This is a genomic window from Clostridium mediterraneense (assembly GCF_900091705.1).
GTDB classification, from domain to species: Bacteria; Bacillota; Clostridia; order Clostridiales; family Clostridiaceae; genus Sarcina; species Sarcina mediterraneense.
The window spans coordinates 1730028-1845370 of the sequence record NZ_LT594785.1 but is presented as its reverse complement, the minus strand read 5'-3'; the positions used below and the strand labels follow the sequence as shown (position 1 = coordinate 1845370).

General features: G+C 26.2%; 94 protein-coding genes (2 of these 94 cut by a window edge). 78 read left to right on the top strand and 16 right to left on the bottom strand.

Annotated features, from left to right (window positions below; translation table 11 throughout):
* The 21 genes from BN8917_RS10695 to BN8917_RS10595 form a co-directional block, all read left to right on the top strand.
* A protein-coding gene (locus BN8917_RS10695; RefSeq protein ID WP_066874257.1) for an oligosaccharide flippase family protein crosses the window boundary here: on the top strand, positions 1 to 203 show its 3' end. 1081 nt of this gene lie to the left of the window's left edge; only the last 203 of its 1284 coding nucleotides appear in the window; its start codon lies beyond the left edge, outside the window; its stop codon occupies positions 201 to 203.
* Positions 172 to 1140 carry a glycosyltransferase family 2 protein gene (locus BN8917_RS10690; protein WP_066874255.1) on the top strand — a complete coding sequence of 323 codons (969 nt, stop codon included), beginning with the start codon at positions 172 to 174 and terminating at the stop codon, positions 1138 to 1140. The genes BN8917_RS10695 and BN8917_RS10690 overlap by 32 nt, the downstream gene beginning before the upstream one ends.
* A 1-nt stretch (position 1141) precedes the next feature.
* Positions 1142 to 2389 (top strand): DUF6337 family protein, encoded by a 1248-nt coding sequence (locus BN8917_RS10685; protein ID WP_066874253.1) that lies wholly within the window; start codon positions 1142 to 1144, stop codon positions 2387 to 2389.
* Positions 2390 to 2661: 272 nt separating this feature from the next.
* The gene (locus BN8917_RS10680; RefSeq protein WP_066874251.1) at positions 2662 to 3369 is read left to right on the top strand and encodes a YveK family protein; all 708 of its coding nucleotides are present in this window, start codon (positions 2662 to 2664) and stop codon (positions 3367 to 3369) included.
* 11 nt (positions 3370 to 3380) lie between these two features.
* Positions 3381 to 4040: a CpsD/CapB family tyrosine-protein kinase gene (locus tag BN8917_RS10675; protein ID WP_084748603.1), complete on the top strand. Its 660-nt coding sequence runs from the start codon at positions 3381 to 3383 to the stop codon at positions 4038 to 4040.
* 28 nt (positions 4041 to 4068) lie between these two features.
* The gene (locus BN8917_RS10670) at positions 4069 to 5970 is read left to right on the top strand and encodes a polysaccharide biosynthesis protein (RefSeq protein WP_066874246.1); all 1902 of its coding nucleotides are present in this window, start codon (positions 4069 to 4071) and stop codon (positions 5968 to 5970) included.
* 31 nt (positions 5971 to 6001) lie between these two features.
* Positions 6002 to 7144, top strand: coding sequence for a DegT/DnrJ/EryC1/StrS family aminotransferase (locus tag BN8917_RS10665; RefSeq protein WP_066874244.1), 1143 nt, complete (start codon positions 6002 to 6004; stop codon positions 7142 to 7144).
* An 18-nt stretch (positions 7145 to 7162) separates the two neighbouring features.
* Positions 7163 to 7780, top strand: coding sequence for a sugar transferase (locus BN8917_RS10660; RefSeq protein WP_066874242.1), 618 nt, complete (start codon positions 7163 to 7165; stop codon positions 7778 to 7780).
* A 2-nt stretch (positions 7781 to 7782) separates the two neighbouring features.
* Positions 7783 to 8418 carry an acetyltransferase gene (locus tag BN8917_RS10655; protein WP_066874240.1) on the top strand — a complete coding sequence of 212 codons (636 nt, stop codon included), beginning with the start codon at positions 7783 to 7785 and terminating at the stop codon, positions 8416 to 8418.
* 18 nt (positions 8419 to 8436) lie between these two features.
* Positions 8437 to 9633, top strand: a complete 1197-nt coding sequence (locus BN8917_RS10650) for a glycosyltransferase family 4 protein (RefSeq protein ID WP_066874237.1) — start codon at positions 8437 to 8439, stop codon at positions 9631 to 9633.
* 14 nt (positions 9634 to 9647) lie between these two features.
* The gene (locus BN8917_RS10645; protein ID WP_066874235.1) at positions 9648 to 10697 is read left to right on the top strand and encodes a polysaccharide biosynthesis protein; all 1050 of its coding nucleotides are present in this window, start codon (positions 9648 to 9650) and stop codon (positions 10695 to 10697) included.
* Between the two features lie 11 nt (positions 10698 to 10708).
* Entirely contained in the window at positions 10709 to 11818 is a 1110-nt protein-coding gene (locus BN8917_RS10640) for a polysaccharide biosynthesis C-terminal domain-containing protein (RefSeq protein ID WP_066874234.1), read from the top strand.
* Positions 11819 to 12943, top strand: coding sequence for a non-hydrolyzing UDP-N-acetylglucosamine 2-epimerase (gene wecB / locus BN8917_RS10635; protein WP_066874232.1), 1125 nt, complete (start codon positions 11819 to 11821; stop codon positions 12941 to 12943).
* Position 12944: 1 nt separating this feature from the next.
* Positions 12945 to 14150 (top strand): glycosyltransferase, encoded by a 1206-nt coding sequence (locus BN8917_RS10630; RefSeq protein WP_066874230.1) that lies wholly within the window; start codon positions 12945 to 12947, stop codon positions 14148 to 14150.
* 14 nt (positions 14151 to 14164) lie between these two features.
* Entirely contained in the window at positions 14165 to 14998 is an 834-nt protein-coding gene (locus BN8917_RS10625) for a glycosyltransferase (RefSeq protein ID WP_066874228.1), read from the top strand.
* A gap of 10 nt (positions 14999 to 15008) precedes the next feature.
* A complete protein-coding gene (locus BN8917_RS10620; RefSeq protein ID WP_066874226.1) occupies positions 15009 to 16283 on the top strand; it encodes an O-antigen polymerase in 1275 nt (424 codons plus the stop codon).
* Complete coding sequence (locus BN8917_RS10615) at positions 16267 to 16977, top strand: glycosyltransferase family 32 protein (RefSeq protein ID WP_066874224.1); 711 nt, start codon at positions 16267 to 16269, stop codon at positions 16975 to 16977. Before BN8917_RS10620 ends, BN8917_RS10615 begins: the two co-directional genes overlap by 17 nt.
* Positions 16974 to 18047, top strand: coding sequence for a polysaccharide pyruvyl transferase family protein (locus BN8917_RS10610; protein WP_159426740.1), 1074 nt, complete (start codon positions 16974 to 16976; stop codon positions 18045 to 18047). Before BN8917_RS10615 ends, BN8917_RS10610 begins: the two co-directional genes overlap by 4 nt.
* A gap of 1 nt (position 18048) precedes the next feature.
* Positions 18049 to 19515, top strand: coding sequence for a lipid II flippase MurJ (locus BN8917_RS10605; protein ID WP_066874220.1), 1467 nt, complete (start codon positions 18049 to 18051; stop codon positions 19513 to 19515).
* Positions 19516 to 19528: 13 nt separating this feature from the next.
* Positions 19529 to 20041: an acyltransferase gene (locus BN8917_RS10600; protein ID WP_066874218.1), complete on the top strand. Its 513-nt coding sequence runs from the start codon at positions 19529 to 19531 to the stop codon at positions 20039 to 20041.
* A 41-nt stretch (positions 20042 to 20082) separates the two neighbouring features.
* Positions 20083 to 21186 carry a phosphotransferase enzyme family protein gene (locus tag BN8917_RS10595; protein WP_066874217.1) on the top strand — a complete coding sequence of 368 codons (1104 nt, stop codon included), beginning with the start codon at positions 20083 to 20085 and terminating at the stop codon, positions 21184 to 21186.
* A gap of 147 nt (positions 21187 to 21333) precedes the next feature.
* On the opposite strand, the gene BN8917_RS10590 is transcribed toward BN8917_RS10595, so the two are convergent.
* The 3 genes from BN8917_RS10590 to BN8917_RS10580 form a co-directional block, all read right to left on the bottom strand.
* A complete protein-coding gene (locus tag BN8917_RS10590; RefSeq protein ID WP_066874215.1) occupies positions 21334 to 22872 on the bottom strand; it encodes an SH3 domain-containing protein in 1539 nt (512 codons plus the stop codon).
* A 36-nt stretch (positions 22873 to 22908) separates the two neighbouring features.
* Positions 22909 to 24360 carry an SH3 domain-containing protein gene (locus BN8917_RS10585; RefSeq protein ID WP_066874213.1) on the bottom strand — a complete coding sequence of 484 codons (1452 nt, stop codon included), beginning with the start codon at positions 24358 to 24360 and terminating at the stop codon, positions 22909 to 22911.
* A gap of 551 nt (positions 24361 to 24911) precedes the next feature.
* A complete protein-coding gene (locus tag BN8917_RS10580; protein WP_066874211.1) occupies positions 24912 to 25808 on the bottom strand; it encodes a hypothetical protein in 897 nt (298 codons plus the stop codon).
* A 310-nt stretch (positions 25809 to 26118) separates the two neighbouring features.
* Here BN8917_RS10580 and hydE point away from each other — a divergent pair, with 310 nt between their 5' ends.
* The 7 genes from hydE (at position 26119) to BN8917_RS10545 (ending at position 38997) form a co-directional block, all read left to right on the top strand.
* The gene (gene hydE / locus BN8917_RS10575; protein ID WP_066874209.1) at positions 26119 to 27243 is read left to right on the top strand and encodes a [FeFe] hydrogenase H-cluster radical SAM maturase HydE; all 1125 of its coding nucleotides are present in this window, start codon (positions 26119 to 26121) and stop codon (positions 27241 to 27243) included.
* 11 nt (positions 27244 to 27254) lie between these two features.
* Positions 27255 to 28634 carry a [FeFe] hydrogenase H-cluster radical SAM maturase HydG gene (gene hydG, locus BN8917_RS10570; protein WP_066874207.1) on the top strand — a complete coding sequence of 460 codons (1380 nt, stop codon included), beginning with the start codon at positions 27255 to 27257 and terminating at the stop codon, positions 28632 to 28634.
* Between the two features lie 15 nt (positions 28635 to 28649).
* Complete coding sequence (gene hydF, locus BN8917_RS10565) at positions 28650 to 29840, top strand: [FeFe] hydrogenase H-cluster maturation GTPase HydF (protein WP_066874205.1); 1191 nt, start codon at positions 28650 to 28652, stop codon at positions 29838 to 29840.
* A 203-nt stretch (positions 29841 to 30043) separates the two neighbouring features.
* Complete coding sequence (locus tag BN8917_RS10560; protein WP_066874203.1) at positions 30044 to 30622, top strand: GNAT family N-acetyltransferase; 579 nt, start codon at positions 30044 to 30046, stop codon at positions 30620 to 30622.
* A 242-nt stretch (positions 30623 to 30864) separates the two neighbouring features.
* Positions 30865 to 32184: a hypothetical protein gene (locus tag BN8917_RS10555; protein ID WP_066874201.1), complete on the top strand. Its 1320-nt coding sequence runs from the start codon at positions 30865 to 30867 to the stop codon at positions 32182 to 32184.
* Positions 32185 to 32631: 447 nt separating this feature from the next.
* Positions 32632 to 37971 (top strand): hypothetical protein, encoded by a 5340-nt coding sequence (locus tag BN8917_RS10550; RefSeq protein ID WP_066874199.1) that lies wholly within the window; start codon positions 32632 to 32634, stop codon positions 37969 to 37971.
* Between the two features lie 168 nt (positions 37972 to 38139).
* Positions 38140 to 38997, top strand: coding sequence for a hypothetical protein (locus tag BN8917_RS10545; protein WP_066874197.1), 858 nt, complete (start codon positions 38140 to 38142; stop codon positions 38995 to 38997).
* A 51-nt stretch (positions 38998 to 39048) separates the two neighbouring features.
* Here BN8917_RS10545 and BN8917_RS10540 read toward each other — a convergent pair whose 3' ends face one another.
* A complete protein-coding gene (locus BN8917_RS10540) occupies positions 39049 to 41532 on the bottom strand; it encodes a glycosyl hydrolase family 18 protein (protein WP_066874195.1) in 2484 nt (827 codons plus the stop codon).
* Positions 41533 to 41802: 270 nt separating this feature from the next.
* Between BN8917_RS10540 and BN8917_RS10535 the strand changes: the two genes are divergently transcribed.
* From BN8917_RS10535 to BN8917_RS14760, 17 genes are all read left to right on the top strand, one after another.
* Entirely contained in the window at positions 41803 to 42870 is a 1068-nt protein-coding gene (locus tag BN8917_RS10535; RefSeq protein ID WP_066874193.1) for an N-acetylglucosaminidase, read from the top strand.
* A gap of 296 nt (positions 42871 to 43166) precedes the next feature.
* Positions 43167 to 44549 carry an APC family permease gene (locus BN8917_RS10530; RefSeq protein ID WP_066874191.1) on the top strand — a complete coding sequence of 461 codons (1383 nt, stop codon included), beginning with the start codon at positions 43167 to 43169 and terminating at the stop codon, positions 44547 to 44549.
* Positions 44550 to 44682: 133 nt separating this feature from the next.
* A complete protein-coding gene (locus BN8917_RS10525; protein WP_066874189.1) occupies positions 44683 to 45357 on the top strand; it encodes a response regulator transcription factor in 675 nt (224 codons plus the stop codon).
* Positions 45354 to 46364 carry a sensor histidine kinase gene (locus BN8917_RS10520; protein WP_066874187.1) on the top strand — a complete coding sequence of 337 codons (1011 nt, stop codon included), beginning with the start codon at positions 45354 to 45356 and terminating at the stop codon, positions 46362 to 46364. Before BN8917_RS10525 ends, BN8917_RS10520 begins: the two co-directional genes overlap by 4 nt.
* Positions 46365 to 46488: 124 nt before the next feature.
* Positions 46489 to 47259, top strand: a complete 771-nt coding sequence (locus BN8917_RS10515) for an ABC transporter ATP-binding protein (protein ID WP_066874185.1) — start codon at positions 46489 to 46491, stop codon at positions 47257 to 47259.
* Positions 47240 to 49228, top strand: coding sequence for an FtsX-like permease family protein (locus tag BN8917_RS10510; protein ID WP_084748601.1), 1989 nt, complete (start codon positions 47240 to 47242; stop codon positions 49226 to 49228). Before BN8917_RS10515 ends, BN8917_RS10510 begins: the two co-directional genes overlap by 20 nt.
* A 129-nt stretch (positions 49229 to 49357) precedes the next feature.
* The gene (locus tag BN8917_RS10505; RefSeq protein WP_066874181.1) at positions 49358 to 50449 is read left to right on the top strand and encodes an HpcH/HpaI aldolase/citrate lyase family protein; all 1092 of its coding nucleotides are present in this window, start codon (positions 49358 to 49360) and stop codon (positions 50447 to 50449) included.
* A gap of 1 nt (position 50450) precedes the next feature.
* Positions 50451 to 51662 carry a phosphoribosyltransferase domain-containing protein gene (locus BN8917_RS10500; RefSeq protein ID WP_066874179.1) on the top strand — a complete coding sequence of 404 codons (1212 nt, stop codon included), beginning with the start codon at positions 50451 to 50453 and terminating at the stop codon, positions 51660 to 51662.
* Positions 51663 to 51679: 17 nt separating this feature from the next.
* On the top strand, positions 51680 to 52747 hold the full coding sequence (locus tag BN8917_RS10495) for a cysteine protease StiP domain-containing protein (RefSeq protein ID WP_066874177.1): 1068 nt from the start codon (positions 51680 to 51682) through the stop codon (positions 52745 to 52747).
* Positions 52748 to 53509, top strand: coding sequence for an HAD family hydrolase (locus BN8917_RS10490; protein WP_066874175.1), 762 nt, complete (start codon positions 52748 to 52750; stop codon positions 53507 to 53509).
* Positions 53510 to 53594: 85 nt separating this feature from the next.
* Positions 53595 to 55133 carry a YceG family protein gene (locus tag BN8917_RS10485; RefSeq protein WP_066874173.1) on the top strand — a complete coding sequence of 513 codons (1539 nt, stop codon included), beginning with the start codon at positions 53595 to 53597 and terminating at the stop codon, positions 55131 to 55133.
* 14 nt (positions 55134 to 55147) lie between these two features.
* Complete coding sequence (locus tag BN8917_RS10480; RefSeq protein ID WP_200754468.1) at positions 55148 to 56764, top strand: toxic anion resistance protein; 1617 nt, start codon at positions 55148 to 55150, stop codon at positions 56762 to 56764.
* An 89-nt stretch (positions 56765 to 56853) separates the two neighbouring features.
* Positions 56854 to 57471 carry a TerD family protein gene (locus BN8917_RS10475; protein ID WP_084748599.1) on the top strand — a complete coding sequence of 206 codons (618 nt, stop codon included), beginning with the start codon at positions 56854 to 56856 and terminating at the stop codon, positions 57469 to 57471.
* 46 nt (positions 57472 to 57517) lie between these two features.
* Entirely contained in the window at positions 57518 to 58090 is a 573-nt protein-coding gene (locus BN8917_RS10470) for a TerD family protein (RefSeq protein ID WP_235829998.1), read from the top strand.
* Between the two features lie 15 nt (positions 58091 to 58105).
* A complete protein-coding gene (locus BN8917_RS10465; RefSeq protein ID WP_084748597.1) occupies positions 58106 to 58738 on the top strand; it encodes a TerD family protein in 633 nt (210 codons plus the stop codon).
* A gap of 131 nt (positions 58739 to 58869) precedes the next feature.
* Positions 58870 to 61482 (top strand): cation-translocating P-type ATPase, encoded by a 2613-nt coding sequence (locus BN8917_RS10460; protein ID WP_066874170.1) that lies wholly within the window; start codon positions 58870 to 58872, stop codon positions 61480 to 61482.
* Positions 61483 to 61689: 207 nt separating this feature from the next.
* Positions 61690 to 63231, top strand: a complete 1542-nt coding sequence (locus BN8917_RS14760; RefSeq protein ID WP_066874168.1) for an HAD-IC family P-type ATPase — start codon at positions 61690 to 61692, stop codon at positions 63229 to 63231.
* 52 nt (positions 63232 to 63283) lie between these two features.
* On the opposite strand, the gene BN8917_RS10450 is transcribed toward BN8917_RS14760, so the two are convergent.
* Both BN8917_RS10450 and BN8917_RS10445 read right to left on the bottom strand, forming a co-directional pair.
* Positions 63284 to 64036, bottom strand: coding sequence for a carbonic anhydrase (locus BN8917_RS10450; protein ID WP_066874165.1), 753 nt, complete (start codon positions 64034 to 64036; stop codon positions 63284 to 63286).
* Between the two features lie 495 nt (positions 64037 to 64531).
* Complete coding sequence (locus BN8917_RS10445) at positions 64532 to 65236, bottom strand: carbonic anhydrase (RefSeq protein WP_066874163.1); 705 nt, start codon at positions 65234 to 65236, stop codon at positions 64532 to 64534.
* Between the two features lie 240 nt (positions 65237 to 65476).
* Here BN8917_RS10445 and BN8917_RS10440 point away from each other — a divergent pair, with 240 nt between their 5' ends.
* From BN8917_RS10440 to BN8917_RS10425, 4 genes are all read left to right on the top strand, one after another.
* Positions 65477 to 66685, top strand: a complete 1209-nt coding sequence (locus BN8917_RS10440) for a BaiN/RdsA family NAD(P)/FAD-dependent oxidoreductase (protein ID WP_066874161.1) — start codon at positions 65477 to 65479, stop codon at positions 66683 to 66685.
* A 348-nt stretch (positions 66686 to 67033) separates the two neighbouring features.
* Positions 67034 to 67573: an ECF transporter S component gene (locus BN8917_RS10435; RefSeq protein ID WP_066874159.1), complete on the top strand. Its 540-nt coding sequence runs from the start codon at positions 67034 to 67036 to the stop codon at positions 67571 to 67573.
* A gap of 114 nt (positions 67574 to 67687) precedes the next feature.
* The gene (locus BN8917_RS10430; protein ID WP_066874157.1) at positions 67688 to 68143 is read left to right on the top strand and encodes a hypothetical protein; all 456 of its coding nucleotides are present in this window, start codon (positions 67688 to 67690) and stop codon (positions 68141 to 68143) included.
* Positions 68144 to 68336: 193 nt separating this feature from the next.
* Entirely contained in the window at positions 68337 to 68753 is a 417-nt protein-coding gene (locus BN8917_RS10425; protein WP_235829997.1) for a hypothetical protein, read from the top strand.
* A gap of 70 nt (positions 68754 to 68823) precedes the next feature.
* On the opposite strand, the gene BN8917_RS10420 is transcribed toward BN8917_RS10425, so the two are convergent.
* Positions 68824 to 69129 (bottom strand): hypothetical protein, encoded by a 306-nt coding sequence (locus BN8917_RS10420; RefSeq protein WP_066874155.1) that lies wholly within the window; start codon positions 69127 to 69129, stop codon positions 68824 to 68826.
* 272 nt (positions 69130 to 69401) lie between these two features.
* Between BN8917_RS10420 and BN8917_RS10415 the strand changes: the two genes are divergently transcribed.
* Together BN8917_RS10415 and BN8917_RS10410 are read left to right on the top strand one after the other, a co-directional pair.
* A complete protein-coding gene (locus tag BN8917_RS10415) occupies positions 69402 to 69743 on the top strand; it encodes a hypothetical protein (RefSeq protein WP_066874153.1) in 342 nt (113 codons plus the stop codon).
* 188 nt (positions 69744 to 69931) lie between these two features.
* Positions 69932 to 71089, top strand: coding sequence for a hypothetical protein (locus BN8917_RS10410; RefSeq protein WP_066874151.1), 1158 nt, complete (start codon positions 69932 to 69934; stop codon positions 71087 to 71089).
* Positions 71090 to 71139: 50 nt separating this feature from the next.
* On the opposite strand, the gene BN8917_RS10405 is transcribed toward BN8917_RS10410, so the two are convergent.
* Positions 71140 to 72399 carry a 3D domain-containing protein gene (locus BN8917_RS10405; protein WP_066874149.1) on the bottom strand — a complete coding sequence of 420 codons (1260 nt, stop codon included), beginning with the start codon at positions 72397 to 72399 and terminating at the stop codon, positions 71140 to 71142.
* A gap of 810 nt (positions 72400 to 73209) precedes the next feature.
* Between BN8917_RS10405 and BN8917_RS10400 the strand changes: the two genes are divergently transcribed.
* From BN8917_RS10400 to BN8917_RS10370, 7 genes are all read left to right on the top strand, one after another.
* The gene (locus BN8917_RS10400; RefSeq protein WP_066874147.1) at positions 73210 to 74214 is read left to right on the top strand and encodes a zinc dependent phospholipase C family protein; all 1005 of its coding nucleotides are present in this window, start codon (positions 73210 to 73212) and stop codon (positions 74212 to 74214) included.
* Between the two features lie 80 nt (positions 74215 to 74294).
* Positions 74295 to 75125, top strand: coding sequence for a Cof-type HAD-IIB family hydrolase (locus BN8917_RS10395; RefSeq protein WP_066874145.1), 831 nt, complete (start codon positions 74295 to 74297; stop codon positions 75123 to 75125).
* 479 nt (positions 75126 to 75604) lie between these two features.
* Entirely contained in the window at positions 75605 to 75757 is a 153-nt protein-coding gene (locus BN8917_RS10390; protein ID WP_066874142.1) for a zinc-ribbon domain-containing protein, read from the top strand.
* 246 nt (positions 75758 to 76003) lie between these two features.
* Positions 76004 to 76537: a hypothetical protein gene (locus tag BN8917_RS10385; RefSeq protein ID WP_066874140.1), complete on the top strand. Its 534-nt coding sequence runs from the start codon at positions 76004 to 76006 to the stop codon at positions 76535 to 76537.
* A gap of 120 nt (positions 76538 to 76657) precedes the next feature.
* Entirely contained in the window at positions 76658 to 77191 is a 534-nt protein-coding gene (locus tag BN8917_RS10380) for a biotin transporter BioY (protein WP_066874138.1), read from the top strand.
* 181 nt (positions 77192 to 77372) lie between these two features.
* Positions 77373 to 77855, top strand: a complete 483-nt coding sequence (locus BN8917_RS10375; RefSeq protein WP_066874136.1) for an Lrp/AsnC family transcriptional regulator — start codon at positions 77373 to 77375, stop codon at positions 77853 to 77855.
* Positions 77852 to 79027 (top strand): aminotransferase class I/II-fold pyridoxal phosphate-dependent enzyme, encoded by a 1176-nt coding sequence (locus BN8917_RS10370; RefSeq protein ID WP_066874134.1) that lies wholly within the window; start codon positions 77852 to 77854, stop codon positions 79025 to 79027. The genes BN8917_RS10375 and BN8917_RS10370 overlap by 4 nt, the downstream gene beginning before the upstream one ends.
* Before the next feature lie 55 nt (positions 79028 to 79082).
* Here the strand turns inward: BN8917_RS10370 and BN8917_RS10365 are convergent, their stop codons facing one another.
* Entirely contained in the window at positions 79083 to 80324 is a 1242-nt protein-coding gene (locus BN8917_RS10365; protein WP_084748594.1) for a D-alanyl-D-alanine carboxypeptidase family protein, read from the bottom strand.
* Positions 80325 to 80601: 277 nt separating this feature from the next.
* On the opposite strand from BN8917_RS10365, the gene BN8917_RS10360 reads away from it, so the two are divergent.
* From BN8917_RS10360 to BN8917_RS10320, 9 genes are all read left to right on the top strand, one after another.
* Complete coding sequence (locus BN8917_RS10360; RefSeq protein WP_066874132.1) at positions 80602 to 82107, top strand: DUF1846 domain-containing protein; 1506 nt, start codon at positions 80602 to 80604, stop codon at positions 82105 to 82107.
* A gap of 21 nt (positions 82108 to 82128) precedes the next feature.
* Positions 82129 to 82335, top strand: a complete 207-nt coding sequence (locus tag BN8917_RS10355; protein WP_066874131.1) for a hypothetical protein — start codon at positions 82129 to 82131, stop codon at positions 82333 to 82335.
* Positions 82336 to 82497: 162 nt separating this feature from the next.
* Entirely contained in the window at positions 82498 to 83052 is a 555-nt protein-coding gene (locus BN8917_RS10350; RefSeq protein WP_066874129.1) for a hypothetical protein, read from the top strand.
* A gap of 203 nt (positions 83053 to 83255) precedes the next feature.
* Positions 83256 to 84209 carry an ABC transporter permease gene (locus tag BN8917_RS10345; RefSeq protein WP_066874127.1) on the top strand — a complete coding sequence of 318 codons (954 nt, stop codon included), beginning with the start codon at positions 83256 to 83258 and terminating at the stop codon, positions 84207 to 84209.
* Positions 84199 to 85146: an iron chelate uptake ABC transporter family permease subunit gene (locus tag BN8917_RS10340; protein ID WP_066874125.1), complete on the top strand. Its 948-nt coding sequence runs from the start codon at positions 84199 to 84201 to the stop codon at positions 85144 to 85146. Before BN8917_RS10345 ends, BN8917_RS10340 begins: the two co-directional genes overlap by 11 nt.
* On the top strand, positions 85143 to 85898 hold the full coding sequence (locus BN8917_RS10335) for an iron ABC transporter ATP-binding protein (protein WP_066874123.1): 756 nt from the start codon (positions 85143 to 85145) through the stop codon (positions 85896 to 85898). The genes BN8917_RS10340 and BN8917_RS10335 overlap by 4 nt, the downstream gene beginning before the upstream one ends.
* Positions 85899 to 85983: 85 nt before the next feature.
* On the top strand, positions 85984 to 86943 hold the full coding sequence (locus tag BN8917_RS10330) for a siderophore ABC transporter substrate-binding protein (protein WP_066874121.1): 960 nt from the start codon (positions 85984 to 85986) through the stop codon (positions 86941 to 86943).
* A 262-nt stretch (positions 86944 to 87205) separates the two neighbouring features.
* On the top strand, positions 87206 to 89692 hold the full coding sequence (locus BN8917_RS10325) for a DEAD/DEAH box helicase family protein (protein WP_066874119.1): 2487 nt from the start codon (positions 87206 to 87208) through the stop codon (positions 89690 to 89692).
* Positions 89693 to 89717: 25 nt separating this feature from the next.
* Complete coding sequence (locus BN8917_RS10320; protein WP_066874117.1) at positions 89718 to 90026, top strand: nucleoside triphosphate pyrophosphohydrolase; 309 nt, start codon at positions 89718 to 89720, stop codon at positions 90024 to 90026.
* Positions 90027 to 90557: 531 nt separating this feature from the next.
* On the opposite strand, the gene BN8917_RS10315 is transcribed toward BN8917_RS10320, so the two are convergent.
* Entirely contained in the window at positions 90558 to 92399 is a 1842-nt protein-coding gene (locus tag BN8917_RS10315; protein WP_066874115.1) for a glycosyl hydrolase family 18 protein, read from the bottom strand.
* Between the two features lie 176 nt (positions 92400 to 92575).
* Complete coding sequence (locus tag BN8917_RS10310; protein WP_066874113.1) at positions 92576 to 94825, bottom strand: glycosyl hydrolase family 18 protein; 2250 nt, start codon at positions 94823 to 94825, stop codon at positions 92576 to 92578.
* A 374-nt stretch (positions 94826 to 95199) separates the two neighbouring features.
* Between BN8917_RS10310 and BN8917_RS10305 the strand changes: the two genes are divergently transcribed.
* Entirely contained in the window at positions 95200 to 96597 is a 1398-nt protein-coding gene (locus tag BN8917_RS10305) for an MATE family efflux transporter (protein ID WP_066874111.1), read from the top strand.
* A 139-nt stretch (positions 96598 to 96736) separates the two neighbouring features.
* On the opposite strand, the gene BN8917_RS10300 is transcribed toward BN8917_RS10305, so the two are convergent.
* Positions 96737 to 97006: a DUF1294 domain-containing protein gene (locus BN8917_RS10300; protein WP_066874109.1), complete on the bottom strand. Its 270-nt coding sequence runs from the start codon at positions 97004 to 97006 to the stop codon at positions 96737 to 96739.
* Between the two features lie 263 nt (positions 97007 to 97269).
* On the opposite strand from BN8917_RS10300, the gene BN8917_RS10295 reads away from it, so the two are divergent.
* The 3 genes from BN8917_RS10295 to BN8917_RS10290 all read left to right on the top strand — a co-directional run bounded on the left by BN8917_RS10295 (position 97270) and on the right by BN8917_RS10290 (position 104481).
* Positions 97270 to 101055: a hypothetical protein gene (locus BN8917_RS10295; RefSeq protein WP_066874107.1), complete on the top strand. Its 3786-nt coding sequence runs from the start codon at positions 97270 to 97272 to the stop codon at positions 101053 to 101055.
* A 153-nt stretch (positions 101056 to 101208) separates the two neighbouring features.
* Positions 101209 to 101355, top strand: a complete 147-nt coding sequence (locus BN8917_RS14565) for a hypothetical protein (protein WP_207644768.1) — start codon at positions 101209 to 101211, stop codon at positions 101353 to 101355.
* A 246-nt stretch (positions 101356 to 101601) separates the two neighbouring features.
* Positions 101602 to 104481, top strand: a complete 2880-nt coding sequence (locus tag BN8917_RS10290; RefSeq protein ID WP_066874105.1) for a DEAD/DEAH box helicase — start codon at positions 101602 to 101604, stop codon at positions 104479 to 104481.
* A gap of 43 nt (positions 104482 to 104524) precedes the next feature.
* Here the strand turns inward: BN8917_RS10290 and BN8917_RS10285 are convergent, their stop codons facing one another.
* Positions 104525 to 104917 (bottom strand): (deoxy)nucleoside triphosphate pyrophosphohydrolase, encoded by a 393-nt coding sequence (locus BN8917_RS10285; RefSeq protein WP_066874102.1) that lies wholly within the window; start codon positions 104915 to 104917, stop codon positions 104525 to 104527.
* 273 nt (positions 104918 to 105190) lie between these two features.
* Here BN8917_RS10285 and BN8917_RS10280 point away from each other — a divergent pair, with 273 nt between their 5' ends.
* Genes BN8917_RS10280 through BN8917_RS14710 form a run of 3 tightly spaced genes read left to right on the top strand, consistent with a single transcriptional unit; the run spans position 105191 to position 110288 of the window.
* Positions 105191 to 106006, top strand: coding sequence for a putative ABC transporter permease (locus BN8917_RS10280; RefSeq protein WP_066874099.1), 816 nt, complete (start codon positions 105191 to 105193; stop codon positions 106004 to 106006).
* A 45-nt stretch (positions 106007 to 106051) separates the two neighbouring features.
* On the top strand, positions 106052 to 108997 hold the full coding sequence (locus BN8917_RS10275) for an acyl-CoA dehydratase activase-related protein (protein WP_084748592.1): 2946 nt from the start codon (positions 106052 to 106054) through the stop codon (positions 108995 to 108997).
* Between the two features lie 22 nt (positions 108998 to 109019).
* The gene (locus tag BN8917_RS14710) at positions 109020 to 110288 is read left to right on the top strand and encodes a 2-hydroxyacyl-CoA dehydratase (protein WP_265327637.1); all 1269 of its coding nucleotides are present in this window, start codon (positions 109020 to 109022) and stop codon (positions 110286 to 110288) included.
* A 36-nt stretch (positions 110289 to 110324) separates the two neighbouring features.
* On the opposite strand, the gene BN8917_RS10265 is transcribed toward BN8917_RS14710, so the two are convergent.
* On the bottom strand, positions 110325 to 110873 hold the full coding sequence (locus BN8917_RS10265) for a manganese efflux pump MntP (RefSeq protein ID WP_066874096.1): 549 nt from the start codon (positions 110871 to 110873) through the stop codon (positions 110325 to 110327).
* Between the two features lie 156 nt (positions 110874 to 111029).
* On the opposite strand from BN8917_RS10265, the gene BN8917_RS10260 reads away from it, so the two are divergent.
* From BN8917_RS10260 to BN8917_RS10245, 4 genes are all read left to right on the top strand, one after another.
* Complete coding sequence (locus BN8917_RS10260; RefSeq protein WP_066874094.1) at positions 111030 to 111479, top strand: MarR family winged helix-turn-helix transcriptional regulator; 450 nt, start codon at positions 111030 to 111032, stop codon at positions 111477 to 111479.
* A gap of 178 nt (positions 111480 to 111657) precedes the next feature.
* Positions 111658 to 112725: a calcium/proton exchanger gene (gene cax / locus BN8917_RS10255; protein WP_066874093.1), complete on the top strand. Its 1068-nt coding sequence runs from the start codon at positions 111658 to 111660 to the stop codon at positions 112723 to 112725.
* A 114-nt stretch (positions 112726 to 112839) separates the two neighbouring features.
* Positions 112840 to 113637: a dimethylarginine dimethylaminohydrolase family protein gene (locus BN8917_RS10250; RefSeq protein ID WP_066874090.1), complete on the top strand. Its 798-nt coding sequence runs from the start codon at positions 112840 to 112842 to the stop codon at positions 113635 to 113637.
* A 111-nt stretch (positions 113638 to 113748) separates the two neighbouring features.
* The gene (locus BN8917_RS10245) at positions 113749 to 114150 is read left to right on the top strand and encodes a hypothetical protein (protein WP_066874089.1); all 402 of its coding nucleotides are present in this window, start codon (positions 113749 to 113751) and stop codon (positions 114148 to 114150) included.
* A 102-nt stretch (positions 114151 to 114252) separates the two neighbouring features.
* Here the strand turns inward: BN8917_RS10245 and BN8917_RS10240 are convergent, their stop codons facing one another.
* Both BN8917_RS10240 and BN8917_RS10235 read right to left on the bottom strand, forming a co-directional pair.
* On the bottom strand, positions 114253 to 114942 hold the full coding sequence (locus tag BN8917_RS10240; RefSeq protein ID WP_066874087.1) for an amino acid ABC transporter ATP-binding protein: 690 nt from the start codon (positions 114940 to 114942) through the stop codon (positions 114253 to 114255).
* A 12-nt stretch (positions 114943 to 114954) separates the two neighbouring features.
* A protein-coding gene (locus BN8917_RS10235) for an amino acid ABC transporter permease (RefSeq protein WP_066874085.1) crosses the window boundary here: on the bottom strand, positions 114955 to 115343 show its 3' portion. 253 nt of this gene lie beyond the right edge of the window; 389 of the gene's 642 nt are visible here — the last part of the coding sequence; the start codon falls outside the window, past its right edge — the gene reads right to left on this strand; its stop codon occupies positions 114955 to 114957.

Here is a 115343-nt window from a genome sequence, read left to right as displayed (position 1 = left end):
AGAAATTTAGAAATATAATTATTTCTACTGGAGTGATTTGTATCAGCCTTTCATTTATCTTAGTTCCTAATTTTAGTGGAATAGGGATGGCTATTGCCTCATTAATGTCAGAACTATATATAGTATTAATGATGTTCTATATTTTAAGAAAAAATTTAGGAGGGGATTTTATTGAAAATATCAGTAGCGATATGTACATATAATGGTGAATTATATGTAGAAGAACAGCTTATGAGTATATGTAATCAAAGTAGAAGACCTGATGAAATAGTTATATTTGATGATGCTTCTACTGATAATACAGTAAAGATTATAAAAAGAATACTAAGTTCCAAGAATATAGAATATACAATAGTTGAAAATGAAAAAAATATGGGAGTAACTAAGAATTTTGAAAATGCTATAAAAAAATGTACAGGAGACATAATTTTTACTTCAGATCAAGATGATGTTTGGGATATTGATAAAGTTAAAATTATAGAGAGGATTTTTAAAGAAAATAAAAAGTGTAATTTAGTGTTTACTAATGCTAGTTTAGTAGATTCTGAGTTAAAAGAATTTAAAATTGATTTATGGAAGAGTGTAGGGTTTAAGCCATCAATAGAGAATAAATATATTATAGATATTCTTTTAAATAGATGTGTAGTAACTGGAGCAACTATGGCAATTAGAAACTGCAAACTTGAAAAGTTATTTCCTATACCTAATGGATGGTTACATGATGGTTGGTTAGCTATTATATATGCAATGAATAATAGAATTTTATATTTAGATAAAAAATTAATATTATATAGGCAACATTCTAATAATGTTGTTGGTGCTAAAAATATTAATTTAATTGGTAAGATTAAAAGTTATTTCAATAATATAAAGAAAATTAAAAAAGTTAGATTTGATAGATTGAAACGCTATAAATCAGTTTATAATTATTCTCAATTTTATAGAAATGAAAGTACTGATATAAATAATAAATTAAATAGGTGTATTTATTTTTGGGAAGATATGAATAAATTAAATTCAAAAAACAGATTAAAGAGTATTCATTTAATTATAAAAAATATAATTAATAAAAATTATAATATTTTTTATACAGGAGTTAAGGGAGCAATAAGAGATGTTATCTCTTTATATGTAAGCTGATATGTTAAATATTATAACATTATTATTGATGATTATATGGGGAGTAATTATTTTAGTAATTTATTTATATGATAAAAATATTTTAGGAAGTAATCTAACACCATTTAATATATTAATATTACCTATTTATTTGATAACTTTTATAACTTATATAATGTCATTATGTAGTGAAGTAAAATATTTGCATACAAATACGATTTTAATATTCATTATCTTTACTATCTTATTTAGACTTTTGGGGGGGATAGGAGAATATCTAGCAAATAATTTATATAAGAAGAATAAAAAAACAACTTTTAATACTTTAAAAGTTGATAAATTAATGTATGTTTTAGGATTTTTTTCAGTTAGTATTTTACTTTTAGATTTTATAAATAAGATTAGGAAGTTTCCGAAAGTATCATTTATTGTTAATGAAGGATTTCAAGCTCAATATATAGGAGGAATAAATTTTTATTTAAGATTAATATGCTTTTTTTGTGTTATATATTTTTTAGGAACTTATAAAAAGGGGAAGAAAAAGAATATATTTGTAGCAATTCTGTTTTTATTACCAATATTTTTAACTTTTGTTAAGGGTATGATAATAATGCCTTGCGTAGGTGGAGCTATTATGTATTGTATAATTAATAATAAAAATTTAAAGCTTAAAAATATATTGTTAGTTAGTATATTAGGGATATTTGCTTTTCTAATGGTCTATTTTATTGAAATAACAATTTGGGATAAAAGTAATATATACGATATTAATACTTATAAGACTATGATTGATAAATTTATATCTTATTTAACATCAGGTATCCAGAGCTTTAACTATAATATTTCTAATAATTTATTTTTTGATGTTGATATTATTAATAATCCAATTTTCTCTCCATTTATTAAATTTTTATCTAAATTTAATATTGTAGAGAATACTGGATATATACCTACTAATCAGGCTGCTATATATTCTATTTTTTCAAATGAATATAAATATAGTAATGTAAATTCTTTTTTTGGAACTTTACTTTTATATAGTGGATGGATCAAGTCTATTCTTATGGTTGGATTTATATCAATATATTCATATTTTTTATTAATTAGAGCTAAGTATAATAAAGATTTAGTTTCTAAGTTAATATACGCTACGTTTGCTAGTGGACTAGTTATGGGATGGTTTGAATATTATTATTTACAAACTTTTTGGGTTTATATGATTTGTATTATTGAGATTATAAAAATATATATATGTAAATTTTATAGATAAATTTTTAGTTAGTTTCTTTTTATTTATACTTAATTTTAAATAAAATATAAGTTTAAAGTCATGTATATTAAATTTAATAACAAAAATAGGTACTAAAGTAGTACCTATTTTTTATTGTATTTTTGATTAAGTATATAGATATATAAGTTATATACAATAATAAACATAATTATACAAAAGTTACAAAATTATAACAATTATGATATTTTAAATATATTACTGTAATGGTATAATCTCCTAGGTAAGTAAAAATATTTATTTAGGGGGATGAAATGAACGAAGAAGTTATAAGGCTAGAAGATATTTTTTATAGTCTAAAGCAAAGATGGAAGATGATAGTTTTAATCACTATTTTATCTACATTAGTAGCAGGAATACTTAGTTTTTTTGTTATTAAGCCTACCTATGAGGGGAAGGTCAAAGTTTTTATAGGTAAAGAAGGTTCTACAAGTGAATCAAAAGACTACAATAGTAGTGATGTTACTATGTATCAAAATCTTATGAAAACATATGCTGAGATTATTAAAACAAAAGATTCTACTAAAAAAGCATTAAGAGTTATCGGAGAAGATACAAGTGTATCCAATGTATCTAGAGTACTTTCAAATCTTACAGTTACACCAGGGGCTAACACTCAAATCTTAGATATTACATATAAAACAAAGAATAAATCAGAAGTAACTAAAATATTAAAAGCAGTTACAAATACATTTATATCAAAGTCAAGTGATTTAATTCCGAATGGTAATATACAAGTAATTCAAGAAGTAGAGGAACCAATAGCTCCAGTTGCTCCAAATAAGATTATGAATACAGCAATTGGATTTTTATTAGGACTGATGATAAGTGTTGGAATAGCATTCCTTTTAGAGTATTTAGATAATACTTTTAAAGGAACTGAGGAATTAGAGGCTGCTTTAGAGCTTCCAGTTATAGGAGTTATTCCAAAGTTTGATGAGAAAAGTAGAAAAGGAAAATAGGGGGGGATAAAGTGTTTATAGTTCAAAGTGATCCAAAATCAGTAGGGGCGGAAGCTTACAAGACTTTAAGGACTAATATACAATATTCGTCCTTTGATAAAAATGCACAAGTTATTATAGTAACTAGTTCTCAACCAGGAGAAGGTAAGTCAACAACATCAGGTAATTTAGCTCTTTCAATAGCTCAGGATGGTAAGAAAACTATACTTATAGATTGTGATTTAAGAAAACCAACAGTACATAAAAAATTTGGTATAACTAATAGTTCAGGTCTTTCAGAAGTTATGGTAGGAAAAGCTGAATTAAAGGATACTATGAAAGAGTTTAATAAATATTTAACAATAATAACTTCAGGGAAGATTCCACCAAATCCTTCAGAAATGCTTGGTAGTAAAAATATGCAAAAACTTTTAGAGGAGTTAAGAAGGCATTATGATTGTATAATTCTTGATACACCACCAGTACTTGCTGTAACAGATGCTCAAATTCTTTCAAGAAGTGCTGATGGGATGGTTTTAGTTATTAGGGCTGGACATACAAAGAAAGATATAGTTATAAAAGCTAAAAAGCAGATAGAAAATGTAGGTGGAAAAATAATAGGAACAGTATTAAATGCTGTAGATAGTAAAAATGGTAGAAATAATTACTACTATTATTATGGTGAAAAATAAAATTTAATAATAAAAAGGGGATAGGAATTTGAGTTATTTTAAAAGGTTCTTTGATAATGGTAAAAAGATAAGAAGTACTCTTTTATTCTTTGCTGATATAATTGCTATTAATTTAGCTTTAATGTTTAGTTTTTATATTAGATATGAAAGTTTTATTCCAGAAATTCATAAGAGCGAATTTAAAAGTGTTAGTGGGATACTTCTTTTAAGTTATCTTATTCCCCTTATATCTTTTAAAATGTATAGAAGTCTATGGAGAAATGCAGGTTTTGATGAATTTGTTAGAGCTTCTATGGCAGTAGCTATAGGTATTTTAGCTAGTAATTTATTAATATTAATTAAAGGAACAGCAATTCCACTTGTAATAATTTGGGCTACAGGGATATTAATTTATTTAGCTGTTATAGGATCAAGACTTTCTTACAGAATAATAAGAAGATTAACTCTTTTTGGAAGTATATTCTTAGAAAAAGATTATAAAAAAGTTCTTATTATAGGAGCAGGTGCTTATGCACATCTTATTATAGATGAAATGCAAAAAGATAGAGAAAATAATTTAAGACCAGTAGCAATTATAGATGATAATCCAGAGAAGTTAAATACTTATTTAAAAGGATTAAGGGTATTAGGAAATAGAAATCAAATTGAAGAAATAGTTAATAGAGAAGAAATAGATATGATAGTAATTGCTATTTCATCAATAGATGGAAAAAGTAAAAAAGAAATTATAGAAATTTGTAAAAGAACTAAAGTGAAAACAAAGATAGTTCCAGCAATAGGTGAGATGATAGAAGGAAAAGCTTCTATTAAAACTATGAGGGATATCGATTTAAGAGATTTACTAGGAAGAGATGAAATAAAACTTGATAAAGCTGGAATAGATAGTTATATAAAAGGAAAAAGAGTTTTAGTTACAGGTGGTGGAGGTTCAATTGGTTCAGAACTTTGTCGTCAGATATCTAAATTTAATCCAAGTCTGCTACTTATTCTAGATAATTATGAAAATAATGCTTATGAAATTGAAAATGAATTAAATAGGAATAAACCAAATTTAAATAAAAGAACAATTATAGCTACAGTGAGGGAAAAGGACAGAATAAGAGAAATCTTTGAAGAATATAAACCAGAGGTTGTTTTCCATGCTGCGGCTCATAAACACGTCCCTTTAATGGAGTTTTCTCCTAGTGAGGCAATAAAAAACAATGCTAAGGGTACATTAAATGTTGCAGAGCTTGCTCTTAAATATGAAGTGGAAAAATTTGTTCTTATTTCTACAGATAAAGCTGTTAATCCAACAAATATTATGGGAGCAACAAAAAGGCTTTGTGAAATGGTTATTCAGGGAATGCAAGCTGAAAGTAAAAAGCTTGGAAAGAAAACAGAATTTGCAGCAGTTAGATTTGGAAATGTTCTTGGAAGTAATGGTTCAGTTATTCCACTTTTCAAAAAGCAAATAGCTGCTGGAGGGCCAGTTACATTAACTCATGAAAATATAACAAGATATTTTATGCTTATTCCAGAAGCAGTTCAATTAGTTCTTCAAGCTGGGGCCTTTGCAACAGGTGGAGAAATATTTGTATTAGATATGGGAGAGCCAGTAAAAATTTATGATCTTGCTAGAGATTTAATAAGATTAAGTGGTTTTGAACCTGATAAAGATATAGAAATAAAAGTTACAGGGCTTAGACCAGGAGAAAAACTTTATGAAGAACTTCTTATGGATGAAGAAGGTTTAGAAAAAACAAAGCATGAAAAAATATTTATTGGTAAACCAGGTGATTTTGATATTAAAGAAATTGAACTTAAGATAGATGAATTAATAAAAATTGGTGAAGAAGTAAGTAAAGAAGAATTAAAAGATAAGATGGCAGATATTGTTCCAACATATATAAGGGAAACAGAAAATATGGTGGCAATAACTGAGGAGTAAAATTAAATTAGTATTTTAATAAGGGGAAAAAATGAGTAAAAGAATATATTTATCCTCACCACATATGGGGGGAACAGAACAAAAATATGTTAATGAAGCTTTTGAAACAAATTGGATAGCACCACTTGGTCCAAATGTAAATGAATTTGAAAAAGTAGTTGCTAATTATGTTGGAGTTAAAGATGCTGCAGCGCTAACTTCTGGAACAGCAGCAATACATTTAGCTTTAAAGGCCATAGGAGTAAAACAAGATGATTTAGTTTTTTGTTCAAGTTTAACTTTTGCAGCTAGTTGTAATCCGATTATTTATGAAGGCGCTATTCCGGTATTTATAGATTCAGAACCAGATAGTTATAATATGAGTCCAAAAGCTCTTGAGAAAGCTTTTAAATATTGTGAAGAAATAAATAAGATGCCTAAAGCTGTTATTATAGTTAATCTTTATGGTCAAAGTGCTGATATGTATCCATTAATAGAACTTTGTAAAAAATATAATGTTCAAATTATAGAGGATGCGGCAGAAAGTCTAGGAGCTACTTATAATGGAAAGAAAAGTGGAACTTTTGGTGATTACGGGATATTTTCGTTTAACGGAAATAAGATAATAACTACATCAGGTGGTGGAATGTTAGTTTCTAATGATGAAGAAGCTATAAAGAAAGTAAGATTTTGGTCAACACAAGCCAGAGAAAATAAACCTTATTATGAACATAAAGAATTAGGTTTTAATTATAGAATGAGTAATGTAGTTGCAGGAATTGGTAGGGGACAGATGGAGGTTCTTGAACAAAGAATTAAAAAGAAAAAAGAGATATTTACTCTATATAAAGAAGCTTTTAAAGAAATATTACAGCTAAAAATGGCTAAAGAAATGGATTATGGTCAGTCAAATTATTGGTTATCTATAATGACAGTTGATGAAAAGTCAGAAGTTAAACCAAAAGATATAATAGAAGTTTTAGAAAATAATAATATAGAAGCAAGACATATATGGAAGCCAATGCATATGCAACCATATTATAAGGAATATAAATTCTTTAATCATAATGATGAAAATGAAGAATCAATAAGTCAAAAAGTATTTAGAAATGGAATTTGTCTTCCTAGTGATACTAAGATGACTATTGAAGAACAAAAAAAAGTAATAAATTTAATAAAAGATTTATTTAACTAATTTTTAGGGGAGTTAGTTTTGAAAAATAAGAAAGTCAGTAGAACTATAAAAAGATTATTTGATATAGTTGCAGCTTTAGGGGGATTAATAGTTTTATCTCCAATAATTTTAATAGTAGCTATATTAGTAAAAACTAATTTAGGAAGTCCTATAATTTTTACTCAAGAAAGAATAGGAAAAGACAATAAAAAATTTAAGATGATGAAATTTAGATCTATGAAAAATGCAACAGATAAAAATGGAGAGTTACTTTCAGATGAACAAAGACTAACTAAGTTTGGGAAAGTATTAAGAAGTTTAAGTTTAGATGAACTTCCTGAACTTATAAATATTTTAAAAGGTGAAATGAGTTTAATTGGACCAAGACCATTACTTGTAGAATATCTTCCATTATATAGTGAAAGACAATTAAAGAGACATGATGTTACTCCAGGATTAACAGGATGGGCACAGATAAATGGAAGAAATTCATTAAGTTGGAAGGCTAAGTTTGAACTTGATATTTATTATGTAGAAAATTGGTCTTTATATTTGGATATAAAAATTTTCTTTATGACTTTTGGAAAGTTATTTAAAAGAGAAGGAATAAGTCAAGAAGGAAATGTAACAATGGAGAAGTTTACAGGAGAAAATTAAATATGAAAGACTTAATAATTATTGGTGCAGGAGGAGTTGGAAGAGAAACTGCATGGATAATAGAACAAATAAACGAAGAAAAAGAGACCTATAATATTTTAGGATTTATAGATGCTGATAAAGAGATATGGGGAAAAGATATAAATGGATATAGGTGTTTAGGTGACTTAGAGTATATTTTAAATAGTAAATATAGGGGAGAAGTTGTAGTTTCTATTGCTAATTATAAAGTAAAGAAATTTATAGTTAATCAATTAAAAAAAAATAATATAAAATATGCAACTATAATTCATCCAAAAGTTAAAATACCTAAAACAACAAGAATAGGTATAGGAACCATAGTATATGAAGGTGCAATAATAAGTCCTAATGTAATCATAGGAAATCATGTAATAATAAGTCCTAAAGTAGGAATAGGACATGATTCAATAATAAAAGATTATGCAAGTCTCCTTTGGAATGTAAATATATCTGGAAATGATTTGATAGAAGAAGGGGTAATGTTTGGATCAGGATCTACAATAATACAAAATAGGAAAGTTGGATGTCATTCTATTATAGGAGCAGGAGCAGTAGTAATAAAAGATATAGATAGAGATTGTACTGTAATAGGAATTCCAGCACAAAAAATATATTAGAATTATAGGAGATATGTTTTGAAAATATTATTTTTAACTTTAGTTTATTCAAAGAGTGGAAATACAATATATAGGGATCTTATGAATGAATTAGTTAAACAGGGAAATGAGGTTTCTGTAGTAACTGCATTGGAAAGAAAAGAAAAAAAAGATACTTATATAGAAATTGAGGATAATGGAATTAAGGTATTAAGAGTAAAAACACTTAATATTCAAAAGACTAATATATTTGAAAAGGGGATAAGTACATTATTAATAGAAAATATTTTTATTAAACAAATTAAAAAATATTACAACAAAGAGAAATTTGATTTAATAATATATTCTACACCACCAATAACATTTGAAAAGGTAATTAAATTTATTAAAAATAGAGATAGTGCCAAATCTTATTTATTATTAAAAGATATTTTTCCGCAGAATGCTGTTGATATGAATATATTTAGTAAAAATAGTATCTTTTATAAATTTTTTAGAAGAAAAGAAAGAAAACTGTACAGTATATCAGATTATATAGGATGCATGTCTCAAAAAAATGCAGATTATTTATTAAAGAATAATATTAATTTAAATAAGAAACAAGTAGAGATATGTCCTAATAGTATAAATCCGTCATATAGAGAATATGATAAAAAAACTAATTTAAGAGAAGCATATGGAATAACTAATAGGCAATTGTTGGTTATATATGGAGGGAATTTAGGAAGACCGCAAGGTATTGACTTTTTATTAGATATTTTAAAATCAAATAATGAGAATAAAAATATTAAGTTTATTATTATAGGAAGTGGAACAGAGGCAGAAAAACTTAAATTATTTATAAAAAATAATAAAATTAAAAATGTAATATTGAAATCTAAGTTACCTAAAGAACAATATGATGAATTAGTTAAAACAGCTGATATAGGGTTAATATTATTAGATAAAAGATTTACAATACCGAATTTTCCATCTAGATTATTAGGATATATGGATGCAGGTATTCCTATTTTAGCAGCAACAGATGTTAATACTGATGTTGGTGAAGTAATAGTAAAAAATAATTTTGGATATTGGTGTGAAAGTGGAGACTTAAATAAATTTAATGAAATATTAAATGAATGTATTAGTAATAAAGAAAAGCTTAAAGAACAAGGTAAAAATGGAAGAGTGTATTTAGAAAATAATTATACAGCAAAACATTCAGCAGATATAATAATGAAACATTTTAATTAATAGGGGGATTAATTATGTTTAAAGATAAGGTGCTTTTAATAACAGGAGGAACAGGTTCTTTTGGTCATACTGTTTTAAAAAGATTTATAGATACTGATATAAAAGAAATAAGAGTTTTTTCAAGAGATGAAAAAAAACAAGATGATATGAGAAAAAAATTAAATAATTCTAAGGTTAAGTATTATATAGGTGATGTTAGAGATTTAGATAGTATTAATTATGCTATGAAGGGTGTAGATTATGTATTCCATGCAGCGGCTTTAAAGCAAGTCCCAAGCTGTGAGTTTTATCCAATGGAAGCGGTTAAAACTAATGTTGAAGGATCAGATAATGTTTTTAAAGCAGCTTTAATGAATAATGTTGAAAAGGTAATTTTACTTAGTACAGATAAAGCAGTTTATCCTGTAAATGCAATGGGAATTTCTAAAGCAATGGCTGAAAAAGCTATGATAGCTAGAGCAAGAGGTGCTATAGATGGAGATACAGTATTCTGTGGAACTAGATATGGCAATGTTATGGCATCAAGAGGATCTGTTATCCCATTATTTGTTGAACAAATAAAGAATGGAAAGGATTTAACAATAACTGATCCAAATATGACTAGATATATGATGACTTTAGAAGAATCAGTAGATCTAGTTTTATATGCTTTTGCTAATGGTAAACAAGGAGATATGTTTGTACAAAAAGCACCAGCTTGTACAATATTTGAATTAGCTACAGCTTTAAAAGAACTATTTGATTCAAATGTAGGAATAAAAATAATAGGACCAAGACATGGAGAAAAATCTTATGAAACTTTGGTTACTAAAGAAGAGTTTGTTAAAGCTGAAGATTGTGGAAATTATTATAGAATTCCTTGTGATAATAGAGATCTTAATTATAATAAATACTTTACTGAGGGAAATGATATGATAAGAAATCAAGTTGAGTATAATTCAGATAATACAAACAGAATTGATATAGAAGGTGTTAAAGAATTACTTCTTAAATTACCATTTATTCAACAAGAATTAGACAAGTTTAATAATACTACAGAAGTAAGAGTTAAAGAACTTGTTTAGGAGGATATAATATGAAGGTTTTAGTTACTGGAGCTAATGGTTTTATAGGGAAAAATTTAATTTGTAAATTAGAAGAATTAAATAAATATGAGATTATAAAAATTGATATAAATAATTCAGAAGAAGAATTAGATAATGCTGTTAAGAAGAGTGATTTTATATTTCATCTAGCTGGAGTTAATAGACCTAAAAATGAAGATGAATTCAAAAAAGGAAATGCAGGATTAACAGATAAAATTATAAATACTTTAATAAGAGAGAATAAAAAGACTCCAATAGTAATAACTTCATCCATTCAAGCAGATTTAGATAATCCTTATGGGGTTAGTAAAAAATTAGCTGAAGAAGCTTTACTTAATTATAGAGCTAAAATAGGAGCAGAAGTTTATATTTATAGGTTACCCAATGTTTTTGGAAAATGGTGTAGACCTAATTATAATTCAGCAATAGCAACTTTTTGTAATAATATAGCTAATGGAAAAGAAGTTTGGATATCAGATAGAGAAAAGGAAATGACATTAGTTTATATAGATGATGTAATAGATAGTTTTATAGATACTATGGATTCTACTGATAAAATGAGTGGATATTTATCAGTAGAAATTGAACACAAAGCTACTTTAGGAAGAATAGTTGATTTAATAAATGAATTTAAAGATAGTAGAAAGACTTTAAATATATCTGATATGAATGATGGGCTTACAAAAAAATTATATAGCACATATTTAAGTTATTTACCTGAGGATAATTTCTCATATGAATTAAAAATGAATGTTGATAATAGAGGTTCATTTACTGAATTTATAAAAAATGAAAATATGGGACAAGTATCAGTTAATATTTCTAAACCAGGAATAACAAAGGGAAATCATTGGCATCACACTAAAAATGAGAAATTTTTAGTTGTAAGTGGTGAAGGAGTAATTAAGTTTAGAAAAGTTGGAGAGGAAAAAGTAATTGAATATAAAGTTAGTGGTGAAAAGTTAGAGGTAGTAGATATACCAGTAGGTTATACACATAGCATAATAAATACTGGTGATAGAGATATGGTAACTATAATGTGGGTTAATGAAAGATTTAATCCAGAAAAGCCAGATACTATTTATTTGGAGGTAGAATAAATGAAAAAGCTTAGAGTAATGACTATGGTTGGAACAAGACCAGAAATAATAAGACTTGCAGAAACTATAAAGAAATGTGATGAATATTTTGAACATATATTAGTTCATACAGGACAAAATTGGGATTATACATTAAATGATGTTTTCTTTAAAGAGCTTGAATTAAGAGAACCAGATCATTTCTTAGGTGTTGTAGGAAATAATCTTGGTGAAACAATGGGGAATATAATAGCAAAAAGTTACGATATATTAGTTAAAGAACAGCCAGAAGCACTTTTAATTTTAGGAGATACAAATAGTTGTCTAGCGGCTATAGCTGCTAAAAGATTAAAAATACCGGTATTTCATATGGAAGCAGGAAATAGATGTTTTGATCAAAATGTTCCAGAAGAGATAAATAGAAGAATAGTTGATGTAACAAGTGATGTTAATTTAGCTTATACAGAACATGCTAGAAGATATCTTTTAAATGAAGGCATGAGAAAAGAATATACTTTTGTAACTGGTTCACCACTTCCAGAAGTATTCCATAGATATATGGATAAGATTGATGAAAGTAAAGTCTTAGACGAACTTGGTCTTGAAAAAGGAAAGTATATTTTAGTAAGTGCTCATAGAGAAGAAAATATAGATAATGATGAAAACTTTAAGAGTTTAACAGATGCTTTAAATGCAATAGCAGAAAAGTATGATATGCCAGTAATATATTCAACTCATCCAAGAAGCTGGAAGAGAATAGAATCAATGAATATTAAGTTCCATAAAAATATACAACAATTAAAACCATTTGGATTCTATGATTATAATAAACTACAAAAAGAAAGTTTCTGTGTATTATCAGATTCAGGATCACTTGCAGAAGAATCAAATATAATGGGATTTGCAGCAGTATCAATAAGAACAAGTACAGAGAGACCTGAAGCAATAGATAAAGGATCTGTAATACTTGGAGGAATAGATTTTAATAGTATAACTCAAAGTATAGAAGTTATAACAAAACAAAAAGAAATGAGAGAAATGCTAGTTAAAGTTCATGATTATACTGATATAAATGTATCAACTAAAGTAGTTAATATAATTCAGGGGTATACAGGTATAATTAATAAGTTTATATGGGGAAAGTAATATGAATGGTGAGAAAAAACTTAAGATATTACAAATAAATTCAGTATGTGGTTTTGGAAGTACAGGGAGAATAGCAACTGATTTATATAAAGTAATAGAAGAGCAGGGACATGAATGTGTTATAGCTTATGGAAGAGGGACTGCTCCAGAAGGATATAAAACTATAAAAATAGGAAATAATTTTGATAATTATATGCATGTAGCTAAAACAAGAATTTTAGATAAGCATGGCTTTGGATCCAAAAAAGCTACTATAAAGTTTATTGAAGAAGTAAAAAAATATGATCCAGATGTAATTCATCTACATAATATTCATGGATATTATATAAATATTGAAATATTATTTAACTATTTAAAGAAATCAGGGAAGAAAATAATTTGGACATTACATGATTGTTGGACTTTTACTGGACATTGTGCATACTTTGATTATGTTGGATGTAGTAGGTGGAAAACAGGGTGTTATGAATGTCCACAAAAGAAAGAATATCCAACATCTAATTTAAAAGATAACTCTAAATGGAGCTATCAGAAGAAAAAAGAAATATTTACTTTAATAGATAAAGATAAATTAACTATAGTTACACCATCAAATTGGTTGGCAGGTTTAGTTAAGAAATCTCATTTAGGAAAATATAAAGTTGAAGTAATAAATAATGGTATAGATTTAGATATTTTTAAACCAGTAAAAAGTAATTTTAGAGAAAAATATAATATAGGAAATAAAAAAATAATACTTGGAGTTGCTAGTTATTGGGATAGAAGGAAGGGATTAAATTATTTTGTTGATCTATCGGAAAAATTAGATAAAAGTTATCAAGTAGTTATTGTTGGAGTAAGTGAAAAACAGAAAAGTAAATTACCTAATAATATAATAGTAATAAGTAGAACGAATAATGTAAATGAGCTTGTAGAAATTTATTCAGCAGCTAATATTTTTATAAATCCAACATTAGAAGATAATTTTCCTACAACAAATTTAGAGGCACTTGCTTGCGGTATACCAGTGATTACATTTTATACTGGTGGAAGTATAGAAAGTATTGATAAAAGTTGTGGATTAATTATAGATAAAAATAAATATTTTAATTTATATAGTTATATTTATAGTATAAATGTAGAAGAATTTTCAAGGGTTAATTGTACGAATAGGGCTTTATTATACAATAAAAATAATAAATATAATGAGTATACCAATTTATACTAAGGAGAGATTATAAAATGGATAGAAAAGTTTCAGTTATATTGAGCTTTTATAATGAAGACATAATGTTATTAAAGCAATCTATAGAATCTATATTAAAGCAAACTTTTAATGATTTAGAACTGATAATAATATCAGATAATCCTAAAAATTATAAGTGTATTAAATATGTAGAAGAAGTAAAAAAAATAGATTCTAGAATTATATTTATACAAAATCATACCAATAAAGGTCTAGTATATTGTTTGAATAAAGGTATAGAAATTAGCAGTGGTAAATATATAGTAAGAATGGATGCAGATGATATAAGTTATAAAAATAGAATAGAAGAACAAGTTAATTATATGGAGGATAATAATTATATTGATTTATTAGGAAGTGAAGTTGATTTAATTGATGAAGATGGTAATTTTATAAAAAGTAATATTATTAATAGAAGTAAAAAAGAAGTAAATATAATGAAAATATTATCATATGGGAATTTATTTATTCATCCTAGTATAATTTTTAGAAGAAAACTAATAGATGAAATTGGTGGGTATAGAGATGTAAAATATGCAGAAGACTATGATTTAATATTAAGATGTATAAGTAATAATAAAAGAATACGTATATTAAATAAAAGATTATTAAAATACAGGGTAAGAAAAAGTGGGGTATCTAGAAGTAACACTGATAAACAAATGATTAGTACATGCTACATAAATGAATTATATAAAAATAAAAAAATGGAAGAATTTACGAATGAGGAAAATGAACAAAGAATAAATAAAAATTTAAGTATAGTAGATAAGATAAAAATAAATAAAAATAAGATTATATTTATTATTCTATCAAAAGTTTTAAATTAAGGAGAAAAAAATGGGGTTAATTGTAGTATTAGAATGTGGATTAGGTATAGTAATTTCAAAAAAAATATATAAATGTATATTTAATCCAACGGCTATATTTAATATTTGGTGGATGATAATAAGTTTTTTATCTATTTTCGGCATATCAGGCTTAAGGGTTCCAAGAAATAGTACATATCTATATATTTTTTTATCAATATTATTTTTTAATATTGGATCCTATCTTATATATTTTATATCATCAAAAAAAATAATGAAAAATAATTTAAATAAAAAGTTAAAATTATCAATAAAAAATATTAAGGTAAAGCAATTAATTTCTTTGAATATTATATATATAATTATAATTTTTCCATATACATTTAAATCAATTAATATAATTAGGGAAAATGGATTTGAATATTTAAGGTTATTAGCATTTAATGAATCAAGTGAATTTATTAATTCAACTATGATACATGCTTTATTTCAATATATTGTTAGTCCATTTTTTTTAATAGTTTCAATATTAGGTATAATATTAAGTTTTAAAGAAAATAGATTAAATATATTATTAAAAATATCTTTTTTAAATTCAATCTTAGAAGCTATTACATTTGGAGGAAGGACTCCTATATCTAGAATAATAGAATTTTATATAATTATTTATATGTTAATTAGATTAAATAATAAAGTGAAAATAAAAATAAAAAAAAGATTTATATTAATTTTATTAATTCCAATAATTTATTTAACAATAAAACGAGGAGGAAGCAATTTTAATTTTCTAAATAACTTTGCTGTTTATTATGTAGGGAGTTTTTCTTTACTAGATATATATTTGAGTAATAGTGAATTTCTTTTCATAAATAATTATTTAACAGGAAGAGTATTTTTAGGAGGGTTAATAAATCCAATAATAGCTATATCATCAAAATTATTTAATTTTGATTATAAATTATACGGTGGAGATTATATTATAACATCTATGACAGCTATTACTCAAAATATAGGTGATGGGATATACATGAATGCAGCTCCTACATGGGTATATCATTTATTAAGAGATTTAGGAATATGGGGATTAATAATTTATCCAATAATATTTGGATTTATTGTTAATTTTATGTATTTAGTAATGCTTAGAAAAAGAAATCTTTTTAGTATAGCGATGATGGCATATTTAATATATACGATGATAAAAACTACAAGTGGATGGATGTTTCTTTTTATATCTACATGGATAGGGATGATATATCTATTTTATTTTATTAAGGGGGAAAACTTAAATGAATCAAATACCTAAAATTATTCATTATTGCTGGTTTGGAGGTAATAAAATACCAAAAGAAGCATTAAGGTGTATTAATAGTTGGAAAGAGATTATGCCTGATTATGAGTTAAAAATATGGAATGAAGAAAATTTTGATATAACATGTAATGAATTTGTTTATCAAGCTTACAATAATAAAAAATATGCATTTGTAACTGATTTTGTTAGATTATATGCTCTATATAATTATGGAGGAATTTATATGGATACTGATGTAGAAGTAATCAAGCCATTAAATAGATTTTTAAAACATAGAGCATTTACTAGTTTTGAAAATGAGTATTCTATTCCAACTGGAATGATGGCAGCATGTAAAAATAATGAATGGATAAAAATATTATTAGATTTTTATAATGATAAGGAATTTAAATTAGATGATGGTAGTATTTATAATATTCCTAATACTAGAACAATAACAGATATAACATTAAAAAATTATAATTTAAAATTAAATAATAAATATCAGGTGTTAGATAATAATATTCATATATATCCTTTTGATTACTTTTGTGCAAAGGATTGGCGAACTGGGAAGATTAATATAACTGAAAATACATATACAATTCATCATTTTATGGGCTCTTGGGTACCTAAGAAAGAAAAAGTTATAGGAAGAGTTACTTATGGAGTGAAAAGATTAATAAGGGGATGTATAAAATCAATATGAAAAATATATTAGTAATAAATGAATGTTTATCTGATAATTTAGGGGATGTAGCTATTGGTGAAAGTATTTCAACTTACTTACGCTTAAAAGGGAATAATGTAAAGTGTATAGACTATACAAAGAAGAGTAAAATTCATATTAGTAGTTATTATAAATATGAAGATAAAGATAATTTAAAAGTGAATAAGGCAAATTTAATAAAAACTAAACTAAAAGAAATATTTCCAATTATAAAGACTATCATTTGGTTTAAAAATAATAAATCAATATATAGTAAGGTTAAAAAAGAAAGTTATGATAAGGTAATAATTGGAGGAGGACAATTATTACTTTCAAATGGTTATTTTGTTCAATCATTATTACTATGGTTTATTATATCTAAAGTATACTTGAAATCAGAAGTATATTTATATGGAGTGGGAATAGGGGATAAAATTTCATTTATAGATAAAATGATATTTAAGTTAATATTACCTAAATTTAATAAAATTTATGTTAGAGATAAAAATAGTAAAGAAAAGTTAGAAAAATTAAACTTGAAAAAAGAAATAAAATTATCTCCAGATATAGTATATTATTTTAATAAAATAAATAAAAAAGAAGGATTAATCAAAAAAAAATTAATTTTAATATCAATAATGGATTATTCAATAATAAATAATATTTGTAATAGATATGATGGTGAAGAAGAATTTATGGAAGAATGGTTACGACTAGTAAGAGAAAATAATGATAAAAATTATGAGGTAAAAATATGTTATACTACTAATTCTGATAAAGATCAGGCATATAGATTTATAAAATATTGTAATGAAGTACATGGATTAAGATTCGATGTAGTAAATACAAATGACTTAGATTCATTTATAGAAATAGTATCGGTAGCAAGTAAAGTTATATCTGCTAGAATGCACGCTCTAATTTTAGCTCAAAATTATAATTGTGAAGTTATACCATTTGTATTTTCAGATAAGTTGAAATCTTTTTCTGAAGAAAATATAAATAATTTTTCTTTAGAAGAATTTCAAGAAAAGATAGATTATAGTTTTAAAGAAATATTAGGTATTTAAAATGAATAAAAATTATATTAGATTAGTAATTATGATTTTGTTATCAGTTTTAGCACAAATAGTTACTTTAGTAAAAACATCAATTGTTGCATCAAGTTTTGGGACAAGTATAGAGATGGATGGATATAATTTCATTAATAGTATAATTGGGTTGATTTTTGGATTTATTTCATTTGGAGTTACTACTATATTAATTCCTAATTATATGAATAAAAAAAATAGAAAGTATATAAATATATTTATTTTATTCATATATTTTATTACATTTATTATTTTCTTATTTACATTAATTTTCAAAAGAGATATACTTAGTATTTTTTATAATGGTGATAATCATTATTTTATAAAGGTTATATTAGATATATCCAGTATAATAATAATAACTCATTTTATACAAACATTTTTAGGTGTAACCAATGCTATTACACAATGTGAGGAGAAATTTAATATATCTAAGTTTCTAAATTTAATTCCATTATTTATTAGTGTTATATTATTATTTTCTAAAGATAAGATAACAATAAAGTATTATGCAAATATTGTTTTAATAGTTACTAGTGTAAATTTGGTATTACAATTTATTTTAATAAGAAGATATTTATATAAGCTTATAAAAGAGATAAAATATGAATTTGATATTTTGAAAAAAATGTTAAAATCATTTTTACCAATAGCAATTGGATCAAGCGTATATCAATTATCATTAAGTATAGATACAGTAATAGCATCCAAATTAGGGGATGGAGTAATATCACAATTAAATTACTCTAATAGTTTAAATGGAATGATAGTGACTTTAATATTAGGAAATTTAATGATATTTATATATCCTAAATTATCGAATGAAATAATAAATAAAAAAAATTACAGTAAAATATTTGATTATATGATATTTTTAAATATGGTAATAAGTTTAGTATCAATAGGAATAATACTAGTTGGAAAATATGGGGTTAAAATACTTTATCAAAGAGGAGAATTTACAAATACTACAACAAATATAGTGTACATTTGTTTAATTATATATTCATTATTGATGCCTATAAGTGCTATAAAAGATTTAATATATAAATATTTTTATATAAATGATGATACCTATACACCATTTAAAAATAGTATTTATACAAGTATGTTAAATATTGTAATAAGTATAATTTTATCTAAGTATATGGGGATATATGGAGTAGTGATAGGAACTTTAATAGCTACTATAATATCATTTAGTATGATATTAATTAAATTTAAAAATATATATAAATTTAATATATATAAAAAATATATTATAATTGAAAATATTAAAATATTATTAGTTTCAATATTTACAATTTTTACATTTATCTTTATCAAAAATATTATTGTTATTAATAATGATGTTATTGCATTAATAATTTATTCTATATTAATAGTTTTAATATATGTGATTGGAATTTTACTAGTTAAAAGTAGGGGGATTAAATTTAGATTTTAGGAGTTGGTTTTAGATGTTAGGTATAATTAATAAGATTAAAAATAACTCATATAATAAAAAAATAAAAAAAAGAGGCAATAATATAATTATAAATGGAATAATAAGTGTTGATAATATATCTAATTTATATTTAGGTAATTATGTATTTTTAAATAATGGAATGAAAATAAATGCAATGTCAGAAGTAAGAATAGGAAATAATGTTATCTTTGGGCCAGAAGTGATGATATGGTCAGCTGATCATAATTATGAAAATGCTGATACAATACCATATGATAGTAAAGTTAAAGATTTAGGGGTGATAATAGAGGATAATGTTTGGATTGGTGGACGAGTTACGATATTACCTGGAGTCAGAATTTCAGAGGGAGCTATAATTGGTATGGGGTCTGTTGTTACAAGGGATGTACCATATTGTGCTATTGTTGGAGGGAATCCAGCTAGAATTTTAAAATATAGAGATAAGGAGCATTATGAAGAAAAAAAATATTTAAAACACTTCTATTTAAATAAGAAATATAATTAATCAGAGGTTAGATTCATAATTTATATATAAAGGATCATAGAATGAATAAAAATTTATTAATAAAAGAAATAATAGATTCTTTTAATTTTAATGGAGAATTTATTTGCGAAAATTCTCATCATGTTGGTAATATAAATGATACATTCATTGTTAGTTTTAAAGATAAGGATAATATTAAAAAGTATATTATTCAAAGGATAAATCATAAAGTTTTTACTAAACCGGACAAGCTTATGGATAATATGAGCAAGATAACTTTACATATTTCAGATAAAGTAAAGTTATCAGGTGGAGATATTTTAAGGGAATCTTTAAATTTAGTAAAGACAAAAGAGGGTAAACATTATTATAAAACTGATTCTGGAGAGTATTGGAGAGCATTTTTATTTATAGAAGATGCTAGTACTTATATGAAGGTAGAAAAGCCAGATCATATTTATGAGGTAGGAAAAGCTTTAGGAAAGTTCCAAAATCAGCTTTCAGATTTTAATGTAGAGAATCTTTATGAAGTTATAAAAGATTTTCATAATACACCAAAGAGATATATGGATTTTCAAGAAGCAATAGAGAAAGATATTGCTGGTAGGGTAAGTACAGCCTTAGTAGAAATAAAATATATAATGGATAGGGCTGATGAGTTAAGTAGATTAGTTAACTTACAATATGATGGAAAACTTCCATTAAGGGTTACTCATAATGATACGAAAATTAATAATATTATGATAGATGATAATACAGGTAAAGCAATTTGTGTTATAGATCTTGATACTGTTATGCCAGGTTTATCATTATATGATTTTGGTGATGCAATAAGATCAGGTTGTAGTACAGCAGCTGAAGATGAAACTAATTTAGATAAGGTAAGTTTAGATATGAAGTTATATGAAAACTTTGTAAGAGGCTTATTAGAAGAGAGTAAGGAAACATTAAATAAATATGAAATAGAAAATATAGCATTTTCGGCTAAATTAATAACTATTGAGCTTGCTATGAGATTTTTAACAGATTATTTAAATGGAGATACATATTTTAAGGTAACAAGTGAGAATCATAATTTAGATAGAACAAGAAATCAATTAAAATTAGTTTCAGATATAGAGAATAATTTTGATATGATGAATGAGATAGTTAGTAAATATATTTAGCTTTATTTATTGTTATAATATCTTAGTAAAATTAAATTATAATAAAAAAGAATCTAATTGGACAAGCTTCCGATTAGATTCTTTTTCTTATTATAAAATCTTAATCCTAATAAAATTTTATTAGAATTTAAATATTAAGATATATTTTTAGAATTTAGATGAATAATAATTAGTTTCTCCACTTGCACATGGTTGATAAGTACCAGTTATAGCTATATTATCTTTAGTTACAGTTTGTCCTTCAGGTGTAGTATAAGTTAAGTTATATTCCATTCCATTATGGCACATTCCAACTAAAGGATTTAGGTTTGATACTGTTACTTTATCTCCAGTTCCATCAAATTCTACATTTAGTGCATGTTCAAATACTTTAGAGCACCACATTTCTTTATATTTATCATTTTCTACTGTTAATGAATATCCAACAGGCTTTGTGTATCTAGGAGCAACATCAACTACCAGGTAATTATATTTATCAGCTAGTCCATCAGGCTGTATACACTTATTAGGAATCCAGCCAAGTGTATTACCATATGCAACAAGACTCCAGTTGTTTCCTTGAAGTAGAATAACCATTTTACTTCCTGTGGGTACAGTAGCTTGTATATTAGATAATATTGTTGGATAATTTCTTAATTTTAAATTTTCATATTTACTATTTCCAATACATTTAGCATCAAGTGCTTGGAATGATGTTGAATTATATAATCCTTCTGATAATGAAGCTAATGATTTTCTTATATTAGTAGGTTCATTAGAATCTCCACTAACAACAGGATTATTTTTTAGGTTAACAAAACCAATTTGATCTGTGATGTTATTATAAACTTCAGCAAAGTTTTTATTTATGCAAGTAATTCTTAGATGAGAATTATTTATATTAGTTCCATTTTCATTAAGTTTTGCATCCTCTTCTGAAGTATAAAACATAGTAGGAGTATTAAAATTCTTAAATACCATATTAGCATAATAAGCTTTACTTCCATCAGGTAAAGTTATATATGATGTTTGAGCTGGAATAGTTGAGTCATCTATTGTTATAGGCTCTGATGTATAATCCCATGTTTCAGGAAGTGCAGGATTTGATTGTGTAATAGCAAGACCAGAAACTGGTATAGCTATAGCTTTTACAGCAGTACTTTCAAGAACATGTTTATTTGTTATATAACTAGCTGTATACATAACAGTTAATGTAGATTTTCCATTTTGATAACTAACATAAATTCTATGAATATTAATTTGTACACTATAATCATTACTATATAATTTTTTAAATGTAGGTGTAATCATAGAACTATATCTTTCTAAATCAGCTTGATTATTAGTAAAGTTTATTTTAAAAGGTAGTTTATAAGCAAATTGTTCACTATATTTATCCTTTGAAGAATTATTAGTATTAGAAGTATCTTGCTTAGAAATAAGAACACTATTATTAGTAGGGTTTTTATCTTGAGTAGTGTTACTATTTTTATTAATACTATCATTAGTTTCATTATTAGTACTATTAATTTTCTGCGTAGTTTCATTTATTTTAGGTTTAGTTATTTCAGGTTGTAAAATAGCAGATGTTGCTTGAGCATTTTCAGATGTATAGACATTTACAGCTTCTTTTGCTAAATTTGAAGCTATAGCATATCCAGCTCCAACTGCTAACACTAAAATTCCAATTAAAATTAATTTTTTCATAAGTTTTTCCCCCAACTTTAAAAAGTAATTAGAATATTATGATTGTGAATAATAATTAGTTTCTCCACCTGTTACTGAATTAGTTCCTCCAGCTATTTCAATATTATTTTTAGTTACAGTTTTTCCTTCAGGTGTAGTATAAGTTAAGTTATAAGCCATTCCAATATGACCCATTCCAATTAAAGGATCTAAGTTTGATACTGTTACTTTATCTCCAGTTCTATCAAATTCTACATTTAATGCATGTATAAGTATTGAATAAGGAACCTCATCTTGATTATATTTAGTGTTAGTATCTATATTTAATGAATATCCTACTGGATTAGTATATCTAGGTGCAATATCCATAGTATTTATTTCATCAGCAGCACCTTCATCTAAAATATATTTATTAGGAATCCAGCCTAAAGTATTTCCATCTGCTACAAGACTCCAAGTATTACCTTGTTCTATAACAATCATATTAGTACCACCTTGTATAGTAGCTTGAACTCCAGATCTTATAGTAGGATACTTTCTTAAATCTACTATTTGATATTTATTTTTTACCTTACATTTATAATCAACTACTAAAAATGAAGTTGAATTATATATGCCTTGAAGAGGAGTTGAGTTTAAAGGCTTTCTAATTTTATTATTAGGTGTCTGAGTATCAAGACTAATAAGTGGATTATCCTTTAAGTTTATAAATCCAATTTCACCTGTAGATTTATCATATACTTCTGCATAGGTTTTATTTATATTTGTTACTATAAGATAAGCATTATTTACTTTAATTCCATCATTATTAAGTCTTGCATCTTCCTCTGAATTATAGAACATAACAGGAGTATTAAAGTTTTTAAATACCATATTAGCATAATAAGCTTTACTTCCATCATCTAAAGTTATATATGATGTATTAGTAGGAATAGCTGTACCATCTATTGTTATAGGCTGTGATGTATAATCCCATGTTTCAGGTAGTGCAGGATTTGATTGTGTAACAGCAAGATCAGGCACAGATATAGGTATAGCTTTTATAGCGGTTCTTTCAATCTTATGAGTATCAGTTATATAACTAGCTGTATATAGAACAGTTAAAGTAGGATTTTTGTTTTCACAGCTAACATAAATTCTATAAATATTAATTTCTACACTATAATCGTTACTATATAATTTTTTAAAAGTAGGAGTAATCATATTTCTATAATGTTCTAAATTAGCTTGGCTACCAACAAAATTTAATTCGAAAGGTAGTTTATAAGAAAACTCCGTACCATATTTATTTTCAGAAGATTTATCTAAATTATTATCTTTATCAGATGTATTATTAACTTGTTTTGATGTTTCTTTATTATTTTCTTGTTTAGCTAGTAAAGTAGTAGAAGTAGTTTTTGTATTTTCAGCTGCATTCGCCTTTATTGTACCTTTTTCAGCATTTGTAGCAAAAATATATCCACCAGCAACAGCTACTACTAAAACTCCTAATATAAATAATTTTTTCATATATTTTCTCCTAATTTACAAATTTTAAAAATGTACACTTTGATAATGCGATTATATATCTAAAGAGATTATGTAGCAATTTATGTCAAAATATATTCTTTACCTTAATAAAGCTTTTGATATAAATATTAGTATTATAAATAAAAGTTTATTAAGAGTATTAATAATAAAAGGAGTGGATTGAAGATAATATAATAATAAATTAAATATAAAATTATTATTGTATTAATAAAAGTTGAAAGATATTTATAATCTAAAATGTAAAAAAGTTTAAATTTGTTGTATTAAATTTGTAAAAGAGTTTTATTAAATTTAATTATTTATTACTAAATTTATAGAAAATAGAATTAGTAATTAAATAAGATAAAAAGCTAATGTTTTAAACCCTTAAAAGAATATTAAAAATAAAAAGGACTATCTAAAGTTGATAATCCTTTTTATTATTTAGTATTATATAAATTTAAAAGTTTTAATGAGTAACTATTAAATATGTTAATTACTTATATTATTGAGATAAAAATAATTTATTAATAATTTTTATAGTTATTTTATTAATCTAAATTAGAATAAGTAGCTACAATAGCTCCTGTATTTGGATTAACTATACCACATATAGCTTCATCTTTTATTGTTACAGTTTTACCACTAGGTGTAGTATAAGTTAAATTATAAATTGCACCATAATGCTCCATACCTTCTATTCCACTTGTCTCAGTAGCTATTACTTTATCTCCTGTACCATCAAATTGTATATTTAAAGCAGTTTTTAAAGCTTCATGATTGCTTCCTTCACCAGAAATACCTTTTAAAGTTAAAGAATATCCAACAGGTTCATTATATCTAGGTGCATAGTTATAATCACTATTAATAGCAGTAGTGCTAGTAGTTGGATATGGTTGTGTACCTGAATTTTGAGTAGGAATAGTTATATCTTCTATAGCTGTATGTACAAGTTTATGGTCACTTGTTATATAAGTAGCTGTATATGTGACTGCTATTGCTTCAGGTGTAGAAAATGGACCTGGAATAGTATGTCCTTTAAGTATATTTACTTGAACACTATGATATTGTCCATACAATCCTTTAAAAGAAGGTTCTAAGATAGAATTATATTTTTCTAAACCGCTTTGATCATTACTATAATTCATTTTAAATGGATAATAATATGAAAATTGTTGTCCATAATTTTGACATGAGGAATTGGAGCTAGAGTTATTACTTCCTGTATTAATATTTTGATTTGAGTTTGAATTATTACTTTCTCCACTAGTATTTTGAGTAGATGTATTATTAGTAGAACCATCTCCAGTAGAATTATTTCCTATAGTATTACTAGATATATTTTCACTTGCATTAGCTTTAACAGAGCCATGTCCAGAATTTGTTGCAAACAAGTATCCAATACCAGCAGCTGCTAATAGTGCTATTATTATAAATAATTTTTTCATTTGTTTTCTCCTTATATATTTTTTTAAAAAGTTAATAATATGTATTTTTACCAAGGGAAATTATACATTTAATGAGAATATAAATCAATTTGATAAAGTATGTGCTATTTTCAGTTATATAAGTAATATAGATGAATATTAGTAACTAAATGAAATTAATGTTAACAAAATTAATAAAAAACAATAAAAAAAATAATAAATAAATACTTGATAGACAATATTTTCTAGTAGATTTATAATTAAAAATATTGGGGATTTTAAATGAACTATTTGTAATTTATAACAATATTTAAAGTTTAAGGGGATAAATATGAATATCATAAAAATAATAGATAAGCTTTATAAAGAAAGTAATGCAACAAGAGAAGAGCTTTTATATATTCTTGATAATATTAATGATGAAGAAAAAGAGTATTTAAGAATAAAAGCTGATGAGGTAAGGAAAAGAGTTTATGGGAATAAGGTCTATATGAGGGGACTTATTGAGTTTACTAATTTTTGTAGAAGAGATTGTATGTATTGTGGAATTAGAAGAAGCAATAAAAATGCAGATAGGTATAGGCTAACTTTTGAGCAGATTATGGAATGTGCTAATATTGGAGACAAGCTAGGTTATAAAACTTATGTACTTCAAGGTGGAGAAGATGCTTATTTTACAGATGATAGAATGGTGGAAATTATAAAAGAAATTAAAAGAAGATTTCCAAGGAATGCTATAACTTTATCTTTAGGTGAAAGAAGTTATGAATCATATAAAAAGATGTATGAGGCTGGAGCAGATAGATATCTTTTAAGACATGAGACTGCCTCAAATCATTTGTATGAAAAATTACATCCAGGTTGTACTATGAATGAAAGACGAGAGTGTCTTTATAATTTAAAGACAATAGGATATCAAGTTGGAGCTGGCTTTATGGTTGGACTACCAGAGCAGACTAATGATGATTTAGTAAATGATTTAATATTTGTTAAAGAATTTAAACCTCACATGTGTGGAATAGGTCCATTTATTCCTCAAAAAGATACTCCACTTGGAAAAGAATCAGGAGGAACTCTTGAAAAAACAGTTTTAATGTTATCTTTAGTGAGATTATTAATTCCAGATGTATTGCTTCCAGCAACTACTGCGCTTGGAAGTATTGATCCACTTGGAAGAGAAAAGGGGATAAAGGCAGGAGGGAATGTTGTTATGCCAAATTTATCTCCTACAAATGTTAGAGATAAATATGCTCTTTATGATGGTAAGATTTGTACAGGGGATGAAGCAGCTGAATGTAGAATGTGTATTGAAGGTAGAATGAGAAAGGCTGGATATGAGATAGAAGTTACTAGAGGAGATAATGCTACTTGGCTTGAGACTATACAGGGACAAAAAATAGTAGAGAAAAATATAAAGAAAGCTGTAAATGGAAATATACAATTAATTTTTGATTAGGGGGAAAAGATATGTTTATAAATCATGATTTAATAAGTAGAGTTTTAGAAGATACAAAGAATCCAAGTAAAGAAGAAGCAAGGGCAGTAATAGATAAAGCTAAAAGTGGTAAGAGATTAGATTATAGAGAAATAGCTGTATTATTATCAACTTCTGATGAAGATGTAGTTAAAGAAATATATAATTTAGCAGGAAAAATAAAAGAAAATATATATGGAAAAAGAATTGTAATGTTTGCTCCTTTATATGTTAGCGATTATTGTGTTAATAATTGTGTTTATTGTGGTTACAAAAGATGTAATACATTTAAAAGAAGAAAGCTTACTCAAGAAGAAGTGGCTAATGAAGTTAAGATATTAGAAAAAATGGGACATAAAAGACTTGCTTTAGAACTAGGAGAAGATCCATTAAATGCTCCTATTGATTATGTTTTAGAATGTCTTGATACTATATATAATACTCAAAATGAAAATGGGGCAATAAGAAGAGTTAATGTAAATATTGCTGCAACTACAAAAGCAAATTATAGAAAGCTAAAGGAAAAGGGAATAGGAACCTATATTTTATTCCAAGAAACTTATCACAAACCAACTTATGAACTTATGCATCCAAATTCATTAAAAGGTGATTATGATTATCATCTTACTGCTTTTGATAGAGCAATGGAAGCTGGAATTGATGATGTAGGAGCTGGAGCTTTATTTGGACTAGCAGATCCAAAGTTTGAAGTTTTAGGTCTTATGATGCACAATAATTATCTTGAAGAAAAGTATGGTGTAGGTTTCCATACAATTTCAGTTCCTAGACTTAAAAAAGCAGGGGGAGTTAGTTTAGAAAATTATCCACATCTTTTAAGTGATGAAATGTTTAAAAGAGTAGTTGCTGTTCTTAGAATAGCTGTGCCTTATGTTGGTATTATACTTTCAACAAGAGAAACAGCTAAGATGAGAAGAGAAGTCTTAAGATATGGAGTATCTCAAGTTTCGGCAGGTTCTAGCACTGGAGTTGGTGGATATAAGGAAAGGGAAGAAAATGGAAGTGATGATAAGCAATTTCAAACTGAAGATGATAGAACTCCTTTAGAAGTAATTAAAGAACTTCTTGATGATGGATATATACCAAGTTATTGTACTGCTTGTTACAGAACAGGAAGAACTGGAGATAGATTTATGGAACTTGCTAAATCAGGAGAAATACAAAATGTATGTGAGCCTAATGCTATAACAACACTTGTTGAATATGCTCTTGATTATGGTGATGAAGAATTTAAAGAAAAAGCAATGAAAACAGCTTTAAAAGTAGTATCAGAAATAAAAAATGAAAGAATTAAAAATATAGTAGAAAAAAATATTGAAAAACTAAAACAAGGTAAAAGAGATTTATTCTTATAATTAGGGGGAGCTAAGATGCTTAGAACACCAAATTCAAATAGAAAGCACATAGGTATATTTGGAAATACAAACTCTGGAAAGTCTTCTTTAATGAATAGAATAGTAAATCAAGATATTTCACTTGTATCTGAAAATAAAGGAACAACAACTGATACAGTAAAAAAAGCTATGGAGATTATAGGAGTAGGACCAGTTTTATTTTTAGATACAGCAGGATTAAATGATGATACTATTCTTGGAGAAAAAAGAATAGAGAAGACTATGGAAACTTTAAAAAAAGTAGATTTAGCTATCTTTGTTATTGATGGTAAAAATATCGATTTAAATTCATATAAAAAATGGGAAGAAGAGATAAAGAAATATAATCTTAGTTCGATAATTGTTGTAAATAAAAAAGAATTACTAAGTGAAATACAGATTAGAGAGATACAAGATAAATTAGAGGATGTTTTATTTATTTCAGCTAAAGAAGATATAGGCATAGATAAGCTTATAGATAAGATAAGTTTATCTTTAGATAAATTAGAAGCAGAAAAAAGTTTAATTGCTGATATTTTGCCTTATGGATCAACAGTTGTTATGGTTGTTCCAATAGATTCAGAAGCTCCAAAAGGTAGACTTATACTTCCACAGGTTCAGCTTATTAGAGATTGTTTGGATAATGGGATTAAAAGCTATGTTTTGAGAGATACAGAACTTGAAGAGGGACTTTCTGATATGAAAAAAGTTGATTTAGTAGTTACTGATTCACAAGCATTTAAAAAAGTTAATAAAATTCTTCCAAAGGATATTCCTTTAACTAGCTTTTCAATATTATTTGCAAGACAAAAAGGTGATTTAGATACTTTTGTTAAGGGGGCCTATAAAATTAAAGAATTAAAAGAAGGAAGTAAGATTTTAATAGCTGAGAGTTGTAGTCATAATGTTTCACATGAGGATATTGGTAAAGTTAAGATACCAAAACTTTTAGAAAAATATGTTGGAGCTAAATTAGATTTTACTTTTAGAATGGGACATGATTTTCCAAATGATATAGAAAAATACGATTTAATAATTCATTGTGGAGCGTGCATGATAAATAGAAAGACTGTTATTAATAGAATAAATGAATGTGAGAAAAAAGAGATTCCAATTACTAATTATGGGATAGTTTTAGCTTTTCTAAATGGGATTTTAGATAGGTCTATTAGTATTTTTAGTAGATAAAAATATATGATTTATCAATACTTTATTTTACAATTAACATTTTGTTAAAAAAATATTAATTAAATTGATAAAAAATCTTTAAATACCTCTTAAATTTATAAATTAATATATTTAAAATAACTTAAAATTATATTATAATAATATTCGCAATATATCAGTAATTTATTCATTAAGCAATAAAAATAGTAATAGGAGGTTAGGTAATGGAAAAGTATGAAATAGTGCAATTAGAAGAAAAATATTGGGGCGAAATGGTCGCCATATATAAAGAATCAATAGATACAGGCATCATTACTTTTCAAAGGACAGTGCCTAGCTACGAAGAATGGATGGATTCCCATCTTAAGGGGTTTAATATAATTTTACTAGAAGATGGAGTTGTTTTAGGATTTGCAGCACTTACAGCTATGAATGCTAAATACCAATACAGAGGAGTTGCTGAGCTTAGCATATATGTTAAGTCAGGTCAAAGAGGAAAAGGTATTGGGACAAAACTTTTAAATGAACTTATAAGATTATCAGAAGAAGCAGGAATATGGACACTTCAAGCAACAATATTAGACGGTAATATTGGAAGCAAGAAGTTACATGAAAAATGTGGATTTAGAGAAGTTGGATATAGAGAAAAGATAGCTCAAACTATATTTGGAGTATGGAAAGATACTTTCTTAATGGAAAGAAGAAGTAATATAGGACTTTCAGAAGTTATAGACTTCAATGTTATTAAGGAAGCAGAAATGAATAATTTAGTTTCAGAAACAGAAGTTGTGTTAGAAGCTTAGTATTAAATATTTTATAAAAGTATGATTTATAGAAAATAATTAAGTAGAGATTTAATTATATTTTATATCTTATACTTTTATTTTTTTATATATAATTTTTATGAGAATTAATATTATGTAAATGTATTTATATTAATTTAAATAGCAATTACAATTATTCTCATAAAGCCATAATTATTACTGATTTGTAACTGTTATTGTTTATAATATTTATATACATATTTCAAGGAGAAAAATAAAGAATGAATTCAAAAAATATATTATCAATTATGGCATTAGCTGGTGTTTCACTTGTTAATACGCAGCCTATACCGCCAGATGATATTACTGGGAATAATACTACTTATAATAATAGTGAATTCAATGATAAAAGTACTAAAGCTAAAAAAGATACAACTATAAATACAAGGGTTAAAAGAGATAATAATGCTACTACATATGAGATTGAAAATAATATTATAACTATGAGTAATATCTGGGAGGAACCAATTGGAGTTTTAAGATTTAATCCTTTAACAAATAAGATATTATTTAGAAAGGGCTGGGCAGGATTTAATGATTTAGTAGATTCAAAAGATACTTTTTCTATTAGTTTATATAGATATAATAAAACTTTAATAAAATCTGTCTTTATCAATATAGGGGAAGAGCCACAAAGTAAATTAAGCTTAGCTTTTAATAATTTAAGTTTTTTTTATGGAGATATTTTAAAGATAGATTATAGTGAATCTATTAATGTAAATATATCTAATTTTAATGGTGGAAGGGATTATCAAATAAGTAATCCTATTTTTGTGGAAATAACTAGAGATGGATTAGAAGAACTTCCTTATGAATTAACAGAGAAAGAAATAATAAATGCAAATAAGGTAATAGAAGTTAGTAATACTATTAGTATAGAAACTAATAATAAAAAAGTGGAAGAAAATTTTGATGATGCTATAAAAGTATATACTCCAGAAGGAAATAGGGTAAGTGGACAAGAGTACATAGAGAAAAACTTATTAGATATTTTAATTAATACAAATGTTGATTCCGATAAAGATATAGTTTCAAATAAAGAGGAAGTTACTTGTGTTAATAATGTTGAAGTTGTAGATAGTGAAACAATGGAGGTTATTTTGAAATTATCTGCAACTGGGAAAAAGGGAGAAGAAACAGGGTTTAAAGAACCTGAAATTCCAAGTGGCTATCATTTAATGGATATAACTAATTTAAGAGGAGAAATTGTATCTGGAGTTCCAGAAAAGTTTTCTGTTGAAAATGAAATAATAACTTATTATGTTGTAAAAGATATAATACATAAAGTACATATGGAGATTAAAAATGATCAGGGAGAAATTATATTAGCAAAACATGAAGTAACAAGTGGCTCACCTGGTTCTTATATAAATATAGATATTCCAAAGGTATTAGATAATTATCATGTTTCAAAGATCCTTATTAATGGAATAGAAGCAAATAAGGATATAAATGGAGAGTATATTCTTCCAACTAGATTATCAGATAACAATTTTACTGAGATTAATGAAAATATAGAGGTTATTATTAGTGAAATATAGATATTTAAATGATTAAGCTAAACAAATTATTTATAAAAGAGATAAAAATTAAACTATATATAAATACATATATTTTGTATTTATGTATAGTTTTTTTATTAAAAATAACTTTTAAATGGAAAATATTAGTTGGAAAAATTATAGTTATAAAAATATATTTGAAATTTTATTTATTTTATTTTTTTTAGGATTTTATATTTATAAATATTATAAAAATAAAATATCGTAACTAATAATTTGCTATTAAGCATTATATTTGTTAATTGTATATCGATAATTATTAATATATAATCAGTATTGTTAATTATTAATTAATATTTGTTAATAATTATAAACTTAATCTTTAACTTAGAAATTAATTTGTATACAAATTGTAATAAAGATAACATTTAAAAGATGAAATCATGTAAATATATAGTTATATATAGGTATGAGGAGATTAAAAGTATGAATACCAAAAAAATATTATCAATTATAAGTTTAGCTGGAGTAATGGCTATGAATGTACAGCCAATAGCATCAAGTATGAGTAATAATAAAGTTTTATTAGCTAGTACTACTAAAATAGAAAAAAGTAATGAAACAAACAAAACTATTATAAAAAATAATAGTTTAGATAATCAGAAAATTCAATTATTCTGTGATTACTATGGACCATATATATCAGGAGCAATAAAGTTTAATACTATTAATAATAAGATAGAAATAAGTCCAATAAATAATAGAAAATTTTCTAATACTAGAACTAATAAAGCGTTTAGTATTACTTTATATAGTAAAGATGGAACAATAATAAAGAGTAAAAGTTATAGTGATTCAGAAAATATTAATGATATAGCAAAAGATTTTAATGGATTAACATTTAATTATGGAGATAGAATATCAATCCAAAGTACAGGATTATATGTATGGACTAGTGGAATAGATTCAAGAAGTAATTATCCAGAAGATCTTGGAACTAATGCTAAGCCAAATGAAAATATTAATTATGAAATTACACAAGATGGATTAAAGAAAATTGAAGATAATTTAATTGTAAATCCTATATATTTTACTTTAAATAGTAATAAGATAAATGTTTCAGGTAAAGCAAAACCAAATATGATAGTAAATATATGGGTAGATAATAAAGATTATAAAACAACTTCAGATTCTAAGGGGATTTATAATTTAGATATAACAGCAGATAAAAATATAACAGTATCAACTAAAATTAAAGTTTTAGCAGAAGGAGAAAAAGAAAAAATAGTAAACCCTATATTAAATCCTAATATATACAAAATTAGTGAAAATAATATAAGTATTGATAATATTTGGAACCAACATATTGGCACTTTAAAATTTAATCCTCTAACATCTAAAATAGAATTTATAAAAGATTGGGCGCAAATAAATCCATATGTATCAAAAGATGATGAAGTTTTTTCTATAAGTATGTATAAAAGTAATGGTAAGTTGGTTAAAACAGTAAAAGTTAAAGGTACTGAACATCCACAGACTGAATTAAGTAATACTTTTAATAATTTAAATTTTTCTTATGGTGATATTATAAAAATAGATTACAAGAAATCAAGTAAATTAAAAATATCTAATTTTAATAATGAAAAACAATATTTAATAAATAAACCTATTGAAATGAAAATAACACAAGATGGATTAAAGTTATGTGATATGACTGAAATCAAAGTTAATCCTTTTGGTGTTTTAGGAAATGGAAAAATAACAACAGGTATTATTTCAGGGAATATTAATAAAGCTAATCAAGTAGTAAATGTAATTGTTGAAGGAAAAGAATTTACAACTAAATCTAACTCAGAAGGAAAATTTGAAGTTAATATTTCTGATGTTAATGGATTTACAAATGAAACTAATATATTAGTAGAAACTGATGGGCAACTTACTACAACTATAAATCCATCAGTTAATAAAAATTTAGGTATATTAAAATCTAAGATATATATATCAGATAAAAATAAGGATGCAACTTATGGACAAACTATAAGTTTTAATCCAGCAACAATGACAGTAAATAATGAAAGAGGGAAAGCTTTTGCAGCACAACTTATAGATGGTAAATCAGGAAAGCTTATAGCAAGTTGTGCTACAAGCAATTTTAATGTATTTGATTCAAAAGAGGATTTAAATGGTGCTCATTTTAAATATGGAGATATAATTGCTGTGTATGAAAGTAAGGAAACACAGTTATCTTGCGGAAATTTATTACTTGATGATGGAAAAACTAAGATTGATGCTGTAGATAAATTTAAATGTTTTAAAATAACACCGAGTGGATTAGTACCATTAGAAAATAAAGATTTAATTACTTCACAAGCTTTATATAAAGGTAATCAAAATATAGTTTTAACAGGTAAAACGTTGCCTAATGCAGATGTAAATGCTTATTTCAATAATGGATCAAAAATTGTTAAAGCAGATAATAATGGTAATTTTTCAATAGAAATACCTATTAATGATGCACCTATAGATAGTGAAATTAGAGTTTTTGTTAATAATGATAATAATAAAATCTTAACAGTAAAATATGATTCTAATTTAATAAATATAAATACAAATAGAATAGAAGTTTTAAATAATACTAATGTTCCAATATTTAATGTAAGTTTTAACCCTGTTAATAATACATTGCAAGCAGCAGCAAATCCTTTAAGTAAGACATATACAGGAGCATTTTATGGAGATTCTTTAAATATAAAGCTTATAGATTCTAAAACAGGAAAGTATATATATTCTTTCAAAGGTAATAAATTAGATGACATTAATGGCTTTATATCAGAAGTAAATAATAAAAATTATAAACTTGGAGATATAATAGAAGTCTCATATAATCCACAGTTTGTTAAAGCTAATGTTTATGATGGAAAGAATAGTATAGGAAATACTACTGGAGCAAAAGAATATTTTGAGATAACAAATAAGGGGCTTGTAAATTTAAATAATAAATTTATTAATGTAAAACCACTAGATATCTTAAGTAATGAAAAAGTAATATCAGCTAATATAGAAGGTACTGCAAAACCTAATACTTTTGTAGATGTTTCAGTTGATGGAAACATATTTAAGGGAATGACAAATGGAAATGGTAATTTTAATATTGCTATAAATGATAAAGATGGATTTACAAATAATACAAATATTATTGTATCATCAGAAGGATATATACCAACACAAATTACTCCATCAATAAAGTCTAATATACAATTAATGAATAGTTATATAAACTTTTATGATAATCAAGGATGGCAAGGAAAATTATCATCAAGTATAACATTTAATCCACAAACTATGAAGTTTATAGTAAATAATTATGCTGATAGTTTTGGAGATGGAAAATCCCATTACTTTAATTTTAATTTATATAACACTAATGGAGATAAAATTTTAAGTTCTTCAGTTAATAATGGAGCAACAAGTCAATTAACAAATCTTTTAAATGAAAAATCATTTAATTATGGTGACATAATAGGATTAAGTTATAATAAGGATATTTCTAGACCAGTTGTTTTAAATGGAAATAAGATATTAAGTAATATAAGTGGTGATGAAGAGTACTTTAAAATAACAAAAGAGGGCCTTGTGAAAGTTAATTTTGGACAAAATGCTTATACAAGTAATGTTTCTTGGGATAATAATAATTTAGTTGTAGATAGTAATATAGCTAATGGACAAAGTGAAAATATATTAAAAGCTAATAAAAAGCTTGTTATATTAGATTCAAATAATAAAATTGTAGATTCAGTAAATACAAGCATATTAAATAATAATGAGCTAAGTGTACAAGCTATAATACCAGAATCAATTTTAAATAAATTAGTAGTAGGACAACATTATACATTTGCTTTAGAGGTAAATAATAAATTATTCCCAATAAAAGTTTCATCAAATACTCCAAGTAATTCAAAGTATATATTAGAAGGAAATTCAGATAATTTACTTTTAATAGCTGTTACTGAGAAATCAGTTATTAATATAGATAAATCAAGTGATATATCAAGTTATGCTAAAGAATTTGAGATTAATATTAATTCAATGATGAATACTAATAATAATGCTGATATATTAGGTTCTGATAAGTTAAATTATGATATTACTACAAGAGAGTTTATAACAAGAGTTGGGGAAACAAACTTAGAAAACTTCTTTAATAAAAGTGAAGCTAATAAAGAGTTTATAAACTGGGTGCTAAATAATAAAATTGCTATGCAAGAATATTTACAAGCAACAAATCCAAAAGAAATGAATATTAATGGGCTACAAATTTGGTCTGATATATGGAACAAATATACAAACTCAAGAACAGGATTTAATTTAAAATTAGCAATAGCTGTTGCAGTAAGTAATGCTACGCCAATAAAGGCTTGGCCGGGTAAAGGTACTGTAGGAGATCCAGTTGAAAGATACAATATATTTGAAACTTTAAATGAGGAAGGTGAAATGCTTCCTATATTTAAAACTTTAGATATTAGACATATAATGTACGTTGTTAATACACATATACCTAATTCTCAAATATTAGGGATGAGAGCTGTAATAATGCAAAATCATAATGCTTTTATAAATGCAAATGGACATAGTGGTTTAAATAATATAGCTTATACAATAAATTATAATGAAATAAATCCTCATACAGGAGTAAGCGTATTTGGACCAGATTTCTATGGAGCAAATCCAAGTCCATTAGATGTTTGGTATGATGGAGGAGTGTGTGGTTCTACATCTTATATAGGAGCATCTGCTTGTCAAATATTTGGTATGCCAGCACAACCAGTTGGACAACCAGGACATTGTGCATTTATATTTTATAATAATCAAAAGGAATGGGTTCTAGGAAATAATATTAGTGGATGGTCAGGCAGCTCAGGAGCTGATATTAGTGGATGGTCAAAAGGCATAGCAACTAATGGGAATGTAACAAATTATAATTTATTATATGAAAATATAGATAAGCAAAAGTTAAGTAATTCAAATGAATATTTATGGTTAGCAAGTTCTAGAACTTCTTACAAAGATAAGATGAATGCAATAGATAAGGCTATAAGTATAGAACCTTTAAATCTAGAAGCATGGCTTGATAAGATTAATTTAATGAAGACAAATAATAATCTTACAGTAAAAGATTATATGAATCTTAGTGAGGAAATTATAAAAGCACTTAAAGATTATCCAATGCCTATGTTTGATATATTATTACAAATTAAAAATCAAATATTAAATAATGGAACAACTTTAGATTATAATTATTATGTTGATTCTATTCAAAAGGCTTTAAATTTAGTTGAAAATCCTAATCAAAAACCAATTGCTAAGGATATGTTAAATCTAATGCCAAAAGAAGGCTTAGAAAAGGGAGTTACTCCTTTAACTAATTCTAGTATTACTATTAATAATATATGGAATCAATCATTAGCTAAATTAGGTTTCAATACTTTAAGTATGAAAATGAATGTTAATAAAGGATGGTCAGTAATAAATCCATATTTAAAAGAAAGAGCATTCACTATAGGATTATATAATAAAAATAATGAATTAATAAAAAGTGTAACACTAAAAGGTGGGGATTATCCAGAGGATCCACTATATAATGCATTTAATAATTTAGATTTTAAATATGGAGATAAAATATTTATAGACTATAATAGAAGTTCTAAAATAAGTATTTCACATTTATATAAGGATAATATTTTAAATAATTCATATGATGTAAATAAGTCTAGTGTATTTGAAATAACTAAAAATGGTTTAGTTTATATAGGAGATAGTATAAATTAAAACTTAACAAAAATAATATAGTTAAGGAAATCTGCAAATAAATTTATTTGCAGATTTTTTTATTTCATGAAGCTTGGAAATATAATTTAATAATATGAGATATAAATGGAATAGATTTTATTTAGTGGTGAATAATTATTTATATAATATAAATTAGAAGGAGATTTTATGAAAAAATTAATAGCTACTTTTATTAGTATAATTATAATTTCAAGTATTCTTATGTCATGTACTGTTAAAGAGGAGAAAGTAGTATATAATAATGAAAATAATATTATAAATAACGATTCACAAGATAAAAATAATGAAGATAAGCAAGACAGTGATAAGAATAAAGATAAAGATGAAGTAACTAGTAATAATGATAAGATTCAAAATCAAGATGGGAATAATAAAATAGAATCTGATAAAGTTACTATTGATAGAGATAAAGAAAAATTAAAAACTTATTTTGAAAAACAACAAAAATATTTTATTTCAAATAAAGATAAGTCTATATATAATGGATATGCTGAAACTGGCTTTACTTTAGGAAAGAGTAATGTGGATAGTAAAAATTTATCTATTAAATATAGTGGACAAATGACAGATGGATATGGTGAAGATGAAAGAGGGAAAAGATTATTTAGTTTAGAATATAATTTTAAATATGATGAAGCTGGAGAACCAATGATTTATCAAAGAATTAGAAATAAAGATTATCTAAGGGAGGATAAGGATACTTTAGTCTCTATTATTAAAAATTATATTGTTATGTGGGGAGAGCCTTTTGATGGAGATTCATGGAGTCAGAAAGTTATTTTTAAAGGAAAAGAATACACTGCAAAAACTGTTATGAGTAATGTAAAGGATAATTCATATACTCTAACTACTATAATAAATGATATAGAAGGTTTTAAAGATAAAACATATAAAGAAACTAGGAATTATGAAAAAGGAGTAGGATTAGTTTCATATGAAGGAACACCATATTATATAGATGAAACAGATAATGATTTATTAATAGGATATAGATTAAGTAGATAATTTTAGTTAATTAAAAAGGAGCTATTTCTAAAGAAATAACTCCTTTTTTTATTATGCTAATTTCCAAGCATCACTTTTATCAGGATAAGCACCTTGAGTCCACCATTTAGCTACATATTTTTTACCATTATATATACAAGTATCACCTGCTGAATAAGCTTTATTTATATCAAATGTATCTTCTACACTAGAATTTTCTTTGACTGTAATTGTTCTAGTTATAGTAGCTTCTAATCCGCCACTATCTTTAACAGAATATATTAATGTATATTTTCCAGCCTTTGAAGTATCAAGTTGTCCAGAATAACTTAGTTCACTTGTTAAATCACCATCTTCTTTATCAGAAGCTGTAACTCCAGCTAAAGGATCAAATTTATCTCCCACATTTAGTTCAACATTATCAGCACCTTTTATTTCAGGTTTTGTATTAGTAGGAGTTACATCTTTATCTTGAACTGTAATAGTTACTATTTTAGTAGTTGTAAGTCCTTTACTATCTTTAACAGAGTATTCTAATGTATATTTTCCAACTTTTGAAGTATCAACTTTTCCAGATACAGTTACTTTGCTTGTTAAATCACCATCTTCTTTATCAGTAGCTTTAAGTCCAGCTAAAGGATCAAAGCTATCACCAACTTTTATAGTTTTATCAGAAACACCAGAGATCACAGGAGCTTCATTTTTAACTATTTCTTTATCTCCAACAGGTTTCATTCCGTTAAATGTTACATTTCTAACTCCAGAGAAGCAAAGTCCAATCATACCTTGTAATGATAAAGTTTGTCCAGGATCAATTCCTTGCCAGCCAGCTGAAGTTATTTTAACAGTTGTAAAGTCACCATTAGGAGTTGTAGTAACAGTTCCTCCCCAAGATGATTTAAATACTGCTGAATTTGGAAGATCAAATGTAGCAGTCCAACCACCTTCTATTTTTTCAGTAGTATGATTTGTTATATCTAAAGTGTATGTGTAATTAGGGTGATCATATTTTCCATTAAGTTTTACATCAACATTTATTTCTCCATTACTTGTATCGTTTTCAATAGTAGGAGTAGCAGGTCCCATTTTCTTTAAACCATCGCTTAATTTCTTTGTAAGAGTATTTCCATAAGTGTATTTACCTTCATTAACATTATCAGAACCAGGAACATAATTAGGATTTAAGCCATAATCACCATTCATAACCCAAATTAAAGCACCACCAAGATTTTTTTCTTGTATATATTTTAATCTTTCAGCTATTGATTGTTCATTTTCAAAAGATAAGAAAACTTTTTCTTTATCTTGCCAAACATGAGGTACTTTACCTACTTCATCAAAATAAACTTTAAGATCTGGGTCTTTTTCCATAAGATTTAGTATATGCCATAAAGGATTAGCACCAGCAGGTTCTAATTCACCATTTCCATCTAAGTCATCTCCCCAAATATTATATTTACCAGAAGCAGGAGTTTTACTTGTTCCATGAAGTCCATTTTCTCCACCATTAACATTTTCCCAGCCTCTAGAATAATAAGGGATACCCATTAATATTTTTTCAGGAGGTAGAACACCTCTATAATATCTATAAGCCCAATCCATAGCAAGTACAGGCATTAACATACTTGCAGTTTCTTTATCAGCAGGATCTGGGTAAATATTAGCTAAGTTTTCAACAAATTCATTCCAACCACCATGGAAGTCATAAGACATTACACTTAAGAAATCAAGATATTTAGCATATTCATTTGAAGATACCCCACCAAGTACCCAAGATGAAGCAGTAACAGCAGCTGTTAATAAATATTGTTTTCCATCTTCTTTAGATGCAGCATCTAATTTTTCTCTTAATGTTTTCATTAAAACATTATATCTTTCATTTATAGTAGCTCTTCTAGGTTCGCTAACATCAAAATCAGCAGGATTTCCTGATTGACTAGTTGAAGATGGATATTCAAAATCTATATCAACACCATCAAAACCATAGGTTCTTATAAAATCAACACAGGAATCAGCAAAAGTATTTATACCAGCATCTGTATCCATCATAGTATAAAAACCTCTTGAACCAGCCCAACCACCTACAGAAATTAATAAATCAACATCAGGATAAGATTTTTTCATTGTTTGAAGAAGGTTAAAGTGACCTTTATAAGGTAAAGTTTTATCAAGCTCTATTTGTTTGCCATTATACATAAGTTGTTCAGGTTTTAAATCTGAGAAGTCTTCTTCTATTGCAGCTTTTTTATCTCCAAAGTCTATTTTATTTGTTTTTTCATTTACAGAAGCAAAAGAATATTGAATATGGGTTAGTTCTTCCCATTGTAAGTCAGTAACATTAAAGTAGCCTTGAGCTTCACTTTTATAAGCCCATTCTGGAAAATAACCAACTATTTTTCTTTCTATAGAAGTATCAGTAGTTTTTCTGATTTCAGTATTATTGCTAACGTTTTCTTTAGCCATAGCAACAGTTAAATTACTAGTAGGTAAAAGTAAACAAGAAAGAGATGAGACAATTAAAGTAGAAACTACTTTTTTAATTTTTTTACTTATCAAAAAAATTCCCCCTTAAACGTTTGTTATACTTTAATGTTAACATTTACTCAAAAAAAAGTTAATAAAAATAATTAGTTAAATTATTACAAAAAATGAAGCTATAAAGAAAATTATAGGATAAAAAAATTTTATAGATATGCATAAATCCTTATTGGAAAATGAAGGTTGAAAGAAGTTAAATTGTGTCTTATAATTGTTAAAGTATAAATTAGTTTTAAAAAAATTAATATTTTATTAAAATTAATAAGGAAAAATTAGGAGAAAAAATAGATGAACAATAGAAATATTTTTACAACTATTGCAATAGCAGGTGCAGTTGTAGGAGCTCATCAAGTTGAGGCTCAAGCAAGTCCTGCAAATGCACAAAAAGCAGTAGTTTGTAATTTAGGAAATTATCCATATCTTCATGTCAGAAGTAATGCTAGTAATAACGGTAGAATAGTGGCTAATTTAGAAAGTGGAGCTAAAGTAACTATTTTAAATGATGAGGGAAATGGATGGTATAAAGTAGAATATAGAGATATAGTAGGATATACTTGTGGATATTATCTAAATACTTCACCAGAAGCTGTTAATTCAAATACAATTCATACTAATTATAATGTATCATTAAGAAATTATGCTAGAATGCAAAAAAATGAATGGGGAAATGCATCTTTAGGACAATATATAGAGGCTGTAAATCCTGATAATTCTAGTAGTAAATATGAATTCTTAAGAGTTAATAGATATAGAGATATAGATGTTGCTGGATTAAATAAAGTTCTACAAAATATGGGAGTTTTAGCTGGACAAGCACAAATTATAAACGATGTTTCAAGAGATTATAATATTGATCCATTATATTTTGTAGCACAATCAATTTTAGAAACAGGAAGAGGTACAAGTGCTTTAGCGCAAGGAGTAACAATAGATGAAATAGCTAATGAAAATGCTCCTATATATAGAAATGGTCATCTTGTTGGATATCAAATGATAAAACTTCCACATCCTGTTACTGTTTTTAATTTATTTGGAATAGGAGCTAAAAATAATTTACCTGGCTTTCCAAATAGAGCAGGTATTTTAGGAACTACTTATGCATATAAACATGGATGGACAACAGTTCCTAAAGCTATAGAAGGAGCAGCAAAGTTTTTATCAAATCATTATATTCATGGAGTTTATAATCAGAATACTCCTTATAAAATTAGATATTCACCTAATGCTAATAATGTATGGCATGAATATGCAAGCATATTACACTATGGTAATGATATTGGAGAAATAATAAATCAATATAGTTATCTTTATGATAGTGATGATACATTTACATTTGATATACCTGTTTTTAATTAGCTATAAAAAATAAGTTAAAAATACTATATTAGTATTTAATGAAAAAACGCATAAATACTTGCAAAAAAATATGTATTTTGTATAAATGAAAATATATTTACATATGAGAATATTACAAGAGAATTAATAAAAGTTTTTTTAAATTGTTAATCTTAAAAACAAAAAAGTAGTTATTATTATTATAGTTAATTTGATTAATTATTATATTGTCAAAATTATTCACTTGTAAATTTAAATAGGTATTATATAATTTACTTAATTATTGCAGGAAAAGCATTATGCATTAGGAGAAAATTATGAAAAAATTACAAATGAAAAACGGAATTTCAGAGGGAGAGGCCAGTTCCACTGGTGGTAAATTAAATGTTTTATGGGGATTACCTATATTAGCAAGTGATGCTATATCATCAGTTGCATATGCAGGAGGTGCTATATTATTAGTACTTATGCCTATGGTAGGTATGGCATCTTATAAATATATGCTTTATATAAGTCTAAGTATATTATTTTTAATGTTTTTATTAATAATGTCTTATAGACAAGTAATTGACTGCTACCCAAATGGTGGTGGAGCATATATAGTTGCCAAAGATAATCTGGGGAAAAAAGTTAGTTTAGTAGCAGTTTCAGCACTTATAGTTGACTATACTTTAACAGTTGCTGTTAGTACTACTTCTGGAACTGAAGCTATAGTAGCTGCATTTCCAAGCCTTTATCCATATAGAGTAATAATCACTATTATTCTAATATTAATTTTAATGTATGGTAATTTAAGAGGTATTAAAGAATCATCTAAAATGTTTGGTATTCCAACATATTTCTTTATTATTTCAATACTATTTATGATAGCTGTTGGAATAATAAAAGTAGTATTCTTTGGAGATAATCCAGATCCATTATATACATTACCTACATTTTCAAAGAATATAACATTCTTATTATTTTTAAAGGGCTTTGCTTCAGGATGTACAGCCTTAACAGGAATAGAAGCTGTAAGTAATGCAATTCCAAGCTTTAAATCACCAGCACAAAAGAATGCTAAGAAAGTTTTAACAGCTTTAGGGATTTTAGTATTTCTTATATTTGGAGGACTATCATATTTAACAACTATGTATCATGCAGTTCCAGGAGTTGAGCAAACAGTTATATCACAAGTTGCAACTGAAATTTTTGGTCATAATGTTATATATTATATAATTCAATTAGCTACTATGATAGTATTAATAATGGCAGCAAATACTGCATTTACAGGATTACCATTATTACTTGCATTAGTTGCAGGGGATAAATGTCTACCTGAATTATTAAGAAAGAAAAATAAGAAGGATAGTCACTCAAATGGAATAATGATTCTTGCAGCAGTAGCTATTTTATTAGTAATTATATTTAACGGAAATACAGATGCCTTATTACCTTTATATGCAATAGGAGTATTTATATCATTTACTCTTGCTCAAACAGGTATGATGGTAAGATGGTTTAGACTTAAGCCACAAGGTTGGCAAAAGAAAGTTTGTATAAATGGTACAGGATTACTATTTACTATAATAGCAACTACAATAATAATTATATCTAAGTTTATGGAAGGTGCTTGGAGTGTATGTATTATAATACCTATATTAGTTATGATTATGATGTATATTGAAAGATGTAGATGTAAACCTAGTAGTATGAAGTAATAAAAAAGTGGATTCTTAAGAATCTACTTTTTTTATTATCTAAATTTGGCATATAATTGTTAAAAGTTATTACTTAATAATAAAATCTATAGTATGCTTTTAATAAAAGAATAATTAGATAGAGGTGATTAATATGGCTAGAGAAAAGATTTTTATAGTAGAAGATGAAGAGAAGATAATAAAAGAGCTTACAAATATTTTAAATAAATATGCTTATGAAGTTACTTATAGCTTAGATTTTGAAAATATAGTAGAAAGAATATTAGAGGAAGATCCAAAGCTTGTATTACTAGATATTAATTTACCTTATTATGATGGATATTATATTTGTAGGGAACTTAGAAAAGTTAGTAATGTACCTATAATAGTAGTTACTAGCAGAGATAGTGATATTGATGAACTTATGAGCATTAATCTTGGAGCAGATGATTTTGTAACTAAACCTTATAATATTCAAATTTTATTAGCAAGAGTAGCTTCTCTTATGAAAAGGGCATATTTAAAGGAATCTATGGAGGTATTTGATATTAGAGGCTTAAAATATAATTTATCTAAGAGTGAAGCTGAATTTAATAAAAAGAAAATAGAGCTTACTAAAAATGAAAGTAGGATATTACATATTTTATTTAAGAATAAAGAGAAGATAGTTTCAAGAAATAAAATTATTAAGGAACTTTGGAAGGAAGAAGAATTTGTTGATGATAATACTTTAACTGTTAATATGAATAGATTAAGAAAAAAACTAGAAGGGATAGGAGCAGTAGATTATTTACAAACTAAAAGAGGGCAGGGGTATATGATTATATGAAACCATTAGAGTATTTTAAATCTCATTTAATTTTCATTGGGATTCATATATTAGTTTTAATATTTACCTCAGTCCTTTTAAAGTCATTACGAGTTGAGAATTATACAATTATATTTATAGTAATTGTTAATTTTATAGGAAGTACTATATTTTATATTTATGATTATTTTAATAAGAATAAATATTATAGCGAACTTTTATATAATCTAAAGGCCTTAGATAAAAAATATTTAATCTCAGATATAATAGAAGAAGCTAATTTTTTAGATGGAAAGATTTTATATAAAGTTATCAAAGAAACTAATAAGTCAATGGCTGATGAGGTAGCTAACTTAAATATAAAAAGTGAAGAATATAAAGAGTATATTGAGATGTGGGTGCATGAGGTTAAGACACCAATAGCAGTTTGTAAATTAATAAGTGAAAATAATGAATCTGAAGTTGTGGATAGTATTAGTGAAGAGGTAGAGAAAATAGAAAATTATATAGAACAAGCGTTATTTTATGCTAGAAGCAATGAGGTAGAGAAAGATTATATTATTAAAAAGATGAATATAAAAAGTTCTGTTAATAAAGTGATTAAAAGAAATATGAATTCTCTGCTTAATAATAATATTAAAATAAAATTGGACAATATTGATCAGGAAGTTTATTCAGATAGTAAATGGTTAGAATTTATCTTAAATCAGATAATTATAAATTCTATTAAATATATGAAAAAGGGGAATAAAGAGCTGAAGATATATTGTGATAAAAATGAAGAAAATATAACTTTAAGTATTTGTGATAATGGAATTGGAATGAGTGAAAAGGATATAGCTAAAGCTTTTGAAAAAGGATATACAGGTGATAATGGACGAAAATTTATAAAATCAACTGGTATAGGACTTTATTTATGTAATAAACTTTGTATAAAACTTGGACTCAGAATAAAACTTGATTCAAAAGAAGGAATCGGAACTAAAGTTTCTATTATATTTCCTATTAATAAAATGATTACTTTCTAAAAGTAATTTATAGTATTTCTAATATAACAAAAATGTAAGTTTAGTGTTATATACTTCTATGGTTTAAGAATTAGTAGATTGATAGAATTAAGCTATAAGAAGTTTAAGGAGGATATAATAAATAATGAGGAAGCAAGTTTTAAAAGTAAGTAATATAGAAAAATATTATGGTAGAAGAGGTAATGTAGTTAAAGCTTTAAATAATATTAGTTTTGAAGTAGATGAAGGTGAATTTGTTGGAATAATGGGGGCATCAGGAAGTGGAAAGACTACTTTGCTTAATTGTATAGCTACAATTGATAAGGTAAGTAGTGGACATATTAATATAAATGATAAGGATGTTACAAAAATAAGTTCAAAGGCTTTATCTAAGTTTAGAAGAGAAGAGTTAGGATTTATTTTTCAAGATTTTAATCTTTTAGACACATTAACTAATTATGAAAATATTGCATTAGCTTTATCGATATTAAAAATAAAACCTAAAGAGATAGATAATAGAATCAAAGAGATAAGTGATAAATTAAATATTACTGATATATTAAATAAATTTCCCTATGAAGTATCTGGTGGACAAAAACAAAGAGTTGCAGCAGCAAGAGCTATAATAACTAATCCAAGTCTGATTTTAGCTGATGAGCCAACAGGAGCTTTAGATTCGAAGTCTGCTAAAAAGTTATTAGAATCTATGGAAGAACTTAATAAGTCATTAAATGCAACTATTATGATGGTTACTCATGATGCGTTTACTGCAAGTTATGCTAGTAGAATTCTTTTTATAAAGGATGGAAAAATATTTAATGAAATAATTAGAGGACATGATACAAGAAAAGAATTTTTTAATAGAATAATTGAAGTTATTGCCCTACTTGGAGGTGATGATAGAGATGTATTTTAATCTTGCTCTTAAAAATATAAGGAGAAGTGTTAGAGATTATACTATTTATTTTATGACTTTAATATTTGGAGTTTGTATTTTCTATACTTTTAATTCTATACAATCTCAAACTATAATATTGGATTTAAGTGAGTCACAAAAGGCAGCATTCTCCTCAATAAATGTTATTATGAGTATTACTTCTGTTTTTGTATCATTTATTCTTGGATTTTTGATTTTATATGTTAATAATTATCTTATAAAAAGAAGAAAAAAAGAATTTGGAATATATATGACTCTTGGTATGGAAAAAAGTAAAATCTCAAGGATTTTATTTATAGAGAGTTTAGTACTAGGTTTCCTTTCTTTAGGGATTGGACTTTTATTAGGAGTTTTATTATCACAGGGATTATCAATATTTACAGCAAAGTTATTTGATACAAAGTTAAATAAATTTATTTTTATATTTTCTTCATCAGCAGCCTTAAAAACTATTATATGTTTTTTAATTATATATATTATAGTATTTATTTTTAATAGTTTTTCTTTAAGAAGAATAAAGCTTATAAATTTAATTAATGCAAAAAAGAAAAATGAAAAATTATTAATAAGCAATATTTTAATATCAGTTATTATATTCTTTATAAGTGTAGTTATGATAGGAACTGCGTATTATTTAATATTAAAAAAAGGTACTGCTACAATAGGGGGAAGAACAGATTTTCTAAGTGTTGGACTTGGAGCAGTAGGAACTTTATTATTATTTTTATCATTAACAGGGTTCTTTTTAAAAGTTGTACAAACAAGTAAGAAAACATATTTAAGAGATTTAAATATGTTTGTTTTAAGACAACTTAATAGTAAAATAAATACTGCCTTTGTATCTATGTCATTTGTTTGTTTAATGTTATTTATAGCAATATGCACTTTATCAACAGGGCTTGGATTAAATAAGAGTATAAATTCTAGTATTAAAGATGCTTGTAAATTTGATATAACTATATCAGGAAATAATGTAGATTTAGATAAATATTTAAAAGATCATGGTTTAAATATAAGTAGTTATACTAATAATTATTCTAATATTGATATGTATAAGACTGATATTCATTATAAAAGCTTCTTTAATAAAAATAATATAGGTGATTTAAATAAATATTATCCTGTATATATAAATGACAATATTAATGTTATTAAGTTATCTCAGTTAAATAAAACATTACAAATGCTTGGTGAAAAGCCTATAAGTTTTAAAGAAAATCAATATATGGTTATATCTAATATAGGTGATGCTATAAAATATATTGATTCGGTCTTAAAGAGTGGAAAACAGATAGATATAAATAACAATATATTAACGCCAGTAAATGATATGGCCAGTAATATTACTTTTTATAACGGATTTATTAAATCAGATATAGTAATTTTTGTTGTTAATGATTTAGTAGTGAATAATCTACCAAAGGTTAAATCTTATATTAATATTGATACTAATAAAGATTTATCAGAGATTACTAATAAGGTGAAATTGATTAGTAAAGAGAATGGAAGCATAGCTTATGCTAATCAAGATACAGCACAGGAAACTCCTTTAGCTTTTGGAGTTATGATTGCTTATCTTTCAATATATTTAGGTTTAATATTTTTAATAGCATCTTCAGTAGTATTAGCAATACAACAATTATCAGAATCAACCGATAATATTGAAAGGTATAATTTAATGGATAAAATAGGTGTGGATAGAGCTATGATAAATAAATCTATCTTTATTCAAATTGTTATATATTTCATAATTCCTTTAGCTGTTGCATTAATACATTCCATTGTTGGATTAAAGCTTGCAAGAGATATAGTTAGTAGCTTTGGCTATGATAATGTTGTTAGAAATATTATGGTTACTGCAGTAATTTTAGTGTCAGTTTATGGTGGATATTTTATAGCAACTTATATAATAGTTAAAAATAATATAAATAGAAAGTTAAATAAGTAATAAATAGAAAGTGAATTCATATTATAGAGTTCACTTTTTGTTTTAAGTTTATTATTTAACAAAAAAATAGCCTAATGATATAATTTTAATTAATTAGAAAAAATAAACAGGTGAAAAGGTGGATAAATAATGAGATATTTTATGGACCTAAAAGAAAAGTATTTTTATAAGTTACCAAGTGATTTTAATAAATATAGTAATAAAAATTTCCTTAAATATGCTTTAGGAGCTAATTTATATATGAATAGTCTCAAAGATATTTATAGTAAGATTATGAATGGAGATTTTAAGAATATAGCAAGTATAACTATTTGTTTTGAGGATTCTGTAAGAGAAAGTGATTTAAAGATTTGTGAAGATAATACAATAATAATTTTAGACAAGCTTTATAATAGCTTAAGAAATAAAGAAATAAATTTTGAAGATATACCTCTTATTTTTATGAGGATAAGAAATATAAATCAATTTATAGATTTTAGTAGTAGGTTATCTAAACATCATGCACCATTAATTTCAGGTTTTGTTTTTCCAAAGTTTAATGCAGAAAATGCCATAGAGTATTTAGAACACACGAGAAAATTATCAAATTTATTTAATGAAATATTTTATGTAATGCCAATTTTAGAATCAGAAAATATTATTTATAAAGAAACAAGAATGGCTGAACTTATTATAATAAAAGATATTTTAGATAGATATAAGGATATTATTTTAAATATTAGAGTTGGAGGAACAGACTTTTCTTCTAAATTTGCTTTAAGAAGATCTGTGAATTCTAATATTTATGAGGTAAGAGTAGTAGGAGAATGTCTTATTGATATAGTAAATATATTTTTACGTGAATCTAGTGAATATATTATATCAGCTCCAGTCTGGGAATATTTTTCTGATGATATAAATTCAGAAGAAGTTCAGGGACTTTTAAATGAACTTAGATTAGATAAGGAAAATGGTTTTTGTGGTAAAACAGTTATACACCCAAAGCAAGCAAGGTATGTAAACTTAGCTCATATTGTTAGTTATGAAGAATATATTGATGCAGTTAATATAATTGATAATTCTAAAGAAGGTGGAGTATTTAAGGGGTGTTCTGATAATAAAATGAATGAAGTATTACCACATTTAAATTGGGCGAAAAAGATAGTGGAGAAAGCAGAGGTCTATGGAGTATTAAATAAGGGAGTAAAAGTAGACGAGCTATATTTAGAGGGGAATTTTTAAGATGAAGATTAGTATAAAAGAAAATATATATGGATTAAATTTAGATGATTTAATGATTAAGGGATATAGAGCTAATAACCCAAAGAGAAATTTTTTATTTATTAGTAAGGTTTTAGGAAAACATATTGAATTAAAACCTGATGTTTGTAGATTAGCTGGTTACTTATTAGCTTCAAGACTTAGTGAGGATAGTAAACTTACAAAAAATATAGTTAAAGCTTTTAAAGAATCTGATTATAAAAATATAAATGATTTATTTAACAATTCTTTTAAGTGTAAAGAAGATATTTTAGTACTAGGTTTTGCAGAAACAGCTACTGGTCTTGGAATGTCAGTAGCCTCTTCAATAGAAGATTCATATTATCTAACTACAACTAGAGAGAAGATAGTTGAGATAGAATCTTTATTAAAATTTGAAGAAGAACATTCACATGCTACAACTCATAAATGTTTTTTATTAGATAAAGAAAGATTATTAAAAGCTGAAAGAATAATTTTAGTAGATGATGAGATAACAACAGGAAAATCTATGCTTAATATTATAAAAGAACTAAAGGGAGTTACTAATATAAAGAATTATACTATTTTAAGTATTCTTGATTGGAGAAATAAAGAATATTTAGATTTATATGATAGATTTATAGAAGAGGAAGACATAGATTTAGAAGTATTATCTTTAATCTCAGGAGAGATAAAAATAGAGGATGCTACAATATTTTATGATAAGGAAGAAAAGTTTTTAAAAGAAAAAATAAAAATTACTAATTTAAATAATTTAGATAGAATAGAACTTAAAACAAGTCATGGTTTAGAAAATTATATAAAAGATAGTGGAAGATTTGGCGTTGAATTTAAAGATATTAGAAATTTAGAAGAGAAATGTAAGGATATAGCTAAAAAGATAGAAAAAGAATTAGGATATTTAAAGAAAACTTTAGTTTTAGGGCATGGGGAAAATATATATATTCCTTCAAGAATAGCATCATATCTTAATGGAGAAGTTTATTTTAAAACTACAACTAGAAGCCCCATTTATGCTTGTAAGGAAGAACTTTATCCTATAAAAGAAAAGTATATTTTCTATGATAATGATGTTAAATATTATTTTTATAATAAGGATGAAATTGAAAAAAATTATGATAGGGTAATTTTATTAACAGAGAATGATTTAAATATAAAATTAACAAAGAATATTAGTATATTTAAAATATAGTTAAGGGGAGATTCAAGGTGAAATTAATAAATGGCAGCTATAAGGATGATTGTACTTTCCTTTTAAAAGATATTTCAGATACAGTGTCAGAGGTAAGTGTAGAAGAAAAAGAAAAGATTATAAGAAGTGGGATTAGCTATTCAGAAACAATATCTAAGGAGGATAAGCCTACAAAAGCAAGAGAAAAGGATTTCTTTAAAATGCTTGAGACTCATGGACAAAAAATAGCTGATTATGTGGCAAAAATTTCAGAAGCTATATATAAGGAAAAAGGAAATGATTTGATTATTGTATCTCTTGCAAGAGCAGGGACTCCTTATGGAATTTTAATGAAGAAATATTTAAGATATAAATATGGTGTAGAGACAAAGCATTATAGTATATCAATTATTAGGGGGAAAGGTGTAGATTATAATGCCTTAAAATATATTTTAAAGAATCATCCTAAAGCTAAGATTCAATTTGTAGATGCTTGGACAGGAAAAGGTTCTATAATTAGAGAATTAGAAAAATCTATAGAGATATTTAATAGAGAAAATAATCAGAATGTTGATAATTCACTAGCTGTTATTGCAGATCCAGCAAAGCTTAGTAAGTTTTATGGAACTAGAGAAGATATAGCTATTCCTACATCAATTTTAAATTCAACTGTTAGTGGTCTTGTTAGTAGAACTATCCTTAGTGATAAATATATAAAAGATAATGAGTTTCATGGCGCAAAAATGATTGATTATTTAAAGGAATATGATTATTCACAATTATATATTGATAGAATTAGTAGTTTATTTAGAAAGAATTTAGAAAATTTTAAATTTGAAAAAGAAGATAGAGATTATGCTAAAGATGTAACTATTAAGATTAAAGATATCTATAATGTTGATGATATAAATCTTATAAAGCTAAGTGTAGGGGAAGCTTCTAGAGTTTTAATAAGAAGAAAAGCTAAGATGTTATTATTGAAAGATATTAGTGACCAAAGTGTTAGACAACTTGTTAATATAGCTAGGGAAAAGAAGCTAGAGATAAGAGAATATAAGGATAGTGATTATAAAGCAATAGCAATAATAGAGGGAAAAGATAAATAAATGAAGAAAATAGATTTTGTAACAGATTTAGATAGGACTATAGTACATGCTAAAAATGAAGGCTTTAGATGTGTAGAGTATATAGGTCATAAAGAAATAACTTATATGACAGATGATAGTTATAATAAATTAAAAGAACTGTTAGAAAAAGAAGAATTTAATTTTATTCCTTGCACAATGAGAAATATAGAGCAAACTTTAAGAATTGATTTTATAAAAGAGTACAAGCCTGAAATAATAATTTGTAGTAATGGAGCTCAGATATATATAAATGGAGAGCTAGATTTAGAATGGGATAAAAGAATGAAAAATTTAATTATTCCAGAAGAAATAGATAAGCAGATAAATTTTATAGAATCATTAAATATTGATTGTATTGAAATAAGAAATATTGAAGGTTTTTATATAACTATAAAATGTAAAGATATGAATGAAGCAAAAATAGCTTATGAAGTATTAAGAGATAAATTTGAGGCTAATATAGAGATAATACAAATACGAGTAAAAATATTTATTATAGATAAAAGAATAAATAAGATAAATGCTTTAGATTATTTAATTGATAAATATAAGTTAAATAATTTGATTACAGCAGGAGATAGTTATGTTGACAAAGACTTTACCACAAGAGGAAAAGCTATCTTGCCAAAGCATGCTAGTTTTAGACATAAGGATGCTTTTATTACCGAAAAAGAAGGGATTTATTCAACTGAAGACTTATTAGATTATATAGGTGAGGAATTAGAAAAAATAGATAGTTAACAAATAGTTAAAATAATTAAATTTACTCTTAAAGATGATATAATTAAAGTATTAATTATTTTTATAGAGGAGGAAAAAATTTATTATGGAAATTCTAGAATTAACTCACTCTATATTTAGAAAAAAGTTTGAAAGAAGTACAGAAAGTAACTTTAAGCCATACTTTTATAGATTTATAGGTGTCGAAAATGAAGAAAAATATAATAGTTCATTAAAAACTTTAGAATTAAAATGCGATGAAAATAAAAGTACTTCTATAATATTTGATAATGATTTACCTTTAATAGGGGAAATGGAACTTATACAATATATTTATAATGAGCTTAATACTATGGATATTTTTAATATATCTAGAGAGGAAATTACTATATTTAATGATTTTGAAGTAAATCTTAATTTTTTAAAAGCTTTAGAATATGTAATTTCTATTGCTGTTAGAACAGAAAACTTCTTTAATGATAGTGTTAGAAATAATTTTATAACAAAGCTTATTGTATGGGCATATTCATTTTTAAAGGATTTAGATTATAAATCTGATTTAAATCCTAGATGTATTTATTATGGAAATATAGATAGACATGCGATTTATTTTTTAATAATGCTTAATAGAATGAATTTTGATGTTATATATATAAATCCATTAAAGGAAGAACATTGGGATAGTATAGATATAGATCATTTAAGTATTCGTGAAGAAAGAATGGGTATATCACAGATAGAAAGCTTTAAAGAAAAAGCAGCCAAAGGTAAAGTTATTGATAATGTTGAAAGCATAACAAAGAAAATACAAAGAGATGTTGAAAGAGAATTATTCTCAGGAACTGGAATGTATATGCCTTGGCAATTTAGAGATGGTTATACTAAGAGTGTTCTTATAGATGGAATAGTAGAAGATTTGTATAGTTATTGGCAAGAACAAGCTAAACTAAGACAGGGATTTAAAGTTGAAGGTGATTTAGTTACAGTTCCATGTTTCTTTAAAAAGATAGATGGACAATATAGAGATGTTTCAAACTTTAAAAAGCTTGTTGATTTTTGCATAAAGTCACCAAATACAATTTTCTTTAATAATGGAATGATTTCAGATGAAACAAAAGTTAATAGTAATATGTATGAGCTTATGTTTTCTCAGTTGAGTGATGGAAGTTTTGATATAGAAGAAATTAAAAAGACTTCATTATATTCATTTAGTAAATATAGTGAAGAGATTCAAAATTTATTGTTAAATAAATTCAATGAGGCAATAAAAGATAAAAATATTTTTGCAAAACAACTTACAAAAGAAGATAAATTAAAATTCCTTGTTTTAGTTTTATCTATGAATGAAAATATAATTAGGCTTATAGATAATTTTGATTTTACAAGCTATGTACCTAAATTAGTTGTATATCTAAATGATGAAGATAAAATTTCAGATAATATGCTTATGCTATTTGGATATCTTCACACAATAGGCATGGATATAGTTATTTTTAATCCATCAGGTTTACTTAATATAACTAATATTATTAATAGTGAATCTGTTAATATAACAAGATTAGATGAAATGAATTATAATTCAAAATATAAAAGTTTAAGTAGTAGTAAGCAAGGATTTTTATCAAAAATATTAGATGTGTTTTAGGGAGGATAAAGAATATGAATAATGATGAATTCAACAAGGAAAATATTATAGATGTTGATTTAGATAATCAAGATATGAATTCAATGGGAGCTAATCATCAAGAGATGAATATGGGGTGGAATAATCAAAATAACCAGCAAAACCAAGGAATGAATATGGGATGGAATAATCAGAATTATCAACAAAATCATGATATGAATATGGGAGGATATAACCAAAATCATCAACAAAATCAAGGGATGAACATGGGTGGATATAATCAAAATATGAATCCTAATTATAATCAAGGTATGAATAATGGAATGAATTATGGAAATCCAAACATGAATATGGGATATCAAAATAATATGCAAGCTAATATGCATGGAATGAATAATAATATGAATGCTATGAATGATCCAATGCAATATGGGCAAGTTCAGCAAGGTGTGAATAATGGATACCAACAAGTTCAAAATAATATGGGATATCAACAAAATAATATGCAGTATGGTTATCAAAATCAAGGTATGGGACTTAATATAGGACTTAATAACCAAGGTGGAGAAATGATGCCTCAAACTGGTGATATGTCAGTAGAACAAATAAATGCACAAATTAGTGAATATAAACAAAGACTTAGAGGAATGAGAGAAGTTCAAGCTTTAACTAGTGAAGTAGATATACAAAACACTAATTCAATAATAAATTTTGGTCAAAAAGCTAGTGATAATATTTCTAAGATATCAGATGAGCTTCTTAACTCAATGAGAGCTGTTAAATCAGAAGAGGCAAGTGAAATGCTTGTAAGCTTAACTAAAATAATGGATAAATTTGATGTTAAGGAAATCAAAGATGCAAAGCCAGATTCAATGATTTCTAAAATATTTAAAAATGTAGGAACATCAGTTGCAAAGCTATTCCAAAAGTATGATACTATGGGATATGAAGTTCAAAAGGTTTATGTTTTATTAAAGAAATATGAAAATGACATAAGAGAATCAAATGCACATTTAAAGAAATTATATGATGGAAACTTAGAATTTTATAGATTATTAGAAAAATATATAGTTGCTGGTGAAATGGCATTGGAAGAAATTGATGGATATTTAACGCAAATTCCTATGGATAATTCAATGAATCAAGAAGAAAAGCAAATGCTTATTCAAAAGTTAGAAGTCAGCAAAGAAATGCTATCTCAAAGAGTTTATGATCTTCAAATAGCAGAAAATGTTGCTATACAAGCAGCACCTATGATTCAAACAATACAAATGTCTAACTTCAACTTAATGAGAAAGATTAATTCTTCATTTATAGTAACTTTACCTATATTTAAGCAATGCTTAGCTCAAGCTGTAATATTAAAAAGACAAGAAATACAAGCAAAATCAATTAAACAACTTGATGATAAGACAAATGAGCTTATTATGAGAAATGCACAAAATACAGCTAGACAATCAGTTGAAATAGCTAAGATGGCTTCAGGAAGTTCTGTTGCTATTGAAACTTTAGAAAAGTCATTTGAAACAATTATGAAAGGTATCGAAGATACAAAAGCTATACAAGAAGCTAATAGACAACAAAGAAGAGAAAATTCACATAAGCTAGAAACTATCAAAGCTAATATGAAAAGAAATATAGCAGAATCTTAAAATGATTGTATCTCTAATGTAACTCCAAAAGAATGTTTTTTTGGTAATATTATGTTATAATTAGGAAAAATGTATAAGGAGTTGATTATATGGGAATAAATTTAGGTGGAATGATGGGGAATATTGGAGCAAATAATAATGTTAATGCTTTAAATCTTAAGAAAAATGATGTTTTAAATTTAACTAAAAAAGCTCCAGGTCTTACAGAGGTAATTTTAGGAGCAGGTTGGGATGTTGCTAATAATGGATTTGATTTTGATTTAGATATAGCAGCATTCTTATTAGATGAAAATGGAAAAGTAGCAAATGTTCCAGATGATGTTATCTTCTTTAATAATATGAGAGGTCAAGGAATTGAACTTTTAGGAGATAATAGAACAGGAGCTGGAGATGGTGATGATGAAAGAATTCAAATGGATTTATCACAAATAAGACAAGATATTAAAAAAATTGTCTTTGTAGTAACTATACATGAAGCTCAAATGAAGAGACAAACATTTGGAATGGTTGAAAATTCATATGTAAGACTTCTTGATACAAAAAATAATGAAAAAGAAATATGTAAGTTTAATTTAAAAGAAAATGGATCAACAGCTACATCAGTTATATTTGCTGAAATTCATAGGGACGGATATGAATGGCAATTCAAAGCTATAGGTGAAGGAAAAATAGCGGATTTAAATGGAATTTTAGGTCTATATATGTAGAAAAGTGTATTACTTATTTTAAAGATTTGAAGGGGAGAATTTTATAGTGTTAAATTTACAGAAAAATGAGGTCTTAAACTTAACTAAGAAAAATCCGAGTTTAAATAATATTATGTTAGCTGCAGGCTGGGATGTAGTTAAGAAAGGATTCTTTAGCTTTCAAGCAGATTATGATTTAGATTTAGTTGCTCTATTACTTGATAAAAATCAAAAAATATTAGGTAAAAATTCTTTAATATACTTTGGTAATCAAAGACAAACAGGTATATATCTACATGGAGATAATAGGACAGGAGAAGGCGATGGAGATGATGAAATGATTTCTGTTAAATTGGATTCATTACCTGCTGACTGTCATAATGTTATTTTTGCTGTTACTATATATAATGCTAAAAGTAGAAAGCAAAGTTTTGCAAAGGTTAAAAATGCTTATGTAAGACTTATAAATGAAGATCAAGGTAACACAGAAATATGTAGATATAATCTAACTGAAGATGGTGGAGATAATACTGCAATATTATTTGCAGAGTTAAATAGAGATGACTCAGACTGGAGTTTTAAAGCAAGAGGAGAGCTAATGGATGCAACTGTGTCTAGTCTTTTCGATAGATATAAATAAAAGAGGTGTTTTAATATGGCGATAAATTTAGGTGGAAACTTTGGAAGTTTATCAAACAACAATCAAATGAATAATGTACCACAAGGTGGAATTTTAAATCTAAATAAAAATGATATTTTAGATTTAACTAAAAGAAATCCAGGACTTAAAAAAGTAATTTTAGGTGCAGGTTGGGATATTGCTACTAATGGAGCAGATTTTGATTTAGATATAGCAGCATTTTTATTAGATGCTAATAATAAATTTAACACTGTTTCTAATGTTATTTTCTTTAATAATCCTAATGGACAAGGAGTAACTTTAGGAGGAGATAATAGAACAGGAGCTGGGGATGGTGATGATGAAAGAATGTCATTAGATTTATCAGCTATAGATAGTTCTATTATGAAAATAGTTTTTGTAGTTACTATTCATAATGCTGCTGCAAAGAGACAAACATTTGGAATGATAAACAATTCATATGTAAGACTTTTAGATGCAGAACAAAATGAAAAAGAAATTTGTAGATTCAATCTAAAAGAAGATGGATCAACAGCTACATCTGTTATATTTGCAGAACTTTATAGAGCAGGTATGGAGTGGCAATTTAAAGCTATAGGTGAAGGTAGAATAGCAGATTTAAATGGAGTTTTAGCTTTATACCAATAATTTATTTTAATACATGCGGAAATTTTTTCGCATGTATATTTTATAAATTTTGATGTAAAAAATAGTGAATTCTTTAAAAAGCTAGAAATAAAATGCTGGTGAATAAACATTATTTAGTTAGGGGGTAAGTTATGTTGAAAGGCATAAGTAATGAACAGGTTAAAATTAGTAGAGAAAAATATGGTGATAATAAAATACATGAGGCTGCTCCAGAAACTTTCTTTGATAAATTCAAAGAAGCATTTGGAGATCCTATGATAAAATTGCTACTTGCTATAGCAGCTATATTAGCTATTATGTGTATATTTGGTTATGCAGAATGGGGAGAGATAATAGGAATAGTAATAGCTGTATTTCTTGTTACTTTTATTTCTGCAAAAACAGAAATGGCATCAGATAATGAGTATAGAAAATTAAAAGAAAAAGCTGAAAAAGATAAATGTAAAGTTTATAGAGATGGACAGGCGATAGAAATATTAGTAGATGATATAGTTGTTGGTGATCATGTAATTCTTCAATCAGGAGATAAAATACCAGCTGATGGCGTGCTTATTGAAGGTAACATAAGTGTAGATAATTCATCATTAAATGGAGAATCAGAAGAATGTAAAAAAGTTGCTGTAAATTCTTCTGTAAATATTGATATTGAATCAGAAACTGCTATTACAGGAGAGATTTTTGTAGATAAGCATTCTTTATTTAGAGGAGCTGTTACAGTAAATGGATTGGGAGTTATGACAGTAACAAAAGTCGGAATGAAAACTGTAATGGGATGTATGGCTGCTGATATGGCTGAGGATGGTGTAGATAGTCCTCTTAAAATAAAGCTTACAGATCTTGCAAATAAGATTTCAAAGTTTGGATACATAGGGGCAACAGTAATAGGTCTAGCACTTATGATTCATAAGATTATTATAAGTGGTGGTATTGCTGCTTATACAGCAATGCCAGTTATTAATATATTTAAAGATGTTTTAGAAACTTTAATGCTTTCTGTAGTAATAATAGTAATGGCAGTTCCAGAAGGTTTACCACTTATGATAGCCATAGTTCTTATGAAGAATACTGCAAAAATGCTTCAAAAAAATATTTTAGTTAGAAAACCAATAGGTATAGAAACTGCTGGTTCATTAAATATATTATTTAGTGATAAAACAGGTACAATAACTAAAGGTAAATTAGAAGTTGTAGAGTTTTTCGATGGAAATATAGAAAATTCATATGAAAGTAGTGCTGAAATTAAAGAAATAATTTCACTATGCATAGGTAAGAATACAGATGCAATGTTTGATGCTAATGGAGTTGTAATAGGTGGAAATGCAACAGATAAAGCTTTACTTAATTATTTAGGGAAAGAGCAGTTAAATAAATATTCTGCTTTAAAAGTAGACAATATACAGCAGTTTAATTCTACTAATAAATATTCTGCTTCAGAATTACATGGTAAAACTGTTTATAAGGGAGCACCTGAAAGATTATTAGCAAAAGCTACAAAATATATAGATGCTAATGGAAATATTATAGATATAGATAAAGATAAGATTAATAAAAAGATAGATGAGTTAGCAGCTAAAGCTATGAGAGTTTTATCATTTGCATATAGTGAAAAACCTCTTACTGAAAATGAATTACCAGATGATTTAGTTATCGTTGGTTTTGTTGGTATAAGGGATGAAGTTAGACAAGAGGCAAAAGAAGCTATTTTAGATGTTGAAAATGCTGGTGTTCAAGTAGTTATGATTACTGGTGATAGAAAAGAAACAGCAGTAGCTATAGCTAAGGATTGTGGACTTATTAAAAAATCAAGTGATTTAGCATTAACTTCAGAAGAATTAAATAAGCTTTCAGATGATGAGGTTAAAAAATTATTACCTAATCTAAAAGTTATAGCTAGAGCTCTTCCAACAGATAAATCAAGAATGGTTAGGCTTTCACAAGAATTAAATCTTGTTTGTGGTATGACAGGAGATGGAGTTAATGATGCTCCAGCACTTAAGAGAGCAGATGTTGGATTTGCAATGGGATCAGGTACTGATGTAGCAAAAGAAGTTGGAGATATAGTTATTTTAGATGATAACTTTAAATCCATAGAAAATGCTATTCTTTATGGAAGAACAATTTATAATAATATACTTAAGTTTATAAAATTCCAATTAACTATAAATGTTGCTGCTGTTGCAGTATGTGCAATAGGACCTTTTATAGGGGTAGCAGAACCATTAAGTATTACACATATTTTATGGATAAATCTTATAATGGATGGACTTGGAGCTTTAGCACTTGGTTCAGAACCAGCACTTAAGAGTTATATGAAAGAAAAACCTAAGTCAAGAAGTCAAAGTATTGTATCAAAAGATATGATGGGACAGGTTTTAGTTTCAGGTGCATGGTTAGCTGCATTAAGTATAGTATTCTTAAAGTTACCTCTATTTGTGAATATGTTTGAAAATCAACATGTATTAACAACTGCATACTTCTCATTATTTGTATTTGTAGTTGTATTCAATGGATTTAATGTAAGAACAGATAGTCTAAATATAACTTCTGGCTTAAAAGAAAATATGAGCTTTGTTAAGGTTATGGGAATAATACTTGTAGTTCAAGTTATCATAACTTATATAGGTGGAGATGTATTTAACTGCTATCCTTTCGAAGCTAAGTATTGGCTGCTAATATTAGTATTAGCATTAACAATAATACCAGTAGATATGATAAGAAAAACAGTTATGAAAGCTGTGAAATAATTAAGAAAAGAATTGTCTTTTTTAAGGCAATTCTTTTTTTGTTTTGTTAATAGTTATATAAAATTTAAGTTTAAAGAATAAATAAATTTTATATAAGTTTAAATTCTAATAAGTTATAGTTATTCCATTATTTTGTTACTAAAGTTTTTCTTTTATTATAAGCTTTAGGTGTAAACTTATATTTGAAGAATTGGAAGGAGAAAACAAATGAAGAAATTACTTATAGGAATAATTGTAGCAGTAGTAGTTATTGGAGGAGTAGCGTGTTATATAGGTTTTAGCAATACTTCACAAGTTAAAAATACAGTTCAAACTAATCAAATAAATGATAATAAAATAGCAGTAAATAAAGCTGACTCTGAAAATATAAAGAATACTAGTTCAACTACACAAGATAATGTATCTGTAGATCATAGTTCAAATAATATAGATACTACTGTAAATAATCCCAAAGTAGCTATTGTAAGTAAAGCTGTAACAGGTAATAATTCTAATACTTTACCAAGTGATCTTTCTACAATAGATGTTGCAGCTGGTCAAGATTATGCTGAACTTGGTGCTAAAGCATATAAAATGGGGCTTTCAGTTGGTGCGCTTAGAGAAATGGTTTATAATGCAATAAAAAATAAAGTACCTAATAGTGGCTATATTAATTTAACTAAAACCCAACAGGATATTCTTTTAAATGGAACCAAAGAACAAAAAGAAGCTTTAGTTAATGAACTTGGAGCGAATAAACTACTTATAAATGTTGCTTATAAAACAAATTTACCAATTAATGAATGGCCATACCCTATTTATCCTGAAAATTTTGCTAGAGGTAAGTTTTATTATTCATTTTTTGCAGCACCATTATCAAAAATGGCTGAATCAGTTCAAAATTGGGGAACTTATAGCGGGATGANTCTTGTTTGTGGTATGACAGGAGATGGAGTTAATGATGCTCCAGCACTTAAGAGAGCAGATGTTGGATTTGCAATGGGATCAGGTACTGATGTAGCAAAAGAAGTTGGAGATATAGTTATTTTAGATGATAATTTTAAATCTATAGAAAATGCTATTCTTTATGGAAGAACAATTTATAATAATATACTTAAGTTTATAAAATTCCAATTAACTATAAATGTTGCTGCTGTTGCAGTAAGTGCAATAGCACCATTCTTTAATATAGAACAGCCATTAAGTATAACACATATTTTATGGATAAATCTTATAATGGATGGACTTGGAGCTTTAGCACTTGGTTCAGAGCCGGCACTTAAAAAGTATATGAGAGAAAAGCCTAAATCAAGAAGTCAAAGTATAGTTTCTAAAAAAATGATGGAGCAAGTTATTTTTTCAGGAGCTTGGGTAACAGTTATTAGTCTTATTTTCTTACGTCATCCATTCTTTATGGAGATGTTTGATAGTACAAAGGATTTCCATACAATAGAACATATGACAGCGTATTTCTCAATATTTGTTTTAGCAGCAGTATTTAATGGATTCAATGTAAGAAGTGATGAATTAAATCTATTTGAGAATATAAAAGAAAATATGGGCTTTATAAAGGTTATGGCAGCAATAGTAGTAGTACAAATACTATTAACATTTGTGGGTGGAAGTTTATTTAATTGTACACCAATAACTTTAGAACATTGGATAGTAGTAACTTTATTAGCAATTACTATAATACCTGTAGATATGATAAGAAAGTTTATTGTAACAGATAGAAATAAAGAAGTGAGTTTAGAGCAATCTTTTGAATAATAAAAAGGATTAATGGCTTGTCCATTAATCCTTTTCTTTATATATAATTTTCTTATTTATTTATACTAGCGTCGTCGAATACAACTTTACCATCTAAATCGTAGTAAGCTCCAACAACTTTAACTTTTCCAGCTTTTATTTGAGCTGCTACTATAGGGTCTTTTTCTATTTCTTTTACCATATTTTCAACGTTCTTATGGATAGCTTCATCAACAGTTCCATTTGGATTTACACTTGGTTCAATCTTTTCAACAACTGATTCTAGTTTTCCATGAACATCTTCATGATTCTTAACTGCATCATATGTTGCTGTAACAGCTCCACATTTTTGGTGTCCCATAACAACTATTAATGGTGTGTGTAAGTGATCAACTGCATATTCGATTGATCCTAAAGCATCATCATCAACTACATTACCAGCAAGTCTTATATCAAATAATTCACCAAGTCCAGCATTAAATACTATTGAAGGTGTAACTCTTGAGTCAGAACATGATACTATTGTTGCATATGGGTGTTGTCCATCTTTTAAAGTATTTCTTGTGCTTTGATCAATATTTTTTTGTTCTGATTTATCAGCTACAAATCTAGCATTTCCTTCTTTTAGTAAGTTTAAAGCTTCTTGTGGGTTAGTTATTGTTTTAGTAACATCTACTGTTGTTGATGTTGTTTGAGCAGTTTTTGTTGTGTCAGTTGTTGCAGTTTCTTTTGGTGTGCTATTACCTGCATTAGTTGCAGCAGCAGCCCCACATCCTGCTAATAATAAAGATCCGCCTATTATAACTGCTAAAACTAATTTTTTCATTGAAATTCCTCCTAGATATTTAAATAATTTTTTTACATATGTGTAATAATGTTTTTAAAAACTTATTTAATTTTAATAAACATTAAAATTATTTGAATTTGGGGGATATTATTCCGTATTTTATCTTCTGTGATAACATTTACATCCCTTTGTATAAATATTTAAAACTATTACTAAAAAAGTTATATAATATTACATTATTATATACAAAATATTCCTAATTTAGTTAATTTTTAATTGGTAATTTATACACATATTGTATGATTTAATTTTATCAGAGAAAAATAGTTTGTACAAATAGAAAAATGTAAATTTAATTAAAACAAAATGAAGAAAAATATATTTTATCTATAGGCAAATGTCGAAATATGGGCTTTTAAGATGTTCTTAAAAAATTTAAAATTAAATTAAAATATATCGAAAAAATTACAAAATAATTTCGATATATTCTAAAAATCAATATTTTATATGTAAATATAATATGTTTTATAGTAATTATTTAAAAGTAACTGTGCCATCAAAACTATAGTAAGCTCCAAGAACTTCAACTTTTCCAGCAGCAATTTCATTCTTTATTATAGGATCTTCTTTAATTTGTTTAACAACTCTATCTACATTATTGTTAATTGCATCATTAATAGAGCCCTTAGGATTTACTGAAGGTTTAATTTGATCTATAAATGCAGCCATATTACCTACAGCAGGTGTGCCTTTTACAACTGTGTCATATGCAGCAGTTACAGCTCCACAATTTTGATGTCCAAGTACAACTATTAAAGGAGTATGTAAGTGATCAACTGCATATTCAATTGAACCAAGAGCATCAGGATCAACTACATTACCAGCAAGTCTTACATCAAATATTTCTCCAAGACCAGCATTAAATATAAGTGATGGACTTACTCTAGAATCAGAGCAAGAAACTATTGTTGCATATGGATGTTGACCATTTTTTAATTGTTCCCTTCTTTCTGCATTTATATTTACAAGTTCTGAGTTATCAGAAACAAATCTTTTATTACCTTCTCTTAATAGGTTGAGTGCTTCTGATGAATTTTTTACTGTTGTATCAACTACAATATTTTGACTAGCTTTAGTTGGTGATGGAGCTGCTGGGGGAGTTGGAGCAGTTGCATTTTTATTACATGATACAAAATTTAAAGTTGATAATAACATAAGTACTATAGCAAATGTCTTCATAAATATACCTCCTAGATAAATTTATATTTTTTTCTATAAATTTAGTTATAACCAGTTTTAAATTTGATTATTCAAAATAATTATTAGAGTAATTTATTATAGATGTTAGCCTATAAGATATAGTATAATGTAATGAGTTTTATAATATGAAATTTGATTTAGAAGGCTTATGCTTATTATATTTATGAAAGTAGGTTTTAATATTTAATATAATTTTTAGCAAAAGTTTAGGAGGTAATTATGGCGAAAGTTATAGTTGTTGGTGGAGGCCCTGCAGGAATAATGGCATCATTAACTGCTGCTAAGACTAATGAAGTTATTTTAATAGAGAGAAATAGTAAGATAGGGAGAAAATTAAAATTAACTGGTGGTGGAAGATGTAATATAACTAATAATAGAGATATTGAAGATTTTTTTCCTAAGGTAGTTACTAATAGTAAATTTTTATATAGTGCTTTTTATTCTTTCTCTAATTTAGATTTATTATCTTATTTTAGAAAGAAGAATTTGAAATATAAAGTTGAATATGATCAAAAGGTGTTTACTGAAAGTGATAAAGCTGATGAAGTTATTGAATTATTTGAACAAGACCTTTCAAAAAATGGCGTTAGAGTTTTATATAAAACAATGGTTGATGATTTAATAATAAAAGATGGGGTTATCAAAGGTATTGTAACAGCAAATGGAAAAGAGATTTTTGCTGATAAAGTAATAATTACAACTGGAGGAAAGAGTCATCCAGGTACAGGATCAGATGGTAGTATGCATGAGGTATTAAGAAAGTATGGGCATACTATAAATGATTTTTATCCAGCTTTAATTCCTTTAGTTATTAAAGAAGAGTTTGTCAAAAATTTAAAGGGAATAGCTATGAAAGAGGTTGTTCTTACTAGTAAGATTAAGAAAAAGAAATTTAAACAAACAGGGGATATGATATTTACTCACTTTGGAATTTCAGGTCCTGGAGTTTTAAAATTATCATCATATTTAAATAAGACTATTGCAAATGGTGAAGAAGTAGAAGTAACATTAGATTTTCTTGAAAATACTTCTAAAGAAGGAATATCAAAGATGATAAGAAGTAATCCAAATAAAAATATTATAAATAACTTAAAAGGATTATTACCACAGAATTTTATAAAAGAGATTTTAGATGTTTTAGGTTTATCAGAAACTAAGGCAAATGAACTAAAAAAAGAAGATGAACAGAAAATTATTTCATACATAAAGGAAATGAAGCTTACAGCTAGAGATTTATTAACTATTAATGCAGCTCAAGTTACTTCAGGTGGAGTAAGTGTAAAAGAAATTAATTCATCAACTATGGAGTCTAAACTTATAAAAAATCTTTATTTTGCTGGAGAAGTTATGGATGTTGATGCTGAAACTGGTGGATACAATCTGCAAATAGCATTTTCAACAGGTTTCTTAGCTGGAAGTGATTATTAAGATTATAGAAACTTATCTCATATGAATTTGAACAGTAAATTCTGCTGGTCAAAAACAGGTTTTGAAGTTGTGTTTAGGAAACTGTCTCATATTCATTCGATGAGTAAGTTCAACTGGCTAAAAGTGAGTTTTAATTAGGAAACTCATCTCATGTGCATTTGATGAGTAAGTTCAGCTAGCCAAAAGTAAATTTTGGAGCTTCACTTAATTTAGGGTATCTCAGTTTTTGAGATATCTTTTTTTATTTTATATGTATTTATAAGAGCTATATCAAATGTATGGATACAGTTGCAATATAATTTTTAGAGAGTTAAGATTTAATAAGAATTTATATTACTCGGAGGAATTATGAGAAATAATGAAAAAGCGAATAATAGCATAAATGAGATGATATTAACATCTCTAATGATAGCTTTAGTATTTATAGGTGGTTATATTATAAAAATACCTACTATTAATGGATTTGTACAAGTTGGAGATTGTATGGTATTTGTATCAGCTGTAATACTAGGTAAAAGAAAAGCTTTCTTAGCAGGGGCTTTAGGAATGAGTTTAGTTGATTTTGCAGCAGGTTATATTTATTGGATTCCATTTACTTTTGTAATAAAGGGATTAATGGCATATTTAGCAGCTTATTATATAGAAAAAAGAAGAGAGAAAAATATAAAGGTTTATATAGTAGCTTTTATATTAGGTGCTATTTTAGATGTTGTAGGATATTATATATCTAATGCAATTGTAGGTGGAATTATCTTAAAAGTAGTAAGTGGATTCTCAGCAAGTATTGCATATGCAACAGCACATTTATTAGGAGATATAACAGGAGTTGGAATTGGAGTTTTAATAGCTATTCCTTTAGTCGGAATATTTAAAAGAATAAAGAAATAATAGCTTAATTTGATTTTAAAAAAGTATTAAAATGTTAACTTATAGAAACTTTTATTTGCTATAATTAATCTCAGAAAATATAAGATGTACTCATATTTGTTTGGGAGGAGTAAAATGGAGATAGTAAATAATAATAAAATTATGAGTAATAATATTAAGCTTCCTTTAAATAGAAGACCTATAAAAACATCAATAATGTATTTAGTAGCAATAATTATAATTAGTTTTGCATGTGGATTTGGCTTATATGATTTTTTATATAAATCAAATATAGCATTTTTAGCAATCCCAGTAGTGTTTATTATGGGAATAGCTATAAAATCAACAGAAATATTAAATATAATTGACTTTGTATGCAATTCATATGTTGTTACATCAGCTATATGTACAGGAGTTGAATATAAAGGTGATAAAGAAAGTGAAAGCAATCATTCAGTAGTTTACTTTAAAGATTATAAAAATAATAAAGAATTTAAATATGAATTTAACTATAAGGCAAGATTTACAAAGGGAACATTATATAAAATAACTCATGGAAAATTTTCTAAAATGTATGTATCAAAATTATAATAATGATATTATAATTATTTATGCCGAATTTTAGTATAAAAAGGGTATAAAATGATATTTTTTCACTTTGTTTTAAATTTTTATTGCAAAATAGGTTTAAATTATTGGATTATTAAATTATAATTAATATGTTAATCAAAAGTGAAGTATATATTTTACCACTTATATAATTAAAAGAAAAGAGGTATAAATCATGACAACTATTAAGGTGTTTAATAAAAAAGTTTCTTTTGAGGGACTACACTTATCATGTGTTATGGAAAGATATTTAGAAACAGATAACATAGCATTAGAATTATATGATGAGTACGGAGAATTCTTTAAATCAGTTACACTTGATTCAAAGACAAAACTTCCAAAGTCAAATAATGCTATCATAAATGACAAAAAAGAGTGTGCTGGAATACTAGAAGCTCTTAAAAATGTTGATATGGTTAAAGTTGTTGGAAAAACTGATGTAAGTTTAAGAATGTACGACTTAGTATTAGTTAATACTAGAGCATTTAAAGAAATAGATGAGGATTTATTCTTAGATTTTGCTAAGAGCAACTCAAATGACTTAACTCAATTTATGACAAAAGAAGAAGAGTTAGAAGTAGAAGAATTTTAATATAGTTCTTTTAAGAAATAGCTATCCAAAATGATGTTTTCATTTAGGATAGCTATTTTTTGTTTAATATTTAAAGTAAAGCTCTTACTGAGAAAATATCTAATAAATATGTATACGTTAATCCAAATATTAAAAGTATAATTACTAGTATTATCTTTAATACTTTATGTTCAGCTTCAATAGTTTTTAAGATAACATCAATAAGACTAATTAACATTATTAAAGGCAAGGCTGATGCTGCATTTAAAAATGATTGAAGAGATGGACTCATTGCATCAAAATCTGCCATATAATTTATTAAAAAGCTAAGTGTAAAGAAAACTAAACATACTAAAAAAATATTTATAACAGCTCTTATAGATGTTTTATTTTTCATTTAAGATCACCCCGACTATTTTTATAATTATCACATTAAAGTTTTTTAGATTAGTATATCAGAAAAAAGTGACGATAAAATTGCAAATATGAGTATTCAGTAATAATTTAATTTTTATATATAAGTATCAATAATTAGGATTAGTCTTAAGACGGAAATATATGTAGTATTTATATAATATTTTGAGGTTTAGTGTTAAGAATTTTGATGTGCAATAGTAATAAAATATTGTTATAATTAGTATATAACTAAGTAACATAGGAGGAAATGCAATGGGGACATTAAAAAAAGGAATTAGATTTTCATCAAATGTTTTAGGAAAAGCTACCGAAATAGGAGCTAAAGGTGCTGGTAAGGTAATTTCATCTGTTGCAAAGGCTAGTGGAAGAGAAGATATAGCTAAGAAAACAGAAAATATCTCACAAAAGATAGCAGAAAATGCTGAAAAGTATAGTGATAAGATAGGAAAGAGTGTTGGAGACTTAGCTGAAAAAGCTGTAGATAAAGGAATAGATAAAGCTGGAGATATTAAAGAAAAAGTAAAAACTAAAGTTGAAAATAGAAGTAAAAAATCAGAGAAATTCATAGTTGTTGATAAATATGAAATTGATTAATTTAAAGAGTAGTTATTTCTTTTGGAATAGCTACTTTTTTATATTATAAAATAAAAATAAAGCAGAATTTTGTAGAGAAGTTTTTTTAAGTGTGTAGGATTACATTTATTTTGAGATAAATTATTATATTTTCACTAGCATATGATATTAGATACAGGGGAGAAAAAATTAAAAGTGAGGTAACTAATATGATAATTTTAAATCAAAATAACAATGGCTATAAAATTATTTATGAAAATGGAGATTATAAGAGGGAAATAGGTTTTATAAATGATGATAAGTTTATGCTTTTAGATATTTACGGGAATAAAGTATATGAATATAAGAGTAAAAATTATAATAAATTCAATAAGAGTATAAATAATGATTATGAGTGTAGAGATGAGAGAGGCGAGTATAGCTTTAATGAACTTGCTAGTATTAGTCCTTATCTAGATAATAAAAAGATAATAGAGTTTTTAAATAATGAATTTAGTAATCTTTTAAATTTAGATATTAATTTATTAGAATCTACACTTATTGCTAATATAGATACTAAAGTAGGGGAGAAGATTTTATCTATAAATTTATATGAAGTTCCTCTAATTGAAAAAGATGAGTCAAAAACTAAATTAAAGTTTAATGTTATATTTGGTAATAAGAATATATCGGATTATAAGATAAATTATGTTTTAAATATGTTAAGGAGTATTAAAAAGCTAAGAATAGGTGGTAAATTAATAGATTATATAGAATATGATGAAGATTTATATACAAAGATAAAGATAAGTAATGTGTCAGAAGGATTATATGATATATTCTTTTTAGATGAAAATAATAAAAAGATATGTTTGGCTAATCTAATAAGTAAGGAATCAATAGTCCATATTATAAGTAATAGTAAAACTATTTATTATAATGATGATTTTAAGAAAACCAATGAGGTTAAAACTAATAAGGGATTTAACTTAATGATAAAGGATTTTTATTATTCAGATATAAAAATAAGTGAAATATCAGCAATAACTACTTGGAATGAAGATACTAATGTAGTTGAAGAGTTTTTTAGAAAATTAGCATATATGTGTGAAAATTATAGTGATTTTATTAATTATGATAATTCAGCTATAATTTTTAAACTAACTAATAAATCTAGAGATATTTTAGCTAAGTATTCAGATATAGAAAGAGGAGCTTTATATTTAAAGATAATAAATATTAATGATAAGGGGATAACTATTAAGGCTACCAATGAAAAAGAAATAACTAATAGCTCATTTGTGAATTCGGAAGTAGTAAAGATAAATAAAGATGCTTTACTTAAGATATTATTAGAAGTAGCTTATTATAGTGAGATAATTGAATAAAAAAAATAGAGGGCCTGTAAAAGGCTCTCTATTTTTTTTATAGGTGTTTACTACCATTGACCAGGGTATGCTATTATATAAACTGTAACAGGTCTTCTACCCCAGTTTAGGCATGCTTGTTCTGAATTCATAAATAAATCTATTATGTTACCCTTTATAGCTCCACCTGTATCTGAAGCTATAGCATAACCGTATCCTGGTATATATACTTTAGAACCTAGAGGTATTACACTAGGGTCAACGGCTATAGTACTTATACCATTAGGATTTCTTACGGCTGGTAATCCCATTGCTGTTATTGTTCCACCGCTATAAGCTGTGGCTTGCATATTAAGAACTTTTTTATAGTTTGTTGTTGGTGACCCTTGACTACTATTTCCTGATGCGCTTCCTGAGTTGCTAGTAGATCCAGAGCCAGTAGCACCTGAGTTTCCAGGTTGGCTATTTTGAACTGCTTGGCTATTTTGAGCTGCTTTTTCAGCTTCTTGTTGTTTAATATAATTAATAGCACCATTAGCATTATTTATAGCTTGTTGAGCTTGATTTTTAACAGAATCAATACTTAATTGAGGCATAATCGCTTCTAAGTTTGATTTAGCTTGTTCAAGTTCAGATAGGCTTGGATTAGATGAATTAATAATATCAACAGAGTGTTTAATTAATTCACTTTCATTTTGCTCTATAACACCATAAACTTTAGTCTTTTCTGCATTAAATTCAGCCATAGATTGTTCTTGTTCTTGTTTTTTTGCGTTAAGCTGAGCTATATTTTCTTGAGTTGATTTTTGTAATTCTTGTATAGCTTGTTCTTTAGCGTTAAGACTGTTTATATTATCATCTAATGCCTTTTTACTATCAAGTAAAGAATTTATTAGATTATCATCTAAAGTTATTATTTTACTAAATGCATTAAGTCTTGATAAGAATTCAGAAAAACTATCAGAGCTTAATAAGAAAACAACTGGATTAAAGTCTAGTTGACTCTTATACATAGCACTTAATCTAACTCCAAGAGCTTTTTGTTTTTCTTCAATTTCTTTTTTTAGTGCATCTATTTTTTGTTGTGTTTGAGCAATCTCCTGATTAGTCTCGTTTATTTTTAGATTATTTTCTTCAGTCTTCTTATTTAAGTTTTCTATTTGAATATTTAGATCTGAAATCTTAGAATTTAAGTCTAATATTTTACTGTTTAATTCCGTATATTTCGTCTTATTCTCCTGTAGGCTACTAGTCGGCGTTGCATAAGCTTGTACACTTACACCTCCAAGCAGTGCTGCTGCTAGAGATAAAGATAGAATCTTATGTTTCATAAAACTGTACTCCCTTCCTTTTTGTAAATTCAGAACACCTATTTTTTTAGATAATCTCCCCGTTGTTCCACTATTATAACATATTTTCAGACTTTGTATAGGGAGGGGATACCAAAATGGGTTAAAATATTACAAAAAGGTTACAAAAATAAAACACAGAAAATTCGGTTCTAGAAAAGAATGTAATTGTATTTTTATGTAAAAAGAATAGCTTATAAATAAAAAAACACGAACAAATTTTATGAAAATATAAAATTTGTTCGTTGGAAAAATTTTTTTATTTTTTTTTTAAATACGTCTAAAAAGTATTAAAAGAATATATTTTTTTTACATTTTATGTATTTTTAATTGGTGTTTAAGGTGAAATACCAATCAGTAAATTTATTAATTATTTTGTGCTGCCATTATTTTTTTGTGAATTACTTTTTTGAGCCTTATTTTTTTTTGACTTTGACATATAAAATCACTCCTTTCTATATCATTTATATATTCTCTAAAAATGATATGAATGATACTGGGAATTTTAACAATGGATATATGAAGAAAAAATTTTTTTCTTCATATATAATGTAGGAATTTTTTTTTGATATTTTATATTGTATGTAAATTGATTTTTTATAGATAAAAAAATAATTAATTATAATAATAATTAGATTTATTTTACATAATAAGTAAGATGTTTTTTAATATTTTATTAAATTATAAAAAATATAAGTGTTTTATAATTGTAAGAAACAATGTGTTTTTTATAAGAATAGCTATTTTAAATTATAAAGTGATATAATTAAGCTATTCAGGGAGGATCTAGTAATGATAGATATTGAGAAAACAAAAGAGAACATAAATAATATGATGATGCATAGAAGTAAGCCGAAGAAAAGGGTAGATGAAAGGCTTACTGCTATATTAGAAGAATCTTTAAAAAGAGCAGATACACATGATGTATTATTCTATCAAGCATATCATATTGCATTTAATGATAATAAAAAATTTTTGAAGAACTTAGAATTTGAAAGAAATATAAATTGGTATGTAGATTTAGTTGTATTTCATGATGATATTAGTAGAAGTATAAAAAGACTAAAACCTTCTTATTCAAAGAAACCAGATAGGAGTTTTCTTTCGACATTATATATTTTTGGAGATCACTTTTATAATGCAAAGACTGAAGCAAATTATTTTGGAAATAAGAAATTTACTGCTATGTTTAGATTTAAAAAAAGAGTTCATAGGGCTCTTAAGGCTCAAAAAAGAGGGGATAGGAAAAGGGCAATGATTCATTTATGTTATGCTTGTCACTTTTTAGCTGATATGAATGAACCCCATCATGTAAGTAATCAGATAGATAAGAAAGGTCCTCTAGTAAAATTTTTAGTTAAATACTTTAATATTAATGGTATTAAAGAAGGAAAATTTTCAAATCATGGCGCTTTTGAATGTAGAGTAAAATGTTGGATAAAGGATGGAAATAAGATAAAAGAATTTTTTGGAGAAGATATGGATGAGAGTTTTCTTCTCGATACAATGCCTTTAGATAATGAAAACTTTAATTATTTAGTAAGAAATGATAATTTAGATGTTGAAAATATGAGTGAACTTGAAAAAATTCAGTATATATATACAAAAAATAATGACTTATCTTTAGATGATTATTGTGAATATATAGGAAGAGAAAGTGCTAGTTATGCTACTACATATGTAGAAGATTGTAATAAAAATGATACTCAGGAGCAAATGATAGGCGCAATTAGAACTTTAAATATGACTCAAATACAGTTAGCAAGATTTCTATACTATTTTTGTAATCTAGAATAGTACATTAATTAAATGTTCAAGAAATATTGTTATAATTTGTATATAATAAATATAATCATGTTTAGAGGGAGAGTTTAATTATGGATTTTTATATATCAGATTTAGATGGGACATTGTTAAATAGTAAAAAGGAAATATCAGAGTTTTCTAAAATAGAAATTAATAAACTTATAAGGGAAAAAGGACTTAACTTTACTATTGCAACAGCAAGAACCCCAGGTACAGTGGTAGAAATGTTAGAAGGTCTTGAAGTTAATTTTGCAGTTGCATTAATGAATGGGGTTTTACTCTATGATCTAAATAAAAAGGAATATTTAAAAATTAGAAGTATAGAAAATAATATAGTAAGAAAAATATTAAATATATTAGAAACTTTTAATAAGGATTCTTTTGTTTATGGAGTAAATGAAAATCACTTATATGTTTATCATAAAGAATTAGTATTAGATCTTGATGAGATATTTTATAAGGAAAGATGTAATAGTGAGTATAAGACATTTAAAAAAGTAAAGACTTATGATGAGGCTTTAAATGATTTAGATGTCGTGAATTTCATGATTTTAGATAAATTAGAAATAATAAAGCTTATATATGAAGAACTTAAGAATATAGAAGGTATTAATGTAAACTATTATAAAGATATATATAATGAAGAATGTTATTTTATCGAAATACATAGTTTAAATGCATCAAAAGCAGAAGCTATTAATGATTTAAAAGAATTATACAATTTAAATAAAGCGATATGTTTTGGCGATAATCTTAATGACTTACCAATGTTCGAGATAGCTGATGAAGCTTATGCCATGGGGAATGCAGTTCCAGCTTTAAAAGAAGTTGCAGATGGAATTATACTATCTAATGATAAAGATGGAGTGGCTAAGTATTTAATAGAAAAATTTACAAAATAAAAATCTATTATATATATTTTCTAAATATAAGCTATGGATTTTAAAATTTAATAAAAAATATTATATAAAATAAGAAGATATTTAAATGGGATATCTTCTTATTTAATTTGTTGATTATTACTTAATAAAATATATAATACTCTCTAAGATTGTAATAGAATAAGTAACTATTTATTCTTTGATAAGAAAGAAAATGAGAAGTATTATCAAAGCTTAGAATAAGTAGAGAAATAATTAATGTGCTTGAAGGGAGTAGCTATAAACTAGCCATTAGAGCCACTTTAAGTAAAGAAAATTAAGTGGATAAATAATAAGAAAGTTTGATAAAAATTTCAAATTTAATCAAAACTATCTTGTTTTATAAAATGCAAGGTGATATAATTAGTAGTATAAATAAGGAAATTACTGAGATAAATAAATTTCTCCAAAACAGAGAATTATTTAATCGTAATCTCTTTAAGTTTAAGGAGGAATTTATAATGGAAGATAAGACATTAATATGTAAAGATTGTGGAGCAGAATTCGTATTCACAGTTGGAGAACAAGAATTCTACAAAGAAAAAGGATTCGATAACGAACCAAAGAGATGTATGGCTTGTAGAAGAGCTAGAAAACAACAAAACAATAGATAATATTAATTAGCTAATTTCAGACTATAAGAGAAATCTTATAGTCTTTTTTATTTGCTGTAATACAAAATTAATAATAAATTTAATAGACTAAAAGAGAGTTTGATATTATAATTATATACAAAAAGATACTTATAAGTAATAATTTGTTTAATGTATATACATATTTTAAGTGGGTATTTTATATAAATCCTAGACTTATAATCTTAGTGGGGAGTGATTATAAGCTTATAAAAATGGGGGAAGAAAATGAAAAAAATTAGTGTTTGTTTAACCTTTAGTGGAACAATTTATGCAAGGCTCATAAGATGGTTTACTAAAGCACAATATAGTCATGTATCATTAGCTTTAGAAGAGGACAAGACTAGGTGGTATTCTATGGGGAGAAAAGGCAAAAATAAATTTTGGGTTGTTAGATTTCAAGTAGAAGATGTAAAGCAAAGATTTACTGAGTGGTTTCCTAATACAGAACTTATGATTCTTGAAAGAGAAGTTACTGATGAGACTTATGAAAAAATAAAAATGATTATAGAAGAATATAAAAAGGAAGAAGAAAAATATAAATATAATTATTTAGGCATAATCGGTATGGTGTTTAATACTGGAATAGAACATAACAATAGATATTTTTGTTCTCAACTTATAGCAGATATATTAAATGAAGTTGAAATTTTAAATCTAGCAGTTCCACCTGTACTTACAAAGCCGATGGATTTTGTAAATGATGAGGATTATGTAAAAATATATGAGGGAGATGTTAGAACTTATTTAGCTAATATTTAATTTAGTAGATAGGCTATATTAGTAGATATAGCCTATTTTTTAAAAATAAATACTTTGATAATCAAAATATTTATAGTATCATATTAAATATGAAAGCTCATTTATATTTGGAGGTTTATTATGAAGTTTAAAACTATTGATTTAGTTTATTGTTCTATATTTGCAGCTATAACAGCTATTTTGGCTCAAATAAGTATACCATTACCTTTTAGTCCAGTTCCTTTTACTATGCAGATTTTAGCCGTTGCTTTAGCTGGATTTTTACTTGGGGCTAAAAGGGCTTTTATTTCTCAAATAGTATATATTTTTATTGGGATTATTGGACTTCCTGTATTTTCAGGTTTCAAGGGAGGTTTTAATATTGTTTTAGGACCAGTAGGTGGATTTATTATAGGTTTTCCAATTATGGCATTTATAATAGGATATATTTCTGAAAAAAATAGTAATTTAAAGAATGTTATTGCAATTATGTTCATAGCATTATTTATAGATTATTTTTTAGGGGCAAGTCAGTTTGCTTTAGTTATGAATGTAAGTTTTAAAGAAGCCTTAATAACTACAGTTTTTCCTTTTATATTTTTTGATTCTATAAAGTTAATACTGGTATCATCACTTGGTTTAAAGATTAAATCTAGGGTTTTGCTTAAATATTAATTTATTTAGCAATAATTTTAAAAAAATATTAATTATATTGATACTTAAAGTTTTTTTTTATATAATACAAGAAAAAGGTGTCTTAAAGAAACTGATAAGAAGGTATACCTTCATGTGAAATAATCCTTCGTCCCTTTTTGGGATGGAGGTTTTTTTATAATATTTGGGGAGGAGTTTTATTATGGATGAAATTTTAGAAGTCTTAGAGAAAAATAGTAGATATACTGATCAGGAAATAGCAGTAATGACAGGGAAAACTGTTGAAGAAGTAAGAGATGCAATTATGGATTATGAAGAAAAAAATATAATTGCAGGTTATACAACTTTAATAAATTGGGAAAATACAGGGAAAGAAACAGTTACTGCATTAATAGAAGTAAAGATAACTCCACAAAGAGGTGTAGGTTTTGATAAAGTAGCATCAAGAATCTACCAATTTGATAAAGTAAGAGCTTGCTATCTTATGTCTTCAGGTGGTTTTGATTTAACTGTTATAGTTGAAGGTAAAACAATGAAAGAGGTAGCAATGTTTGTTTCAGAAAAATTATCAGTTCAAGAATATGTTATAGGAACAGCAACTCATTTTGTTTTAAAGAAATATAAAGATCATGGAAGAGTATTTAAAGAAAAGAAAACAAATGATAGGGAGATGTTATTCGTATGATAATGGAAGAGATGATTTTAGAGAATGTAAGAAATATGCCTCCATCAGGAATTAGAAAATATTTTGATATGATAAATGAAATGGAGAATGTTATTTCTCTTGGAGTAGGAGAGCCAGATTTTGTTACTCCTTGGAATGTGAGAGAAGCAGGTATATATTCTTTAGAAAAAGGACAAACCCATTATTCATCAAATGCAGGATTTATTGAACTTAGAGAAGAGATATGTAAATATTTAAGCAGAAGATTTGATTTAAGTTATTCAGCAAAAGATGAAGTTCTAGTTACCGTAGGGGGAAGTGAAGCAATTGATCTTGCTTTAAGAGCTCTTGTAGGACCTGGAGATGAAGTTATAATACCAGAACCTAGTTTTGTTGCCTATAAAGGATGTACAGCTTTTACAGGGGCAAAGGCAGTTACTATAGATTTAAAGGAAGAGGATGAATTTAAACTTACAGCAAATCAATTAAGGGAAGCTATAACTGATAGAACTAAAGTTATTATCCTTCCATTTCCTAATAATCCAACAGGGGCTATTATGACTAGAGGTGAATTAGCTGAAATTGTTGAGGTATTAAAAGATAAAGATATAATAATACTTTCAGATGAAATATATGCAGAATTATCATATGATTCTAGACATGTATCAATAGCTACATTCCCAGAAGTAAAAGATAAAACTATAATAGTAAATGGTTTTTCTAAATCTTATGCTATGACTGGTTGGAGACTTGGATATGCAGTTGGACATCCTGTTTTAATAGATGCAATGAAAAAAATTCATCAGTATGGAATAATGTGTTCACCAACAACAGCTCAATTTGCAGCAATAGAAGCATTAAAAAATGGTGATGATAATGTTGCAGAAATGGCTAGGGAATATAATAGAAGAAGAAGGGTAGTAGTAAATTCATTTAGAAAAATGGGATTAGATTGCTTTGAAGCTTTAGGAGCTTTATATGTATTCCCATCTATAAAATCAACAGGAATGACTTCAGATGAATTTTGTGAAAAGCTTCTTAAAGAAGAAAGAGTTCTTGCAGTACCAGGAAATGCTTTTGGTGAGTGTGGAGAGGGCTATATAAGAGCTTGTTATGCTGCATCTATGGAAGATTTAGTTGAAGCAATGAATAGAATAAGTAGATTTGTAGAAAAGTATAGAATTGAAAAATAAAATTTAAATATAATAAAGAGGTTATATCAATATTTAGGATATAGCCTCTTTTTATTTAATTTCTTTTTAACTTTTTAAATATAATAAATGCAATAGCTATAAGAGTTAGGCTTATTAAATAAAATGGAAGTGCATCTAATACTAGTGAAAATATTGATGTATCACTAAAAAGTTCAAAGCTTTCATTAATATTATCAGATTTATAATTTAGTTTTGCTATGGTATTTTTCTTAGACAATTTCCAAGGTGAATATTTTTCAAGAGTAATAGTAGGTTTAATTGAATTGTTTATTTCATTAGAATATAATTTTATATCTTTCTTAGCTAAAAGATCTATCTCATAGTTTTGTGGAGGTCCAAAGAAAATAAAAGGCTTATATTCTATAACTTTAGTATCCACTAAGTCACCTTTTTTATATAAAGTTTTTTTATTAGTTTTATAACTATAATTTATTAGATTACTCATATCTTTAAATGAATCTGAGCGGCTAGAGGCTCCGAGGATAACACCAACAATTTTTCTACCATCTCTTTCATAAAAATTTACTAGGCAGTTACCAGCTTTATCTGTGTATCCTGTCTTACCACCAATACAACCATTTTTATTTAAATTAGAATTTGTATTACTAAGTAATATAGGAGCTTCACTAGGGATATTTAACTTAACATTATCTTTTTTAGCCATAGTCTCACGAATCCAAGGAGATTTAAAAGCTTCTATAGCAAGTAAGCACATATCATAAGCTGTTGTATAATGACTTTGTCCTTGGAGAATATCATCTGAATCTAGACCACTAGGAGTATAGAAATTTGTATTTTTCATTCCAATTTCTTTTGTCTTTTTATCCATAAGTATATTATAAGAGTTTATATCTTTAGCTAAATTTTCAGAAATTAAAGTAGCCATATCATTTGCAGAATGTAATAAAAGCGAATTCATAACATCATTTGCAGATATTTTATCATTTACTTTAAGATTAGTTTTATAATCAGTAAATATAGAGCTTGAAGGTTGTTTTATAGAATTTTCTGTATAGATAAGATAGTCTGTCTTTTTTTTATTTTCTGATAGGAGTAAAGCAGTGATAAGCTTTGTTGTTGAAGCACATTGAGCCTTTTCATTAGAATTTTTTGAATATATTACTTCATTTGTATCCATATCTATGCTAATAGCTCTTTTGGAATTAACGGTAGGTTCATTTGTTTCTTTAGCATAAATTTTTAGTGGAGAGATGATACTAAAAAAAATTAAAGTAAAAAGAATTAAGCTACAAAAGTATTTTACTTTTTTTAACATACAATTTAAATCCTTTCTGATTTTTATTGATACTTTGAAAATATATGAATTTAATATTGTAATGTATTCATAAGGTAAAGAAATATTAAATTTAGTTGTGATATAATATTTATATTAATTGTATATATAAGAGAAATATATAAATATGGATAATATAATTCAATTTTGGATATATTAATTTTTGATAAAAGGTATTTTACAATTGAATAGAATTATGTCATAATAGTGGAATAAAATTTTGATAATAAAAAATGATAAAAGTTAGTGGGGATGAACAATGAAAATAGGATTCGATCATAAAAAATATTTAGAAGAGCAATCAAAATATATTCTAGAAAGAGTTAACGATTATGATAAGTTATACTTAGAATTTGGAGGAAAACTTTTATTTGACCTTCACGCTAAAAGGGTATTACCTGGATTTGATGAAAATGCAAAAATAAAATTATTACATAAGTTAAAGGATAATGCTGAAATAGTTATCTGTGTTTATGCTGGAGATATAGAAAGAAATAAGATAAGAGGAGACTTTGGAACAACTTATGATGTTGAAGTTTTAAAACTTATCGATGATTTTAGATCTTATGATTTAGATGTAAATAGTGTTGTAATTACTAGATATAATGGTCAACCAGCTACAACAGTGTTTATAAATAAACTTGAAAGAAGAGGTATTAAGGTCTATAAACATGGATTTACAAAAGGATACCCAACTGATGTAGATACAATAGTTAGTGAAGAGGGATATGGTAAAAATCCTTATATAGAAACAACAAAGCCAATAGTTGTTGTAACAGCACCAGGACCAGGTAGTGGAAAGCTTGCTACATGTCTTAGTCAACTTTATCATGAGAACAAAAGAGGAAAAGTTGCTGGATATTCAAAATTTGAAACATTCCCAGTTTGGAATGTACCATTAAAACATCCTCTTAATATAGCTTATGAAGCAGCAACAGCAGATTTAAAAGATGTAAATATGATAGATCCATTCCATTTAGAGGCATATAATGTTAAATCAGTAAACTACAATAGAGATGTAGAAAGTTTTCCTGTTCTTAAGAGAATAATTGAAAAAATTACAGGAAAAGAATCAGTTTATAAATCACCAACAGATATGGGGGTAAATAGACTTGGTTTTGGAATAATTGATGATGAAGTAGTTAGAGAAGCTTCAAAACAAGAAATTATAAGAAGATATTTCAAAACAAGCTGTGAGTATAAAAAAGGTTATGTTGATAAAGAAACATTAGAAAGAACAAAGCTTATAATGGAAGAACTTAATCTAAAAGAAAATGATAGAAAAGTAGTTCCAGTAGCTAGAGAATGCTCAAATAAACTAAAAGAAAAAACAGATAGAAAAGATCATTGTACAGTAGTTGCACTTGAACTTGAAGATGGTACAATGCTTACAGGTAAGAGCTCAGAATTAATGGAAGGAACAGCAGCAGTAGTAATCAATGCAATTAAACATTTTGCTAAAATTGATGATTCAATGCATTTAATTTCACCAGTAGTTCTTGAACCAATTTTAAATTTAAAGGATAAAACTCTTGGATGTAAGAGAGGAACTCTTAATTGTGAAGAAGTTTTAATGGCATTAAGTATTTGTGCTGCAACAAATACAATGGCAGAGGCAGCTTTAGATAAGTTATCAATGTTAAAAGGTGCACAAGCACATTCAACAACAATAATAGGAACATCAGATGAACAAACATTTAGAAAGCTTGGAATTGATGTAACATGTGATGCTGAATATGCAACAGATAGTCTTTTCTATAATTAATAAACAAAAGGGTGATAACTATTGATAAAGTATTTTGGAGAAAATAAGCTTGAAAAGTTTTTACTTATAGGGCTTGGTTTAGTTTTAGACAGAACATTTAAAATATTAGGGTTAAGATTTTTTATTGGTATAGGAATCTTAGCAGTATCATGGTTAGTAATAAAATTCATTCAAAAGAATGTTTATAAGGGAAGATTTAAAATACATCATAAAGATATATATAAGTAATAAAAAACTGTCTTAAAAAGGCAGTTTTTTTATTTGTTATTATTTCTAAGTGAATAATAAAATTTTGATATATGAACATTATAAGTAAATTTATTTCATATTATAGAATAGTGAGAAATACTTTTGATTTATAGTATTTAGAAATTAAATGGAGGGACTTTTTTGGAGAATCAAGGATTAGAATATCTAATAGTAATTGAAAAAGCTATAGAATTTATAAAGAAACTTAGTAAAGACGAAATAGATAATTTAGCCATTGGAATTACTGAATTTAATATAATCTCTAAATCAGTTGATTTTAAGGAGGAATTACAGGTTGATACAAGTAATAGTGGTGGGAAAAGTAGACGAGGGAGAAGGACATCCTATTATGAGGGAGGAAGCACTAAAAAGGAAAGCAAGATTAAATCAGGTAAGAAGAAAGAAGCGAATAAGAAGGAGAAAGATGGATATATTACACAAACATTCGAAAAGGTAGAGAATGAAGAGTTAAATGAATTTGATATTTATATTAAAGAGTTAAGTAAATTCAGAGATAAGGAAACAGCTATAAATTACTTAGTAGACAATAAATTAACAGTAACTAAATTAAAAATATTAGCTAAAAAACTTTCTATTCATATAAAAAGTAAAGCTAAAAAAATAGATATTATAGAAGATGTAGTTGATGGTATAGTTGGTAGTAGATTAAGATTAGAAGAACTTAGAAAATATTAAGATATAATAAAGGGTTATCTCAGGAAGGAGATAGCCTTTTTTTATTAGATTCAAATAATGATTATTAATAAATAGTGAATTTAGTTAATAAATGGATAAGTGTATTGATTTTACATGTTTTAAAAAGTACAATGTATTTAAAGTGATAATTAATTTCAATTAAGAAAGTTTATTGACAGTTTAGTATTAGAAAGGGGTTAATAATGAAAAAAAGATACTTAATAATTGCCTTTATAATACTATCCCTAATATCATTATTTTTAGGAGTACACAGTATAAGTATTGCTGATATTATTTCAGGTAATACAGAGAAGATAAATGTATTTTTAATAAGTAGAGTTCCAAGACTGATTAGTATAATAGTTGCAGGGGTAGGGCTTAGTATTAGTGGTGTTATAATGCAACAAATTAGTAATAATAAGTTTGTATCACCAACAACAGCGGCGACAATAGATTCAGCGAAGCTAGGAGTTTTAGTATCAATGTTACTTTTCTCTTCAGCTACTCTTACTCAAAAGATGATAACAGCATTTATATTCTCACTTTTAGGTACATTTGTATTTATGAGAATAATGAAAAAAATTAAATTTAAAAATGTTATATTTGTACCTTTACTAGGAATAATGCTTGGAAATGTAGTAGGTGCTATAACAGATTTCTTTGCATATAAATTTGATTTAATGCAAAATATGAGTTCATTTATGCAAGGTAATTTTGCAGTAATTCTTAAAGGAAATTATGAGATATTATATTTAACAATTCCACTTTTAATAGTAGCATTTTTATATTCTAATAAATTTACTATTATAGGAATGGGAGAAGATATATCTACTAACTTAGGGCTAAATTTTGAGAGAGTAGCCAATATAGGTATGATTATAGTTTCTCTTATAACAGCTCTTGTTGTAATAATAGTAGGAAGTATACCTTTTGTAGGACTTATTGTACCAAATATAGTATCAATATTTATGGGAGATAATTTAGGAAAGAATATTTGGGTAACAAGTTTATTTGGAGCGATTTTCTTACTTACTTGTGATATAATCGGTAGAATTTTAATATACCCTTATGAGATTCCAATAAGTTTAACAGTAGGAGTTATTGGAAGTGTAGTATTCTTATATATGATATTTAGGAGGACTAAAAATGAGGGATAAAAAGAAATTATGGATACTTGGAATTTTGGTTTTAGTTATATCATTATTGTTTTTATTCCAAGGGTTAAATGCTAATAATTTTGATTATAACATTTCAAAGAGAATTCCAAAACTTTTAGCTATGATTATAACAGGTGGAGCTATAGCATTTTCATCATTAATATTTCAGACACTAACAAATAATAGAATCTTAAGCCCTAGTATTTTAGGATTAGATTCACTATATGGTTTATCTCAAACCTTTGTAGTATTTATTTTTGGTGCAGGAAGCATATTTATGATAAATGCTAAGTTGAATTTTATAGTATCTATATCATTAATGATTTTAAATAGTTTACTTTTATATAAATTTGTTTTCAAGAAGAATAATAATATATTTTTCCTTCTTCTAGTTGGAACAGTGTTAGGAATTCTATTTAAAAGTTTATCAACTTTTATGCAAGTTTTAATAGATCCTAATGAATATCAAGCATTACAAGGTAAATTATTCGCCAATTTTAATAATGTTAATGTTGATATATTAATAATTGCGATAATAATAATTCTTATAGTTTTTGCCTTTGTATATGATGATATTAAAAAATTAGATGCTCTTTTACTTGGAAGAGAACAAGCTATAAATTTAGGAATAGATTATGATAAGTTTTCAAAGAAGATATTATTAATAGTAGCAGTTTTAGTTTCAGTATCTACAGCTCTTGTAGGACCTGTAACATTTCTTGGACTATTAGTTGTAAATCTATCTTATCAATTTATAAATAGCTATAAACATAAATATCTTATAATAGCATCAATATTTATAAGTATATTAGCCCTTGTAGGAGGACAGTTCTTTGTAGAAAGAGTATTTAATTATAGCAGTACAGTAAGTATAATTATCAATTTTATAGGTGGAGTTTACTTTATTTATCTTTTATTAAGGGAGTGTAGGGAATGATAGAAGTAAAAAATTTAGTTAAGAAATATGGAGAAAAGAAAGTAGTAGATAATGTTAGTTTAAATATAGAAAAAGGAAAATTAACATCTCTAATTGGCCCAAATGGAGCTGGTAAAAGTACAGTTTTATCAATGATTTCTAGAATCATGTCAATAGATTCAGGAGAAGTAAGTATAGATGGAGTAAAGCTTGAAAAATGGGATCAAAAAGAATTATCTAAAAAAATCTCTATATTAAAACAATCAAATAATATAAATGTTAGATTAAAGATAGAAGAACTTGTTGGTTTTGGAAGATTCCCTTACTGCGAAGGTAGGCTTAGAGAAGAAGATAAAAAATTTGTAGCTGAAGCTATAGAATATATGAAACTTACAGATATAAAAGATAGATATTTAGATGAACTATCAGGGGGACAAAGACAAAGAGCTTACATAGCAATGGTTATAGCTCAAAATACAGAGTATATACTTTTAGATGAACCACTTAATAATTTAGATATGAAGCATTCTGTTGAAATGATGAAAGTTCTAAGAGGGTTAGTAGATAATCTTGGAAAGACAGTAGTAATAGTAATGCATGATATTAACTTTGCATCATGCTATTCAGATAATATAATAGTTTTAAAAGATGGTGCAGTTGTTAAAGAAGCAAATACAGAAGAAGTAATAGTTGAAGACTTCTTAGAAAATGTTTATGATATCAAATTTAATATTAAGGATATTGATAGTCAAAAAATTTGTGTATACTTTTAAATACTAAGCTCCCCAAAAGGGAGTTAAATTTAGAGAATATAATGATAATGAAAATCATTAACTATAAAATATGAGGTGAAAAGAAATGAATAAAAAGGTTGGAATAATAGTAGGTGTATTAATAGCAGCAATTATTGGGGGAGCTGCAGTGTCTAAAATGGGGGCAAAAAGTGCAAATAAAGAAGTTACTGTTGAAGAAACAGTAGAAATAACACATAGAAAGGGAACAACAAAAGTTCCAAAGAATCCTAAGAAAGTTGTAGTTCTAGATTATAGTTCATTAGATACTATGGAGGTTTTAGGAAAAGAAGCAATAGCAATCCCTAAGTCAGGTCTTCCAGAATACTTAGAGAAATATAAAGATGATAAGTATGAAGACCTTGGATCATTAAAAGAAGTTAATTTAGAAAAAATAAATGAATTAAAGCCTGATCTTATAATAATGGAAGGTAGACAAGAAGATTCTTATGATGAATTTACACAAATTGCACCAACAATAATGCTTGGAAGTGATGGAACAAACCATTTTGAATCTCTTAAGAAAAATACTGAGATTTTAGGAAAAGTTTTTGATTCAGAAGATACAGTTACAGCAAAAATTGAAGAGTTAACAAATAGAAGTAATGCTATAAAAGAAAAAGCTCAAAACTCAGGTAAAAATGCTTTAGTTACAATGGTTTATGATGGGGAAGTAAGTGCTTTTGGTCAAGGTTCAAGATTTACAACTATATATGATAATTTTGGATTTAAACAAGCAGACCCTAATATAAGTACTCAAAATCATGGACAAAATGTATCATATGAATATTTATTAAAAACTAATCCAGACTACTTATTTGTAATCGATAAAGGACTTGTAGCAGGTAAAGGTCAAAAACCAGCTAAAGAATTAATAGAAAATGATTTAACAAAGAAAACAAATGCATATAAAGATGGAAATATAGTTTACTTAGATACAAAAGCTTGGTACTTAGGTGGACCTGGAATTATGGCAACAGATAAGATGATAACTGAAATGGAACAAGCTTTAAATAATGTACAATAATATAATTAGATAATTTATAAATTAGGACTACCTCATAATACTATAATTCAGTATTATGAGGTGTTTTTTTTGTTTTTAATAATAAATATTAATATTGTTAAAGTATTTAAAGAAGGTTTTAATTTAATATAAGGAATATGAACTAGATTATTATCAAGTAATAGAATGGTGAATCAGTTATTAAATTTAATAAGTGTAGCTATTTTGATATAATGGATGTATAAGGATTTAAAAGTTATGTTACCTTAATAAGGAGAAGATTATGAGTATTACAAAGGTTAAAGATGAGTTGATTGAGCATAAAGATGTAAAGATACTTTGGAGAGAGAATGTATCTTTAGGGGGGGATGATAGAAGAAATCACTTATATAGTAGATTAAAGGAGTGCTTTAAAAAAGCAGATAAAATAGATATTATAGTTTCTTTTTTAATGATATCTGGAGTTAAATTAATTATTGATGATTTAAAAAGTGCTATAGATAGAGGGGTTAGTATAAGAATATTATCTGGAAACTATTTGAATATAACTCAACCAGAGGCACTTTATATGTTAAGAGCAGAGTTTGGAAATAAGATAAATTTAAGGTTTTATAATAATAAAAATAGGAGTTTCCATCCAAAGTCATATATTTTTCATTATAAAAATGATTCAGAAATTTTTATTGGATCTTCAAATATTTCTAGAGGAGCATTAACAAGCTCAATAGAGTGGAATTATAGATTTAATAAAAATAGTAATAAAGAAGATTTTGATTTCTTTATGGATGAGTTTAATAATTTATATAATAATCATTCAATTGAAGTAACTAATGAAGTTTTACATAATTATGCTAAAACATGGATTAGACCAAAGGTTTATAAGGACTTAGAAGCTATAGGTGATTTTAAGGATGAAAAGATTATTGATTTATTTGAACCCAGAGGGCCACAAATAGAAATACTTTATTCTCTCAATAAAAGTAGAGAAGAGGGTTTTGATAAAGGTTTAGTAGTGGCTGCAACGGGAGTAGGGAAGACATATCTTTCAGCTTTTGATTCTATGAATTATAAAAGAGTTCTTTTTATTGCACATAGAGAAGAGATAATTAAACAAGCTATGCAAAGCTTTAAAAATGTTAGACAAAATGCAACTTCAGGATTTTTTTATGCTAATAATAAAGAAAAAGATAAAGATTTAATTTTTGCTTTAGTGCAAACATTAGGTAAAGAAGAGTATTTAAATGAAAAATATTTTAAAAGAGATTATTTTGATTATATAGTAATAGATGAATTCCATCATGCATCATCAAAAAACTATCAAAAAATTATAGATTATTTTAAACCGAAGTTTTTATTAGGATTAACAGCAACTCCAGAAAGATTAGATGGAAAAGATGTTTTTGCTATTTGTGATTATAATTTAGTTTATGAAGTTAGATTAAAAGATGCTATAAATAGGGGAGCTTTAGTACCTTTTAAATATTATGGTATATATGATGAAACTATTGATTACGAACATATAGAATTTAAAAATGGAAAATATAATGAAAAGCAATTAGAAGAAGCATTAAACTTAGGAGAAAGAGATGAATTAATCATAAAACATTATGAAAAGTATTCCAGTAAAGTTGCCATTGGATTTTGTTCTTCAAAGAAACATGCAGAACATATGGCTGAAGCGTTTAATAAAGCAAAAATACCAGCATTAGCAGTTTATTCAGGAGAACAAGGAAAGTTTTTAGAGAAAAGAGAGATAGCACTTAATAAATTAAGAAGTGGAGAAATAAAAGTATTATTTGCAGTAGATATGTTTAATGAAGGTTTAGATGTACCACAAATAGATTTAGTAATGTTTTTAAGACCTACAGAATCTCCAACTATTTTTTTACAACAATTAGGAAGAGGACTTAGAAAGGTAAAAGGAAAAGAATATTTAATTGTATTAGATTTTATAGGAAATTATAAAAAAGCAAATTTAGCTCCATTTTTATTATCTGGTCAAAAATATGATAAGATTAAGGCGAAGAATTCTAAAGTTATGGAATATGATTATCCAGAGGAATGTCAGGTAGATTTTGATTTTAAATTAGTTGATATTTTTAAAAGAATGGCTGAAAGTCAATATAAAATAAAAGATTTAATAAGAGAAGAATTTTATAGAATAATGGAAGATAAGCAGGGAATACCATCAAGAATAGAAATATTTAGAGCTATGGATGATAGTATATATATAAATATGAAAAGCAAAGCTAAAGAAAATTTATTTAGAGATTATTTAGGATATTTGAGAGATAATAATTTGCTAGATGAAGAACAGAAAGTTTTAATAGATACAAGGGCTTATGATTTTATAAATATGATAGAAACAACATCAATGAGTAAATCTTATAAGATTCCTATATTATTAGCTTTTTATAATAATGGAAATATAAAAACTGAAATAGATGATGATGATATCTATATTAGCTTTAAATCTTTCTATTTAAGAGGTTCAAATAAAGTTGATATGCTTAAGGATAAAGGAACAAGTAATTTTGAAAATTGGGAAAAGAAAGATTATATAAAATTAGCTAAAAATAACCCAGTAAAATATTTATGTAAAAGTCATAGTGATTTCTTTGAAGAAAATGAAGAAGGAAATATGATAATAAAAGGCATAGAAGAATTTAAAACAAACAAAGAGTTTATAAAACAAATGAAAGATGCTATAGATTTAAGAATAGAGCAATATTATCAAGATAGATATGAGAAGATAGGTAAAGGAATATAAAATTTTAAAGTTAAGGAGAGTTAAAATGAAGAAATATAATAAATTAGTAAGAGATTTAATACCACAAATAATAGAATCTGATGGGAAAGTATGTAAATATGAAATAGCTACAAAAGAACAACATGACGAATTATTAGAAGAAAAATTAAAAGAAGAAGTAAATGAATATTTAGAAGATAAAAATTTAGAAGAATTAGCAGATGTAATGGAAGTGTTATTTGCATTAGCAGAAAACTTAGGATATTCAGAAGAAGATTTAATAAATAAGAGAAAAGAAAAGGCCGAAGAGAGAGGAGGATTTAAAGAGGGAATAGTACTTAAAGAAGTTAAATAAGGAAGCAGAGGTATTACTGAAATGAATTAATCATATAGAGGATGAATCAGCTTGTGTAATTACTGTTAGATTAGGTGAGAATTATTTTAACACTGCTCATTTTATTTTATGTGAATTTAGAGGTGAGGATAAGGAATCACATGAAAATTTAAAAGAGATTATTTTAAATTTATTAAATGAGCTTAATAAGAAAACCTTTTTCTTTAATTATTATTTAGATTCTCATGGAGATAAAGAAACCATAGTAGCTAGAACTACTTATATAACTTCAAATGAGAATTTTGTAGGTAATGAATTTGCTGAGATGATTATATCAGCCTTTGCTAGCTTAAGTGAAAGTTTCAGGGGAATAATGGAAGTTTTAAATTATAGTAAAAATTTATAATTTATATTAGGGTTTATAATATAGTAAGTTTTCATATATTAAAAAATATAGATAGACTAAAGTAAGGATGCTATCTAAAGATAAAAGAACTGTCTCAAATAGGGAGTTTGTTCTGTTTTGAGACAGTTCTTTTTATAGAGATTATTTTAAAAAAATCCTCTGTTAGTATAAATTCGTTGTTGAGCTAAAAGAGGGCCATTTGGAGTTATACGTTGAGATAAATCAATTGATTTTATTTTTGTTGAATTATTTTGATTATCTTCTGATGTAATTATAAATGTATAACTTTCACCAGGAGCTATATTTCCGTCATTAGGAATACCTTTAAGTTCTATAGTAGTTTGATTATCTTTATTTGTGATTTTATTTAATGGATTATTAGTAGAAGTAAAGTTAACATTAGAATCTATATAAATTATAGGTAGTTTTATAGTTTTAAAGTTTCTTTCTAATGTAGATAATACTTCATCCTTTTCTTTTAGCTTTTCATTGTTTGTTATTGTTATTTCATATCCCTGGTCCTGTTTTAACGTTTTGATTGATGTACTAATATTAAGATTTGGATAAACTATATTATGACTAGGAAGCTTTGAGGTATTAAACAATCCATTATAACTTGATTTTGTAAGTTCATCTCTTACAGGTGAATTTGGATTAGATGTAGCATCTTGTGATGACATCCAAGCTAAAATTCCCCCAAGATTATTTTTATTAACGTAGTTAGCCTTTTCAGCTATAGATTTGGGATTATCATAGCTAAAGAATATTCCTGTTGTTTCATCATAAAGATAAGGAGCTTTGGCTGTATCGTCCCAATATTCTTGTATATTAGGATAAAGTTCTTTAAGTCTATAAAGATTTCTATATGACCAAACACCAGCAGCTCTACCACCTGAACCTATTTTCATGGGATTTTCATTAAGTGCACCTCTTGTTGGAGTTCCATCAGCATCTTTAAATGAAAGAGTAGCCTCACCAAATAAGCCTGGTAAATTAGGATCTGGACCATCTTTTACTTTATTCCAGCCTCTAGTATAATATGCAGCACCAACAACTATCTTATTAGAAGGGATACCATTATCAGCTAAGAATTTAATAGTTAAATCAACAGATGGAGCCTCGCCAAATTTATTATCTAGTGGATTTGTATATAGTGGAGTATGGTGAGAACTTGTTAAATTCCAAGGACCTGCCATATCATATGTCATCATATTAGCAAAATCAACTATATTGAATACTTTTTTCATCTCTATACCAGATGTCAATTTAGATTTTGATGCTGGAAGTGCAACACTAAGTTCATAAGTTTTACCAAGCTTATTACCAGCTTTATTTAGAGCAGATTTAAGTTCTTTTAAAAATTTAGTGAAATTTTGTTTATCTTCTGGTGTAGAATATGGAGTTCCTTCATCATTTTTATTAGCAACTTTATCTGCTTTCCTAACCTCAACAGGATATTCCCAATCTATATCTACAAAATCCATATTAGAATATTTTAAGAATTTCACTAGATTATTTACTAGTAATTTACGTTTAGTAGGATCAGCTATAACAACTGAGAAATCACCAGAATTAGACCAACCACCAACAGAAACTCCTATTTTTAAATTAGGATTGTTTGCTCTAAGTTCTTGAAAAGCATTTAGAACTCCAGCATTTGGAGAACCAAATTTAATATCTTTATTATCAAGTGGTAGATTTATAGTGGCATCTTTATCAGTAAATCTTAGATTACCATTTTCATCAAAATCAAGAAATGCAAAATTTAAATGTGTTAAATAACTTGCAGGAATATTTCTAGGATAAAAATTTCCTTCGCTATCATAAATAGACCAATCTCCGTAATATAATACATTACGCTTAGGTGGATTAATTTCTTTTTGAGCAGCAATAGCTTTATTTATAGTTAAAAATGGGCAAAAGTTTATAATAAGTAAACTTATTAAGATAAAAATAAGTTTATATTTAGTAGAATAATTTTTAGTCATAAAATCGCATCCTTTTCTTGAGTGAAATATAATAATTAGTGTTAATTTAACTAGAGAATTTTATGTATTATAAATTAATAAATTTATTATTATTGAGTAGAAGTAATATTTTTTATAAAAAGAAATAAAAAATAGCTATCAAATTAAGATAGCTATTTTTATTATTATATTAAGAGTTATTTAACTAATTCCCAAGCATCACTTTTATCTGGGGTAGAACCTTGGGTCCACCATTTAGCCTTATATGTTTTACCATTATAAATAACAGTATCACCACCTAGATAAACTTTGTTTGGATCAAATGTATCTTTAGATATTTCAGTAGAAGAAACAGTTATAGTTACAGTTTTAGTAGTTTCAACGCCTTTACTGTTAGTTACTGAATAAGTGATTTCATATTTGCCTTCTTTAGAAGTATTTACTGTACCAGATACTTTTATTTTAGAAGTTAAATCACCATCAGTTTTATCTGAAGCCTTTACTCCAGAGAGTGGGTCAAAGTTATCTCCTACTTTTATAGTTTTATCACTAACTCCAGTTAGAGTAGGAGCATTTTGTGGTGTTTCAGGATTGCTATTTTTATAAATTGTTTGATTAGCTATAACTGTACCAGATTCATTCATACGTTGAGCTATTTCAATTGAATTAAGTGCTGAAAGGTCAGTAGGAGCTTCAGTTGTTGATAATCTAAATGTATAGCTTTGACCTGGTTCTATATTCTTACCTTCCCAAACCCCTTTAATATCTATAACTGTTTTTCCATCTTTTTCAGTTATTTGACCAGCCATATGATCACCAGCAGTAAGTTTAACATTAGAATCTATATAAAGAATAGGAGTTTTTATAGTTTCGGCACTTCTTTCAAGCAATGAAAGAACCTCATCCTTTTCTTCTAAGTTTTCTTTATTTGTTATAGTTATTTCATATCCACCACTTGTTCCAGAATCAGATTTGAATGGTTTTATTAAACATTCAATATTAAGATCAGCATATACTATTTCATTGTCAGGAAGTTCTTTACCATTATATAAGCCCTTACTTGTTACTTTTGTAAGTTCATCTCTTTTTGATGAATCAGTTGGAGCATCTTGTGAAGACATCCAAGCAATCATTCCACCAAGATTATTTTCATTAACATACTTAGTTTTTTCTGTTATAGATTTAGCATTATCATAAGTAAAGAATTTTCCTGTAGAGCTATCATAAAGATATGGGGCTTTTGCTGTATCATCCCAATATTCTTTTAAACCAGGATAAGTTGATTTAAGTTTATCAAGACTTCTATATGACCAAACACCTCCAGCTCTACCACCTTCTCCTGATTTCATAGGTGCTTCATTAGTTGCACCTCTTGATGGAGTTTGATCAGCATCTTTAGCTGAAAGTGATGCTTCTCCAAATAAGCCAGGAAGAGATGAATCTGCTTCACCTTTAACTTCATTCCATCCTCTTGTATAATATGCAGCTCCAACAACTATTTTTTCTGGAGCAGCTCCTTTTTCTATTAAATAATCAACGCTTTGATCAACAGAAAGCCCTTCATCTTTTTTAGGGTCTAGAGGATTAGCATAAAGAGCAGTTTGATGTCCACTAGTTTCATCCCAAGCACCACGCATATCATAAGTCATTATATTAGCAAAATCTACTACATCAAATAATTTTGGAATATCTATACCTAAATCAAGTTTAGCCTTTGGAGCAGGTAGTGCAACGCTTAATTCATAAGTTTTACCAAGTTCAGTTCCTTTTTTATCAAGAGCAGCTCTAAGGTCTTCTAAGAATTTTATATAATTTTCTTTATCAGCAGCAGTTGCTTTAGTAGTTCCTTCATCATTTTGATTATCTACTTTATCAGGTTGTCTAACTTCAGCAGGATATTCCCAATCTATATCTACAAAATCCATATTTGCATATTCCACATATTTAACTAAATTATTTACAAGTGTTTTACGTTTGGTAGAATCAGCTGTAACTTCAGAGAAATCACCTGATTTTGACCAACCACCAACTGAAATACCTAGTTTTAAATTAGGATTTTTAGCTCTAAGTTCTTGGAAAGCATTTATTATACCAGCATTTGGACCTCCCCATTGAACTCCAGGTTCACCAACAGGTGCTCCTATAGCTGCATCTTTATCTGTAAATTTTAAGTTACCATTTGCATCAAAATCAAGAAAAGCAAAATTTAAGTGAGTTAAATGCTCAGCAGGAATATCTTTTGGATAGAAATTACCTTGTCCACCCCAAATAGACCAATCACCATAATACATAACATTACGTTTTACAGCAGTAGATTTAACTTCAGTTTCAAGAGCAGTAGCTTCTTTGGCAGGAATATAAGATATTGAAGTTCCTAAAAAAATAGTTGCTAAAGTAAAGAGGGCTGCATATTTTTTTATATTCTTTTTAAAAGCTCTTTTTGCCATAAAAAATTCCTCCTTTAATTTTACCAAAATATTACAATTAGTATAATTAAATTGTATACGTTTAAGTATATGTTTTCAATATTTAAAATTTTTTTATTGATAATTAAATTTAAATGAAAAAATATACAAAATCTGCAAATAATAAATAAGATTTAAAAGTTAAGTGATGTTTTATTAGCGTGGTAAATATAAATTAATAAATGATAGAATAAAAGTAATTTTAATAGATTATTAATTTGTAAATTTTTCTATAAAAGAGATATAATATATATTGAAATATTAAATAAATCTAAGATTTAATTTAATTATATTTTTTTGCTTTTAAATGAAGTGTAGTTCATTTAATATATATTAATTGATAAGGGGGAAGAATAATGTCACAAAAAGGGGTAAATCTTGGTGAAGGAAGTGTAGGAAGACTTTTATTTAAATTAGCAGTTCCAGCTATTATAGCTCAATTAGTTAATGTTTTATACAACATAGTAGATAGAATCTTTATAGGAAGAATTCCAAATGGAGATATAGCTATGGCGGGAGTTGGAGTTGCCTTTCCTGTAATTATGATTATATCAGCATTTAGTGCACTTATAGGAATGGGAGGAGCTCCACTTGCAGCTATAAAGATGGGAGAAAAAGATAAAGATGGAGCTGAGAAAATACTTAGTAATAGTTTTTCTACATTAATAATATTATCTATAATACTTACGTTAATAATATTTATTTTTAAGGAAAAATTACTTTGGGCATTTGGGGCTAGTGATGTAACTATAAATTATGCTTTAGATTATTTAAGTATCTATTTAATGGGTACAATATTTGTACAAATAGCATTAGGTATGAATACATTTATAAATACTCAAGGTTTTGCTAAGATGGGGATGGTTACTGTTATGGTAGGTGCAGCAGTAAATATAGCATTAGATCCTATATTAATTTTTGGATTTAAGATGGGGGTTAAGGGAGCAGCAGTTGCTACAGTACTTGCACAAATGATATCAGCTATTTGGGTACTTGTATTTTTCTTTGGAAAGAAAAGTATTCTTAGAATAAGAAAAGAGTTTTTAAAGCCAGAGTTTAAAGTTGTATTTGGAATTATGGCTCTAGGAATATCTCCATTTATTATGCAGGCTACTGAAAGCTTAGTTATTATATCTATGAATAATCAATTACTTAAACATGGCGGAGATTTAGCTGTAAGTTCTATGACTATTATGAGTAGTATAATGCAAGTTGTTCTACTTCCTATGATGGGATTAACACAAGGGGCACAACCTATTATAAGTTATAATTATGGAGCAAAAAAAATAGATAGGGTTAAAAGGACATTTAAATTATTAATTACTTGTTGTTTAACATATACAAGTATTATGTGGCTTGGGCTTATGTTAAAGCCAGATTTATTTGTTTTACTATTTAATAATAATCCTAAATTAATAGAAATAACTTCATGGAGTATAAGAATATACTTTGCAGGAATCTTCTTATTTGGAGCACAAATAGCTTGTCAGCAAACATTCTTAGCTTTAGGAGAGGCAAAAAAATCATTAATACTTGCTTTACTTAGAAAAATAATATTATTAATACCATTAATTTATATATTACCAGCCATACTTAATGATAAGCTTATGGCAACACTTCTTGCTGAACCAGTAGCAGATATTATTTCAGCAGCAACTACAATTATATGTTTTATGATTTTTTATAAGAAAGTTCTTAGTAAAAAAATATTAGAAGAAAATGAAATAGAAGAAAAATCTCAAGTGATAAGATAAAATAAAAGGGTGTCTCTACATTAAAAGAGGCACCCTTTTTAAAAGAGTAAGGCTATACTAGACTCAAAAAGATACAATTTTAGTATGTACAGTTTTATTTAATATTATTAGAAGATAATTCTATATAAAATACTAGCTACTATATTTCAAAGAAGATATAGTAGCTAAGTATTAGTTCAATTATAAGTATTGCAGGTATTCCTACATAGAATTTAGGATGTTGAGTTTTATGTCTAAATAATTTCATTCCTATAAATGAACCTAGTGATCCACCAAATAAAGCAAAGCCAATTAAAGTTTTCTCAGAAATTCTCCATTGATGTTTAATTGCCTTTGCTTTATCTATATACATTAATATAAAGGCTAGTATATTAATTATTAATAGATAAAAAATTATTAATTCCTTCATTATAATTCTATTCTCCTAAAATATTAAATGCTTGTCCTTGAATAAATAGATTATAACAATTAAGTCAAATAAGAACAATAAAATAATTTCTTTTTAGTTAGAGATTTTTTATAATATTTTTAAATTTAATAATCTTAATGGTAAAAAGTACATATTAAATAAGAATGAATAGTTTTTTAAAGATATATTAACTAAATATGCTTTTTATTTTGTCGAAAAATATATATAATAGATAATATATGTATTAAAGGAGGAAATTTTTTTTGATTGAAATAAGTTTAAGCAATAGTGAAATAAAGAAATATTTAGACAGTTATAAAAGATTATTCTTCCGAAAACAATTAGACAACCCTAATAGTAGATTAATTCTTGATAAAAAGAGAGAAAGTTTAGGGTTAACTAAAGAAGAGGTCAATAACGCAGAGAATTTATTAGAAAAGAATTTAAATAATGCAATAGAATTTATTAAAGCAATTTTAGAATTAAATAATTTTATAATAGACGAAGATGGATTAATTGAAATAAAAGAATACTGCGGAGACTTAAAGTTAGAGGAAGAAGACATAGAAAACTGTATAGAGGCTGCAAAGTCTTCTATGTTAAATAAGGATAACATAGACAGTAAAGATATAAAAACTTCTACTGTTATTGAGGTAAATGTTAAGCCAAAAGAAAATTTAAAAGTTAAGAATAACTTAGAAAACTCTAAGAAAGCTGAAAAAGTAAAAGATAAAGACATATTAGTAAGCTTGGATGAAGAGCAAAAGCTAGAAATTAAAGAGGAGTTAAAGAACTCTAATAAGAAAGAAGAAAAGTCACAACAAAAAGATGTGGACAAGGCTAAAGAAGAAAAAGAAGTTAAGCCTAAAAAAAAAGTTGAGAAGAAAAAGAAAGCTAAAAAAGAAAAGGTAGATATTTCTGATGTTGTATTACCTAATTTCTCAAGTAATGCAGTAAAAAAAGAAGTTATAAAAGAACCTAAAGTAGAAAAAGTAGTAGAAGAGATAATAGAAGAAGTAGCTCCAAAAGAAGTAATAGAAATTAAAGAAGAGGAAAAACTTGTTTTAGAGCCATCAAGTTTTATTAGATATGATAAAGTTATTTTAGGTGAAAAAAGTATATTAGATGATATTCTAAATACTAATAGTAGAGAATTTAGAATAGAAACATTAAAGGTATTATTCTATAATGGATGTTTAATGTGTGTGGAAAGATTTAAGGATGGAATATATGAAATTCAAGGTAGAAGTAGTTTTACTTATGAAAGAATAAGATCAACATTCTATGATGCCTATAGTGAACTTATAGATTATACACATTCATTCTTAACTAAAGAAGGTATAAATGATAATACTATAGATAAGGATAAATTATTTGAAAGAATATTTGGGTTACAATGTTTACATACACTTTCTAAGCAAATAAATAAGATTAACATAATGATAAATAACTCTGTATCTGAAAATCAAATACTAAATAGTATTGATAGAAGTGTAGGAATTTATATTGCTAATAGTAATAAACCACATTTTGAAACATTTGCTGTTAAGGCTGGAACAAAAGAAATAAAGAGAATATTTGAGTCAGCAAGAAAAGATTATAGTATAAGAGATAATGTAGAAAGAGGAATTTATAATCTTATTTTAGAAGCAGTTGCTTTTATAAATAAGTGTGGGTTAGCTAACTTTGATATATATACAGAAGATCATGGAAGAACATTAAATGAACTTTTAGAAGAAAGATTTGAAGCTAAAGAGCTTATAGTTAAATCAAGAAATAGTAAGAATTTAGATTTAGCTAATTATGAAGATTTATTAAAGGAATCTATAATAAAATATCCATTTTTAGAAGATACTTATATAGAACTTTCAAGATTGGAAGATAAGAATATAACAAAGTATAATCTATTAGTTTCAGCAATGAATCTTATTGAAAAATGTGGAGAGGCTAGTGATGATTTATTTGAAGAAATAAAGAAAGTTGAATTAGATTTCTATATTGAAGAAATAAATAAAATTCCTTTAGAAGCAAATGAAGAAGTTAAAACTCAAATTTGTGCTGAAAATATTAAGAGATTTAATATAAGTAATTATGATGTTATATTTGATACTGAAATAAAACATTTTGGATATATAGTAACTAATATGGATATAAATCTTGTTAGTGAAAATATGAGAATTGATGCATTTAGAGCAGAACTTGAAGCTATAAAGAGAAGTGATCTTTTAGAGGAAGCAAGAGAACAAATGATATTAGACTTTAAGAGAGTTTATAATATTAGAAATTTAGATTGCTTTAAGATAGAGTATGCTGTATTCGGAAGATCATTCCAAAAGGATATATTTGATGATTTAGATTTAAGAGATAGAGAAGATATATTAGTTTACTGTATGAAGGCTATAAAGAAACTTGCAAATACAGATGAAGAGAAGAGGGAATTACTTTTAGATCTTCAAAATAGAAATATAATTTCTAGAGATATCTTTAGAGATATAGAAAAGAATGTATTTGAATTTGTTATCCCACTTGATGAATCTGAAAATAAAGAATTTGAATTTATGAAAGCTATTAAAGACATTTATATAAATACTGATATGTCAATAAAAGCTTTAGATTTATCAATTAAAGATGAAAAGTGGAACATTAGGATACCACCATTCTACGAAAAGTTTAAGAAAGAACAAGATGGTACTGAAGAAGTAATAATGTCTTATTTAGAAGATGATAAGACTAAGAAATTTAAGGAAGGTTTTGTTATAACTGATAAAGCAGTTTACTCAAGTTATGATAAGAAACCTATACTTCTTAGTGATATTCAAGGATTAAAAGTTAAGAATTATTCAAAGGTTGAAGATGGAGAAAGACTAATATATGTAGGTATCTTTGTAGATACTGAAACTTCTGATCATAAATTATGTACTAATTCTACAGGTGATAAAGAAAAATTTGCAGATATGCTTAATGATATTATTGCCGTATATAGAGAAATTAATAATTTAGAAGAACTTATTACTTTTGAAGAAGTAACAGAAGATGATATGATTCTTGGAATAGATAGTGAAAATATACTATTAGGTAATAAGAGAAGACAAGAAGAGCTTAGAATGAACTTAGAAGGTAATAAATTCTATGAACTTATGAGTGATTTACTTAATTATGATAATCTAAGCTTTAAAGAAATATTGGTTGAACTTTCAACACTTGTTAATTCAGAACTAGCTAAGAAGATTTACTTTAATGAAATAACAGAAGGTAGTGGAGAAAAGATAAGAGAAGCTTGCACTTCATATGTTATGACAATAAGTGAACTTGAAGAAATATACTTAGTATGTGATAATACTAAGAAGTTCCCATTACAATTCCAAAAGCTTGGAATGGTTATATCAAGCAAGGGTATCTATTGTAAGAATAGATTAGAAGATGCTTGGTTTATGGATCTTAAGTATGCAACAAACATTAAAACAAAGGATGAAAATAAAATTCAAATTTCAAATAGAACAATTGAATTCCCTTATATAAAAACTAGCGATGAATTATATGAAATGAGAGATCTTATTGAATTTATAGTTTCTGTTAGAAAAATAATGGATAACCCATTAGATGATATTTCATCTGAACTTGTAGATAGTTTTGTTTCTGAAATGGAAAAGTATACATTAGATCTTGTTAATAAAATTAAATCAGAAAATCTTAGAAAAGCATTATTTATTCATAGTGAAGGAGCTACTTCAGAAAAGAAATATGCTGCTGCTATGACTACTTATGCAGATTTAGAAGATAATGAAAATCCAATACTATTATTTGATTCATCCTCTCTTGTATTAAAGAGTAGTGGATTCTTAATAACAGATAAGAACTTCTATTATAAAGGAAGTAAAGGAAATAGTATGGAAATAAACCTTCTTGCAGTTTCAAGACTGTATATGAAAGGTGATAGATTCTATATAAATGGAATTGAAATAAAACTTACAGGGCTAAGTGTTAGTGATAAGACAGAGCTTTGTGAAAAACTTAAAAAGTTATTTGAACATTTAAGAAATGTTAAATAATATATAAATTAAATACTGAAGCCAGATTAAAATACCTTAAAGAATCCTAAACTTAAGATAAAGCGGGCTTTAGTAAAGAGAATCCTCAGTTATTGACTATCCAAAATAACTGAGGATTTTTTTAAAATAATTAATGGAATTATTTGTAATAAGGTGTATAAAATATTAAAATTTAAATATAAGAAATTTATACTTCTAAAGGGGGCGTGTTTTATGAAAAAAAACTCAGAAAGTATTTTAGAATTAGCATTAGAATTTATATTAGAAGTAATAGATGCTATATTTGAAATTTTTGATTAAAGCTAAATTTAAAATATACAAAAGAATATTATTTATTTTACTTTCTGATAATATTGTATCTATTTGTGTTTAGATTTTTATAAAATAAAGATAATTATAAAATAGTATCTAAAAATAATTGGAAAGTTTATCGTATTAATATATAGAATGATTTGTAATTTTTTCAATAAAATATTAATATTTATTATGGATAAATTATACAATGATTAAGTGTAAATTAAGTATGGCTTAAATGGAGGCGTAATAATGATAGATACTAAAGTGGAAGAAATTATAAATAAAGAAATATTATTAGAGGAAAAAGATGAACAGTCTAAAGAGTTAATAGTTAATTTGGATGAGAAAAATTTTTTTAATGAATTAAAGAAATCATTAAATAGATGTAAAAGCTTTTATTTTAGTGTAGCATTTATTAATTTTTCGGGATTACAATTATTACTTGAAGATCTAAGAGAAGCTGAAAGAAATAATATAAAAGGACAAATAATAACATCAACATATTTAAATTTTACAGATCCTTCAGCTTTAGAGAGGCTTACTAAATTTTCAAATTTAGAACTTAAGATATTTATTGCAGATAAAAAAAGAGGTTTTCATACAAAAGCTTATATATTTGAATATGAAGATTATTATAAAATTTATATAGGTTCATCTAATATTACTCAATCGGCCTTAAGGAGTAATGAGGAATGGAATGTCAAAATAATTTCTAAAAAGGATGAGAAGTTTTCTGTTTCTATAATACAAGAATATAAGAGACTTTTAGATGAAACAATTTATGTTGATGATAAATTTTTAAATCAATATAGAAAAATAATTAGTGAAATAAATAAGTATAATAAAAATATTAAGAAAATTTTATTAAAAGAAAATTTTGAGGAAATAAAGCCTAATCTAATGCAAAAGAAAGCTATTGAAAATTTAAAAAGATTAAGAAAGTATGGAGGAAAAAGAAGTTTAGTAATCGCAGCGACTGGTACAGGAAAGACTTATATGTCAGCATTTGATGTTAGAGAATTTAACCCTAAAAGAATTTTATTTATAGTTCATAGAGAAGATATACTAAGAAAAGCTATGCATAACTATTATAAAATAATAGTAGATAAGAAATTAGGATTATTTACAGGGAATATAAAAGAGAGAAATTCAGATTATATTTTTTCTACTATACAAACTATTTCAAGATATTATAAAGATTTTAATAAAGAATATTTTGATTACATAGTTATAGACGAGGCACATCATGCAGCAGCTGAAACTTATACTAGAGTAATAAACTATTTTAAGCCTAAGTTTTTATTAGGGATGACTGCAACTCCTGAAAGAAGTCAAGGACAGGATATATTTAGTATATTTGATAATAATATAGCTTTAGAAGTTAGATTAAGTGAAGCTTTAGAGGAAGAATTAGTAGTTCCATTTCATTATTTTGGGATAACTGATATATCAGGGGTGGACTTAAGTGATGTTGATTTAAATAATATATCTGAAGTTACAAAGAGACTAAGAGTAAATGAGAGAGTAGATTATATAATAGAAAAGATAAATTTTTATGGTCATGATGGAGATGTGCTTAAAGCTGTTGGATTTTGCGTATCGGTAGAACATGCAGAATATATGGAGAGAGAATTTAATAAAAGAGGAATAAAGAGTGTAGCATTAAGTTCAAAAGATTCTGTTGAAAGAAGAGCAGAATTTATAAAGAAGTTAGAAGATGAGAATGATGATTTAAAAGTTATATTTACAGTTGATTTATTTAATGAAGGTGTAGATATACCATCAATAAATATGGTTTTAATGCTTAGACCTACAAATTCTTCAATTATATTTATACAACAATTAGGAAGAGGGCTAAGAAAAAGTTACGGAAAAGAATTTCTAACTGTTTTAGATTTTATAGGTAATCATAATAAGGTATTTTTAATAGCAATAGCTTTAAATGGAGCAAGATATTATGATAAAGATAGTTTAAAAGTTTCTATTGCTACTGATTTTGCTAATATACCAGGATGTACTTATATACAAATGGATAGAGTAGCTAAAGAGAGAATATTAGAACAAATTGATAGTGAGAATTTTAATTCTATAAAATATATAAAAGAAGAATATAATGAATTTAAAAAGATGAATTCAGGAGTTGTACCAAAATTATTAGTAGATTATTTAAAATTTGAAGGGGCTGCAAATCCTATAAAATTTATGAGAATAAATAATAATAAGAGTAAAACATATTTAGGATTTTTAGAGAAAGTTGGAGAGGATATAGCGGAGATAAAGTTTCTAGAAAATGAAGAATTTACAAAGATACTTAAAGATTTATCAGGACAATTACCTTTAAAGAGACCTTTTGAATTTATAATTTTGAGATATTTAATTTTAAATAAATGTGCTAATTTAGAAGAATTAAATAATGAAATATTAAAGTATATAGAATCAGTTGGTTTAGATACAATTAGACATTCAATAGAATGTCTATTAGGAAAGTATTATGATACTACTCAGCTTAAAAATAAAATTATACTTATAAGAGAAGAGGAAAATAGATATTATTTAACAAAAGAGTTTTTAGAAGTTTTAGAAAAAATAGAGTTTAAAATTTATATAGAAGATTGTATAAATTACGGATTATTAAGGTATGAAAAGGAATTTGGTGAAAAAGATTATGGCATTCCTTTCTTTAAATTATATAATCAATATCAAATGATTGATGCTGCAATACTTTCTAATTATAGAAAAACTCATAGTTCTTTTAGAGGGAGTGGACTACTAACTAATAATAATGAGTGGTTTTTATTTATAGATCTTCATAAGGAGGAAGATATAAAAGAGAGTATAAATTATAAGGATAAATTTATAAATAGGGAAGTATTTCAGTGGCAAAGTCCTAATAGCACATCATTATCATCAGAAAGAGGAAGGAAGTTAATTAACAATGTAGAAAGTAATATAAAGTTACATTTATTTGTTAGAAAGTATAAGGAAATTGATAAAAAAGTTGAACCTTATATTTATATTGGTAAGGGTGATGTAATTAAATATGAAGGTGAAAAGCCAATAACTTTAGAGTTAAAATTAAGAAATAAAATACCAATAAAATTATATACAGAATTTAATAAGAAAATTTAGAAATAAGATAATAGGCATGTACACTTACAAGTGTACATGCCTATTATTTTATAAGTTGTTTTACAGCTGGTATATCAGCTGGTGCCCAATTTAGAGATTCTAAGTAATCTTTTTCTAACCAAATTAATTTAGCATGTTCGTTAGCTATAGGTGTACCAGATATTAGTACACATTTAATTGTTAGTAAATTAATTATAAAATTATCATATTCATAAGTAGTATCATTAAAAATTTTATTATCACAAGATATAGTACAATTTAATTCTTCACTAATTTCTCTTATTATTGCATCTGCAGGAGTCTCACCAGCTTCAATTTTACCTCCAGGAAATTCCCAAAAGCCTCCTAAACTCATGTTTTTTGCTCTAAGAGCACATAGTATTTCATTTTTTTCATTTTCTATTATAGCCGCTACTACTTTTAATTTTTTTTTCATAAGATGCTCCTTAAAATAATATATTTATAAAATTCTTATTTTTATATTAGCATTTATAAAATTTTCTGCAAGTAAATACTGAGATAATATTAAGATATTCAAGTAATAAATCTTATCTTAAATGGAAATAATAATCTATATTGGGAGTTTTAAATATATTTAGTGACTTTATCATTTTGATAAAATATTTAAGAAATATTCTTTTTTATTTTTTCATATAAATAAAGATAATCACTTTTTATTTAAGCTCTATATATTAATAATAAATACTTTATGAAAGGAATTTTAACTTTGAATACATTTTTAGAATATACCTTATATTTTTTTATATATGCTTTTTTAGGGTGGGTTTGTGAAGTTATATATTGTTATATATTAGATAGGAAGCTTGTAAATAGGGGGATGTTAAAGGGACCGATATGCCCTATTTATGGAGTTGGTTCTATTTTTATAATTACTTTACTTAAAGATTTTAAGCAACATGTATTGGTAGTATTTATATTAGGCTTATTAATAACATCAGTAATTGAATATTTTTCTTCATTTATATTAGAAAAAGCATTTCAGGCGAAATGGTGGGATTATAGCGAAAATTCTTTGAATATTAACGGTAGAGTATGTATGCAAAATTCTATATTATTTGGTATAATGTCGGTTGGACTCATAAAATTTATACATCCCCAAATTTCCAATATTATAAATATCAGTTCATTAGATATAATATATCTAGCGGTTACTTTTTTAGTAACAATATTTATGATTGATTTGTTAGGTAGTGTGTCTACTTTATTGAATTTGAACGGTATATTAAAGGAAATTAAGCAAAATTTTTTAGAATTTAAAGCCTTAGATGTAACTTCACAAGAAGTTACAGATATAGATATAAAAAAAGCCATAGAAAAAACAAATATCAAAAAGACTTTAAGAAAAGAAAATGGAGACGAACTTATTAGAAATATCTTAGAAAAATTTAAGGAATCTAATAAAGAAAAAAGACTATTTACAGCTTTCCCTAACATAAAGCATAGAAAATATAATGATGAGCTAAGTAAATTAAAGCAATTTTTATTTCGCATAAGGAAAAAATAAATATTTTTTATGTATGGAGACTGTGTAGTAAGGAGATGTGTTATTTTGGAATTTAAAATAGGAATAGATGCAGGTTCAACTACAGTTAAGTTACTTGTATTAAATGAAAATAATGATATTGTCTATAAAAGCTATAGAAGACATTACTCTAAAATAAGAGAAGTTATTTTAGAAGAGTTTGAAAATATAAAGGATATAGTAAGTGATAATAAGATTAGTCTTGCTATTACAGGTTCAGCTGGATATGGAATATCTAAAGAAACAGATATAATATTTGTTCAAGAGGTTTTTGCAAGTACTCTTGGAATTAAGAGAACTATAAAAGATGTAGATGTAGCTATTGAGCTAGGTGGAGAAGATGCAAAGATAATTTTCTTAAGCGATGGATTTGAAGAAAGAATGAATTCAAGCTGTGCTGGGGGTACAGGAGCATTTATAGATCAAATGGCTCATCTTATGAATATAACAAATCAAGAACTTGATGATTTAAGTCTTGAACATACAATGATATATCCTATAGCATCAAGATGTGGAGTTTTCGCAAAATCAGATGTTCAACCTCTTTTAAATCAAGGAGCAAAAAAATCAGATATATCAGCAAGTATATTCCAATCAGTAGTAGACCAAACTGTTGGTGGACTTGCGCAAGGTAGAGAAATCAAGGGGAAAGTTCTTTTCTTAGGAGGACCTCTTTATTTCTATAAGGGACTTCGTGAAAGATTTAGAAAAACTCTAAAGCTTGATGAAACAACAGGTATTCTTCCTGAAAATGCAGAAGTATTTGTTGCGCTTGGAGCAGCAATATATTCACAAGAAGATAAAAAGAGATATACTTTTAATGAAATAGTAGACTTAATATCTGATAAATCAAGATTAATTAAGAATACTCATGTTTTACCTTCATTATTTGAAAGTGAAGAAGATTATGAAAAATTCAAAGAAAGACATGCAAGAGCAAAAGTTGAATTTAAGGATATAAATGAATATGAAGGTGATGTGTATCTAGGAATAGATGCAGGTTCAACTACTACTAAAGTAGTACTTATTAATGATCAGAAAGATATAATTTATACTTACTATTCATCAAATAAGGGAAATCCTGTTAAAGTAATAGAAGATCAATTAAAAGTTATCTATGATTTATGTGGAGATAATAAAAAAATAAAATCTTCAACAGTAACAGGATATGGAGAAGAACTTATTAAATCAGCCTTTGGAATTGATTTTGGTATAGTTGAAACTATGGCTCATTTCAAAGCTGGTAAACATTTTAATCCAAAAGTTGATTTTATTTTAGATATTGGTGGACAAGATATAAAATGTTTCAATATTAAAAATGGAATAATAAATAATATTATGCTAAATGAAGCTTGTTCTTCAGGCTGTGGTTCATTTATTGAAAGTTTTGCAGGACAAATGGGATATGACGTTAAAGATTTTGCAAAGATGGCTCTTTTTGCAAAGAATGTTGTTGATTTAGGTTCTAAATGTACTGTATTTATGAATTCATCTGTTAAACAAGCACAAAAAGATGGAGCATCAATTGAAGATATATCAGCAGGACTATCAATAAGTGTAGTTAAAAATGCTTTATATAAAGTTATAAGAATTAAGGATGCAAAAGAACTAGGAGAAAATGTCTTAGTTCAAGGTGGAACTATGTATAATGATGCTATTTTAAGAAGTTTTGAGATGGAGCTTGGTAGAGATGTTGTAAGACCAAATATTTCAGGACTTATGGGAGCTTATGGGGCAGCACTTTATGCAATGGAAAGAGCAAAAGATGAATCTAGCATTATAAGTAGAGAAAAATTAGAAAGTTTCACACATACATCAAGAACAGTTAGATGTGGTCTTTGTGGTAACAAGTGCAATATGACAGTTAACATATTCCAAGATAATAAGAGATTTTTATCAGGGAATAGATGTAAAAAGCCTGAAGGCAAAAAACATATTGATGAAGTAATGAGTATTTATGATTATAAATATAAGAAAATAAGAAAGCTTCAAGGTAATGAAGGTAGCAGAGGTAAAATAGGAATACCACTTGTTTTAAATATGTATGAAATGTTACCATTTTGGTATAGTTTCTTTGAAAGTTTAGGTATAGAAGTTGTTCTTACAGATGCTTCTTCAAGAAAACTATATAGAAAAGGTCAACATACAATTCCTTCAGATACAGTATGTTATCCAGCAAAGATATCTCATGGACATATTGAAAATTTATTAGAAAAAGGTGTACAAACTATATTCTATCCTTGTATGAGCTATAATGTGGAAGAAAAATTAGCAGATAACTGCTATAACTGCCCTGTAGTTGCATATTACCCTGAGTTATTAAAGGCAAATATTAAAGCTTTAAATAATCCAGATATAAAGTTCATGATGCCATATTTAACAGTAAATAACTCTAAGGTTTTAGCTAAAGCTTTATTAAGTGAGTTTAAAGATATGTTTGGTGGTATAAGCAAAAAAGAAATAAAAGTTGCTCTAGAAAAAGCATATAAAGATTATGATGAATATAGAGAAGATATAAAGAATGAAGGAAGAAAGTATATACAACATGCAAGAGAACAAGGTAAAAAGATAATAGTTCTAGCAGGTAGACCATATCATATAGATCCAGAAATAAACCATGGTATAGATAGAGCTATGTGTGAACTTGGAACTGTTGTTATAAGTGAAGATTGTATAGCAAGTATGGATAATAGACCAGATCTTAATATTCTTAATCAGTGGACATATCAAGCAAGATTATATAGTGCTGCTGATGCTATAGGAAATGAAGATGATATGTATCTAATTCAATTAGTATCATTTGGTTGTGGTACTGATGCTATAACTACAGATGAGGTTAGAGACATAATAGAAAGAAAGAATAAGATATATACTCAAATTAAGATTGATGAAACTAGCAATCTTGGAGCAGCTAAAATAAGAATTAGAAGTTTACTTGAAACTCTTGATACAGATAAGGGAGGTGTAAAATAAAAAAATAAGAAATTATTTTTTTATGATTATTATGGATGAAATGAAAAGAAGATATCCTGAATTTACTAAGGAAATGAAAAAAGATTACACTATAGTAGCACCTACTATGTTACCAATACATTTTAAGATGTTAAGTAGATTACTAAAAGATTATGGATATAATTTAGAATTTTATGAAACAGAGCCTGCAACTGCTTTAAGACAAGGATTACTTACAGTTCATAATGATATTTGTTATCCAGCAATGATGGTTATTGGACAACTTATACATGGACTTAAAGATGGAAAATATGATCCAAATAAAACAGCACTTATTTTAAGTCAAACAGGAGGTGGATGTAGAGCATCTAATTATATTCACCTTTTAAGAAAGGCTTTAAATAGTACAGGCTTTGGTCATGTACCTGTTATATCATTAAATGCTTCAGGAATTGAGAGTCATTCAGGCTTTAAATTACCACCAACTTTATTATTAAAGCTTGTTTATGTAATGTTCTATGGTGATTGCATGATGTTTATAGGTAATCAATGCAGAAGTTATGAAGTAAACAAAGGTGATACTGATAAAGTTATAGAAAAGTGGACTAAAGAAATTTCTATGAGAGCTAAAGGATCACGTGTATTTAAATCAAGTAAGATTTATAGAGAAATGCTAGAAGACTTTGCTAAAATAAAGTTAAATAAAGAAGTAGAAAAAACTAAAGTAGGTATAGTTGGAGAAATTTATATGAAATATTCTCCACTTGGAAATAATAAATTAGAAGAATTTCTGATAGAAGAAGATTGTGAAGTAGTTATGTCAGGAATATGTGATTTCTTTATGTATTGTCTTGTAAATTCAGAAATAGACAATAAACTATATGGAATGCATAAATATAGTCACGGAGTTGTAAATATAGGATATAAATTCTTATATAAACAACAAAAGACAATGATAAAGGCTATAAAGGAGCATGGAGTATTTAATGCTCCAGCACCTTTTGAAGAAGTTAGAGAATATGCTAGGGAATATATAAATGAAGGTGTAAAAATGGGTGAAGGATGGCTTATGACTGCTGAAATGGTAGATCTTATTAAGTCAGGTGTTACAAATATAGTTTGTGCACAGCCTTTTGGATGTTTACCTAATCATATAGTTGGTAGAGGTATGGTTAGAAAAATAATGGATAATTATAAAGAAGCTAATATAGTTTCAGTTGATTATGATCCTTCATCAACTAAGGTAAACCAAGAAAATAGAATAAAACTTATGTTATCAAACGCAAAAATGGCAAAGTTTATACATGAGTAATAAAAAAAGGATCCCTATTTTATTAGGAGATCCTTTTTATTTTATAAATAAAGATATTCCAATTGCTATTAAAATAAATCCACCAATTATTTCAGCAAGTTTACTATTGATTTTACTACCAATAAGTCCACCAAGTATTACTGCAATAAAACAAAGAACTACAGTAATTGTACCTATTATAGTAGAGCATATAACAATTCTAACATTTAGAAAAGCTAGACTTACACCAAGTGCTAATGCATCTATACTTGTAAGTAATCCAAGAGGGATTATTTCTTTTAAAGATAAAGATGGACTAATATTAGTATCAGAATCATTTTTTAATGCTTCATATATTATATTAATTCCAAGTATGATTAAAATTAATGCAGGTATAAATTTATATTTATTTAATATAGGTAAGAGCATACTTCCCATAAACCATCCAGCTATAGTCATTCCTCCTTGAAACATTCCAAATATTAAGCCTATTTCTGTGCTAGCTTTTATATGTAATTTTTTTAGTGATATTCCCTTTGCAAGAGCTACAGCAAACGCATCTAATGCTAGAATAACTCCTAATATACTTATAGAACAGTAACCCATAAAAATCTCCTTTAAATAATAAAATATTGTATATATAAAAATATTCTTTTGAAGCAAAATATATGTATAGTTTAGTAGCTTTACTTAATACGTATTCACTTATTATGAGTTTTAATTTATAATTAGTTTATAAGTAAACTAATATTGGAGGGAAAGATGAAAATAAAAGAAGAAGAGAGACATGATTACATAATATCTTTTAGGAAAGTAAAAAAGTTTTATAAAAAGTTTATAGATAATGAAATGAAAAAATTTGATTTATCACAAAATGAAATAGAAATTATAACATATTTAAATAGGAATCCAGAAAAAAATACTGCTAAGGATATAGTAGAGTATCTAGGAATATCTAAAGGAATGATTTCTAGAAATATAGATATACTTCTTAGCAAAGGAATTATAGAGCCTAAAAAAGATAATATTGATAAAAGAATAATAAGACTTTATATAACTAAGGAATCAGAAGAACTTATAAATGAAATAGAAGAATCTATTTTTAATTTTCTTGGTAGTTTATTAGAAAATATAGAAGAAGAAAAGTTTAAAATTTTTAAAGAAGTTCTAAATTCACTAACAAATAATCTAGAAGAATTAGAAAAAAAATAGAGATTTCTTTATAAAAAGTATATATAATATATCTATTAGATACTTTATACAGTTTTACATATTTATAAATTTATTAGTTATAAAGTATATTAAATATAATTAGTGGTAATTACTATGTTATAGGTAAATTGATTATGGGGGAGATTTGCTAAGATTAAATTTTTTTTGGAGGCACTATATGAAATACTTAAAATTCTTATTAATTTTTATACCTATAAACATAATTTGTTTATTTATGAAAGTATCACCTACAATAGTATTTATAACATCAGCACTTTCAATAATTCCGCTTGCAGGGCTTATTGGAGAAGCAACAGAAGAATTAGCTATATATACTGGGCCTAAAGTTGGAGGTTTTTTAAATGCAACTTTTGGTAATGCAACAGAACTTATAATTTCAATATTCGCTTTAAAAGCTGGCCTTTTTGAAGTTGTTAAATCATCTCTTGCAGGATCAATTATAGGAAATACTCTTCTAGTACTAGGACTTAGTATGTTATGTGGAGGAATAAAATTTAAAACCCAAAAATTTAATAAAAAAGTTAGTGATATAACTTCAAGTATGCTGTTATTTGCAGTTATAGGTTTATGTATACCAGCAATATTTATGCATACACTTAATCCAGAACTTTTAAATACAAAATATGAATATATAAGTGTTATAGTAGCAGTAATTATGTTTGTAATATACTTATTTAGTTTATTATTTACATTCTTTACACATAAAGATGTTTTTGCACCAGTTATAAAGGAAGAAGATTTAAGAGAAACTAAAGAAGAAGAGGTGGCTAAATGGTCACTTACTACAACTATAATAATACTTTTAGTAGTAACAATTTGTATAGCTATAGAAAGTGAAATCTTAGTTGATGCTGTAAAACCTATGACAGAGTCTCTAGGACTTAGTGAATTCTTTGTAGGTATAATAGTTATTCCTATTATAGGTAATGCTGCAGAACACTCAACAGCTGTTATTATGGCTATGAAGAATAAGATGGATATAGCTACTGAAATAGCTTTAGGTTCAAGTTTACAAATTATTTTATTTGTAGCACCTGTTACAGTGTTTATAAGTTTATTATTTAAACCTATGAGTATTATATTTAATCCATTTGAACTTGTATCTCTTATTGCATCAGTAGTAATTGCTAATAAAGTAGCTATTGATGGTGAATCAAACTGGTTAGAGGGATTATTATTAATAGCAATATATATTATATTAGCAGTTGCTTTTTATGTTTTATAATTTAGAAAAAGCTTGTCTTGTAAAAGACAGCTTTTTTTTATTTTAATTTATATTAACATTATTTTTTATTAGATTGGGTAAGATAATTTAAGGAATTCAGAAAGAAGGGATAAAATGAAAATTTCTCATAAGAATGCCTATGATAAAATTGGAAGATTTTTAATGTGTTATCCATGTAATTTTAAAGTTAAAAATAAAGATGTAGATTATGAAAAGATGTATAGGCAATATAATAATTTTATAAATCTTCTTTGTGACGAGGGGGCAGACCTACATTTTTTAACTCCTATATATGGTGCTAATCAAGTATTTGTAAGAGATGTTGGATTTATTATAGATGATATATTATTTATATCTAAGATGGGTAAGAAAGACAGAATTGATGAAACTAAGGCATTAGAAGAGTATATAAAAGGTGAAAATAATATTCATAGTTATAAAATGCAAAACTATATAGAAGGTGGAGATGTAATTATTCATAATGAATTTATTTTTGTTGGAATAAGTAAAAGAACAGGCTATGAGGCAGCTAAAGAGTTGCAAGATTATTTAACAAAGAATAATAAAAATTATAAGGTTGTTACTATAAATTTTAATTGTGATATAATGCTTCATCTAGATTGTGTTTTTAATATTTTAAATAAAGATAGTTGTATATTATCAAAATATATTTATAATACTGAAGAAATTGAGTCACGGATAAAAAATTGTTATTACATAGATGATAAGACAACTAGAGAGCTTGGAACAAATTTAATATCACTTGGAGATAATAGATTATTTATCTCTAATAAAACTGTTTATGGTATTTTAAGTAATAGAGCTTTTAAATGTTTCTATATAGATTTCTCTGAAATATTAAAAGCGGGAGGGGGACTAACTTGTAGTACTTTACCTATATATAGGGAATAATTAACATAATTTTTTAAAGTCTTTGTTAAAATAGTATCTAAATTGAAAAATGAAAAAAAATGTTTATAATTATATTTATAAAGCTTGCATATGAATAGGTGGGAGAAACATATGAAAAATAGGATAATAGAAACAAAAGATTATAAGATGAGAGATCTTAAAAAGGTAGAGGAAATAAGTAGGAATGTTGATACTAGAGAAAAAGAGTTCTTTGACTTCTTTAAAAATATAGAAGAAGTAGAAAGAGATAAAAAATATCTTGCTGATAATAAAGAAGAAAAGAGATATCTAGTTATACTAAATATGAATGAAGAAAATGAAAAAGTTTATGATTGTTCTACTAATAAAGACACTGCTTTCAAGATTTACAATGATATGGAAGATGAAGTTGATAGATGCATTGTAGTTGCAGATATATTCTATAAAGACGTTATGGGTGTCACATTTATAGAAAAATATAAGGTTCTAGAATGCTTAGAGTGTTATAATAAGGTTTGCCCTATAATAGACTAAAAGTTTTAAATAAACTTTAATATAAAAAAGGAGCTAAATCAAATTAAAAATAAGTTTTGATATAGCTCCTATATATTAAATTTTTTAGACTATAAATTTAGCTTAATCCCAATACTTATCTGAACTATTATCATTTATAATTTCTCCAGACTTTATTTCAACTATTCTTGTTGAAACAAGTTTGGCAAAGCTCATATCATGAGTTATTATTATTATCCCAATATCGTTTGAGAGATTTTTTATTAAATTAGCAACTTCTTTAGTTGTTTTGGGATCTAATGCAGAAGTTGGTTCATCAAAACAAATATAATTAGGATTTAATATTAAAGCTCTAGCGATTGCTGCTCTTTGTTTTTGTCCTCCAGAAAGTTCATATGGATAGCTATCCTTTTTATCTTCTATTCCAAGCTCGGATAGAAGAGGTAGCGCTTTTTTTATAGCTTCAGCCTTATTTATGTTCATAGCATAAATAGGTGCTTCTATTATATTATCCATTATTGTCATATGAGGAAAAAGGTTAAAGTTTTGAAATACAAGACTTACATTTTTCCTGATTTTAGCCAGTTCTTTGTTAGAACAGTAAACACCATCCTTTACTAAATAATTATTATCTATTTTAATAGTTCCAGATTCACATTTCTCAAGACCTGTTATAGCTCTTATAAGAGTTGTTTTACCAGCTCCAGATGTTCCAATTACACTAAGTATATCCCCTTTTTGAATAGTAAGATTAATATTTTTTAGAGCAATTGTATTTTTAAAACTTTTATTCAAATTCTTTATTTCTAACATATAAAAAGCCCCCTAATTATAATAATTATATTTTTTTTCAAGTTTATTAAATACAATAGTAAGAATAGCTATTATTATAAGATAAATAGCTCCAGCTACAAATAGTGGTAGAAGAGAAGCATCTCTATTACTAGCTATTTTACCAGCTCTTAAAAGTTCCCCAAGACCTACTACATATACTAGTGAAGTATCTTTTACAAGCGTTATTACTTCATTTGCAATAGCAGGCAATACCTTTCTAAACATTTGAGGCATAATAATTCTTGTGAGTGTATGTGATTTTGAAAATCCTAGAATTTCACTTGCTTCTATTTGCCCCTTATCAACATCATTTATACCAGCTCTAAATATTTCCCCAAAATAAGCTGCATAATTAAGTACAAAAGCTAAAATAGCTGCTG

Coding starts and splice junctions, on each gene's coding strand:
- BN8917_RS10585 (WP_066874213.1), bottom strand. CDS start 24,360: ATGAAAAAATTATTTATATTAGGAGTTTTAGTAGTAGCTGTTGCTGGT.
- BN8917_RS10615 (WP_066874224.1), top strand. CDS start 16,267: ATGAATCAAATACCTAAAATTATTCATTATTGCTGGTTTGGAGGTAAT.
- BN8917_RS10300 (WP_066874109.1), bottom strand. CDS start 97,006: ATGAAGGAATTAATAATTTTTTATCTATTAATAATTAATATACTAGCC.
- BN8917_RS10465 (WP_084748597.1), top strand. CDS start 58,106: ATGGCGATAAATTTAGGTGGAAACTTTGGAAGTTTATCAAACAACAAT.
- BN8917_RS10685 (WP_066874253.1), top strand. CDS start 1,142: ATGTTAAATATTATAACATTATTATTGATGATTATATGGGGAGTAATT.
- BN8917_RS10400 (WP_066874147.1), top strand. CDS start 73,210: ATGATAGATATTGAGAAAACAAAAGAGAACATAAATAATATGATGATG.
- BN8917_RS10490 (WP_066874175.1), top strand. CDS start 52,748: ATGAAGAAAATAGATTTTGTAACAGATTTAGATAGGACTATAGTACAT.
- BN8917_RS10395 (WP_066874145.1), top strand. CDS start 74,295: ATGGATTTTTATATATCAGATTTAGATGGGACATTGTTAAATAGTAAA.
- BN8917_RS10645 (WP_066874235.1), top strand. CDS start 9,648: ATGTTTAAAGATAAGGTGCTTTTAATAACAGGAGGAACAGGTTCTTTT.
- BN8917_RS10360 (WP_066874132.1), top strand. CDS start 80,602: ATGAAAATAGGATTCGATCATAAAAAATATTTAGAAGAGCAATCAAAA.
- BN8917_RS10320 (WP_066874117.1), top strand. CDS start 89,718: ATGAAGAAATATAATAAATTAGTAAGAGATTTAATACCACAAATAATA.
- BN8917_RS10330 (WP_066874121.1), top strand. CDS start 85,984: ATGAATAAAAAGGTTGGAATAATAGTAGGTGTATTAATAGCAGCAATT.
- BN8917_RS10530 (WP_066874191.1), top strand. CDS start 43,167: ATGAAAAAATTACAAATGAAAAACGGAATTTCAGAGGGAGAGGCCAGT.
- BN8917_RS10260 (WP_066874094.1), top strand. CDS start 111,030: ATGAAAATAAAAGAAGAAGAGAGACATGATTACATAATATCTTTTAGG.
- BN8917_RS10390 (WP_066874142.1), top strand. CDS start 75,605: ATGGAAGATAAGACATTAATATGTAAAGATTGTGGAGCAGAATTCGTA.
- BN8917_RS10335 (WP_066874123.1), top strand. CDS start 85,143: ATGATAGAAGTAAAAAATTTAGTTAAGAAATATGGAGAAAAGAAAGTA.
- BN8917_RS10405 (WP_066874149.1), bottom strand. CDS start 72,399: ATGAAACATAAGATTCTATCTTTATCTCTAGCAGCAGCACTGCTTGGA.
- BN8917_RS10450 (WP_066874165.1), bottom strand. CDS start 64,036: ATGAAAAAATTAGTTTTAGCAGTTATAATAGGCGGATCTTTATTATTA.
- BN8917_RS10620 (WP_066874226.1), top strand. CDS start 15,009: ATGGGGTTAATTGTAGTATTAGAATGTGGATTAGGTATAGTAATTTCA.
- BN8917_RS10555 (WP_066874201.1), top strand. CDS start 30,865: ATGAATTCAAAAAATATATTATCAATTATGGCATTAGCTGGTGTTTCA.
- BN8917_RS10420 (WP_066874155.1), bottom strand. CDS start 69,129: ATGAAAAATAAAACATCTATAAGAGCTGTTATAAATATTTTTTTAGTA.
- BN8917_RS10380 (WP_066874138.1), top strand. CDS start 76,658: ATGAAGTTTAAAACTATTGATTTAGTTTATTGTTCTATATTTGCAGCT.
- BN8917_RS10485 (WP_066874173.1), top strand. CDS start 53,595: ATGGAAATTCTAGAATTAACTCACTCTATATTTAGAAAAAAGTTTGAA.
- BN8917_RS10250 (WP_066874090.1), top strand. CDS start 112,840: ATGAAAATTTCTCATAAGAATGCCTATGATAAAATTGGAAGATTTTTA.
- BN8917_RS10480 (WP_200754468.1), top strand. CDS start 55,148: ATGAATAATGATGAATTCAACAAGGAAAATATTATAGATGTTGATTTA.
- BN8917_RS10545 (WP_066874197.1), top strand. CDS start 38,140: ATGAAAAAATTAATAGCTACTTTTATTAGTATAATTATAATTTCAAGT.
- BN8917_RS10525 (WP_066874189.1), top strand. CDS start 44,683: ATGGCTAGAGAAAAGATTTTTATAGTAGAAGATGAAGAGAAGATAATA.
- cax (WP_066874093.1), top strand. CDS start 111,658: ATGAAATACTTAAAATTCTTATTAATTTTTATACCTATAAACATAATT.
- BN8917_RS10385 (WP_066874140.1), top strand. CDS start 76,004: ATGAAAAAAATTAGTGTTTGTTTAACCTTTAGTGGAACAATTTATGCA.
- BN8917_RS10640 (WP_066874234.1), top strand. CDS start 10,709: ATGAAGGTTTTAGTTACTGGAGCTAATGGTTTTATAGGGAAAAATTTA.
- BN8917_RS10415 (WP_066874153.1), top strand. CDS start 69,402: ATGGGGACATTAAAAAAAGGAATTAGATTTTCATCAAATGTTTTAGGA.
- BN8917_RS10375 (WP_066874136.1), top strand. CDS start 77,373: ATGGATGAAATTTTAGAAGTCTTAGAGAAAAATAGTAGATATACTGAT.
- BN8917_RS10440 (WP_066874161.1), top strand. CDS start 65,477: ATGGCGAAAGTTATAGTTGTTGGTGGAGGCCCTGCAGGAATAATGGCA.
- BN8917_RS10625 (WP_066874228.1), top strand. CDS start 14,165: ATGGATAGAAAAGTTTCAGTTATATTGAGCTTTTATAATGAAGACATA.
- BN8917_RS10630 (WP_066874230.1), top strand. CDS start 12,945: ATGAATGGTGAGAAAAAACTTAAGATATTACAAATAAATTCAGTATGT.
- hydG (WP_066874207.1), top strand. CDS start 27,255: ATGTTTATAAATCATGATTTAATAAGTAGAGTTTTAGAAGATACAAAG.
- BN8917_RS10550 (WP_066874199.1), top strand. CDS start 32,632: ATGAATACCAAAAAAATATTATCAATTATAAGTTTAGCTGGAGTAATG.
- BN8917_RS10580 (WP_066874211.1), bottom strand. CDS start 25,808: ATGAAAAAATTATTTATAATAATAGCACTATTAGCAGCTGCTGGTATT.
- BN8917_RS10315 (WP_066874115.1), bottom strand. CDS start 92,399: ATGACTAAAAATTATTCTACTAAATATAAACTTATTTTTATCTTAATA.
- BN8917_RS10610 (WP_159426740.1), top strand. CDS start 16,974: ATGAAAAATATATTAGTAATAAATGAATGTTTATCTGATAATTTAGGG.
- BN8917_RS10600 (WP_066874218.1), top strand. CDS start 19,529: ATGTTAGGTATAATTAATAAGATTAAAAATAACTCATATAATAAAAAA.
- BN8917_RS10305 (WP_066874111.1), top strand. CDS start 95,200: ATGTCACAAAAAGGGGTAAATCTTGGTGAAGGAAGTGTAGGAAGACTT.
- BN8917_RS10680 (WP_066874251.1), top strand. CDS start 2,662: ATGAACGAAGAAGTTATAAGGCTAGAAGATATTTTTTATAGTCTAAAG.
- BN8917_RS10425 (WP_235829997.1), top strand. CDS start 68,337: ATGACAACTATTAAGGTGTTTAATAAAAAAGTTTCTTTTGAGGGACTA.
- BN8917_RS10665 (WP_066874244.1), top strand. CDS start 6,002: ATGAGTAAAAGAATATATTTATCCTCACCACATATGGGGGGAACAGAA.
- hydF (WP_066874205.1), top strand. CDS start 28,650: ATGCTTAGAACACCAAATTCAAATAGAAAGCACATAGGTATATTTGGA.
- BN8917_RS10510 (WP_084748601.1), top strand. CDS start 47,240: ATGATAGAGATGTATTTTAATCTTGCTCTTAAAAATATAAGGAGAAGT.
- hydE (WP_066874209.1), top strand. CDS start 26,119: ATGAATATCATAAAAATAATAGATAAGCTTTATAAAGAAAGTAATGCA.
- BN8917_RS10430 (WP_066874157.1), top strand. CDS start 67,688: ATGGAGATAGTAAATAATAATAAAATTATGAGTAATAATATTAAGCTT.
- BN8917_RS10240 (WP_066874087.1), bottom strand. CDS start 114,942: ATGTTAGAAATAAAGAATTTGAATAAAAGTTTTAAAAATACAATTGCT.
- BN8917_RS10520 (WP_066874187.1), top strand. CDS start 45,354: ATGAAACCATTAGAGTATTTTAAATCTCATTTAATTTTCATTGGGATT.
- BN8917_RS10560 (WP_066874203.1), top strand. CDS start 30,044: ATGGAAAAGTATGAAATAGTGCAATTAGAAGAAAAATATTGGGGCGAA.
- BN8917_RS10655 (WP_066874240.1), top strand. CDS start 7,783: ATGAAAGACTTAATAATTATTGGTGCAGGAGGAGTTGGAAGAGAAACT.
- BN8917_RS10435 (WP_066874159.1), top strand. CDS start 67,034: ATGAGAAATAATGAAAAAGCGAATAATAGCATAAATGAGATGATATTA.
- BN8917_RS10370 (WP_066874134.1), top strand. CDS start 77,852: ATGATAATGGAAGAGATGATTTTAGAGAATGTAAGAAATATGCCTCCA.
- BN8917_RS10265 (WP_066874096.1), bottom strand. CDS start 110,873: ATGGGTTACTGTTCTATAAGTATATTAGGAGTTATTCTAGCATTAGAT.
- BN8917_RS10515 (WP_066874185.1), top strand. CDS start 46,489: ATGAGGAAGCAAGTTTTAAAAGTAAGTAATATAGAAAAATATTATGGT.
- BN8917_RS10460 (WP_066874170.1), top strand. CDS start 58,870: ATGTTGAAAGGCATAAGTAATGAACAGGTTAAAATTAGTAGAGAAAAA.
- BN8917_RS10445 (WP_066874163.1), bottom strand. CDS start 65,236: ATGAAGACATTTGCTATAGTACTTATGTTATTATCAACTTTAAATTTT.
- BN8917_RS10595 (WP_066874217.1), top strand. CDS start 20,083: ATGAATAAAAATTTATTAATAAAAGAAATAATAGATTCTTTTAATTTT.
- BN8917_RS10365 (WP_084748594.1), bottom strand. CDS start 80,324: ATGTTAAAAAAAGTAAAATACTTTTGTAGCTTAATTCTTTTTACTTTA.
- BN8917_RS14710 (WP_265327637.1), top strand. CDS start 109,020: ATGATTATTATGGATGAAATGAAAAGAAGATATCCTGAATTTACTAAG.
- BN8917_RS10535 (WP_066874193.1), top strand. CDS start 41,803: ATGAACAATAGAAATATTTTTACAACTATTGCAATAGCAGGTGCAGTT.
- BN8917_RS10505 (WP_066874181.1), top strand. CDS start 49,358: ATGAGATATTTTATGGACCTAAAAGAAAAGTATTTTTATAAGTTACCA.
- BN8917_RS10245 (WP_066874089.1), top strand. CDS start 113,749: ATGAAAAATAGGATAATAGAAACAAAAGATTATAAGATGAGAGATCTT.
- BN8917_RS10475 (WP_084748599.1), top strand. CDS start 56,854: ATGGGAATAAATTTAGGTGGAATGATGGGGAATATTGGAGCAAATAAT.
- BN8917_RS10605 (WP_066874220.1), top strand. CDS start 18,049: ATGAATAAAAATTATATTAGATTAGTAATTATGATTTTGTTATCAGTT.
- BN8917_RS10500 (WP_066874179.1), top strand. CDS start 50,451: ATGAAGATTAGTATAAAAGAAAATATATATGGATTAAATTTAGATGAT.
- BN8917_RS10285 (WP_066874102.1), bottom strand. CDS start 104,917: ATGAAAAAAAAATTAAAAGTAGTAGCGGCTATAATAGAAAATGAAAAA.
- BN8917_RS10280 (WP_066874099.1), top strand. CDS start 105,191: ATGAAAGGAATTTTAACTTTGAATACATTTTTAGAATATACCTTATAT.
- BN8917_RS10590 (WP_066874215.1), bottom strand. CDS start 22,872: ATGAAAAAATTAATTTTAATTGGAATTTTAGTGTTAGCAGTTGGAGCT.
- wecB (WP_066874232.1), top strand. CDS start 11,819: ATGAAAAAGCTTAGAGTAATGACTATGGTTGGAACAAGACCAGAAATA.
- BN8917_RS10345 (WP_066874127.1), top strand. CDS start 83,256: ATGAAAAAAAGATACTTAATAATTGCCTTTATAATACTATCCCTAATA.
- BN8917_RS10410 (WP_066874151.1), top strand. CDS start 69,932: ATGATAATTTTAAATCAAAATAACAATGGCTATAAAATTATTTATGAA.
- BN8917_RS10290 (WP_066874105.1), top strand. CDS start 101,602: ATGATAGATACTAAAGTGGAAGAAATTATAAATAAAGAAATATTATTA.
- BN8917_RS10325 (WP_066874119.1), top strand. CDS start 87,206: ATGAGTATTACAAAGGTTAAAGATGAGTTGATTGAGCATAAAGATGTA.
- BN8917_RS10340 (WP_066874125.1), top strand. CDS start 84,199: ATGAGGGATAAAAAGAAATTATGGATACTTGGAATTTTGGTTTTAGTT.
- BN8917_RS10310 (WP_066874113.1), bottom strand. CDS start 94,825: ATGGCAAAAAGAGCTTTTAAAAAGAATATAAAAAAATATGCAGCCCTC.